The sequence below is a fragment of the Rhodoferax sp. genome (genome assembly GCF_028689295.1).
GTDB lineage: Bacteria > Pseudomonadota > Gammaproteobacteria > Burkholderiales > Burkholderiaceae_C > Rhodoferax.
Genome location: NZ_JAQTWL010000005.1, coordinates 55371 through 167318, shown reverse-complemented (window position 1 = coordinate 167318; position 111948 = coordinate 55371). Strand labels below are relative to the sequence as shown.

Annotated in this window: 111 protein-coding genes and 2 tRNA genes (2 of these 113 running past the window's edge); 49 read left to right on the top strand and 64 right to left on the bottom strand. The window is 60.9% G+C overall.

Features of this window, described 5'->3' with window-relative positions; all coding sequences use genetic code 11:
- A protein-coding gene (locus PHF15_RS06885; protein ID WP_300119960.1) for an FAD-dependent protein crosses the window boundary here: on the top strand, positions 1-801 show its final stretch. 933 nt of this gene lie to the left of the window's left edge; only the last 801 of its 1734 coding nucleotides appear in the window; the start codon falls outside the window, past its left edge; the stop codon is at positions 799-801.
- Here the strand turns inward: PHF15_RS06885 and rhtB are convergent.
- From rhtB to PHF15_RS06865, 4 genes are all read right to left on the bottom strand, one after another.
- Complete coding sequence (rhtB, locus tag PHF15_RS06880; RefSeq protein WP_300119959.1) at positions 785-1414, bottom strand: homoserine/homoserine lactone efflux protein; 630 nt, start codon at positions 1412-1414, stop codon at positions 785-787. The two genes, PHF15_RS06885 and rhtB, sit on opposite strands and share 17 nt — an antisense overlap.
- Positions 1415-1430: 16 nt before the next feature.
- The gene (htpX, locus tag PHF15_RS06875; protein WP_300119958.1) at positions 1431-2306 is read right to left on the bottom strand and encodes a protease HtpX; all 876 of its coding nucleotides are present in this window, start codon (positions 2304-2306) and stop codon (positions 1431-1433) included.
- A gap of 131 nt (positions 2307-2437) precedes the next feature.
- Positions 2438-3574, bottom strand: a complete 1137-nt coding sequence (locus PHF15_RS06870; protein WP_300119957.1) for an aminotransferase class V-fold PLP-dependent enzyme — start codon at positions 3572-3574, stop codon at positions 2438-2440.
- A gap of 183 nt (positions 3575-3757) precedes the next feature.
- A complete protein-coding gene (locus PHF15_RS06865; RefSeq protein ID WP_300119956.1) occupies positions 3758-4678 on the bottom strand; it encodes a LysR family transcriptional regulator in 921 nt (306 codons plus the stop codon).
- 120 nt (positions 4679-4798) lie between these two features.
- Here PHF15_RS06865 and PHF15_RS06860 point away from each other — a divergent pair, with 120 nt between their 5' ends.
- The 4 genes from PHF15_RS06860 (at position 4799) to PHF15_RS06845 (ending at position 10187) form a co-directional block, all read left to right on the top strand.
- A complete protein-coding gene (locus PHF15_RS06860) occupies positions 4799-5833 on the top strand; it encodes a glycosyltransferase family 2 protein (protein ID WP_300119955.1) in 1035 nt (344 codons plus the stop codon).
- A complete protein-coding gene (locus tag PHF15_RS06855) occupies positions 5817-7268 on the top strand; it encodes a glycosyltransferase family 39 protein (protein WP_300119954.1) in 1452 nt (483 codons plus the stop codon). Before PHF15_RS06860 ends, PHF15_RS06855 begins: the two co-directional genes overlap by 17 nt.
- 289 nt (positions 7269-7557) lie before the next feature.
- Positions 7558-8751: an acyl-CoA dehydrogenase gene (locus PHF15_RS06850; RefSeq protein ID WP_300119953.1), complete on the top strand. Its 1194-nt coding sequence runs from the start codon at positions 7558-7560 to the stop codon at positions 8749-8751.
- A 185-nt stretch (positions 8752-8936) separates the two neighbouring features.
- A complete protein-coding gene (locus PHF15_RS06845; protein WP_300119952.1) occupies positions 8937-10187 on the top strand; it encodes a CaiB/BaiF CoA-transferase family protein in 1251 nt (416 codons plus the stop codon).
- On the opposite strand, the gene PHF15_RS06840 is transcribed toward PHF15_RS06845, so the two are convergent.
- Positions 10188-10982 (bottom strand): class III extradiol ring-cleavage dioxygenase, encoded by a 795-nt coding sequence (locus tag PHF15_RS06840; protein ID WP_300119951.1) that lies wholly within the window; start codon positions 10980-10982, stop codon positions 10188-10190.
- 181 nt (positions 10983-11163) lie between these two features.
- Here PHF15_RS06840 and PHF15_RS06835 point away from each other — a divergent pair, with 181 nt between their 5' ends.
- The 3 genes from PHF15_RS06835 to PHF15_RS06825 all read left to right on the top strand — a co-directional run bounded on the left by PHF15_RS06835 (position 11164) and on the right by PHF15_RS06825 (position 12986).
- A complete protein-coding gene (locus PHF15_RS06835; RefSeq protein ID WP_300119950.1) occupies positions 11164-11742 on the top strand; it encodes a cytochrome b in 579 nt (192 codons plus the stop codon).
- A gap of 30 nt (positions 11743-11772) precedes the next feature.
- Entirely contained in the window at positions 11773-12348 is a 576-nt protein-coding gene (locus PHF15_RS06830) for a YceI family protein (protein WP_300119949.1), read from the top strand.
- Positions 12349-12413: 65 nt separating this feature from the next.
- Positions 12414-12986 carry a YceI family protein gene (locus PHF15_RS06825; RefSeq protein ID WP_300119948.1) on the top strand — a complete coding sequence of 191 codons (573 nt, stop codon included), beginning with the start codon at positions 12414-12416 and terminating at the stop codon, positions 12984-12986.
- On the opposite strand, the gene hemG is transcribed toward PHF15_RS06825, so the two are convergent.
- The 3 genes from hemG to PHF15_RS06810 all read right to left on the bottom strand — a co-directional run bounded on the left by hemG (position 12976) and on the right by PHF15_RS06810 (position 15590).
- Entirely contained in the window at positions 12976-13524 is a 549-nt protein-coding gene (gene hemG, locus PHF15_RS06820) for a menaquinone-dependent protoporphyrinogen IX dehydrogenase (RefSeq protein ID WP_300119947.1), read from the bottom strand. The genes PHF15_RS06825 and hemG overlap by 11 nt on opposite strands.
- A 15-nt stretch (positions 13525-13539) precedes the next feature.
- On the bottom strand, positions 13540-14058 hold the full coding sequence (locus PHF15_RS06815; protein WP_300119946.1) for a flavin reductase family protein: 519 nt from the start codon (positions 14056-14058) through the stop codon (positions 13540-13542).
- 197 nt (positions 14059-14255) lie between these two features.
- Positions 14256-15590 carry a chloride channel protein gene (locus tag PHF15_RS06810; protein WP_300119945.1) on the bottom strand — a complete coding sequence of 445 codons (1335 nt, stop codon included), beginning with the start codon at positions 15588-15590 and terminating at the stop codon, positions 14256-14258.
- A gap of 156 nt (positions 15591-15746) precedes the next feature.
- On the opposite strand from PHF15_RS06810, the gene PHF15_RS06805 reads away from it, so the two are divergent.
- Complete coding sequence (locus PHF15_RS06805) at positions 15747-16505, top strand: dihydrodipicolinate reductase C-terminal domain-containing protein (protein ID WP_300119944.1); 759 nt, start codon at positions 15747-15749, stop codon at positions 16503-16505.
- A gap of 68 nt (positions 16506-16573) precedes the next feature.
- Positions 16574-17062, top strand: coding sequence for a MarR family winged helix-turn-helix transcriptional regulator (locus PHF15_RS06800; RefSeq protein ID WP_300119942.1), 489 nt, complete (start codon positions 16574-16576; stop codon positions 17060-17062).
- A gap of 10 nt (positions 17063-17072) precedes the next feature.
- Here the strand turns inward: PHF15_RS06800 and PHF15_RS06795 are convergent, their stop codons facing one another.
- The gene (locus PHF15_RS06795; RefSeq protein WP_300119940.1) at positions 17073-19055 is read right to left on the bottom strand and encodes an ATP-binding cassette domain-containing protein; all 1983 of its coding nucleotides are present in this window, start codon (positions 19053-19055) and stop codon (positions 17073-17075) included.
- Positions 19056-19107: 52 nt separating this feature from the next.
- Complete coding sequence (gene ald / locus PHF15_RS06790) at positions 19108-20223, bottom strand: alanine dehydrogenase (RefSeq protein ID WP_300119939.1); 1116 nt, start codon at positions 20221-20223, stop codon at positions 19108-19110.
- A 63-nt stretch (positions 20224-20286) separates the two neighbouring features.
- Between ald and PHF15_RS06785 the strand changes: the two genes are divergently transcribed.
- The gene (locus PHF15_RS06785; protein WP_366520585.1) at positions 20287-20721 is read left to right on the top strand and encodes a YbaN family protein; all 435 of its coding nucleotides are present in this window, start codon (positions 20287-20289) and stop codon (positions 20719-20721) included.
- 10 nt (positions 20722-20731) lie between these two features.
- On the opposite strand, the gene PHF15_RS06780 is transcribed toward PHF15_RS06785, so the two are convergent.
- Positions 20732-22255 carry a CoA-acylating methylmalonate-semialdehyde dehydrogenase gene (locus PHF15_RS06780; protein WP_300119938.1) on the bottom strand — a complete coding sequence of 508 codons (1524 nt, stop codon included), beginning with the start codon at positions 22253-22255 and terminating at the stop codon, positions 20732-20734.
- A 2-nt stretch (positions 22256-22257) separates the two neighbouring features.
- A complete protein-coding gene (locus PHF15_RS06775; protein WP_300119937.1) occupies positions 22258-23607 on the bottom strand; it encodes an aspartate aminotransferase family protein in 1350 nt (449 codons plus the stop codon).
- Positions 23608-23693: 86 nt separating this feature from the next.
- On the opposite strand from PHF15_RS06775, the gene PHF15_RS06770 reads away from it, so the two are divergent.
- Entirely contained in the window at positions 23694-24632 is a 939-nt protein-coding gene (locus PHF15_RS06770) for a LysR family transcriptional regulator (protein WP_300119936.1), read from the top strand.
- Here PHF15_RS06770 and PHF15_RS06765 read toward each other — a convergent pair.
- Positions 24629-24838 carry a hypothetical protein gene (locus tag PHF15_RS06765; protein ID WP_300119935.1) on the bottom strand — a complete coding sequence of 70 codons (210 nt, stop codon included), beginning with the start codon at positions 24836-24838 and terminating at the stop codon, positions 24629-24631. The two genes, PHF15_RS06770 and PHF15_RS06765, sit on opposite strands and share 4 nt — an antisense overlap.
- Positions 24839-24897: 59 nt before the next feature.
- Here PHF15_RS06765 and PHF15_RS06760 point away from each other — a divergent pair, with 59 nt between their 5' ends.
- Positions 24898-26199 carry an anion transporter gene (locus PHF15_RS06760; RefSeq protein ID WP_300119934.1) on the top strand — a complete coding sequence of 434 codons (1302 nt, stop codon included), beginning with the start codon at positions 24898-24900 and terminating at the stop codon, positions 26197-26199.
- A gap of 7 nt (positions 26200-26206) precedes the next feature.
- On the opposite strand, the gene PHF15_RS06755 is transcribed toward PHF15_RS06760, so the two are convergent.
- The 6 genes from PHF15_RS06755 to PHF15_RS06730 form a co-directional block, all read right to left on the bottom strand.
- Entirely contained in the window at positions 26207-27310 is a 1104-nt protein-coding gene (locus PHF15_RS06755) for an NDP-sugar synthase (RefSeq protein ID WP_300119933.1), read from the bottom strand.
- 25 nt (positions 27311-27335) lie between these two features.
- Positions 27336-27755 carry a universal stress protein gene (locus PHF15_RS06750; protein ID WP_300119932.1) on the bottom strand — a complete coding sequence of 140 codons (420 nt, stop codon included), beginning with the start codon at positions 27753-27755 and terminating at the stop codon, positions 27336-27338.
- A 152-nt stretch (positions 27756-27907) separates the two neighbouring features.
- The gene (locus PHF15_RS06745) at positions 27908-29110 is read right to left on the bottom strand and encodes a threonine ammonia-lyase (protein WP_300119931.1); all 1203 of its coding nucleotides are present in this window, start codon (positions 29108-29110) and stop codon (positions 27908-27910) included.
- A gap of 28 nt (positions 29111-29138) precedes the next feature.
- Complete coding sequence (locus PHF15_RS06740) at positions 29139-30026, bottom strand: DMT family transporter (RefSeq protein ID WP_300119930.1); 888 nt, start codon at positions 30024-30026, stop codon at positions 29139-29141.
- Positions 30023-31066 carry an L-glyceraldehyde 3-phosphate reductase gene (mgrA, locus tag PHF15_RS06735; protein WP_300119929.1) on the bottom strand — a complete coding sequence of 348 codons (1044 nt, stop codon included), beginning with the start codon at positions 31064-31066 and terminating at the stop codon, positions 30023-30025. The genes PHF15_RS06740 and mgrA overlap by 4 nt, the downstream gene beginning before the upstream one ends.
- Positions 31067-31108: 42 nt before the next feature.
- Positions 31109-32707, bottom strand: a complete 1599-nt coding sequence (locus PHF15_RS06730; RefSeq protein WP_300119928.1) for a choline dehydrogenase — start codon at positions 32705-32707, stop codon at positions 31109-31111.
- A 340-nt stretch (positions 32708-33047) separates the two neighbouring features.
- Here PHF15_RS06730 and PHF15_RS06725 point away from each other — a divergent pair, with 340 nt between their 5' ends.
- The 10 genes from PHF15_RS06725 to PHF15_RS06680 all read left to right on the top strand — a co-directional run bounded on the left by PHF15_RS06725 (position 33048) and on the right by PHF15_RS06680 (position 45512).
- Positions 33048-35504, top strand: coding sequence for an ATPase, T2SS/T4P/T4SS family (locus tag PHF15_RS06725; RefSeq protein ID WP_300119927.1), 2457 nt, complete (start codon positions 33048-33050; stop codon positions 35502-35504).
- Positions 35497-36573, top strand: coding sequence for a serine/threonine protein kinase (locus PHF15_RS06720; RefSeq protein WP_300119968.1), 1077 nt, complete (start codon positions 35497-35499; stop codon positions 36571-36573). Before PHF15_RS06725 ends, PHF15_RS06720 begins: the two co-directional genes overlap by 8 nt.
- A gap of 111 nt (positions 36574-36684) precedes the next feature.
- Positions 36685-37374 carry a TetR/AcrR family transcriptional regulator gene (locus tag PHF15_RS06715; protein WP_300119926.1) on the top strand — a complete coding sequence of 230 codons (690 nt, stop codon included), beginning with the start codon at positions 36685-36687 and terminating at the stop codon, positions 37372-37374.
- Between the two features lie 22 nt (positions 37375-37396).
- Entirely contained in the window at positions 37397-39193 is a 1797-nt protein-coding gene (locus tag PHF15_RS06710) for an acyl-CoA dehydrogenase C-terminal domain-containing protein (RefSeq protein ID WP_300119925.1), read from the top strand.
- Positions 39194-39216: 23 nt separating this feature from the next.
- Positions 39217-41616 carry a 3-hydroxyacyl-CoA dehydrogenase/enoyl-CoA hydratase family protein gene (locus PHF15_RS06705; protein ID WP_300119924.1) on the top strand — a complete coding sequence of 800 codons (2400 nt, stop codon included), beginning with the start codon at positions 39217-39219 and terminating at the stop codon, positions 41614-41616.
- Between the two features lie 69 nt (positions 41617-41685).
- Complete coding sequence (locus tag PHF15_RS06700; RefSeq protein ID WP_300119923.1) at positions 41686-42882, top strand: acetyl-CoA C-acyltransferase; 1197 nt, start codon at positions 41686-41688, stop codon at positions 42880-42882.
- A 19-nt stretch (positions 42883-42901) separates the two neighbouring features.
- A complete protein-coding gene (locus tag PHF15_RS06695) occupies positions 42902-43678 on the top strand; it encodes an enoyl-CoA hydratase (RefSeq protein WP_300119921.1) in 777 nt (258 codons plus the stop codon).
- A gap of 75 nt (positions 43679-43753) precedes the next feature.
- Positions 43754-44287 carry a TlpA disulfide reductase family protein gene (locus tag PHF15_RS06690; RefSeq protein ID WP_300119920.1) on the top strand — a complete coding sequence of 178 codons (534 nt, stop codon included), beginning with the start codon at positions 43754-43756 and terminating at the stop codon, positions 44285-44287.
- A 109-nt stretch (positions 44288-44396) separates the two neighbouring features.
- On the top strand, positions 44397-44987 hold the full coding sequence (locus PHF15_RS06685) for a chalcone isomerase family protein (RefSeq protein WP_300119919.1): 591 nt from the start codon (positions 44397-44399) through the stop codon (positions 44985-44987).
- 36 nt (positions 44988-45023) lie between these two features.
- Complete coding sequence (locus PHF15_RS06680; RefSeq protein WP_300119918.1) at positions 45024-45512, top strand: thioesterase family protein; 489 nt, start codon at positions 45024-45026, stop codon at positions 45510-45512.
- A 17-nt stretch (positions 45513-45529) separates the two neighbouring features.
- Here the strand turns inward: PHF15_RS06680 and PHF15_RS06675 are convergent, their stop codons facing one another.
- The gene (locus tag PHF15_RS06675; RefSeq protein WP_300119917.1) at positions 45530-45946 is read right to left on the bottom strand and encodes an acyl-CoA thioesterase; all 417 of its coding nucleotides are present in this window, start codon (positions 45944-45946) and stop codon (positions 45530-45532) included.
- A gap of 92 nt (positions 45947-46038) precedes the next feature.
- On the opposite strand from PHF15_RS06675, the gene PHF15_RS06670 reads away from it, so the two are divergent.
- The 6 genes from PHF15_RS06670 to pyrC all read left to right on the top strand — a co-directional run bounded on the left by PHF15_RS06670 (position 46039) and on the right by pyrC (position 51959).
- Positions 46039-47877, top strand: coding sequence for an ABC transporter ATP-binding protein/permease (locus PHF15_RS06670; protein WP_300119916.1), 1839 nt, complete (start codon positions 46039-46041; stop codon positions 47875-47877).
- Between the two features lie 118 nt (positions 47878-47995).
- Entirely contained in the window at positions 47996-49003 is a 1008-nt protein-coding gene (locus PHF15_RS06665) for an aldo/keto reductase (RefSeq protein ID WP_300119915.1), read from the top strand.
- 9 nt (positions 49004-49012) lie between these two features.
- Positions 49013-49237 carry a hypothetical protein gene (locus PHF15_RS06660; RefSeq protein WP_300119914.1) on the top strand — a complete coding sequence of 75 codons (225 nt, stop codon included), beginning with the start codon at positions 49013-49015 and terminating at the stop codon, positions 49235-49237.
- Between the two features lie 56 nt (positions 49238-49293).
- Positions 49294-49899: a hypothetical protein gene (locus tag PHF15_RS06655; RefSeq protein WP_300119913.1), complete on the top strand. Its 606-nt coding sequence runs from the start codon at positions 49294-49296 to the stop codon at positions 49897-49899.
- A gap of 51 nt (positions 49900-49950) precedes the next feature.
- Positions 49951-50925, top strand: a complete 975-nt coding sequence (locus tag PHF15_RS06650; RefSeq protein WP_300119912.1) for a LysR substrate-binding domain-containing protein — start codon at positions 49951-49953, stop codon at positions 50923-50925.
- Positions 50922-51959, top strand: coding sequence for a dihydroorotase (gene pyrC, locus PHF15_RS06645; RefSeq protein ID WP_300119911.1), 1038 nt, complete (start codon positions 50922-50924; stop codon positions 51957-51959). Before PHF15_RS06650 ends, pyrC begins: the two co-directional genes overlap by 4 nt.
- A gap of 182 nt (positions 51960-52141) precedes the next feature.
- Here the strand turns inward: pyrC and PHF15_RS06640 are convergent, their stop codons facing one another.
- The 11 genes from PHF15_RS06640 to PHF15_RS06590 all read right to left on the bottom strand — a co-directional run bounded on the left by PHF15_RS06640 (position 52142) and on the right by PHF15_RS06590 (position 61546).
- On the bottom strand, positions 52142-53395 hold the full coding sequence (locus tag PHF15_RS06640) for a type II restriction endonuclease (protein ID WP_300119910.1): 1254 nt from the start codon (positions 53393-53395) through the stop codon (positions 52142-52144).
- Positions 53385-53855: a very short patch repair endonuclease gene (locus PHF15_RS06635; RefSeq protein ID WP_300119909.1), complete on the bottom strand. Its 471-nt coding sequence runs from the start codon at positions 53853-53855 to the stop codon at positions 53385-53387. Before PHF15_RS06635 ends, PHF15_RS06640 begins: the two co-directional genes overlap by 11 nt.
- A gap of 60 nt (positions 53856-53915) precedes the next feature.
- Positions 53916-54176: a hypothetical protein gene (locus PHF15_RS06630; RefSeq protein WP_300119908.1), complete on the bottom strand. Its 261-nt coding sequence runs from the start codon at positions 54174-54176 to the stop codon at positions 53916-53918.
- Positions 54177-54194: 18 nt separating this feature from the next.
- On the bottom strand, positions 54195-55442 hold the full coding sequence (gene dcm / locus PHF15_RS06625) for a DNA (cytosine-5-)-methyltransferase (RefSeq protein ID WP_300119967.1): 1248 nt from the start codon (positions 55440-55442) through the stop codon (positions 54195-54197).
- A 454-nt stretch (positions 55443-55896) separates the two neighbouring features.
- Positions 55897-55984: transfer RNA gene (locus tag PHF15_RS06620), tRNA-Ser, on the bottom strand.
- Between the two features lie 26 nt (positions 55985-56010).
- On the bottom strand, positions 56011-57243 hold the full coding sequence (locus tag PHF15_RS06615) for a hypothetical protein (RefSeq protein WP_300119907.1): 1233 nt from the start codon (positions 57241-57243) through the stop codon (positions 56011-56013).
- Between the two features lie 10 nt (positions 57244-57253).
- Positions 57254-57997: a hypothetical protein gene (locus tag PHF15_RS06610; RefSeq protein WP_300119906.1), complete on the bottom strand. Its 744-nt coding sequence runs from the start codon at positions 57995-57997 to the stop codon at positions 57254-57256.
- Positions 57998-58042: 45 nt separating this feature from the next.
- Positions 58043-58609: a hypothetical protein gene (locus PHF15_RS06605; protein ID WP_300119905.1), complete on the bottom strand. Its 567-nt coding sequence runs from the start codon at positions 58607-58609 to the stop codon at positions 58043-58045.
- Between the two features lie 26 nt (positions 58610-58635).
- Positions 58636-58911: a DnaJ domain-containing protein gene (locus PHF15_RS06600; RefSeq protein ID WP_300119904.1), complete on the bottom strand. Its 276-nt coding sequence runs from the start codon at positions 58909-58911 to the stop codon at positions 58636-58638.
- Positions 58912-58934: 23 nt separating this feature from the next.
- Entirely contained in the window at positions 58935-59489 is a 555-nt protein-coding gene (locus tag PHF15_RS06595; protein WP_300119903.1) for an adenine phosphoribosyltransferase, read from the bottom strand.
- A 65-nt stretch (positions 59490-59554) separates the two neighbouring features.
- Complete coding sequence (locus PHF15_RS06590) at positions 59555-61546, bottom strand: cation:proton antiporter (RefSeq protein WP_300119902.1); 1992 nt, start codon at positions 61544-61546, stop codon at positions 59555-59557.
- Between the two features lie 58 nt (positions 61547-61604).
- Here PHF15_RS06590 and PHF15_RS06585 point away from each other — a divergent pair, with 58 nt between their 5' ends.
- The 4 genes from PHF15_RS06585 to PHF15_RS06570 are packed head-to-tail and all read left to right on the top strand — an operon-like array spanning position 61605 to position 64559.
- Positions 61605-62606: a KpsF/GutQ family sugar-phosphate isomerase gene (locus PHF15_RS06585; RefSeq protein ID WP_300119901.1), complete on the top strand. Its 1002-nt coding sequence runs from the start codon at positions 61605-61607 to the stop codon at positions 62604-62606.
- Complete coding sequence (locus tag PHF15_RS06580) at positions 62606-63151, top strand: HAD hydrolase family protein (RefSeq protein ID WP_300119900.1); 546 nt, start codon at positions 62606-62608, stop codon at positions 63149-63151. Before PHF15_RS06585 ends, PHF15_RS06580 begins: the two co-directional genes overlap by 1 nt.
- Positions 63148-63762 (top strand): LPS export ABC transporter periplasmic protein LptC, encoded by a 615-nt coding sequence (lptC, locus tag PHF15_RS06575; protein ID WP_300119899.1) that lies wholly within the window; start codon positions 63148-63150, stop codon positions 63760-63762. The genes PHF15_RS06580 and lptC overlap by 4 nt, the downstream gene beginning before the upstream one ends.
- Before the next feature lie 14 nt (positions 63763-63776).
- Positions 63777-64559 (top strand): SDR family oxidoreductase, encoded by a 783-nt coding sequence (locus tag PHF15_RS06570; protein WP_300119898.1) that lies wholly within the window; start codon positions 63777-63779, stop codon positions 64557-64559.
- A 40-nt stretch (positions 64560-64599) separates the two neighbouring features.
- Here the strand turns inward: PHF15_RS06570 and PHF15_RS06565 are convergent, their stop codons facing one another.
- Entirely contained in the window at positions 64600-65028 is a 429-nt protein-coding gene (locus PHF15_RS06565) for an RNA-binding protein (protein ID WP_300119897.1), read from the bottom strand.
- 312 nt (positions 65029-65340) lie between these two features.
- On the opposite strand from PHF15_RS06565, the gene PHF15_RS06560 reads away from it, so the two are divergent.
- On the top strand, positions 65341-66462 hold the full coding sequence (locus PHF15_RS06560; protein ID WP_300119896.1) for an NADH:flavin oxidoreductase/NADH oxidase: 1122 nt from the start codon (positions 65341-65343) through the stop codon (positions 66460-66462).
- On the opposite strand, the gene PHF15_RS06555 is transcribed toward PHF15_RS06560, so the two are convergent.
- Both PHF15_RS06555 and PHF15_RS06550 read right to left on the bottom strand, forming a co-directional pair.
- A complete protein-coding gene (locus PHF15_RS06555; RefSeq protein ID WP_300119895.1) occupies positions 66459-67148 on the bottom strand; it encodes an ABC-type transport auxiliary lipoprotein family protein in 690 nt (229 codons plus the stop codon). The two genes, PHF15_RS06560 and PHF15_RS06555, sit on opposite strands and share 4 nt — an antisense overlap.
- An 18-nt stretch (positions 67149-67166) precedes the next feature.
- Positions 67167-68123, bottom strand: a complete 957-nt coding sequence (locus PHF15_RS06550; RefSeq protein WP_300119893.1) for an MlaD family protein — start codon at positions 68121-68123, stop codon at positions 67167-67169.
- A gap of 45 nt (positions 68124-68168) precedes the next feature.
- Between PHF15_RS06550 and PHF15_RS06545 the strand changes: the two genes are divergently transcribed.
- A tRNA-Ala gene (locus tag PHF15_RS06545) sits at positions 68169-68244 on the top strand.
- 9 nt (positions 68245-68253) lie between these two features.
- On the opposite strand, the gene argB is transcribed toward PHF15_RS06545, so the two are convergent.
- The 13 genes from argB to PHF15_RS06480 form a co-directional block, all read right to left on the bottom strand.
- Entirely contained in the window at positions 68254-69144 is an 891-nt protein-coding gene (gene argB, locus PHF15_RS06540) for an acetylglutamate kinase (protein ID WP_300119891.1), read from the bottom strand.
- 106 nt (positions 69145-69250) lie between these two features.
- Positions 69251-71113 (bottom strand): nucleoside-diphosphate sugar epimerase/dehydratase, encoded by a 1863-nt coding sequence (locus tag PHF15_RS06535; RefSeq protein WP_300119889.1) that lies wholly within the window; start codon positions 71111-71113, stop codon positions 69251-69253.
- Positions 71114-71175: 62 nt separating this feature from the next.
- Positions 71176-71484, bottom strand: coding sequence for an H-NS histone family protein (locus PHF15_RS06530; RefSeq protein ID WP_300119887.1), 309 nt, complete (start codon positions 71482-71484; stop codon positions 71176-71178).
- A gap of 55 nt (positions 71485-71539) precedes the next feature.
- Positions 71540-72100 (bottom strand): sugar transferase, encoded by a 561-nt coding sequence (locus PHF15_RS06525; protein WP_300119886.1) that lies wholly within the window; start codon positions 72098-72100, stop codon positions 71540-71542.
- Positions 72084-72986 (bottom strand): GDP-mannose 4,6-dehydratase, encoded by a 903-nt coding sequence (locus PHF15_RS06520; RefSeq protein ID WP_366520583.1) that lies wholly within the window; start codon positions 72984-72986, stop codon positions 72084-72086. Before PHF15_RS06520 ends, PHF15_RS06525 begins: the two co-directional genes overlap by 17 nt.
- A gap of 2 nt (positions 72987-72988) precedes the next feature.
- Positions 72989-73924, bottom strand: coding sequence for an SDR family oxidoreductase (locus PHF15_RS06515; protein ID WP_300119885.1), 936 nt, complete (start codon positions 73922-73924; stop codon positions 72989-72991).
- A complete protein-coding gene (locus PHF15_RS06510; protein WP_300119883.1) occupies positions 73921-74700 on the bottom strand; it encodes a glycosyltransferase in 780 nt (259 codons plus the stop codon). The genes PHF15_RS06515 and PHF15_RS06510 overlap by 4 nt, the downstream gene beginning before the upstream one ends.
- The gene (locus PHF15_RS06505) at positions 74688-75500 is read right to left on the bottom strand and encodes a glycosyltransferase family 2 protein (protein ID WP_300119882.1); all 813 of its coding nucleotides are present in this window, start codon (positions 75498-75500) and stop codon (positions 74688-74690) included. The genes PHF15_RS06510 and PHF15_RS06505 overlap by 13 nt, the downstream gene beginning before the upstream one ends.
- Positions 75497-76309, bottom strand: coding sequence for a glycosyltransferase family 2 protein (locus PHF15_RS06500; RefSeq protein WP_300119881.1), 813 nt, complete (start codon positions 76307-76309; stop codon positions 75497-75499). The genes PHF15_RS06505 and PHF15_RS06500 overlap by 4 nt, the downstream gene beginning before the upstream one ends.
- A gap of 11 nt (positions 76310-76320) precedes the next feature.
- Complete coding sequence (locus PHF15_RS06495) at positions 76321-77337, bottom strand: acyltransferase (protein ID WP_300119880.1); 1017 nt, start codon at positions 77335-77337, stop codon at positions 76321-76323.
- Between the two features lie 49 nt (positions 77338-77386).
- On the bottom strand, positions 77387-78043 hold the full coding sequence (locus PHF15_RS06490) for a class I SAM-dependent methyltransferase (RefSeq protein WP_300119879.1): 657 nt from the start codon (positions 78041-78043) through the stop codon (positions 77387-77389).
- A gap of 15 nt (positions 78044-78058) precedes the next feature.
- Positions 78059-79417, bottom strand: a complete 1359-nt coding sequence (locus tag PHF15_RS06485) for an oligosaccharide flippase family protein (RefSeq protein ID WP_300119878.1) — start codon at positions 79415-79417, stop codon at positions 78059-78061.
- 116 nt (positions 79418-79533) lie between these two features.
- The gene (locus PHF15_RS06480; RefSeq protein ID WP_300119877.1) at positions 79534-81531 is read right to left on the bottom strand and encodes an SDR family oxidoreductase; all 1998 of its coding nucleotides are present in this window, start codon (positions 81529-81531) and stop codon (positions 79534-79536) included.
- Between the two features lie 189 nt (positions 81532-81720).
- Here PHF15_RS06480 and PHF15_RS06475 point away from each other — a divergent pair, with 189 nt between their 5' ends.
- From PHF15_RS06475 to PHF15_RS06460, 4 genes are read left to right on the top strand one after another with little or no spacing between them, the layout of a single operon-like run.
- Complete coding sequence (locus PHF15_RS06475) at positions 81721-82320, top strand: phasin family protein (protein ID WP_300119876.1); 600 nt, start codon at positions 81721-81723, stop codon at positions 82318-82320.
- Between the two features lie 32 nt (positions 82321-82352).
- Entirely contained in the window at positions 82353-83606 is a 1254-nt protein-coding gene (locus PHF15_RS06470) for a patatin-like phospholipase family protein (protein ID WP_300119875.1), read from the top strand.
- Positions 83600-84262, top strand: a complete 663-nt coding sequence (locus PHF15_RS06465) for a TetR/AcrR family transcriptional regulator (protein ID WP_300119874.1) — start codon at positions 83600-83602, stop codon at positions 84260-84262. The genes PHF15_RS06470 and PHF15_RS06465 overlap by 7 nt, the downstream gene beginning before the upstream one ends.
- A 29-nt stretch (positions 84263-84291) precedes the next feature.
- On the top strand, positions 84292-85065 hold the full coding sequence (locus tag PHF15_RS06460) for a hypothetical protein (protein ID WP_300119873.1): 774 nt from the start codon (positions 84292-84294) through the stop codon (positions 85063-85065).
- 3 nt (positions 85066-85068) lie between these two features.
- On the opposite strand, the gene PHF15_RS06455 is transcribed toward PHF15_RS06460, so the two are convergent.
- Complete coding sequence (locus PHF15_RS06455; protein WP_300119965.1) at positions 85069-86517, bottom strand: wax ester/triacylglycerol synthase family O-acyltransferase; 1449 nt, start codon at positions 86515-86517, stop codon at positions 85069-85071.
- A gap of 193 nt (positions 86518-86710) precedes the next feature.
- Here PHF15_RS06455 and PHF15_RS06450 point away from each other — a divergent pair, with 193 nt between their 5' ends.
- Complete coding sequence (locus PHF15_RS06450; RefSeq protein ID WP_300119872.1) at positions 86711-86965, top strand: acyl-CoA-binding protein; 255 nt, start codon at positions 86711-86713, stop codon at positions 86963-86965.
- Here the strand turns inward: PHF15_RS06450 and PHF15_RS06445 are convergent, their stop codons facing one another.
- Together PHF15_RS06445 and PHF15_RS06440 are read right to left on the bottom strand one after the other, a co-directional pair.
- Positions 86966-87316 carry a polyhydroxyalkanoic acid system family protein gene (locus PHF15_RS06445; protein WP_300119871.1) on the bottom strand — a complete coding sequence of 117 codons (351 nt, stop codon included), beginning with the start codon at positions 87314-87316 and terminating at the stop codon, positions 86966-86968.
- Between the two features lie 6 nt (positions 87317-87322).
- Positions 87323-88429 carry an aminopeptidase gene (locus PHF15_RS06440; protein WP_300119870.1) on the bottom strand — a complete coding sequence of 369 codons (1107 nt, stop codon included), beginning with the start codon at positions 88427-88429 and terminating at the stop codon, positions 87323-87325.
- Between the two features lie 37 nt (positions 88430-88466).
- On the opposite strand from PHF15_RS06440, the gene PHF15_RS06435 reads away from it, so the two are divergent.
- Positions 88467-88802: a DUF1840 domain-containing protein gene (locus PHF15_RS06435; RefSeq protein WP_300119869.1), complete on the top strand. Its 336-nt coding sequence runs from the start codon at positions 88467-88469 to the stop codon at positions 88800-88802.
- Between the two features lie 11 nt (positions 88803-88813).
- On the opposite strand, the gene PHF15_RS06430 is transcribed toward PHF15_RS06435, so the two are convergent.
- The 7 genes from PHF15_RS06430 to PHF15_RS06400 form a co-directional block, all read right to left on the bottom strand.
- On the bottom strand, positions 88814-90070 hold the full coding sequence (locus tag PHF15_RS06430; RefSeq protein ID WP_300119868.1) for an AMP-binding protein: 1257 nt from the start codon (positions 90068-90070) through the stop codon (positions 88814-88816).
- A 54-nt stretch (positions 90071-90124) separates the two neighbouring features.
- Positions 90125-90937 (bottom strand): ABC transporter ATP-binding protein, encoded by an 813-nt coding sequence (locus tag PHF15_RS06425; protein WP_300119867.1) that lies wholly within the window; start codon positions 90935-90937, stop codon positions 90125-90127.
- 193 nt (positions 90938-91130) lie between these two features.
- Positions 91131-92447, bottom strand: a complete 1317-nt coding sequence (locus tag PHF15_RS06420) for an ABC transporter substrate-binding protein (RefSeq protein ID WP_300119866.1) — start codon at positions 92445-92447, stop codon at positions 91131-91133.
- Positions 92448-92499: 52 nt separating this feature from the next.
- Positions 92500-93576 carry a branched-chain amino acid ABC transporter permease gene (locus PHF15_RS06415; protein ID WP_300119864.1) on the bottom strand — a complete coding sequence of 359 codons (1077 nt, stop codon included), beginning with the start codon at positions 93574-93576 and terminating at the stop codon, positions 92500-92502.
- 123 nt (positions 93577-93699) lie between these two features.
- Positions 93700-94629: a branched-chain amino acid ABC transporter permease gene (locus PHF15_RS06410; protein ID WP_300119863.1), complete on the bottom strand. Its 930-nt coding sequence runs from the start codon at positions 94627-94629 to the stop codon at positions 93700-93702.
- A 4-nt stretch (positions 94630-94633) separates the two neighbouring features.
- Positions 94634-95419 (bottom strand): ABC transporter ATP-binding protein, encoded by a 786-nt coding sequence (locus PHF15_RS06405; protein WP_300119862.1) that lies wholly within the window; start codon positions 95417-95419, stop codon positions 94634-94636.
- A 22-nt stretch (positions 95420-95441) separates the two neighbouring features.
- Positions 95442-97388: an AMP-binding protein gene (locus tag PHF15_RS06400; RefSeq protein WP_300119861.1), complete on the bottom strand. Its 1947-nt coding sequence runs from the start codon at positions 97386-97388 to the stop codon at positions 95442-95444.
- Between the two features lie 189 nt (positions 97389-97577).
- Between PHF15_RS06400 and PHF15_RS06395 the strand changes: the two genes are divergently transcribed.
- The 4 genes from PHF15_RS06395 to htpG all read left to right on the top strand — a co-directional run bounded on the left by PHF15_RS06395 (position 97578) and on the right by htpG (position 102685).
- On the top strand, positions 97578-98285 hold the full coding sequence (locus PHF15_RS06395; RefSeq protein WP_300119860.1) for a Crp/Fnr family transcriptional regulator: 708 nt from the start codon (positions 97578-97580) through the stop codon (positions 98283-98285).
- A gap of 197 nt (positions 98286-98482) precedes the next feature.
- Positions 98483-99352, top strand: a complete 870-nt coding sequence (locus PHF15_RS06390) for a pseudouridine synthase (protein ID WP_300119964.1) — start codon at positions 98483-98485, stop codon at positions 99350-99352.
- Positions 99339-100577 (top strand): alpha/beta hydrolase, encoded by a 1239-nt coding sequence (locus PHF15_RS06385; RefSeq protein WP_300119859.1) that lies wholly within the window; start codon positions 99339-99341, stop codon positions 100575-100577. Before PHF15_RS06390 ends, PHF15_RS06385 begins: the two co-directional genes overlap by 14 nt.
- 119 nt (positions 100578-100696) lie before the next feature.
- Positions 100697-102685: a molecular chaperone HtpG gene (htpG, locus tag PHF15_RS06380; protein ID WP_300119858.1), complete on the top strand. Its 1989-nt coding sequence runs from the start codon at positions 100697-100699 to the stop codon at positions 102683-102685.
- Here htpG and PHF15_RS06375 read toward each other — a convergent pair whose 3' ends face one another.
- Positions 102686-103438 (bottom strand): hypothetical protein, encoded by a 753-nt coding sequence (locus PHF15_RS06375; RefSeq protein ID WP_300119857.1) that lies wholly within the window; start codon positions 103436-103438, stop codon positions 102686-102688.
- A gap of 180 nt (positions 103439-103618) precedes the next feature.
- On the opposite strand from PHF15_RS06375, the gene PHF15_RS06370 reads away from it, so the two are divergent.
- Together PHF15_RS06370 and PHF15_RS06365 are read left to right on the top strand one after the other, a co-directional pair.
- The gene (locus tag PHF15_RS06370; RefSeq protein WP_300119856.1) at positions 103619-104062 is read left to right on the top strand and encodes an FKBP-type peptidyl-prolyl cis-trans isomerase; all 444 of its coding nucleotides are present in this window, start codon (positions 103619-103621) and stop codon (positions 104060-104062) included.
- Positions 104063-104197: 135 nt separating this feature from the next.
- Complete coding sequence (locus PHF15_RS06365; protein ID WP_300119855.1) at positions 104198-104629, top strand: Hsp20/alpha crystallin family protein; 432 nt, start codon at positions 104198-104200, stop codon at positions 104627-104629.
- Between the two features lie 57 nt (positions 104630-104686).
- On the opposite strand, the gene PHF15_RS06360 is transcribed toward PHF15_RS06365, so the two are convergent.
- Positions 104687-105436: a TerC family protein gene (locus tag PHF15_RS06360; protein ID WP_300119854.1), complete on the bottom strand. Its 750-nt coding sequence runs from the start codon at positions 105434-105436 to the stop codon at positions 104687-104689.
- A 103-nt stretch (positions 105437-105539) separates the two neighbouring features.
- Positions 105540-106973, bottom strand: coding sequence for an FAD-linked oxidase C-terminal domain-containing protein (locus tag PHF15_RS06355; RefSeq protein ID WP_300119853.1), 1434 nt, complete (start codon positions 106971-106973; stop codon positions 105540-105542).
- A gap of 92 nt (positions 106974-107065) precedes the next feature.
- Between PHF15_RS06355 and PHF15_RS06350 the strand changes: the two genes are divergently transcribed.
- Entirely contained in the window at positions 107066-107638 is a 573-nt protein-coding gene (locus PHF15_RS06350) for a cob(I)yrinic acid a,c-diamide adenosyltransferase (protein WP_300119851.1), read from the top strand.
- Here the strand turns inward: PHF15_RS06350 and PHF15_RS06345 are convergent.
- Genes PHF15_RS06345 through PHF15_RS06330 form a run of 4 tightly spaced genes read right to left on the bottom strand, consistent with a single transcriptional unit; the run spans position 107635 to position 111538 of the window.
- Entirely contained in the window at positions 107635-108462 is an 828-nt protein-coding gene (locus PHF15_RS06345; protein ID WP_300119850.1) for an ABC transporter permease, read from the bottom strand. The two genes, PHF15_RS06350 and PHF15_RS06345, sit on opposite strands and share 4 nt — an antisense overlap.
- A 4-nt stretch (positions 108463-108466) precedes the next feature.
- A complete protein-coding gene (locus tag PHF15_RS06340; protein ID WP_300119849.1) occupies positions 108467-109276 on the bottom strand; it encodes an ABC transporter ATP-binding protein in 810 nt (269 codons plus the stop codon).
- A 1-nt stretch (position 109277) separates the two neighbouring features.
- A complete protein-coding gene (locus tag PHF15_RS06335; protein ID WP_300119848.1) occupies positions 109278-110303 on the bottom strand; it encodes an ABC transporter substrate-binding protein in 1026 nt (341 codons plus the stop codon).
- Between the two features lie 59 nt (positions 110304-110362).
- The gene (locus tag PHF15_RS06330; protein WP_300119847.1) at positions 110363-111538 is read right to left on the bottom strand and encodes an MFS transporter; all 1176 of its coding nucleotides are present in this window, start codon (positions 111536-111538) and stop codon (positions 110363-110365) included.
- Positions 111539-111691: 153 nt separating this feature from the next.
- Between PHF15_RS06330 and PHF15_RS06325 the strand changes: the two genes are divergently transcribed.
- Positions 111692-111948, top strand: partial view of a peptidase U32 family protein gene (locus tag PHF15_RS06325; RefSeq protein WP_300119846.1) — the 5' end (the start) only. It continues 802 nt past the right edge of the window; 257 of the gene's 1059 nt are visible here — the first part of the coding sequence; the start codon lies at positions 111692-111694; its stop codon lies beyond the right edge, outside the window.

Genomic DNA, 111948 nt, shown 5'->3' with positions numbered 1-111948 from the left:
GCCCGCTGGGGCCGCCACGCCGGCCACCCCAGCCTGGGCGCGGCCGACTACAAGCTGGTGCACCATGCCAGCAACGGCCGCGCGGTCTATAGCTTTTGCATGTGCCCCGGTGGCATGGTGGTGGCGGCCACCAGCGAGCCTGGCCGCGTGGTGACCAACGGCATGAGCCAGTATTCACGCAACGAGCGCAACGCCAATGCGGGCATGGTGGTGGGCATCGAGCCCGCTGACTTTTGCCAGGACCAAGCGGCTTTTGTGCAGGCCTTTGGCGCTTTAGCCGGCCCGCGCTATGCGGAAGAAGCCGAGCGCATCAAAGTTACAAAGCCGGGCGCCACGCACCCGCTGGCGGGCATCAACCTGCAGCGCCAGCTCGAATCCGGCGCTTATGTGCTGGGCGGCGGCAACTACGAGGCACCCGGGCAACTGGTGGGCGACTTCATCGAGGGCAAGGCATCAACCACTCTTGGCTCAGTGCTGCCGTCCTACCAACCGGGCGTGAAACTGGGCGACCTGCACCCCGCCCTGCCGCATTACGCCATTGCCGCGCTGCGCGAGGCGCTGCCCGCCTTTGGCCAGAAGATCAGGGGCTTCGACATGCCGGATGCAGTGCTGACCGGCGTGGAAACCCGCACCTCGTCACCGCTGCGTATGCCGCGCGGCGATGATTTCCAAAGTGTCAATACCCGGGGCTTGTACCCGGCGGGTGAAGGCGCGGGTTATGCGGGCGGGATTTTGTCGGCGGGGGTCGATGGCATCAAGGTGGCCGAGGCGCTGGCGCGCAACGTCAACTCGCGCGCTTGAACAAGGCCAGCAGCGAGCCGGCCAGCACAAACAGGGTGCCAAAAATGCGGTTCATGGCGCGGATGTGCGACGGCTCTTTCAAGGCGCCCAGCACCCGGGAAGCCAGCGCCGTGTAGCCCGCCATGACCACCATATCGGTGAAGGCCAGCGTGGCGCCAATGATGAGGTATTGAGCAAACAGCGGCTGGCTCAGGTTGATGAACTGCGGCACCACCGCCAGCAGGAACACCGTGCCCTTGGGGTTGACGACGTTGATCATCCAGGCCTTGAGGATCAAGGTGCGCCTGCTCACAACCGCGCCCGTGTCCGACAGCGCCACCATGGGCCGTGCCGGGGCGCGCCACTGCGCAATGCCCAGCCACACCAGATAGGCCACGCCCAACCACTTGACCACCGTGAACGCGGTCGCGGAGGTGGAAATCAGCGCTCCCAGGCCGACCCCCACAATCAACAGTTGCGACCAGATGCCCAGCACCAGGCCAAAAACGGTGACGTAGCCATACCTGAAGCCGTGATTCAGGCCAGCGCTCATCGACGCAATCGCGCCCGGTCCGGGCGAAATGCTGATGGCCCAGGAAGCGGCAAAAAAAGTGAGCCAGGTGGCGAGTTCCATTAGCCGAGTTTAGCTTTCAGCCCTGCGCGTTTTGCAGCGCGGCAATGCGGTCTTCGATCGGCGGATGGGTCGAAAACAATTTGCCGATGCCACCGGTAATGCCGAAAGCAGCCACGCTCTTGGGCAGTTCCCCGGGCTGAAAGCCGCCAAGGCGGGCCAGTGCGTTGATCATGGGCTGGCGCCGTCCCATCAATTGGGCGGCACCGGCGTCGGCGCGGAACTCGCGGTGGCGGCTGAACCAGGCCACCACCATGGCAGCGGCAAAACCCAGCACGATGTCAAGCACGATGGTGGTCACCATGTAGCCGATGCCGGGGCCGCTGGAGCGCTCGTTGCCCTTGTTCAAAAAGCTGTCGATGGCATACGCGATAACGCGGCTCAGGAACACCACAAAGGTGTTCATCACGCCCTGAATGAGCGTCATGGTGACCATGTCGCCGTTGGCGACGTGGGCGATCTCGTGGCCGATGACGGCCTCGATTTCTTCATGTTTCATGCCGGCTAGCAAACCGGTGCTGACCGCCACCAGCGCCGAGTTCTTGAAGGCCCCGGTGGCAAAGGCATTGGGCGCGCCCTCAAAAATACCGACCTCGGGCATGCCGATGCCGGCTTTGTCGGCGAGCTTGCGCACGGTCTCGACAATCCAGGCTTCATCAACATTGGCCGGCTGGTTGATGATGCGCACGCCCGCGGTCCACTTGGCCATGGGCTTGCTGATCAGGAGCGAAATGATGGCGCCGCCAAAGCCGATCACCAGCGCAAAACCCAACAGCGCGCCGAGGTCCAGACCACTGGCGGTAAGGTAGCGGTTGACCCCCAGCAAACTTGCCACCGTGCCGAGCACAGCCACCACCAGCACATTGGTCAAAACAAATAAAAAAATGCGTTTCATGATTTCCTTTTCACCGAATCAAACGGAATCCCCGTTCATGGCAGCGAATGGTAGTGGTGAAACCCCGAAATTCAAGGCCGGTTGCGCTTAATTCCCCACGTCAAGTGCCTATTTGACGGCCGCCTTGATCATCAAGCCGTCAAGCCCATGGCGTCCAATGCGCCCGTGAGGTGCGCCACGCTGCGGTCCGCGTTGTGAAGTTTTTCCAGGCCGAACAGTCCGACGCGGAAAGTCGAAAAATCAGCAGGCTCGTCACACTGCAGCGGCACGCCGGCGGCGGTTTGCAGGCCGAGCGCCAGGAATTTTTTGCTGTTCTGGATGTCGGCATCGGTGGTGTAGCTCACCACCACACCGGGGGCCTTGAAACCCTCGGCGGCCACGCTCTTGATGCCGCGGCTCTCAAACAGGGCGCGAACCTTGGCGCCCAGCGCCGCCTGCTCGGCCTTGACCTTCTCAAAACCGTAGGCACGGGTTTCCTCCATGACCTCGCGCAGGCGCATGAGCGCATCGGTCGGCATGGTGGCGTGGTAGGCGTGGCCACCCTTCTCGTAGGCTTCCATGATCTGCAGCCACTTTTTTAAATCGCAGGCAAAGCTGGTGCTGGTGGTGGCGTCGATGGTAGCGCGGGCCCTGCTACTCAACATGACCATGGCGCAGCAGGGCGAGCCGCTCCAGCCTTTTTGTGGCGCGCTCACCAGCACATCGACGCCGGTGGCTTCCATGTTGACCCACATGGCGCCCGAGGCAATGCAGTCGAGCACAAAGAGGCCGCCGACTTCATGCACCGCGTCAGCCACCGTTTTCAGATAGTCGTCGGGCAGGATCATGCCGGCAGCGGTTTCGACGTGCGGGGCAAACACCACATCGGGCTTTTTGGCGCGGATAGTGGCGACCACCTCGTCCACCGGGCAGGGAATCCACGGCGCCTGCTTGTCGTCGCCAACGCGACGCGCCTTGAGCACGGTCGATTCCGAGGGAATACTGCCCATGTCGAAAATCTGCGTCCAGCGGTAGCTGAACCAGCCGTTGCGGATCACCAGGGTTTTTTTGCCGGTGGCAAACTGGCGCGCCACGGCTTCCATGCCAAAGGTGCCGCTGCCCGGCACCAGCACCGCCGATTGAGCGTGATAGACCTCTTTGAGAATGCGCGAGATGTCGGTCATCACGCCCTGAAAGCGCTTGGACATGTGGTTGAGCGCACGGTCGGTATAAACCACCGAAAACTCAAGCAGACCATCAGGGTCGATGTTGGGAAGAAGTCCGGGCATGAAAAGCGCTCCTGTGAGTGTGATTTGAATGGGCCCCAGCTTAGCATGAGCCAGTGAGCTTGAACATCCGAAACAACCCGCTTTTCAGGTCAACGTCTCGCAGCTTGTGAATGAACTTGGTCGTTATCGTCATGTTCCGGGTCGTCTCAAGCCTTGGGATCGCGCGGTCAGCCACGCCAGCAGCTAAATGTCGCTGGTCAAGTCTGCACTTCTCGCGATTTGAACCAGCCAGTCCAGAAAAATTTGCGTGGCCGGCGGGTTGTCGCCGCCGTCAGGGCGCACCAGGTAATAAGCGCGCTGATTCGCCAGGGGGCGGTCGCAGGCCACCACCAGGTCGCCGCGCGCCAGCTCGTCGGCGATCAGCAGGCGTGGCACCAGTGCCAGGCCCAGGCCGTGAACGGCAGCGGCCACCGTCATTGAAAACTGCTCGAAACGTGCGCCAGACAGTGCCTGCGGCACGGCGACACCTTGCGCCTCGAACCACTGCCGCCAGGCGTCGGGGCGGGTGCTTTGCTGCAACAAGGGCAGCGCCGCGATGGCTTCGGGCGACAGGCCGGCCTGCCCTTTAAGCAGGCTGGGATGGCACACCGGCAGCACCACCTCGTCAAGCAATTTCACCGCCCGGGTGCCGGCCCACTGGCTGACCTGCGCGGGCGTGCCGGCAAACAGCGCGCAGTCAAACGGCGTGTCGGCGAACATGAAGGGGCGGGTGCGCGTCTCGATGTGCACGGTGAGATCGGATTGAACTCTTTTCAGCTCAGGCAGCCGCGGAATCAGCCAGCGCGTGGCAAAGGTGGGCACGGCGGCCAGATGCAACACGCTGCCACGCCCCTGCGTGCTCATCACGTCGAGCGTGTCCTGCTCCAGCGCCTGCAGCCGAATGGCCACCTGCGCGGCGTAGTCGCGCCCGCGCTCGGTGAGCGTGACGCCATGGCGGGTGCGCTTGAACAGCGCCACGCCGACAAATTCTTCCAGCGCGGTGAGTTGGCGCGACACCGCGCCTTGCGTGAGCGCCAGTTCTTGCGCCGCGCGCGTGTAGCTCTGGTGGCGGGCCGCAGCCTCGAAGCAGGCCAGGGCTTGAAAGGACGGAATTTTGCGGCGCATGGTGCGGCCATCATAGACACAAACGCCCGCGCGGCGCCCGTCGGGCTGGCCGCGACCTGCAGACGGTAAGATGCAGCCGTTTTGACAGGCAATTTCTCATGTTGACAAAAAGTAACCCTCATGCACGCTGAATCCGAACCCCGGCTTGCCGGGCCCGGGCCTTCGGATACTGTGGTGCTCTCCGTTGTGATCCCGCTCTACAACGAACGCAGCGTGCTGCCCTTGCTGTACGAACGCCTGACCCGTGTGTTGCAACCGCTGGCCATCCGCTATGAACTGGTGCTGGTGGATGACGGCAGCCATGACGACAGCGGCATTTATCTGCTGGAGTTGGCCGCCAGCCACCCCGAGGTCAAGGCCGTTCGTCTGAGCCGCAATTTTGGCAAGGAAGCCGCGCTGACCGCAGGCCTGGATTTGTCGGTGGGCGAGGCGGTGGTGGTGCTCGATGCCGATTTGCAGGATCCGCCCGAGCTCATTGAGCAAATGCTGGCGGCGTTCCATGCCGGCTCCGACATCGTCTGCATGAAGCGGCGCTCGCGCGCGGGCGAGTCCTGGCACAAGCGGCTCAGCGCCCATCTGTTTTACCGCCTGCTCAACATTCTGAGCCACATCGAGATACCCGCCGATACCGGTGACTTCCGCTTGATGAGCCGGCGTGCCGTCGATGCGCTGAAGCAGCTGCCTGAGCGCAATCGCTACATGAAGGGCCTGTTTGCCTGGGTTGGCTACCCCACCCACGTGATCGAATACGACCGCGACGAACGCGCTGCCGGCAACACCAAATGGAATGCTCTGAAACTGTTCGGGCTGGCGTTCGAGGGCATTACCTCGTTTTCGGTGACGCCCTTGCGCTGGGCCACCGTGATGGGGCTGATCGGCGCGCTGGTCGGCCTGTCGTTCGGCTTCTGGATTGTGGTGGATGCCTTGCTGCATGGCAACCCGGTGGGTGGCTACCCGTCGTTGATCGCCGTGATCACCTTTTTGGGTGGCGTGCAATTGCTGTCGATTGGCGTGGTGGGCGAATATGTGGGGAAAACCTATTTCGAGACCAAACAGCGCCCGCTGTACGTGCTGCGCGATGTGGTGCAAAGCCCGCGGGCAGCAGCAGTCCAGCCCACAACAGGTCAGGATACCGCCCATGCGCCTTCGGCTTAGCCCATGGTGGTGGGCTTTGGGCGCGATATTGGGTTTGCGCCTTGCCAGCATGGCATGGATGCCGCTGGCGGGCACATCCGAGCCGCGCTACGCCGAGGTGGCGCGACTGATGGCGCTCAGGGGCGACTGGATCACACCCTGGTTTACCCCTGAGCTCCCTTTTTGGGGCAAACCGCCACTGTCGTTCTGGACCGAGGCGATCGCATTCAAGTTATTGGGTGTCACGGAATTTGCCGCGCGGCTGCCGTCCTGGCTCGCCACGCTGGGCGGCATGGCCTTGCTGTTTGTCTATGCGCGCGCCTATTTCGGCGAGCGCATCGCACGGGGGGCGCTGCTGATTTATGTCAGCTGCGCGCTGGTCTTCATGGCCGCCGGCGCGGTGCTGACCGACCCCTTTCTGGCGCTGGCCACCACCTGGGCCATGGTGGCGCTGGCCATGTCGACCAAAGCGCCCGGCCCCGCCTGGCGCTACGGTTTTTTTGTGGCGTTGGCGCTTGGCCTGCTGGCCAAGGGGCCGCTCATGCTGGTGCTGGTGGCCGGGCCAATGGTGCCACTGGCCATGTTCTACCCCAGCCTGAGGGAGTCGTTCAAACGCCTGCCCTGGGCTTCCGGGCTGGCCCTGATGCTGCTCCTGAGCGTGCCCTGGTACCTGCTGGCCGAGCAAAAAACCCCTGGTTTCCTGAACTACTTTCTGGTGGGCGAGCATTTTTTGCGTTTCATCGATTCCGGCTGGACGGGTGATTTGTATGGCGTGGCGCACAAGCGGATGAAAGGAGCCATCTGGGGCGAGGTGCTGGTGGCGTCTTTTCCCTGGGGGCTGGTGGCGCTGGCCATGCTGCTGAGGCACTTGCTCAACCCGATGCAAAGGGCGGCCCTGTGGCAGACCCGGCACGACCCCGACAAGGCATATTTGCTCGCCTGGGCCTTGTTCACGCCAATATTTTTTACCGTTTCAGGCAACATCCTGTGGACCTACGTGCTGCCCGCGCTGGCAGCCTTCAGCGTCTTGATGGCGCTGGCGCTTGACACGGCTGCATTCACCCGCAAGCCGGGCCAGCGCCTGCGCTTGTCCCTGACCTGGCTGATGCCGCTGCTCGTGACAGGCTACACCGCAGTGGTCACGCTGCAACCTCAACTGCTCAATACCGAGAAGCATCTGGTGGCCTACGCCATGCAGCGCAGGCAAGCCGGCGAACCACTGGTGTATCTGGACCACGTGCCGTTTTCTGCCACGTTTTATTCGCGCGGGCAGGTCGGCGTCGTCACGTTAAAAGACTTGGGCCAGATGAGCGGCCGTACCGCTGGCTTGTATCTGGCGCTGCCGAAAAACAATCTGGGCGAGTTGTCACAAGCCTTGAATCAGCCGCTGGCGCCCCTGTTCGAAAGCTCGGAACATGTGTTGACATTGATCCCGGGTGCGCCATCGGGCAAGTGACCCGCGGCAGGCTGGGATTCCTGCAAAAAGCTCTTGATATACCCCAGGCGCATACCACAACTACTTAATTGCACTACTCCTGTCATTGCGATACGCAAGTGAAGCAATCCACGATTTCCGGACTGCATAGACTGCCGCGCTACGCTCGCAGTGACAAAATCACTTTTGAAGTTCAAAGCATTGATCCTAAAGGTATGAGTATTCCTCAATTCATTGTGATGATTAATCGTTTGTCTGGCGCCCATCCGGACGCTAACATGCGTCATCTGAATACTTAATGGAGAACCTCATGGCCCACGCACGCTTCAATTGGCAAGATCCCTTTTTGCTCGAACAACAACTCACCGACGACGAGCGCGCCATCAAGGAGGCCGCCGCCGCCTACTGCCAGGACAAGCTGCAACCGCGCGTGATCGAGGCCTTTCGCAAGGAGCAAACCGACCCGGCCATCTTCCGCGAGATGGGTGAGCTGGGCCTGCTCGGGCCCACGATTCCCGAGCAGTACGGCGGCCCCGGCCTGAACTACGTGGCCTACGGCCTGATTGCGCGCGAGGTCGAGCGCGTGGACAGCGGCTACCGCTCGATGATGAGTGTGCAAAGCTCGCTGGTGATGGTGCCGATTTTTGAGTTCAGCAATGAAGCGACCAAACAAAAGTACCTGCCCAAATTGGCCACCGGCGAGTGGATCGGCTGCTTCGGCCTGACCGAACCCAACCACGGCAGCGACCCGGCCAGCATGCTGAGTCGCGCGGTGAAGGTACCCGGCGGCTACAAACTGTCAGGCAGCAAGATGTGGATTTCCAACAGCCCGATTGCCGACGTGTTTGTGGTCTGGGCCAAAGAGGTGTCAGAGTCCGGCGCGGTCGGCCCGATCCGCGGCTTTGTGCTCGACAAGGGCGCGGCCGGCTTGAGCGCCCCGGCGATTCACGGCAAGGTGGGTTTGCGCGCCAGCATCACCGGCGAGATCGTGATGGACGGCGTGTTTTGCCCAGAAGAAAACGCCTTCCCCGAGGTGCAGGGCCTCAAGGGCCCGTTTACCTGCCTGAACAGCGCGCGTTACGGCATTGCCTGGGGCGCCCTGGGCGCCGCCGAAGACTGCTGGTTCCGCTCACGCCAGTACGTGATGGACCGCCAGCAATTCGGCCGCCCGCTGGCCGCCAATCAGCTGATACAAAAGAAGCTCGCCGACATGCAAACCGAAATCGCACTCGGCCTGCAAGGTTGCCTGCGCCTGGGCCGCATGAAGGACGAAGGCACGGCGTCGGTGGAGATCACCTCGATCTTGAAGCGCAATTCCTGCGGCAAGGCGCTCGACGTGGCCCGCATGGCGCGCGACATGATGGGCGGCAACGGTATCAGCGACGAGTTTGGCGTGGCACGGCATCTGGTGAACCTTGAAGTGGTCAACACCTACGAAGGCACGCACGACATCCATGCGCTGATTCTGGGCCGCGCGCAGACCGGCATTCAGGCGTTCAATTAATTGGGGTCCAATTAATTGGGGTCAGATTCCAATTAATTTCGATTTTGGGACTATTTGTTGGAAGCACGTTAGTCTGTGGGGCAGTGAGTTGGGTATTGGCGGCTGCCTCAGCCTTAGCTCGCACAGCCAGTCACAAGTTACCAGCACATCAACCGCAACGAATGAACCTTGGCTCAAACACCAAAATGACAGCAAAACCAGCCGCCCTCTCCCATCTCAAAGTCCTCGACCTTTCCCGCGTGCTCGCCGGCCCTTGGTGCACCCAGATGCTGGCTGACCTGGGCGCGGATGTGGTCAAGGTGGAACGCCCTGGCGCAGGAGACGACACGCGCCACTGGGGGCCGCCATTCCTCAAGGATGCGCAAGGCAACGACACAACTGAGGCCACTTATTTCACCGCCTGCAACCGCAACAAGCGCGCCATCACCCTCGACATGGCGCAACCCGAGGGCCAGGCGCTGATCCTCAAGATGGCGGCACAAAGCGACGTGCTGGTGGAGAACTTCAAGGTTGGCGGGCTGAAGCAATACGGGCTCGATTACGAGAGCCTGAAAGCTGTCAACCCGCGGCTGATTTACTGCTCGGTCACCGGTTTTGGTCAGCACGGACCCTACGCCGAGCGCGCCGGCTACGACCTGATGATCCAGGCCATGAGCGGGCTGATGAGCATCACCGGCCACGCGGACGGCGAGCCCGGCGGCGGCCCGATGCGAATGGGGGTGGCGCTGGTCGACGTGCTCACCGGCATCTACGCCTGCAGCGCCATTCTGGCGGCCGTCGAGGTTCGCCACCGCACGGGCGAGGGCCAGCACATCGACATGGCGCTGCTCGACGTGGGCATGGCGGTGTTGGCCAACCAGGCGGCAGGCTTTTTGAACACCGGCCGTGTGCCGCAGCGCCAGGGCAATACCCACCCCAGCCTGGCGCCGTACCAGACCTTTGAAACGCTGGACGGCAGCATGCTGTTGGCGGTCGGCAACGACGGCCAGTTTGCGCGCTTTTGCGATGCCGCCGGCCACCCGGAATGGGCGAAAGATGCGCGTTTTGCCAGCAACACGCTGCGTGTCAAACACCGCGATGTTTTGATTCCGACCCTGCAGGCTGTCACGCGTACGCGAAGCACTGCGCAATGGATTGCGCTGCTCGAAGACAAGGCGGTGCCCTGCGGCCCGATCAACGACATGGGTCAGGCCTTTGCCGACGGCCAGGTGCAGGCGCGCGGTTTAAGGGTGGATCAGGCCGTCACCAGCAGCCAGCCTACAGCCGGCGCGGTGACATCGATCGCCACGGTGGCCAGTCCGCTGCGCCTGATGGCGACGCCGCCAGTGCTGCGTCGTCCGCCACCTGCTTTGGGCGAGCACACCGATGAGGTGCTGGCTGAATTGGGCCTGGATGCCACACAAGTGGCGCGCTTGCGCCAGCGCGGGGTGGTTTGATCAATTCACCCCCCAAACATAGGACTCCATCAACAGCACGCCGTAAGTGATGTCCCCGGCAATCACTTGCGCTGCTTCCCGCTCATGGCTGGCGCCCAGCGCCACCAGCAAGGGCAAAAAGTGCTCTTGCGTGGGGTGGGCGCGTTCGGCATGCGGTGCCAGACGACGGTAGTCCAGCAGCGCATCGGCATCGGCACGGGTCACGGCTTGGCGTATCCAGTGGGCGAATTCGACGGCGTAAGCCACGGCGGATGCAGCGGGTGGCTGAAGATCGTACAGGTTGTGCGTCAAACTGCCTGAGCCGACGATCACCACGCCACGCTCGCGCAGGGGCGCCAAAGCACGGCCGAGCGCCAGCGCCCCGGCGGTGTCCAGACTGTGCGGCAGTGAGACCTGAAAAACAGGAATATCAGCCTTGGGCAGCAAATGCAACAGCGGCACCCAGGCGCCGTGGTCCAAGCCACGCTGCGCCTCTGTAGTGACCGGCCAACCTGACTGCGTCAACAATTGCATCGCCTCCAGGGCCAACTCGGGCTGACCCGGCGCCGGGTACTGCAACTGGTACAGCGCAGCCGGGAAGCCGCCAAAGTCGTGAATGGTCTCAGGCCTGGGTGTGGCCAAGACCTGCAACTCACGGGTTTGCCAGTGTGGCGATACCACCAGCACGGCCTTGATGCCAGTGAGTTGTTCACCCAGGGCATGCAGATTGGCGCCCAGTTGCCCGGGTTCCAGGGCGAACGTGGGTGCGCCATGCGAAATAAAGAATACGGGAGCTGAATGCGGGCTGTGTGTCATGTCGCTGTTCATGTTGATCAAAGCAAAAGTGGCACTCAGTATGCAAGAACACGGATTTTCAACGTTGAAAATATTCGAACTTCAACGTTAATCAGATTGAATCCATTTGGATCAACCGAACTCTAAACTTCTTTCCATCGCATCAGAGCTGAAGCCTGACAAACATCTTCCGGAGAAGTTTTTGAACCCACCCCTGTCTCCTCGATCACCGCAAGCCACACGCTACAGCACGGCAGCCATCGTGTTGCACTGGCTGCTGGCGCTGGTGATCGTGGCCATGTTCGTCGTCGGCGTGTACATGACCGACCTGCCGTTTTCGCCGCAGCGCCTGAAACTCTATAACTGGCACAAATGGGCTGGCGTGACGTTTTTGGCGCTCACTGTGTTGCGCCTGCTGTGGCGCGCCACGCACCGCCCGCCGGCCCTGCCCGCAGCCATTGTGCAAGCCATGCCAAGCTGGCAAAACCGCGCTTACCATGCCACGCATCATCTGATGTACCTGTTGTTTCTTGCCGTGCCGCTGATGGGCTGGGCCTACAGTTCGGCGGCCGGTTTCCCGATCGTCTGGTTCGGACAGATCCCATTGCCAGACTTGCTTCCGCCCGACAAGGAGTTGGCCGAGCTGATCAAGCCGCTGCATAAAGTGCTGGCGCTGGCACTGATGGCGCTGGCTGGACTGCACATCGCCGCCGCACTGAAACACCAATGGGTGGACCGTGACGGACTGCTGTCGCGCATGCTGCCTGGCAGGGTTTGGTAACCCCTATTCACCATTTTTTGGAGTCCCCGGATGAAACCTCTTCATTTTGTCCCTGCATTGCTCGCGGCCGCACTAGCCGCAGTCGCCCTGCCCGCCGTCGGACAGCAGAAGCTTCTGCCCGCCCAGAGCGACATTGCTTTCGAGATCAAACAAATGGGCGTGCCGGTGCTGGGGCACTTCAAAAAATTCGACGCCCAAGTAGACTTTGACGCCGCCAAACTCGCCACCAGCAAGGTAACATTCACCGTGGACATTGGCAGCGCCACGCTGGGCTCGCTCGAGATGGATCACGAGTTGCCCAAGGCCACCTGGTTCAACGCCGCCCAATTCCCGCAGGCCCGCTTCACCTCCTCGGCCTTCAAGGCGCTGGGCGGGGCCAAGTACGAGGTGGCCGGCAAACTCGCCATCAAGGGCCAGACGCGCGATGTGACGGTGCCGCTGGCCATGACACAAAGCGGCGCGGTGACCACGGCCACGGGCATGCTGCCGATCAAACGGCTGGCTTTCAAAATTGGCGACGGCGAATGGACCGACACCTCGATGGTGGCCGATGACGTGCAGGTCAGATTCAAGCTGGCCTTGAGCGGGCTGCCCAAGATGCCCTGATTGAATTTGTTCAAGTTTTTTACTTCTCCCTTCCCCTTCCCTTAACCTTTCCACTGGAGTTTTCCATGCGTTCTAATGTTATTGCTGCGGCTGCCCTGGCCCTGCTCGCGGGCATGTCCCAAGCCCAGGCGGCCAACTACGCCATCGACCCGTCGCACACCTACGTGACCTTCGAGATCGGCCACTTCGGCACCTCGACCAACCGCGGTCGTTTCGACAAAAAAGAAGGCAAGGTGGAATTCGACCGCGCCGCCAAAACCGGCAAGGTCGAGATCGCGATCGACACCGCATCTGTCAACACCGGCTTTTCCAAGTTCAATGAACACCTGCAAAGCGCCGACCTGTTCGACTCGGCCAAGTACCCCAGCGTCACGTTTGTTTCCGACAAATTCAGCTTCAGCAGCGACAAGCTGACCGGCGTGACCGGCAAGTTGACGCTGCTGGGCAAGACCCAGCCGGTCACGCTCAAGGCTGTTAACTTCAATTGTTATGAAAATCCCATGCTCAAACGCGAAGTGTGCGGCGGAGACTTCGAGACCTCCATTGACCGCACCCAGTTCGGCATGAACTACGGCATCGACTGGGGCTTCCCCAAGAACGTGCGCCTGCTGATCCAGGTGGAAGCGGTCAAACAGTAAGCGCGCACACCTCGCGCCCGAAGGATTCCACCTTGTTCCAGTCGGTGAACTCCACCACCGCCTTGGGGTCGGTGGGGCCTTTGGTGATGAGCATGATGAAGCGGATCATCTGGCGATCGATGAAACCATAACGAGGGTAGTCAAGCTTGCCGGCGAACACCGCCGTCAGGGCCGGTTTCCAGGCAACACTTTTCAGGAACTTGCGGCAATAGGGGTTGGTTTCAGGGGTGTTCTTGTCGGGTTTGCGCGCCACAATGTTGACCGAAAAAAAGGCGCTCGGGCGGCTCTCCAGCAGCGCCTGATGCCGGTTGATGAACTCGGCCACCAGCGGCTGGTGGTGGCCGTAGCGGATGCTGGCGCCGACCACGATGCGGTCGAAACTGGCCAGATCGAGCGCATCGGCTTGCGCCAACAGGATTACTGTGACCTGGCTGCCCAACGCTTCCATCACCTGCTGCAGCCGCTGGCAAATGCGAAGCGTGTGGCCATCGGTGGTGGCATAGGTGATCAGGGTGCGTTGAGCAGCGGGAGCGTTCATGAGGAGACCTATCAGTTACAAAGGATGCTCAGTGTAGAACTTGCCGCCGTGGTAGAGCAATGGTGCGACGCCGCTGCGGTGCGCGCAATGTTCCACTTCACCGACAAAAATCACATGGTCGCCCTCTGTGTAGCGGCTGCGGTTAAAACACTCGAAAGTGGCCACGGCACCCGCCAGCAGGGGCGCACCACAGGCGCCATTGACGAAATCGACATCGGCAAAACGGTCCACGCCGCGGCTGGCAAAGCGCTGCGCCAGTGCCTGCTGGTCTGCCGCCAGAATGTTGATGGCGTAGTGCGAGCCCTTGCGAAAGGCCTCCATCGAGGAGGCGGCCTGCGACAGGCTCCACAGCACCAGCGGCGGACTCAGCGACACCGAATTGAACGAGTTGGCGGTCAGGCCAATCAGATGGCCATCACGGGCGCGCGCCGTGACGATCGTGACGCCGGTGGCGAACATGCCCAGGGCGGTGCGAAATTCTGCGCTGGAAAAAACGGGGGGGCGGGCGCTCAGGCGCTGTGCGGTCAAAGACATCCGCTGGAATTTAACCGATATCGCATAAACGCAAACGGCGAGCGGGCAATATCGATCCTATTCGCTTGTGTTTCAGCGCAAGCACAATTCTGATGACGATGGAAAATCTTCATTGCGATTTCATTTGTATAAATAAAATTTATCTTGCCATTTGATCAGAATAGCAAGCGAGTTCGGAGCCCTTCGGGGCTCCTTTTTTATGTTTGCTCGCTATTGGGCAGGCGCTGCAGCTGCAGCTGCGCCAGCGCGCTGTAAAGCGGCACGCACAGCAGGCGCGAAACACCGCTGGCCACCACGGCAGTGGCCATCAGGCTCAGCACCAGTTCATGACCCGCCACCATCTCCATGACGATGATGAACGAGGTTAGCGGCGCCTGCGTGACAGCGGCCAAAAAACCCACCATGCCCAGAGCGATCAGGGTGGGCGCGTTGGCATAGTTCATGAACTGCGCCAGGTCGTTGCCCAAGGCGCCGCCGATGGACAAAGCCGGGGCAAAGATGCCGCCGGGCACACCGGCCCAAGCGGTGATCCAGGTGGCTATGAACTTGAGCAGCACGTAAATTGGCGAGGTGTCGTCGTTGCCTTCGAGCATGGCGCGGCTGTGCGCGTAACCGGTGCCAAAGGTGTCACCGTGGCTGACCAGCCCGATGACGGCAACCGACAAGCCGCAAGCGGCGGCAAAAGCCACGGGGCTGCGCTTGCGCCAGCGGCTGAAACGGTCGCCGGATTCGCCCCGGATCGACACCAGCAGCACCCTCGCAAACAAGCCACCGGCCAAACCGCTGAGCACCGCCACCGCCAGCCCCGGCAGCAGCAGCGCCATGCTCAGGTTTTGCACCTTGATGACACCAAAATAGGTGGCGTTGCCGTAGATCGACACGGCCATCAAACCGCTCAGCACAATGGCCGCGAGCAGCAGACCGCTGGAGCGCTGCTCGGGTTTGCGCGACAACTCTTCAATGGCGAACATGACACCGCCCAGCGGTGTGTTGAAGGCCGCAGCGATTCCGGCGGCGCCGCCGGCCATCATCAGGCCGTGCTCCGACACCTGCGACTTGTCGGGCAACCAGCGCCGCGCATGGTGCATGACACCGGCGGCAATTTGCACCGACGGCCCCTCGCGCCCCAGCGACAGGCCCGCCAGCAGGCCCCAGGTAGCGAGCGCCATCTTGGCCAGAGTGAGTTTGACTGACACAAACAGGCTGCGGTTGGCCGGGGCCACGCTGCCATCGAGCGCGGCCATCACCTGCGGAATGCCAGAGCCAGCGCTGCCCATGGCATAACGACGCATGACCCAGACAATGGCAGCGGTGCACAAGGGCGTCCACAGCAGCGGGCTCCACCAGTAGCTTTGCTGCATCCGCTCAAAGAGGCCAAAAGCCAGTTCGGTCATCCAGGTGAACGCCACCACGGTCAGCCCGGCCAGCGCGGCAAACACCATCACCAGCACGCGCCCGGCCCAAGCCCGCCAGTCCACCGCCTCCTTGTGGATGGAGTGCAGGATTTCGTCGCGATTGACATCAGGATTCATGAACGTCCAGGGGGTCGGGCAGCGGGCCTTGGCAAATGGCTTTTCAACATGGATTGTGTGGGCAAACTACATTGGCACGAATATATTTAAGGATAATGATTGCAACTGGAAAGCTGTGTTGGACAGTCGCCACAGTCAACCCGAAGGAAGTGTTTCATGATCAAAGTCGGTCTGGTAGGTTTCGGCAAAGCCGGGCAAGCGGTGGCGCAGGTGCTACAGGACGACCCGCGCTATAAATTGTGCTGGATTGCGCGCCGCTCTGCTGTCGCCTCGGCAAAACCCGCCCCCGACGCTGGGGTGCCCATGGCGACGCTGGCTTCACCAGACGACTGGGGTCAGTGGCTCGATGCGCACCCGGTCGATTCGCTGGTGGACTTCTCAAGCCCCGAAAGCCTGCATCTCTACGGCGAACAGGTGCGCCGCAGGGGGCTCATGCTGGTCAGCGCCATCTCGGCCTACAGCGACGCCGACCTGGCTTACGCGCATACCCTGGCAAAAGATGCCCGCGTGCTGTGCTCGCCCAACATCACGGTGGGCATCAACTTCTTGATCATGGCGGCGCGGCTGCTGCGCAAGATCGCGCCGTTTGCCGACGTTGAAATTGTCGAGCAGCACTTTCGGGAAAAACCCGAGGTGTCTGGCACGGCGCGCAAGATTGCGCAAAGCATCGACGTCGATGAAGACCGCATCACCTCGCTGCGGCTCGGTGGCATCGTCGGCCACCACGAGGTGATTTTTGGCTTTCCGTACCAGACCGTGCGGCTGATCCACAACTCGATCGAACGCCGCGCCTTCGGCACCGGGGCCGCCTTTGCGCTGGCCGAACTGGCGCAGTGCGAGAACGGTTTTTACACGTTCGACGACCTGATGATGCGCATGGTGCGCAAAGAGTTGCTCAACCGACCCGCCCAATAAAACTTGTCAGGCGTTGGCCGGATTCGGGCCTATGATTCCGGGTTGAAGCTTCAACCAAACGGGTCTTTATGCCGCGCACCAACGCAACCACCAGCCAGCCAACCCAGTCCAGCCGGGTGCTGCGCCGCTTTCGTGTGGTGTTCAACGCCGTGCGCAGCCACTTCAAGCAGGTTGAAAAACAGGTGGGACTGGGCGGAGCGCAGGTCTGGGCCTTGAGCGTGATCCGCGACCAGCCCGGCATCGGCATGGGCCAGTTGGCCAGGAGCATGGACGTGCACCAGTCCACCGCCAGCAACCTGGTGCGCGTATTGCAGCACAAAGACCTGCTTCGCATGGACAAGGACAAAGAGGACAAGCGCCATGTGCATCTGCACGTCACATCACAGGCGATGGATTTGCTGGCCAAGGTGCCAGGGCCTTTCGAAGGGGTATTGCCGGCCGCGCTCGACCAGTTGAACCCGCTTACCCTGCAGCGTCTGGATCAGGATCTGGCCGAACTGATTGCACTGCTGCACGCCGACGAGACCGCCGGACAGCTGCCGCTGGCGCACCTGTAACGCGGCGTTGTCAGGCAGGCGATCCCAGCGTTTCCCAGCGCTCCAGAGCGGCCATCAACGCGTCGTCGATCTGGGCACTACGGGTGGCCAGCTTCAGGGCGCGGGCGTTGTCGATGGCGTACAGGCTGCCATCGGCCAGCAATTCAGCAATTTCCTTTTGCTCGGCTTCCAGCGCCGCAATCAGGTCGGGTAGCGCGTCTAGCTCGCGCTGTTCCTTGAAGCTGAGCTTGCGGGTTTTGGCGGGAGCGGGAGCGGCACTGGCAACGGGCGATAGGGCAGGCGCAACCGGGCTGCTTGATGCCGCAACTTGCGTCTTTGCGACTGACTCGCGTTCGTAGTGAAACGGCTGCGCGCCTTTTTGGCCCTTGCTTTTGGCGATTTCGCTGGCCCGCTGGCTCTGCGTCAGCCAGTCGGTCACGCCGCCCTCGTACTCGCGCCATTTGGCGTCGCCCTCGTAGGCAATGGTGCTGGTGACCACGTTGTCGAGAAAGGTGCGGTCATGGCTGACCAGAAACACCGTGCCGTCAAAGTTTTGCAGCAGTTCTTCTAGCAGTTCCAGCGTGTCGATGTCGAGGTCGTTGGTGGGCTCGTCGAGCACCAGCACGTTGGCGGGGCGGGCGAACAGGCGCGCCAGCAGCAAGCGGTTGCGCTCGCCGCCGCTCAGGGAACGCACCGGTGAGTTGGCCCGTGCCGGCGAGAACAAAAAGTCGCCGAGGTAGCTTTTGACGTGCTGGCGCCGGTTGCCGATCTCGATCCATTCGCTGCCCGGGCTGATGAAGTCTTCCAGCGTGGCGTCGAGGTCGAGCGCGTTGCGCATCTGGTCGAAGTAAGCCACGGTGATATTGGCGCCCTGGCGGACCGTGCCCCAGGCGCTCTCGCCCGGACCCGGCTTGGGCGCGTTGGCGGGTGCCGGATCGGGCTTGAGTTCGCCCAGAATGAGCTTGAGCAGCGTGGTTTTGCCGGCGCCGTTGGGGCCGAGCAGGCCGACCTTGTCGCCGCGCAAAATCACGGTGGAAAAATCATCGACGATCTTGTGCTCGCCGAAACCCTTGCTCACATGCGTGAGTTCGGCCACCAGCTTGCCACTGGCGGCGCCGCTGGCCAGGTCAAGCTTGACGCTGCCCAGCGCCTCGCGCCGTGCCTCGCGCTGGGCCCGCAGCACGGCCAACTGGTTGATGCGCCCCTGCGCCTTGGTGCGCCGCGCTTCCACGCCGCGGCGAATCCACACCTCTTCTGCGGCAAGTAGCTTGTCGGCGCGCGCGTTGATGACGGCCTCCTGCGCCATCTGTTCTTCCTTTTGCTGCAGGTAGGCGGAAAAGTTGCCCGGATAACTCAGCAAACGGCCACGGTCGAGCTCGACGATGCGCGTGGCCACGTTGTCCAGAAACGAGCGGTCGTGGGTCACAGTCACGATGCTGCCCTTGAAGTCAGACAGCAGGCCTTCGAGCCACTCGATGCTGTCGAGGTCCAGGTGGTTGGTAGGCTCGTCGAGCAGCAGCACGTCGGGCGCGGCCACCAGCGCCTGCGCCAGCGCCACACGCTTCTTGTTACCCCCCGACAGCGTGCCGATCCTGACGTCGGACTCCAGGTGCAGCCGGTGCAGGGTCTCGCCCACGCGCTGCTCCCAATTCCAGCCGTCCAGCGACTCGATTCCGCTTTGCATCGCATCCAGGTCGCCGTGGCCTTGCGAATATTCATCGATCAGCGCGATGACCCGGGCCAGGCCGGCGCTGACCGCCTCGAAGACGGTCATGTCAGCATCGAGCTGCGGCTCCTGCGCTACAAAGGCAATGCGGGTGTTGCTTTGCACCTGCAAAGTGCCGTCGTCGGGCTTTTCCAGTCCGGCCAGAATCTTGAGCAGCGACGATTTGCCGGCGCCGTTGCGACCGATCAGGCCGACGCGCTCCTGCGTCTCCAGGGAAAAAGTGGTGTGATCCAGCAGCGGGACGTGTCCGAAAGCCAGTTGTGCGTCGAGGAGTGTGATAAGTGCCATGTGGCGCGCATTATCCCTTGCCCGGTGCGCGCCGCAGGCCCTGGGAGTGGGCTTAGCCCAACAGTGTGTCAGGATGAATATAGGCGTAGCCCAGCGCGAGTGCCACAGCCGCGTAGGTGACTTGGCCCTGGGCCACATTGAGGCCGTTTTTCAGGTGCGGGTCATCCTTGAGCGCCTGCTGCCAGCCCTTGTCGGCCAGCGCCAGCGCATGGCCGATGGTGGCACTGTTGAGCGCAAAGGTGCTGGTGCGCGCCACCGCGCCTGGCATATTGGCCACGCAGTAATGCACCACGCCGTCCACCACAAAGGTGGGCTCGGCGTGGGTGGTGGCGTGCGAGGTCTCGAAGCAGCCGCCCTGGTCGATCGCCACATCCACCACCACCGCACCCGGCTTCATGCGCGAGACCATGCCGCGCGTGACCAGCTTGGGTGCAGCGGCGCCGGGAATCAGCACGCCGCCAATCACCAGATCGGCATCGAGCACCGCTTCTTCGACGCTGTGGGCAGTTGAATAGAGCGTGCTGATGCGGTTGCCAAACACCAGGTCCAGCGCGCGCAGTGGGTCCACGTTTTTGTCGAGCACGGTCACCCTGGCGCCCATGCCCACGGCCATCTGCAGCGCGTTCATGCCGACCACACCGGCGCCCAGAATCACCACATGGGCGGCTGGCACACCGGGCACACCACCGAGCAGCACACCCATGCCGCCCTTGGATTTTTCCAGGTGGGCGGCCCCGGCCTGCACTGCCATGCGCCCCGCCACCTCGCTCATCGGCGCCAGCAGCGGCAGACCGCCACCCGGGCCGGTGATGGTCTCGTAGGCAATACACACCGCGCCCGACTTGACCAGCGTCGCCGTTTGCTCGGGGTCGGGCGCCAGGTGCAGGTAGGTGTACAAAATCTGCCCCGGGCGCAGCATGGCGCACTCATGGGCTTGCGGCTCCTTGACCTTGACGATCATCTCGGCCGCGGCAAAGACCTGCGCCGCATCCTGTGCCAGCGTGGCACCTGCGGCCAGATACTGATCGTCGCTCAAGCCAATGGCAGCACCCGCCCCGGTTTGCACCAGCACCTGGTGGCCATGGTGGGTCAGTTCGCGCACGCTGGCCGGTGTCAGGCCGACGCGAAATTCGTTGTTCTTGATTTCCTTGGGCAGTCCGATCAACATGCGAATCTCCTTGAAATGGAAAATCCAAAGTGTGCGTCAAACCGCCTGACAATGGCGGCCTATTTGTCAATACCGTTTCAAATTTTGCCCTCCACCCTGCCACCTGTTGCGCCACCGCCGCCGTCGCGCCACCGCTGGGTGCGCTGGGTCTGGCTGATTTGCGGCGCGCTGTGCCTGCTCCTGGGTTTCATCGGCATTGCACTGCCGCTGTTGCCCACCACCCCTTTTGTGCTGCTGGCCGCCTATTGCTTTTCGCTGGGCAGTGCGCGCTACGAGCAGTGGCTGCTGGGGCACCCGCGCTTTGGCCCGATGGTGCGGGAATGGCGCAGCCAGCGCGTCGTTCCGCTACGCGCCAAGCAGGTCGCCTGGTTCACCATGACGATCAGTTCCGGCATCGCCTGGTGGTTCATGCCGGCCAGCATCGGCTGGGTTCCCGGCGCCTGCTGCGCGCTGGTGGCGCTCTGGATGTGGCGCCTGCCCACTTCGGACAGGCGCTGATCAAATCCCCCTAGCGGCTGCTCGGGAAACTGAACACCGCGCCTTCACGCACACCGGCACTCGGCCAGCGCTGGGTGATGGTCTTGCGCTTGGTGTAAAAGCGCATGGCATCCGGACCGTAGGCGTGGAGGTCGCCAAACAGGCTGCGCTTCCAGCCGCCAAACGAATGGTAGGCCACCGGCACCGGCAGCGGCACGTTGATGCCGACCATGCCGACCTGGATGTGGTCACTGAAAAAACGCGCGGCTTCGCCGTCGCGGGTAAAGATGCAGGTGCCGTTGCCGTACTCGTGGGCATCGATCATGTCCATCGCCTCCTGCAGGGTCTGGACACGCACCACACCCAGCACCGGGCCAAAGATCTCCTCCTGATAGGTCACCATGCCGGGCTTGACGTTGTCGAACAGGCAGGCGCCCAGAAAGTATCCGCTCTCATGGCCTGGCACACTCACACCGCGGCCATCGACCACCAGCGTGGCGCCCTCTCTCACGCCCTGATCCACATAGCCCCTGACCTTCTCGAAGTGCGCCCTGGTCACCAGCGGGCCCATGTCGCAGGCGGCGTCGGTGCCGGGGCCGACCTTCATCTTGGCGATTTCGACCTTGAGGCCGGCCACCACCGCGTCGGCAGTCGCATCACCCACCGCCACGACCAGCGGAATTGCCATGCAGCGCTCGCCGCAGGAGCCATAGGCTGCGCCCATCAAGGCATTGACGGCGTTCGGGATGTCGGCATCGGGCATGACCACGGCGTGATTCTTGGCGCCTCCGAGCGCCTGCACGCGCTTGCCGTGGGCGCAGCCGGTTGAATAGATGTACTCGGCGATCGGCGTCGAGCCGACGAAGCTGACGGCCTTGACGCGCGGGTCGGTGAGCAAGGTATCGACCGCCTCCTTGTCGCCATGCACCACATTGAGCACACCCGGTGGCAGGCCCGCTTGCAGCGCCAGTTCGGCCACCAGCAGCGTGCTGGACGGGTCGCGTTCGGATGGCTTCAAAATGAAGGTGTTGCCGCAAGCCACCGCCATCGGCCACATCCACAGCGGCACCATCACCGGAAAGTTGAAAGGCGTGATGCCAGCGCACACCCCCAGCGCCTGGAATTCACTCCACGAATCCATGGTGGGGGCGACGTTCTTGCTGTGCTCGCCCTTGAGCAGTTCGGGGGCATAAGAGGCGTATTCGACATTTTCAATGCCGCGCTGCAACTCTCCCAGCGAGTCGCTCAGAACCTTGCCGTGTTCGGCGGTGACCAGCGCGCAGATGGCGTCGGCGTTGTCTTCGAGCAAGACTTTGAGCTTGCTCATGATGCGGGCGCGCTTGAGCGGCGGCGTGTTGCGCCAGGCCGGGTACGCCGCCTGGGCGCTGCCAATGGCCTGTTCCACGGTGAGCTTGTCGGCCAGCGGCACGCGCTTTTCAGCCTGTCCGGTGGCGGGGTTGAAGACATCAGCCTGGCGTGTGCCGCCGGCCACCAGTTGACCGTCGATCAGGTGTTTGATTTGCGGAAGGTCTTGGATTATGGGTAGGTTTTGCATGATCAGGCAGTTTGGTTGATGGTTTCACCCAGGGCATTGACCAGGCTGTCAATCTGCGCGGGCGTGGAGATGAAAGGCGGCGCCAGCTGGATGGTATCGCCACCGTAGCGTACATAAAAGCCCTTGGCCAGCATCGCCTTGGCAATCTCATAGGGGCGTTTGGCGGGCTCGCCGGGCTGCGCCTCGATGGTGAAGCCTGCCGCCAGCCCCAGGTTGCGGATGTCGGCCACGTGCTTGCAGCCCTTGAGCGAGTGCACGGCGTTCTCGAAATGTGGGGCCAGCGCCTTGACACGCTCGATCATGTTCTCGCGCACCAGGATGTCGAGCGTGGCCAGGCCCACCGCGCACGGCACAGGGTGCGCCGAGTAGGTGTAGCCATGGGCAAATTCAAGCAGGTAGTCGGGCCCGCCAGCAGCCATGAAGGTATCGTAGATTTCTTTCTTGGCAATCACCGCACCCAGCGGCTGCGCGCCGTTGGTGATCTGCTTGGCACAGTTCATGATGTCGGGCGTGACGCCAAAGTATTCCGCGCCGGTGTATGTGCCCAGGCGGCCAAAGCCGGTGATGACCTCGTCAAAAATCAGCAGGATGTTGTGCGCGGTGCAGATGTCGCGCAGGCGCTGCAAGTAGCCTTTGGGTGGTACCACAACGCCGGCCGAACCCGACATGGGCTCGACGATGACGGCCGCAATGTTGCTGGCGTCGTGCAGCGCAATCAGCTTGAGCAAGTCGTCGGCCAGCTCGGCGCCGTGTTCGGCGCAGCCGCGAATGAACGAGCCCGCCGGCGGCTGCGTGTGCGGCAGGTGGTCGGCCGCAATGCCCTGGCCAAACACCTTGCGGTTGCCGCCGATGCCGCCCACCGAAATGCCGCCGAAATTGACGCCGTGGTAGCCTTTTTCGCGGCCGATCAGCAGACTTTTGCTGCCCTGGCCCTTGGCGCGCCAGTAAGCCCGCGCCATCTTCAAGGAGGTGTCGGCCGACTCGGATCCCGAGCCGGTAAAAAACACGTAATCGAGCCCGGCGGGGGTGAGTTCCTTGAGCTTGTTGGCCAGCGCAAACGACAGCGGGTGGCCGAACTGGAAAGCGGGCGAGTAGTCGAGCGTGGCGAGCTGATGGCGTGCCGCCTCAACAATCTCGGCGCGGCCGTGGCCCAGGCCGCAAGTCCACAGGCCCGACAGGCCGTCAAAAATGCGGCGGCCGTCGATGTCGGTGTAGTACGCACCCTCGGCGCTGGCCATCATGCGCGGATGCGCCTTGAAGTCGCGGTTGCCGGTGAAGGGCATCCAGTGCGCGTCGAGCCAGGCGGCGTCGGTGCGCGCTCGGGTCAGGGCTTGGGTATCGGGCATGTTCATGGGTTCTCCAAAAGAGCAGATTGGCGATTGTGCGTGACTCTGTTACTCTTATAAATATTTAACTATCACAGCTTGGTTGTAAATCCATGCAAGTAAAAACCCGCGCCGCCCTGGGCCAGCTCAGCGACATGGACATCCGCCTGCTGCGCGTGTTCAAGACCGTGGTGGACTGCGGCGGCATGGCGGCCGCCGAGCTGGAACTCAACATTGGCACCTCCACCGTGAGCCGCCACGTCAAGGATCTGGAAACGCGCCTGGGGCTGACCTTGTGCCGGCGGGGTCGCGCCGGATTTGCCCTGACCCCCGAGGGTGAGCAAATTTATGCCGAGACGCTGCGCCTGTTGGCCGGGGTCGATGACTTTCGCAGCCGCGTCGACGAAATTCACCAGCGCATGGGCGGCGAACTGCACATTGCCGTCTTCGACAAGACTGCCAGCAATCCAGCTGCGCATATCGGGGCTGCCATCAAGCTGTTTGCCGGGCAAGCCCCCGATGTGCGCCTGCACCTGCACGTGGCGCCGCTCAACGCGATTGAGCGCGGTGTGCTCGACGGCCAGTTTCAGGTGGGCATCATTCCCGGCCACCGCAGTTCGGCCGTGCTGACCTATGACGAGCTGTTCACCGAGACCATGTACCTCTACGCCAGTGTCGAGCACCCTTTGTTTGCCGCTACGCCTGCGCTGGAACCGCAGAACTGGGCTGCGCTGCGCGCCTACGCTTTTGCCGGCCTGGGCTACCACTCGCCCAACATGGAACTGACCCAGCAGGTGCAACTGGCGCGCACCGCGACCGGTTATGACCAGGAGTCGATTGCGACGCTGATCCTGTCAGGCTGCTTTTTGGGTTTTTTACCCGACCACTATGCGGAAAGTTTTGTCCATCTGGGCCGGATGCGCGCCGTGCAGCCGCAAACCTTCCATTACCGTTGCAGCTTTTTCAGCATCGTGCGGGCCTCGCCGCAGCCCGCGCGCGTCACGCAGGCGTTTCAGGCCGCGTTGCGCCAGGCGCATCCAGCCGTCGTTTAACGTTTCTTTTTGGCCTGAATCACGGTCCAGGCCAAGCGGGCGGCTGCCACCACATTGACCGCGATGACAGCCATCGCCTGCCAGAACGGCAACTCATAGCCCGAGGCAGCAGAGTAGATCAGCAAAGCGGCCAGTGCCAGGGCGCCGATCAGCATGGCGAGCACGCCACCGTTCAAGGCGCCGCGTTGCAGGTGTTTGGAGATCATGGGGCAAATCTGAAATGGTTAAAGTTGGCGACAATTTTACGGACCATCGAAAACACCTCATGACACCTGAACATGGCCTGATCGACTGGGGCATCGTGGCGATTTTTGTCACCGTCTATGCCGGTATGATTCTGGGCGACTTGCCGCGTCTCAAGCTCGACCGCTCCGGCGTGGCACTGCTGGGCGCGATCAGCGTGATCGGCCTGGGCGCCATGAGCACCGCGCAGGCGGCAAGCGCCGTGGACTTGCCCACCGTGCTGCTGTTGTTTTCGTTCATGGTGGTGTCGGCGCAGATGCGCCTGGGCGGCTTCTACACCGCCGTGACGCGCCAGGTGGCGGCGCTGCCGCTGGGGCGCAACGCCCTGCTCGGTGCCCTCATTTTTGTGGCCGGTGCCTTGTCGGCGGTGTTTTCCAACGACATCATCTGCCTGGCGATGACGCCGGTGGTGGCGCAACTGTGCCGGCAACGGCGCCTGAACCCGGTGCCGTTTTTGCTGGGGCTGGCCTGCGCCGCCAACATCGGCTCGGCGGCCACCCTGATCGGCAACCCGCAAAACATGCTGATCGGCTCGGTGCTGCACCTGCCATTTGACGGCTATGTGCGCCAAGCCCTGCCGCCTGTGGTGTTGAGCCTGGGCGTGCTGTGGGCCTGGCTGGCTTGGGGACCTGGCGCGCGTGCGTCTGCCAACCGCACGCTGCCGAACGAGCCGGATCGTTCGGCAAAAAATGCGGCGGGCGACGTCGTGCCAGTGGAATTGGCCAGCGGATATGGCCCACTGCAAGCCCCGCCATTCGACGCCTGGCAATCCGCCAAGGGGCTGACGGTGGCGACCGCCCTGCTGCTGGTTTTTTTGTTCACCGACTGGCCGCGCGAGGTGGCGGCACTGGTGGGCGCGGCGGTGCTGCTGCTGAGCCGTCGCCTGCACTCGTCCCACGTCATGGGTTTCGTCGACTGGCAATTGCTGGTACTGTTCATGGGTTTGTTCGTGGTGAATCACGCGTTCGAATCCACCGGTTTGGCTGCGCAGGTTGTGGCATGGCTGGCAACACAAGGCGTGCAACTGGCCGACCCCGGCGCCCTGTTCGTTGCCGGAGTCGGCCTGTCCAACCTGGTCTCCAATGTCCCCGCCGTGATGCTTTTGCTGCCGCACCTGAGTGACCAGGACGCCGGCGTGACGCTGGCGCTGGTGAGCACCTTGGCGGGCAATTTGCTGCTGGTGGGCTCGATTGCCAATTTGATCGTGGCGGACCTGGCACAAAAATGCGGGGTGGCGCTGGACTGGCGCATGCATGCCCGCGTGGGTGTGCCGGTGACGTTGTTGACGCTGGGTGTGGTTTGGGCATGGCTGCGCTGGCTTTGATGCCAGCTCAGGCCCGCGCGTCACCCCAGCGCAACTGAGTGGCGTCGTCGTCGTGGTATAGCGTGACACCATGGCGGTCCACACAGTAATCCGGCGACACAATCATTTCGTTGAAGTGCATATCGGCGGCAATTCGGGTGTACTCGAACAAAATGCTGCGCACCACCTTGCAACCGCTGCGCAAGTGGCTGCCGTGGCCAATCCAGGCCGGCCCCACAATCGCCACCCCCGGATCGATGCGGACGCTCGAACCTATATAGACCGGCCCTTCGATGTTGACCTGATGCCATGTGATGGATGTGTTCAGGCCGACCCAGATGCCCGGTTTGATCTCGCGCCCCGGCATGGTCATGTCGGCCACTTCGCCGCGCAGCACCTGTTGCAATACCGACCAATAATCACCGACCCGCCCGATATCGAGCCAGGTGAAAGGACGGTTCTGAACGAAAAATGGCACATCATGCGCCACCATGTCGGGGAATAACTGGGAGCCGATGTCGTAAATGGTGCCCGGCGGGATGAAGTCCAGCACAGCCGGCTCGAAGATATAGATGCCCGTGCTCGCCAACGTTGATTTAGCCTCGGCGGGACTGGGTTTTTCCTGGAAAGACTGAATGCGTCCGTCAGCTGCTGCCACCACGATGCCATAGCTTTGCACATCGGACAAGGGGACGTCCATGGCCACCACGCTGGCCATGGCTTTCTTGGCGTCGTGTTCGGCCAGCGCTGCCGTGATGTCCAGATCGATCAGGGCATCGCCGCACAGCACCAGCGTGGTCTCATCAAAGAAACCGCTGAAATCCTGAATACGCCGCATGCCGCCCGCCGACCCCAAGGGTCGCGGCAAAATTTCGCCCTGATCGCGCACGCCTTCGTAGGCGTAGCCGATCTGCACCCCCCAACGGCGGCCATCACCAAAATACTCTTCAATTTTTTGATGGTGCCAGGCCACGTTGACCATAATCTCGGTGATGCCGTGCCGTGCCAGATGCTCAATCAGGAACTCCATCACCGGCTTGCCCAGAATCGGCACCATGGGTTTGGGAATGTCCCGCGTCAAAGGGCGCACGCGGGTACCTTGCCCGGCGGCCAGAATCATGCCTTTAGCCATTTTGGCCGCCTATCAATTGCAGACTTCAGCGCACGATCAACACGGGCACCTTGCAATTGGCCAGCACCTTGGTGGCCACCGAACCCACCACCAGATTGACCAACGCGCCGTGGCCATGCGAGCCCATCACCACCAAGTCGAATTTGCCATCATCGGCTAGCTTGGCGATCAGTTCGCCAGCGTTTCCGGCTTTCCAGATCGTTTTGGCTTTGACGCCATGGCGCTCCAAAAACTTGCTGACCGGCGCGATCACGCGCTGGCCTTCGTCCTCGTAGTACTTGGCGACCAGTTCCTTACCCAATGCGGAACGCGCCTGCGTGGGCAGCACCAGTTGGGCGGTGAACGCCACGTATTCGTTCTTGGGCGAGAACAATTCATTGGCAGCCAGGTAACCCAGCATTTTCTTGGTGTACGCACTGCCATCGACGGCGAGAAGAATCTTCATGAGGGAACTCCTTAAACGGGACGCCAGTTTACCCAAGCCGCGCCGCGCTGGCTTGTCTCTGGTCAACAAACCGGCATCAAGGCGCAAAGTGAATGCCAAAACCGCGCTGCAAAACGGACATGGAGCACACTGCATGCGCAATGACAACCGGGTCATTGCACCAGTTGCGCCTGCAGTCCGGCCTGTTGCAGCGCGGTCAGCACCTCAGTGATGTGCTGCGGGCTGCGGGTCTGGATCACCAGCTCGATCTCGACGTTTTGCGCCGCCAGGGTGGTGAAGGCGCGCTGGTGGTGCACCTCGTTGATATTGGCCCCGGCGGCGGCCACCGTGGCGGTGATCAGCGCCAGCGTGCCAGGCACGTCGCGCGCACTCACCTTCAGGCGCGCCAGGCGGCCGGCGCGCACCATGCCGCGCTCAATGATGGCCGCCAGCAAGAGCGGGTCGATGTTGCCGCCGCACAGCACCACGCCCACCTTTTTGCCTTTGAAACGCTCGGGGTATTTCAGCATCGCGGCCAGGCCGGCGGCACCGGCGCCCTCGACCAGCGTTTTCTCGACTTCGAGCAGCATCACGATGGCCTGCTCGATGTCGCCTTCATCCACCAGCACAATGTCGTTCACCTTGTCGCGAATGATGGCCTGCGGCAACACGCCGGGCGTGCCCACCGCGATGCCCTCGGCAATGCTGCTGTTGCCCTGCGGCAGGTGGGTGCCCTTGATGGCGTTGTACATGCCCGGGAAACGCGTGGCTTGCACGCCGATGATCTCGATGCCGGGCTTGATCGCCCTGGCCGCCGTCGCCATGCCTGCAATCAGGCCGCCGCCGCCAATTGCCACCACCAGCGTGTCGAGCTCGGGCACGTCTTCGAGCATTTCCAGCGCCACCGTGCCCTGGCCGGCCACGATGTCGGGGTCGTCATAGGGATGAACAAAGATCAGATGTTGCTGCTCGGCTAAGCGCAAGGCATGGGCGCGTGCTTCGTCCAGGGTGTCGCCGTGCAGCACGATGTCGGCGCCAAAGCCGCGCGTGCGCTCGATCTTGACGCCGGGCGTGAAGCGCGGCATGACGATCACCGCCCGGATGCCGAGCCGCTGCGCGTGGTAGGCCACGCCCTGCGCATGATTGCCGGCGCTCATGGCAATGACGCCGCGGGCGCGCTCGTCGGCACTGAGCTGCGACAGCTTGTTGCAGGCCCCGCGCTCCTTGAACGAGGCGGTGAACTGCAGGTTCTCGAACTTGAGAAACACCTGCGCGCCGGTGATGTCCGAGAGCGTGCGCGAGGCCACGCAGGGTGTGCGCAGCAGGTGGCCTAGCAGGCGGCGGGCCGCAGCTTGAATGTGTGAGAGTTCAATCATGGCAGCATTGTGCACGTCTTGCGCCGCCTTATCTCACGCGCGTACCGAGCCAGGCAGCCCCCACAATCAGCACGCCGGCCAGCGCCACTGGCCAGGTCAGAGCGCGATCGCTCACCCACAGCAGCATGGACGTGGACAGCAATGGCGTCAGGTAGCTCAGCAAGCCGATGTGGCGCGCGTCACCGGTCTTGAGCGCCTTGTCCCACAAAAAGAAGGAGCCGCCCAGCGGCCCCAGACCCATCAGGCCGATCAATGCCCAGTCGCGCAGGCTCAGGCTCACAGCAGGCTCCATCAGCGCGTGGCAGAGCAAGGCGAGCAGGCCCGAGATCCAGGCAAAAGTGCCAATGGCGGCGGTGTCGAAATGCGGCACACGGCGCGTCAGCAGCGAGTACGTGGCCCAGATGATGGCCGCGACTGCGGCGGCCAGATAACCCCAAAGTCGATCGTTTTGCAGACCACCTAGCACCTGTCCCCCCGCATCGGCACCGCCATCCACGCTGGCCAGAATCACGATGACGGCACCAGCAAAACCAATCAACCCGGCCAGCACATGTTGCCAGCGCATGGCCAGCCCCGGCAGCAACACCGGCGCCAGCACCACGATCAGCAGCGGCCATAAGTAATTGACCAGATTGGCCTGTACCGGCGGCGCATTTTGCAAGCCGACAAAAAGCAAGAAGTGGTAGCCAAACAGACCATAGACACCCAGCGCCAACGTCGGCCACGGCACCCGCCACGCCGCCAGCCTGAACCCCGACAGCGGCAGGGCAATCAACCCGCCGATCAGCAGCGACAGGCCAGTCAGCAAAAACGGCGGCACATGGTTCAAGGCCACCCCCAGGCTGGCCAGGCTACCCCACATGGCGATCGCGGCCAGCGCCAACAAGTTGGCGCGCGCGTGAAGATCGTGCTTCAAGAGCGCTGGTCAGTAGAGGGTTTTTGCCACAGGTTGATGCCGCCCTCGACCGCGTGCTGGTTAATGGCTTGCAGTTCTTCCGCACTGAAACCCGGTTGACTCAAAGCCCCGGCCAACTCGGTGATTTGTGCAGCCGAGCTGGCGCCAATCAGGGCGCTGGTCACGCGCGCATCGCGCAACACCCAGGCGATGGCCATCTGCGCCAGGCTTTGGCCGCGCGCCTGCGCCATGTCGTTCAGGGCGCGCACATGGCGCAGGTTTTGTTCGTTCAAAAATTCGGGCCTGAAAGAGCCGCCGCCGGGCCGGTTGATGCGCGCGTCGGCCGGGATGCCATTGAGGTATTTGTCGGTCAACAGACCCTGCGCCAGCGCGCTGAAGGCGATGCAACCCATGCCGGTGTCGTCCAGCGCATTGAGCAGGTCTTCTTCGATCCAACGGTTCAACAGGCTGTATGACGGCTGGTGGATGAGTGGGCGCACGCCCATGCTCTTGAGCAGGGCGGCAGCTTCACGCGTTTTGCCGGCCGAATAGCTGCTGATGCCCACATACAAGGCCTTGCCCTGCTGCACCGCGCTGGCCAGCGCGCCCATGGTTTCTTCGAGCGGCGTGTCGGGATCGAAGCGGTGCGAATAAAAAATGTCCACATAGTCCAGCCCCATGCGCTGCAGGCTTTGGTCGAGGCTGGCCAGCACATACTTGCGCGAGCCACCGCCCGAGCCGTAAGGACCGGGCCACATGTCCCAGCCGGCTTTGCTGGAGATGATGAGCTGGTCGCGGTAGGGTTTGAAGTCGCGCCGCAAATGCTCGCCGAAATTGGTCTCGGCGCTGCCGTAGGGCGGGCCGTAGTTGTTGGCCAGGTCAAAGTGGGTGATGCCCGCATCGAACGCGGTGCGCAGCATCTGGCGCTGCGTGGCCAGCGGTGTATCATCGCCAAAGTTGTGCCAAAGCCCGAGCGATAGGGCGGGTAATTTCAGGCCACTGTTGCCGCAAAAGCGGTAGGGCATGGTGTCGTAGCGGGCGGAATTGGCTTGGTAGGTCATGGCAGTGGTGCAGCTTTCAGGGCTGCATGCTAGCACCGGCCCTCAAGCGCGCACGGCGTCCTGCTTGATGAGGTCGGCGGCTTTTTCGGCGATCATGATCACCGGCGCATTAGTGTTGCCGCTCACGATGCCCGGCATGATGGAGGCATCGACCACGCGCAAGCCTTGCAAACCGTGCACGCGCAGTTCGGCATCGACCACATCCACCGGGCCCGGGCCCATGCGGCAGCTGCCCACCGGGTGGTAAATGGTGTCGGCCAGGTTGCGAATGGCCTGCTCGATCTCGGCATCGGTTCGCGCCCGGGCCGTGGCCGCCAGTTCGCGCCCGCCAAATTGCGCCAGCGCCGGCTGGGCCAGAATGCGGCGCACCTGCTTGAAGCCGCGCACCATGCGCGCCATGTCGTCGGGCTCAATCAAGAAGGCCGGGTCCACCAGCGGCAGCGCCAGCGGATCCTTGCTGGCCAGACGCACGCTGCCACGGCTCAACGGGCGAAGCAAACAAACATGACAAGAAAAACCATGACCGAGCGTGGTGGTGCGGCCGTGGTTGATGAGTTTCCCAATCACAAAGTGCAGTTGCAGGTCGGGGGTGGCCTCTGCCGGGTCGCTCTTGACGAAGCCGCCGGCTTCGGCAAAGTTGGTGGTCAGAATGCCGCTTCGCCGCTTGCGCCACTCAAAAATCCCCTTAAGAATGCTGAACGCGGCGCTGGGTGAGACACCAAACAACTCCTTGGCGCGCGGCGCATCCACCACCTGCACGACGTCGATGTGGTCGTGCAAATGCTGGCCCACGCCGGCCAAGTGGTGGATCGGCTCGATCTGCTGCGCCAGCAGGTGCTCGTGCGGGCCAATGCCTGACAGCATCAATATCTGCGGCGACTGGATGGCGCCCGCGCACAGCAGCACCTCGCGGCGGCATTTGAGGCGCCGCGTCTGGCCCTCGTGCACATACTCGACGCCCACGGCACGTTTACCGTCCATCAGGATACGGGTGGTGTGCGCGCCGGTGAACAGGGTCAAGTTGGGCCGCGACAGATTGGGCGTCACGTAGGCTTTGGCAGCGCTGTGGCGTTCGCCGTTTTTGTGCGTCACCTGGTAGCGACCAACGCCCTCCAGAACGGCACCGTTGAAATCGGCAGTGCGTGAATAACCGGCCTGCTCAGCCGCCTGCACAAAGCGTTCACTGAACGGGTTAGGACTGCGCAGGTCCATCACATTGAGCGGTCCGCCGGTGCCATGAAAGTCATCGGCGCCGCGCTCGTTGTGTTCGGCCTTTTTGAAATACGGCAGCACGTCGGCATACGACCAGCCGGGGTTGCCTTGCGCTGCCCAGGCGTCGTAGTCAGCCGGGTGGCCGCGGGTGTAAATCATGGCATTCAGGGAACTGGAACCGCCCAGCACCTTGCCGCGCGGCTGGTAACCGCAGCGGCCGTTCAAGCCGGGTTGCGGCACGGTATTGAGTTCCCAGCCCGACAGGCCGAACTTGGCCATCACCGCCAGGCCCGCCGGACAATGGATCAGTACGCTGCTGTCAACCGGTCCTGCTTCAAGCAAGGCCACCTTGATATCCGGGTCTTCCGAGAGTCGCCCGGCCAACACACAGCCGGCTGAGCCGCCCCCGATGATGAGGTAGTCATACATGAAGTTCTCCAAGTCCTGGCACATTGATAAACGCAAGCCCTGAGCACGTTAGCGCAAAAAAACCGGCATTTTTAGAGCCTGAGACCAAGATTAACCACAAATAATCGTCAGATTTACGGTACAGACTGTATTTAATCAACGAATTCAGGCATGATCACCGGCCCTGATTCAATGATAAAAACTGAGGGAGTTCGATGTTTTTCTTCACGTTATTCAGTCTTCTGGTGCCGAGGTCATGATGCCAAGTGACAATTCCCTGTCCTCTCAAGAAGCTGCAAAATCCTTGGGCCAGGGGCTGATCATGCCGGGACGGGCGAGCCTTGCGAAAGCGCCAGAACTAGTGGATAAGTTCATTTGGCCATCGCCGCCCTATGCGGTTTACAGCGCTGCGCAGCCCTGGAACAAGCCACAGGATTGCGAACTTGAGGGCCTCACGGGCGTGGTAAGGCGTTGCAAGGTGATCGGACTGAACACCGCCAAACACCTCGCCATCATTCAGATCGAGCAAACCCCGACACCGGTTTCGCTGTCGTTTTCACAGTTTCGGCGCTTGAGCCTGAGACAGCAGCTTCACCCTCAGGAGGTGATCACCTCCGATCATTTTTCCGACATTCTGGGCTACCGCGCGACCGCTGAATACCACCTCAAAATGGTCCAGGGGGAAGAGCTTGCCGGCTTGACGATCGGTTATGTCGATACCGACTATGGCGTGTTCCTGTTCCCGCCCATTGGGGAGCAAGGTGCGGTTGAACAGGTATTTATCCCGCGCGAAGCCTATGTGAGTTTCAGTGTGGGCGGCCAAATCGGAAAATTGCTGGTGACCGACAAGGCGGTCACGCAGCAGCAGGTCGATCTGGCAGCCAACGAGCAGCAAAGCATGCGCAACCGTAAGCTGGGAGACTACCTGCTGGACACGGCGGTGGTTTACCCTGAGCAGTTGATGCTGGCACTGGCAGAGCAGTCAAAAATGCCCATGATCCGGGTGGGCGAAGCTTTGACCCGTCTTGGTTACATCAGCGAAGCGCAACTGCAACAAGCCCTTGAAAGGCAAAAAACAGAACGCGCAGTGCCGCTAGGTGAACTTCTCATCCGGATGGGTTTCCTGACCCGGCATGATCTCAACATTGCCTTGGCTCGCAAAATGGGCTATCCGGTGGTAGACGTCAAGCTGTTTCCCATCGAGTCTTCCGCCTTGCTGAAGATTCCGATGATCACGGCCAGGCGTTTGAACGTGATGCCCTTGCTGTCGCGCGACAACCTGACGGTTGTGGCAGCGGTCGACCCGACCCAGCGCAAGATGATCGAGGAACTGGAGTTTCTGGTGCAGGGCAGGGTCATCGCTACCCTGGGAGATGAACAGCAGATAAAGCAGAAGATCCGCGAGACCTACGAGAAATTCGGCATGCACCGCCAGGCCCTGAGTGAAGACTTGCCCGGCTTCGCGGAGCCTGATGAAGAACAAACCAGTTCGAGGGAATTGCTGGAGTCGATGGAGCACAGCGATGCACATGGTGCCGCCACTGAAGAAAGTGAAAAACCCATTGAACAGTCCGACAACACGCTGGTGCGCCTGATCAACACCATGATCAGCGAAGCCCATAACCGCGGGGTGTCGGACATTCATGTGGAGTCGCAACCCCGGCGCGCCAAGGTGCGCATCCGATTTCGCAAAGACGGCCATTTGTCACCCTACCTCGAGTTGCCGCACACCTACCGCGCCGCCCTGGTGGCACGACTCAAGATCATGGCCGACCTAGACATTTCGGAGCGGCGCAAACCGCAAGACGGCAAGATCAACTTCAACAAGTTTTCCAGCAGGCACCGGCTGGAACTGCGCATTGCCACCATCCCCACCGCCAATGGTCTGGAAGACGTGGTGATGCGTTTGCTGACGTCGACCAAGCCGATTGCCATGGACAAACTGGGCCTGACCGAGAGCAACCTCGAGCAACTGCGCGAAGCCGTCGTCCGACCTTACGGCATGGTGTTGTGCGTGGGACCCACGGGTTCCGGCAAAACCACCACCCTGCATTCGATACTTGGTTTTCTCAACACGCCCGAGCGCAAGATATGGACGGCAGAAGACCCGATCGAAATCACCCAGCCCGATTTGCGCCAAGTGCAGATCAACCCCAAAATCGACTGGACCTTTGCCAAGGCGCTGCGCTCCTTCCTGCGCGCGGATCCCGACATCATCATGGTAGGCGAAATCCGTGACGCCGAGACCGCCCTCGTCGCCATCGAGGCCTCGCTCACCGGGCATTTGATGTTGTCCACCCTGCATACGAACAGCGCGGCTGAAACCGTCACCCGGCTGGTTGACATCGGCATGGATCCGTTCAATTTTGCCGATTCCTTGCTGGCAGTGCTGGGGCAACGTCTGGTGCGCAGGTTGTGCTCAACCTGCCGCGTCGTCGGACGCGCCAGTAACGACTATGTCGAGGAACTGCTGAATGACTACCTGGCAGCTTTTCCGGACGACATGCGCCCCAAACCGGAAGACGTGCTGGCGCAATGGCTGCAGGAGCTCGGTCCGCAGGGTTGGCTCAACCACAGCCACTCACCAGGCTGTGCCGAATGTTTGGGTACCGGTCTCTCGGGTCGCATCGGTTTGCATGAATTGATGAGCATGACGCCAGGCATCCGGCGTTTGATTCAAAATGGGACGCGTTCTGAACTGATCCAGATCGAGGCGTTCAAATCCGGCAAATTCCGCACCCTGCGCCAGGACGGCATCGGCAAGGTCCTGGCAGGACTCACCAGCATTGAAGAGGTTCGTGCCAACACCAATGTCTGACGGCGGCAGCACGTCTGCTCACCCCTACCAGTCACTGACCCCGGATGTGGTGATGGATGCGCTGGCCAGCGTGGGGCTGTTTGGCGACGGCCGGCAGATGGCCCTGAGTTCCTACGAAAACCGCGTCTATCAGTTGCACCTGGAAGACGGTGCGGTGGTCGTTGCCAAGTTTTACCGTCCGGGGCGCTGGCGCAACGATCAGATTCTGGAAGAGCACGCGTTCTCGCAGGAACTCATCACCGCTGAAATCCCCGTGGTCGGGCCGCTCGCCCTGAACGGCAGCACACTGAACCATTTCGGCGGCTTTGCCTTCAGCGTGAGCCCATGGCGCGGCGGACGCATGCCGGAGCTTGACGACCCCGAGGTGCTGGAGTGGATCGGCCGCTTTCTGGCGCGCCTCCATGCCGTGGGTGGCGTCAAGCCCTTTGCGCACCGCCCCGCGCTCGACCTGGCCAGCTTCGGTATCGTCTCGCGCGAATGGCTGCTGGCCCACGACCAGGTGCCGCTCGACGTGCAGTCGCGCTGGGCCAAGGCCTCGCAACAAGCGCTTGATCTGATTGCCGCCCAGGCCTGCCTGGTTGGCGTCAACGGCACCAAGAACCCAACACATTCTGCCGCGGACGACGGCGACCCGAACCGCGCTATGCAGCGGATTCGCCTGCACGGCGACTGCCACCCCGGCAACATTTTGTGGACGCCACTGGACGTGCCCGCCAGCGCCCAGCCGGGGCCGCATTTTGTCGATCTGGACGACGCTCGCATGGGGCCGGCGGTACAAGACCTGTGGATGCTGTTGAGCGGCGAGCGTCAGCAGCAAATCCGCCAGCTCGGCTGCCTGATCGATGGCTACGAGCAGTTTCGCCCTTTTGACCGACGCGAACTCGCGCTGATCGAGCCGCTGCGCACCTTGCGCCTGCTGCACTACTGCGCCTGGTTGGCCCGGCGCTGGGACGACCCCACCTTTCCCATCCATTTCCCCTGGTTTGGCACCAGCGACTACTGGCAGGGCCAGTTGCACATGCTGCAAGAGCAGATTGAAGCCATGCAGCAAGACCCGCTCATAGCCTAGGGGTTTACCCGCAAATCCCCTAGATCAAGCACCCTAGAAAAGCGACCGGGGTGGCGCTGGTGTCTTAAATGTTGCAAAATAGAACGACCGTACTATTTATGCACCATCGCCATGCTCACTCCCAACCGCGAACCGAACCTGGATAACCTTGGCAAGCCGTCAAGCGGCGTGCGGGCCCTGCAAAAGGGCCAGCAAACCAAGCAGATCATCATCGACGCGGCCCTGGGCCTCGCTGAGCAAATTGGCTTGGAGGGCTTGAGTATCGGCGCGTTGGCAGAGGTCACGCACATGAGCAAATCCGGTGTGTTTGCTCACTTCGGCTCACGCGAAGAATTGCAGATTTCGGTCATTCGCGAGTACTACCAGCGCTTTTCGAACGAGGTGTTTTTCCTGGCCTTGAACGCGCCACGAGGACTGCCGCGGGTGCGCGCCCTGTTTGCTAACTGGATGAAGCGGGTCGCCATCGAAATTCAGTCGGGCTGCATCTTCATCAGCGGTGCGGTCGAGTTCGATGATCGCCCCGGCCCGGTGCGCGACGCCCTGGCCAGCTCGGTGCAAACCTGGCTGACGGCCTTGCACCGCGCCGTGGTGCAGGCCAAGGAAGAGGAGCATCTGGTGAGCGATGCCGACGAGGCGCAAATGGCGTTCGAAATCCACGGCCTGATTCTGGCGTTGCATTACGAAGCACGCTTCCTGAAAAACCCTGGCGCCCTGGAGCGCGCCAGCACCGGGTTCGAGCACATTGTGCTGCGCTACGGTAAGAACCTGACGTTTACAACGACACGTTCACATTCAACCTAATTCATTTACCAGGAGTAACCCCATGGCCATCTATACCCCCCCGCTGCGCGACATGCAGTTTGTCATGCATGAAGTCCTCAACGTCACCGCTGATCTGCAGGCCATGCCGGTGCATGCCGAGATGGATGCCGACACCATCAATGCGGTGCTCGAAGAAGGTGGAAAATTTGCCAGTGAGGTACTGCTTCCTCTCAATATCAGCGGCGACACCGAGGGCTGCAAGTACGACGCAGAGAGCCATGCGGTCACCACACCGAGCGGTTTCAAGGCGGCCTATGCCCAATACGTCGAGGGCGGCTGGGCCGCGCTGGCGTGCGAGCCGGAGTTTGGCGGCCAAGGCCTGCCATTGATCGTGAACCAGTGTTTTTACGAGATGATGAACTCGGCCAACCAGGCCTGGGCCATGTATCCGGGGCTGACCCACGGCGCCTATGCCGCGCTGGCCACCCACGGCACGGCAGAGCAAAAGGCAACCTACTTGCACAAGATGACCAGCGGCGAGTGGACCGGCACCATGTGCCTGACCGAACCCCATTGCGGCACCGACCTCGGGCTGATGCGCACCAAGGCCGAACCGCAGGGCGACGGCACCTACAAGCTCACCGGCAACAAGATCTTCATCAGCGCCGGTGAACACGATCTGGCCGACAACATCATCCACCTGGTGCTGGCCCGCCTGCCCGATGCGCCACCCGGCATCAAGGGCGTGAGCCTGTTCATCGTGCCCAAATTCATGGTCAATGCCGATGGCTCCGTGGGAGCGCGCAATGGCATTTACTGCGGCGGCCTGGAGCACAAGATGGGCATCAAGTCCAACGCCACCGCGCAGATTGTGCTCGACGGCGCGGTGGGCACGCTGGTGGGCCAGCCCAACAAGGGCATGCAGGGCATGTTTGTCATGATGAACGCGGCGCGTCTGGGAGTGGGCAACCAGTCGCTGGGCCTGACCGAAGTGGCCTATCAGAACGCGCTGGCGTATGCCAAGGACCGCCTCCAGATGCGCTCCCTGACCGGACCCAAGGCCAGGGACAAAGCCGCCGACCCGATCATCGTGCACCCCGATGTGCGCAAGATGTTGCTTACCGCCAAAGCTTATGCCGAAGGCGGTCGCGCTCTGATGTGCTTCAGCTCCATGCTGCTGGAAAAGGAGTACAACCACCCCGATGAGGAGGTGCGCAAGGAGTCGGGCGAATTGCTGGCAATGCTGACGCCCATCGTCAAGGCCTTCATCACCGACAACGGATGGACCGCCACCTCGGGCTGCCTGCAGGTGTTTGGCGGCCATGGCTACATCAAGGAATGGGGCATGGAGCAGTTTGTGCGCGATGCCCGCATCAACATGATTTACGAAGGCACCAACACCATCCAGAGTCTGGACCTGCTGGGACGCAAGATTCTGGCCAACAACGGTGCCACGCTGAAAAAGTTCGGCAAGCTGATCGGCACTCTGGTGGCCGAGGAAGGTGTCAACGAAAAGATGGCCGAATTCATCACGCCGATCGCCATCCTGGGCGATCAAATGACCAAGTTCACCACCGAACTCGGTTTCAAGGGCTTCCAGAATCCTGATGAGGTGGGCGCGGCCGCCGTGGACTACCTTCGCGTCGCCGGTCACATGGTGTTCGGTTACTTCTGGGCGCGCATGGCGCAGGTGGCCTTGCGCCAGATTGCTGCCGGAAGCACGGATCCGTTCTATGTGGCCAAGCTGCAGACCGCCCGCTTTTACTTTGCCAAACTGTTCCCCGAGACAACCACCCTGATGCGCACCGCGCGCACCGGCAGTAAAGCGCTGATGGACACCGACGCCGCGCTGGCATGATCAATCATTCTAGGAAAACAAACATGTCTCGTTTCAATGTCAAAAAAGTCGCCGTGCTCGGCGCCGGTGTGATGGGCGCGCAAATCGCTGCGCACCTGGTCAATTGCAAAGTGCCTGTCATCTTGTTTGATTTGCCCGCCAAGGAAGAGCCGAAAACCGGCATCGTGACCCGTGCCGTGGAGGGACTCAAAAAGCTCAAACCATCACCGCTGGGCGTCACCGAAGATGCCGCGCTGATCCAGCAGGCGAACTACGAAGAGCACATGGAACTTCTCAGGGACTGCGACCTGGTCATCGAGGCGATTGCCGAGCGCATGGACTGGAAACTTGACCTATACAAAAAAATTGCGCCGTTTATCGCGCCGCATGCCATCGTAGCGTCCAACACCTCAGGTCTGTCCATCACCAAATTGAGTGAGGTGCTGCCCGAGGAAATCAAACCGCGCTTTTGCGGTATCCACTTCTTCAACCCGCCGCGCTACATGCTGTTGGTGGAGCTGATCAACACACCCACCACCGAGCCGCACATCCTTGACGACCTGGAAACCTTTGTCACCAGCAGTCTGGGCAAATGCGTGGTGCGCGCCAAGGACACGCCCAACTTCATCGCCAACCGCGTCGGCATTGCCGGTATGCTGGCCACCATCAAAGAGGTGCAAAACTTTGGCCTGAGTTATGACGTGGTTGATGACCTCACCGGCAAGAAACTGGGCCGCGCCAGCTCAGGCACCTTCCGCACCGCCGACGTGGTGGGACTAGACACCATGGCCCATGTCATCAAGACGCTGCAGGACACTCTGAGCCTGGAGGCCGATCCGTTCTACGCCAGTTTTGCCACCCCCGAGGTGCTCAAAACTCTGCTGGAGATGGGCAACTTGGGACAGAAAACGAAGGCGGGGTTTTTCAAGAAGGTCGGCCGCGATATTTTGCGCTTTGACCTGGCTTCAAAGTCCTACGTGACCGGCGGCGAGAAGGCCGATGAGGTCTATACGCGCATGCTGAAAAAACCCGCAGCCGAGCGCCTGCAACTGCTGCGCAATAGCGAGGGCGCACAAGGGCAATTCCTGTGGGCGATTTTGCGCAATGCCTTCCATTACGCCGCTGTGCACCTGGGCACCATCGCCGACAACGCGCGTGATGTGGACTTCTGCATGCGCTGGGGCTTCGGCATGAAACAGGGCCCGTTCGAGCTGTGGCAGGAAGCCGGCTGGCTCAGCGTGGCCAACATGGTCAAGGAAGACATCGACGCCGGCAAGGCGCTGTGCAGCGCACCGCTGCCCGACTGGGTGTTCAAGGGGCCGGTGGCAGATGCCGGTGGCGTGCACACGCCGCAGGGCTCGTGGAACCCTTCAGCAGGCCAGTTTGTGCCGGTGCGCAAGCTGCCGGTGTATGCCCGTCAGCACTTCCCCGAGAGTGTGCTGGGCTCACAGGCGACCTCCGCCGCCAAGGCCGGCACCACCCTGTTCGAGGACGATGCCATCCGCCTGTGGACACTCGATGATGAGGTTGTCATTGCCAGCATCAAGACCAAGATGCACGCGATCGGCCCGGACGTGATCGCCGGGCTGCTGCAAGGCCTGGCGCTGGCAGAAGGCCAATACAAGGGCATGGTGATCTGGTCCAACGACGAGGTGTTCTCGGCCGGCGCCGACCTCCAGGCCATGCTGCCGGCCTTCATGACGGGCGGTGTCAAGGCGATTGCGGCCGCCGAATACGAAATGCAGCAAGCCATGCTGAAACTGCGTTACGCCAACGTGCCGGTGGTCTCTGCCGTACGGGGTCTGGCGCTGGGCGGCGGCTGCGAACTGGCTGCCTACACCGCCCGGCGTGTGGTGGCGATGGAAAGCTACATCGGTCTGGTTGAGGTGGGTGTGGGCCTGGTGCCCGGCGGCGGCGGCCTGGCCTACATCGCCCGTCGCGCGGCCGAAAACGCCGCCAGTTCAACCGGCAAGGACCTGCTGCCCTTCCTGTCTGAGGGCTTCACGGCAGCCGCCATGGCCAAGGTCGGCACCAGTGCCCACGAGTCACGCAAGTTGGGCTACCTGATGGAGGGCGACGTGATCGTGCCGCACAAGGACGAGCTGCTGTTTGTGGCCCTCAACGAGGCAAAAGCCATGTTCGACTCGGGTCACCGCGCGCCGCTCAGGCGTCTGTTCCAAGTGGCGGGTCGCAGCGGCCTGGCCACCATCAAGGGATCGCTGGTCAACATGCGCGACGGCGGCTTCATCAGCGCCTACGACTACTTCATCGGCTGCCAGATTGCCTGGGTGGTGTGCGGTGGTGATGTCGATGCCGGTAGTCTGGTCAACGAGGACTACCTGATGACGCTGGAGCGCAAAGCGTTTGGCACCCTGCTGGGCAACCCCAAAACGCAGGAACGCATCATGGGCATGATGCAAAACGGCAAACCGGTACGCAATTAATAACTTTGCGGGAGAGACCAGGAATTGCGCAGCAATTTTGCTCTGTCCTCAACTGATTGAGATACGAAAATGAAACAACTTCAAGAAGCCTATATCGTCGCTGCCACGCGCAGCCCCATTGGCAAGTCGTCGCGCGGGGTTTTCAAAAACATGCGCCCCGACGACCTGTTGGTCAAGGTGTTGCAATCGGCACTCAAGCAGGTGCCCGGGCTCGACCCCAACGCCATCGAGGACATCGTCTGCGGCTGCGCCATGCCCGAAGGCCAGCAAGGCCTGAACATTGCGCGCACAGCGGCCGTGCTGGCGGGCCTGCCCACTCGCGTGGGCGGCGTCACGATCAACCGTTTTTGCGCCTCGGGCGTGACGGCCATCCAGATGGCAGCCGACCGCATTCGGGTGGGCGAGGCCGATGTCATGATCGCCGCCGGCGTGGAGAGCATGAGCATGGTGCCGATGGGCGGCAACGCGCCATCGTATTCGCCGCTGATGTTCGAGAACGATGAGAACGTGGGCATCGCTTACGGCATGGGCTTGACCGCCGAGAAGGTGGCCACCCAGTGGAAGGTCGGCCGCGAGGCGCAGGACGCGTTTGCGCTGCAATCGCACCAGCGCGCACTGGCCGCCCAGGCTGCCGGCTATTTCACCGCCGAAACCACCCCGATCGAGGTGACCGACCGATCACCCAACCTGGCCAGCGGCGAAGTCATCGAGAAAAAGCGTGTGGTGAGGCTGGACGAAGGTGCGCGCGCCGACACCTCGCTCGAAGGCCTGGCCAAGCTCAAGAATCCGTTTGCCGCGCGCGGCACCGTCACGGCCGGCAACAGTTCACAAACCTCGGACGGTGCCGGTGCGCTGATTCTGGCCAGCGAAAAGGCGGTCAAGCAGTTCGGATTGACGCCGCTGGCACGTTTTGTGAGTTTTGCCGCCAAGGGCGTACCGCCGCAGTACATGGGGATCGGTCCGATCGAGGCCATCCCTGCCGCACTGAAAAACGGTGGTTTGACGCTGGAGCAGATCGACTGGATCGAGCTCAACGAAGCGTTTGCCGCGCAGAGCCTGGCCGTCATCAACACGCTGGGGCTGGACCAGGCCCGGGTCAACCCGATGGGCGGCGCCATTGCGCTGGGCCACCCGCTGGGTGCGACCGGGGCGATTCGCGCCGCCACCGTCATCCACGGGCTGCACCGCACTGGCGGCAAGTACGGCATGGTGACCATGTGCATCGGCATGGGCCAGGGCGCGGCCGGCATCTTCGAGCGCGTTTGAGTCTGATAACCTACGGCCCATGAACAATTCGACAACTGACCTGCTACTCGACACCACCGGTGGCGTCATCACCCTCACGCTGAACCGTGTCGCCCGGAAAAACTCGCTCACCACCGCCATGTATGCGGGCATGGCCGAGGCCGTCGAGCAGGCGCAGGCCGACGCTGCCGTGCGCGTCATGGTGATCCAGGGGCACGAAACCGTGTTCAGCGCCGGCAACGACATTGCCGACTTTCTGCAGGCGCCGCCCACCACGCTCGAGGCGCCGGTGTTTCGCTTCATGCGCGCCATCAGCAGCTTCAGCAAACCCATCGTGGCGGCGGTGTGCGGGCCGGCGGTGGGCATCGGCACCACGATGCTGTTCCATTGCGACCTGGTCTATGCCGGTGACAACGCCGCTTTTTCCATGCCCTTTGTGAACCTGGGCGTGTGTCCAGAAGCAGCCAGCAGCCTGCTGGCGCCGCAGCGCATGGGCTACGGCCGCGCCGCCGAGGCACTGCTGCTGGGCGAACCTTTCCTGGCCGAGGCCGCGCTGGAGATGGGCCTGATCAGCCGCATCGTGCCACCCGCCGAGGTCAACGCGCTGGCCCGGCGCCAGGCTCAAAAGCTGGCCAGCAAGCCCATGGCCTCGTTGCTCGCCACCAAGCGCCTGATGAAACAGGGACAAGCCAACCTGGTGGCCGAGCGCATGGCTGATGAAGGCACGCTGTTTGGCCGCATGCTGGCCGAGCCTGCCGCGCGTGAAGCGTTTTCTGCCTTCATGGAAAAACGCAAACCAGACTTTGTCAAACTTTGACGTAAGTCAAATGCCAGAAGGTGTCAAAATCAATATGCGCACAGCAATTTTTTGACACGAAAAAGGGGAGGTTGAATGCGTTTCATAGACATAAAACTCGGTCTGCTTGCCCTCTGGCTGGCGCTGGGGTTGGTCACCAACACCGCTGCGAAAACTCCCGGCGAGGTGGAAGTGGGCAGCGTGTTGCGCGATGCCACGATGCGCGGGCTGAACGGGCCGGACCAAAAGTTGTCTGCTTTTCGCGGCAAACCGCTCATCATCAACGTCTGGGCCAGCTGGTGCCCGCCCTGCATCCAGGAGATGGGCTCGCTGGAACGTCTGGCCTGGAGCGACCTGGGTCAGCAATTTACCGTGATCGGCATTTCTACCGATGACTATCCCGAATCTGCCAAAGGTTTCCTGCGCAAGAGCCAGGCCACCATGAACCATTACATCGACCGCGAGCTGGAGCTCGAACACATGCTGGGCGCCGAGCACCTGCCGCTGACGGTGCTGGTGGATGCCAAGGGACGGGTGCTCAACAAAATCGTCGGCGCGCGCGAATGGGATAGCCCGCAGGCGCAGCAATTGATCCGCAACACGTTTAAAAGCTCTCTTTTATTCAAGTGAGCCGTTGCGGTCTGTGACCATCAAGCCATGCCCCATATACTCAAAGAAATTAGGGGCACCGGGAATCTCCCGGCAATAAAAGGTGATTTTTAACAAAAGGAGACCGTCAATGCGTCCATTCAACTCTGTAAAACGACCTCTCGCCACCCTGCTGCTGGCGTGCGCTGCCTTGGCTGCCTGGGCGCAGCCACTTGAGGTGGAGGGTGTCAAGCTTGAGGCCACCACCCAGTTGGGTGCTGCCAAGCTGCAACTCAACGGGGCAGGCTTGCGCACCAAGGTGTTCTTCAAGGTCTATGTGGCCGGCTTGTACATGCCCCAAAAAGCCGCCAGTGCTGCCCAACTTCTGGCGCAAACGGGTGCGCGCCGTGTCACCATCACCATGCTACGCAACGTCGATGCCGAGAGCTTTGCCAGTGCCCTGAATGACGGCTTGCGCGACAACCACACCGAGGCCCAGTTTGCCGCAATGAGGCCGCAAATTGACGCGCTCAATGCCAACCTCAAGGCTGTGGGCGAAGCCAAAAAGGGTGATGTGATCCATTTCGAGTATGTGCCAGACGCGGGCACGCAGGTCACGGTCAACGGCAAGGCGCGAGGCAACGTGATTGCGGGCGAAGAATTTTTCACCTCAGTGCTGCGCATCTGGCTGGGTGACAAGCCGGTGGACGGCAATCTCAAGAAAGCGTTGATTGGCAGTTGACCGATACCGTCGGGTTTTGTTGCGACAGGATTCCAGATGACCCCAACCGTTGCTGCGCCCGCCAGGATTGAATTTGAAGCCGAATTCCTGGCGGGTCTGACCAAGGTCTTTGAAGAGCTGATCGTTTTCAACCAGATGTTGGGTCTCAAAATCACGTCGATCAAACCAGACCAGGTGCGTGCGCGCATCAAAATGAAGCACGAGCTGGTCGGCCATTACGCCTACAACCGCATTCACGGCGGCGTCATCAGCGCCAGCCTGGACGCGCTGGGCGGGCTGGCGGTGATGGCGGCCATAGGCGCGCGCCACATGGATGAGTCGCCGACGCAGCGCCTGCAGCGCTTTGCCAAGCTCGGCACCATCGACCTGCGCATCGACTACCTGCGCCCCGGCATTGGCGAGTGGTTCGAGTTGCGCGCCGAGGTGATGCGCCTGGGCTCACGCGTGGCGTCCACCCGCATGGAGTTTTTGGGCGCCGACGGCAAGCTGCTATCCACCGGCTCGGCCGCCTACATCGTGTCCTAGGGCTGGTTACGCTACAGTCAGGCGGCTGGCTTGGGCACTTCGCGTGGCTTGCCCTGGTCGTCGATGGCGACATAGGTGAGCGATGCCTCGGTCACCTTGGTGTATTTGCCCTGGGCGCGAAAGTGTTCGGCATAGACCTCGATCTTGACCGTGATCGAGGTGCGGCCAATGCGCACCAGCTTGCCAAAAAATGACAGGATGTCACCCACCCGCACCGGCTGCTTGAAAATGAACTCGTTCACCGCCACGGTGGCCATGCGGCCTGCGGCATAAGGGGATGCGATCACGGCGCCGGCCAGGTCCACCTGCGCCATCACCCAGCCGCCAAAAATATCGCCGTTGGCATTGACATCGCGCGGCATGGGGATCACCTTGAGCACCAATTTTTCGTCAATGGGCAATTGCACGGCGTTGGAGGCAATGTTTGCAGACATGGGCACAATCCTGGGTTACAAAGTGTTGGGGACAGAGCTGGCTCATTTCGTGTAGCTGAGGCCTGTCCCGCAAATAGTCAGGATTGTCCTCCATGCGCAGCCATTCATCCAGCCGTCACAGCGGCACCACCTCCAGCACGTCATCCGACCCCAAAGCTGCCGCGCTTGCGCGCTCGGACTGGGCCACCTTGCAGCGCTTGTTCCCCTACCTGTGGGAATACAAATGGCGCGTGATCGCGGCGCTGGCCTTCATGGTGGGGGCCAAGCTGGCCAACGTGAGTGTGCCGCTGCTGCTCAAGGAGCTGGTGGACACCATGAACCCCAAGGGGACCATCGGTCCCGAGGCGCTGCTGGTGGTGCCGCTGGGCCTGCTGGTGGCGTACGGCCTGCTGCGCCTGTCCACCACGCTGTTTGCCGAATTACGCGAGCTGATTTTTGCCAAGGCCACCGAGGGCGCCTCGCGCAGCATCTCCGTGCAGGTGTTTCGCCACTTGCACGCCCTGAGCCTGCGCTTTCACCTGGAACGCCAGACCGGCGGCATGACGCGCGACATCGAGCGCGGCACGCGCGCCGTGCACTCGCTCATCAGCTATTCGCTCTACAGCATCTTCCCGACGCTGATCGAGGTGGCGCTGGTGCTGAGCATTCTGGCGGTCAAGTTCGACATGTGGTTTGCCTGGATCACCATCATTGCGCTCATTCTCTACATCGCCTTCACCATTCTGGTGACCGAATGGCGCACCCAGTTCCGCAAGGTCATGAACGAGCTGGATTCGACCGCGCACAGCCGCGCCATCGATTCGCTGCTGAACTACGAGACGGTGAAATATTTCAACAACGAAGAGTTCGAGGCGCGCCGTTACGACGAAAACCTGGAGCGCTACCGCAAGGCGGCGCTCAAGAGCCAGACCACCTTGAGCCTGCTCAACACCGGCCAGCAACTCATCATCGCCGCCGGACTGGTGGCCATGCTGTGGCGCGCCACCCAGGGCGTGGTTGACGGCCGCATGACGCTGGGCGACCTGGTGATGGTCAATGCCTTCATGATCCAGCTCTACATCCCGCTGGGCTTTCTGGGCGTGCTCTACCGCGAGATCAAGCAGGGCCTGACCGACCTGGAAAAAATGTTCACCCTGATGGAGCGCGAACGCGAAATTGCCGATGTGCCGGGCGCGCCCGCCCTGTCGCTGACACCCGAAAGCGCCAGCGTGGCCTTCAGGCACGTGGACTTCGCCTACGACCCGGCGCGTCCGATCCTGCACGACATCAGCTTTGACATCCCGGCTGGCAAAACAGTGGCGGTGGTCGGCCCGTCGGGCTCGGGCAAATCGACGCTGGCGCGGTTGCTGTTTCGCTTCTACGACGTGCAAAGCGGCCAGATCCTGATCGCCGGACAGGACATCAGGCAGGTGACACAGGCCAGCGTGCGCCAGGCCATCGGAATCGTGCCGCAAGACACCGTGCTGTTCAATGACACTGTCGAATACAACATCGCCTACGGCCAGCCCGGCGCCACCCGCGAGCAAGTGATCGAGGCGGCCAAGTCGGCGCACATCCACGACTTCATCGCCGCCACACCCAAAGGCTTTGAGACCATGGTCGGTGAGCGCGGCCTGAAACTGTCGGGCGGCGAAAAGCAGCGCGTGGCGATTGCCCGTACGCTGCTCAAAAATCCGCCTATTTTGATTTTTGACGAAGCCACCAGCGCGTTGGACTCGGCCAATGAACGCGCCATCCAGGCCGAATTGCAGAGCGTGGCGCAGAACAAGACCACGCTGGTGATTGCGCACCGACTCTCCACCGTGGTCGATGCGCAAGAGATCCTGGTGATGGAGGCCGGCCACATCCTGGAGCGCGGAACCCATGCGGCGCTGCTGGCTTCAGGAGGTCGTTACGCGCAGATGTGGGCGCTGCAGCAGAGTTCAGAGTAGCTGCCTTTCGCGCCGTCAATGCGTTCAAAAGCTGCTGGCGCAGTCCTGCTTTTCTGCCAGCATGGACTGCCATCATGACTAAACTGGCAGGCCTTCATTCCCTTGAAAGAGCACCTTCATGCACTACCGCAATCTCGGCAAAAGCAATTTGAAAGTCTCGGCCCTGTGCCTGGGCACCATGATGTTCGGCGACCAGACCGCGCTGGCCGAAGCAGGCGGCATCGTGGCCGATGCCCACGCCCATGGCGTGAACTACATCGACACCGCAGACGTCTACAGCAAAGGGGGCTCGGAAACCATGGTGGGCCAACTGCTCAAGGGCCAGCGCCACGACTGGGTGCTGGCAACCAAACTGGGCAATGCCATGTCCGAGCGAGTCAACGAGGGCCACTATTCGCACAGTTGGATGCTGCGCGAAGTGGCGGCTTCGCTGGCGCGCCTGCAAACGGATTACGTGGATATCTTGTACCTGCACCGCGATTTTGACGGCATGAACCTGGAAGAGCCCTTGCGCGCGCTCGACGCCATGCTGCGCACCGGCCAGATTCGCGCCTGGGGTGTTTCGAACTTTCGGGGTTGGCGCATTGCCGAACTGGTGCGCCTGGCGGCGCAGCTAGGCATGCCGGGCCCGGTGGTGTGCCAGCCCTACTACAACCTGCTCAACCGCATGCCCGAGGTCGAGGTCCTGCCGGCCTGCACGCATTACGGCATTGGCGTGGTGCCCTACAGCCCAGTGGCGCGCGGTGTGCTCACCGGCAAATACCTGCCGGGTCAAGCACCCGCCCCGGACAGCCGCGCCGGCCGCGCCGACCGGCGTTTGGCACAAACCGAGTTTCGCGAAGAATCCCTGCTGATTGCGCAACAGCTCAAGGTTCATGCTGAAAACCGGAGCATCAGCCTGGCGCAGTTCGCTTGCGCCTGGGTTCTGGCCAACCCGGTGGTGAGTTCAGTCATCGCCGGACCGCGCACGCTCCAGCAGTGGCAAGACTACCTGCCCGCGCTCGACTACGTGTTCACTCCCGAGGACGAGGCGTTGGTGGACCGCCTGGTCAAGCCCGGCCATCCCTCCACGCCGGGCTACACCGATCCGGTTTATCCGCCCACCGGCCGGTCGCGCGTTGGCTAAAGCCCCCAGATGTTGAGCAAACTCGTCAAGCTGTTGATCCGGCGCAAAAGACCATTGTCGGCCGCGCAGCAGGCAGCGCAACTGATCGCCGCCATCGACGCGGGCGGCATCCCGCTGAACCCGGCACGCATCAATGACATCGCGCGTCAGCTAGGGCTGGAGGTGTCCAGAAAAGCGCCGCTCGAAGCCACCCTTGCGCGCATCCGGGCGGCGCTGGCTTATCTGGATCAGTAGCCGGATCAGCCCCGCCCACTACACTCAGCCAGCCTTTTCTTTCTTGTGACTCACCCATGGATATTTTTGTTGTCTTCGCCCTGCTGGCCATTGCCGTGCATGTTGTCAAAACGCGCGAGCAAGCGCAGCGCATTGCCTTGCTCGGCGGTTATCTTGGGCAATTCCAGATTGAAAAGTTGATGCAGGATGTGCTGAACGGCTACCAGCGCGCTTTGGGTGAAGCGGACGAGCAACGCCAGGCCCAGGTCTGGCGACACCTGGAGCCGACAGAACAAACGCTGTGCGAGCAGTTCAACCGTTTTGTGCTGGAGTTTGCCAAGGTCTCCGAGCCGCAGGCCCGCTTGAGCCGCCTGCCGCTGGCCCTGCCCTTTGTCGCGCAATATTTCCCCTCCACCGCGCTGGACATGCGCAAATTGCTCAGCGTGCACGCCCGCGGCATCACGCAGGCCTGCCAAAACAGGCTGGCCCAGACGCCCAAGCGCAAGGCCTTCACCCTGTCGGCCGAGTTGATGCTGATGCAGCACAGTTGCCACTGGTTTTGCCGCTCCAAAATGGTCGCCTCGACCCGCTTGCTGGCGCGACACCAGACCGCATATGCCCAGGTGCTGGCCGCCTTGGCGCCGTCCACCCGGCAGGCCTATGGCCAGTTGATCGGAAATTGAGCGGCCGTCCCCCCTCATCAAACAGTCCGGTCTGATAGACAATCTCGTCTCATGGAAACCAAATGGCTTGAAGATTTTGTCAGCTTGGCCGAAACCCGCAGTTTCAGCCGTTCGGCGCAATTGCGCCATGTGACGCAACCTGCGTTTTCGCGCCGCATCCAGTCGCTGGAAACCTGGGCTGGCTCCGACCTTGTGGATCGCAGCAGTTACCCGACGCGCCTGACGCCCGCCGGTGAAACACTGCACGACCAGGCGCTCGAAATCCTGCAGACCCTGCAGACCACGCGCGCCATGCTGCGCGGGCACGCCACGGCGGCGCAGGACGTGATCGAGTTTGCCGTGCCGCACACGCTGGCGTTCACTTTTTTCCCAGCCTGGGTAACAGCCCTGCGCGCCAGCTTTGGCCCCATCAAAAGCCGCCTGATCGCGCTCAACGTGCACGATGCCGTGATGCGCCTGGTGGAAGGCAGTTGCGACCTGCTGATTGCCTACCATCACCCGTCCCAGCCCAACCAGCTCAACGCTGACCGCTACGAAATGGTGAGCTTGGGTGAAGAAGTGGTGGCACCCTACGCCAAGCCCGACGAGCACGGCAAGCCCTTGTTCGAACTGCCAGGCAAGGCGGGCCACCCACTGCCCTACCTCGGCTATGCGCAAGGCGCCTACCTGGGGCAGATGGTGGAGCTGATCCTGAAGCACAGCAGCGCTCCCATCCACTTCGATCGGGTCTATGAGACCGACATGGCCGAGGGACTCAAAGCCATGGCGCTGGAAGGCCACGGCGTGGCATTTTTGCCGATGAGCGCGGTGCGCAAGGACCTGCGCGCGCACAAGCTTGTCAGCGCTGCGCCACCCGAGCTCAAGGACCTCACCATCACCATGGAAGTGCGCGCCTACCGCGAACGCCCCATCCATCGTGAAGCGCTCAAACCCGGCAACCTTGCCGGCAGGCACGCCCACGACACCCCCACGCACAATGCGCAGGCCCTGTGGGACTACCTGCTGTCCCATGGGGATTCCTTATGATCAATACCCTGACCCTGACCCTGACCCGCCCCGACGACTGGCACCTGCATGTGCGCGATGGCGCCGCACTGAGCACGGTGGTACCGCACAGCGCCGCCCAGTTCGGCCGCGCCATTATCATGCCCAATTTGCGTCCGCCTGTGACCACCACCGCCCAGGCGCTGGCCTACAAGGCGCGCATCCTGGCCACAGTGCCGCCGGGCATGGCGTTCGAGCCGCTCATGACGCTGTACCTCACCGACAGGCTGCCCGCCGACGAAATCGCCCGCGCCAAGGGGGTCGGCATCGTCGCCGTCAAGCTCTACCCGGCCGGCGCCACGACCAACAGCGATGCCGGTGTGACCGACCTACACAAAACTTACCCCACGCTCGAAGCCATGCAGCGGGTGGGCATGCCGCTGCTGGTGCACGGCGAAGTGACCGCGCCCGAGATCGACCTGTTCGACCGCGAAGCGGTGTTCATCGACACCCAGCTGATCCCGCTGCGCCGCGATTTCCCCGAGCTCAAGATCGTGTTCGAGCACATCACCACGCGAGAGGCGGCGCAATACGTGGCCGAGGCCGACCGCTTTACCGCGGCCACGCTCACCGCGCACCACCTGCTGTACAACCGCAACGCCATTTTTACCGGTGGCATCCGTCCGCATTACTACTGCCTGCCGGTGCTCAAGCGCGAAAGCCATCGCCAGGCCCTGCTGGTGGCCGCTACCAGCGGCAACCCAAAATTTTTCCTCGGCACCGACAGCGCGCCGCACCCGGTGCACCTCAAGGAGCATGCCAGCGGCTGCGCCGGTTGCTACACCGCCTACACGGCGATGGAACTGTATGCGCAGGCGTTCGACGGGATGGGCGCGCTCGACAAGCTGGAAGGCTTTGCCAGCTTTTTCGGCGCAGATTTTTACGGCCTGCCACGCAATGCCAGCACACTCACATTGAAGCGCGAGGCATGGACCGTGCCGGAGCGTTTCGCCTTTGGCGAAGCCGAGCTCAAGCCGCTGGGGGCGGGCGAGGTGCTGACATGGAAAGTTGTTTGAAGGGACATTGCCCGTAGGCTCGTCGGTGTTGCCGATCTTCATCGGCACTGATTGACTGTTGCGAAACACTGATTTGGCAATTAGTCCATGGGCCAACCCGGACAATTCACACAGAAATACTTTCCGGCGTGTGACCGAAACAACAACCCCAAGTCGCAAGACCTTGCGCGTAAAAGCGGGGGTTATCGCTGTACGGATTTGACCATATCAATGAAGCCGCTGACATCCAGCAACTGGGCCCGCTGACCTTCATTGAATGTTGTGTGCATGGCTGTCGGTATGACAAGCTGCAGCTTGTGGGCAACCATCTCATTGGTCTGGGCCTCACTGATGGCCGCCTCCATCGTAATCAGGTGCTTGGACTCGATTCGGGCGGCTTCACTGAGAACCTGTCGCCATCTGTCTTTGCAGGTTGTCTTTGCACCCAACATAATCAAGCTTTCGGTGGGGAAAGTTTTGTCGTGGTATGCGCTGAACGAGGGAAACAGGAAATCTGGCCGCGCACTGTTTTCAGTCACAAGGGCCTTCGCGCCCTGCTCGAATTTGAGAGCATGTTTCTTGAAAAGATTGCGGATGTGGCCTTCGAAAGCATGGCCGACTCGGGATTTCCGGCGGTTCTGCACGCTCAGCGAATAGCTGATGAAAGTTTCTACCCCATGACTATCGGCAGAGAAACCAACGTCCAAGCGCTTCATCACGAAATGACATTCGTAAATGCGGAACAGCTTTTCCTCATGTTCCATCCACGCCATTAGAGTCTTGTCAGGGAACCGGAGAGGGTCTACCTCGTTCTCCAGCGACTTTCTTGCAAATGTGGAAAAGCGCTCAGTACTCGGAAACTGCTTGTCGCCGAACTCGGCCATTAGCCGATCCAGCCATGTTCCATCGTCAGCCGCAGGCTTGCTCAACTCAAAACCAAGGGTTTCAAGCAGCAACCGCAGTGGTAAAAGGAGCATCGATGACTCTAGATTACCGGCATTAAAGTCCTCATCGATTTCCGACAAGCCGAAAATTACGCGTAGCTGCTTCTCAACAGAGCTTTGCGGCGGAGCCAATACCATCAAGAGCCGACCATCGCGGTGCTTGGCTATCAGCAAAAAATCGCCGGGCTTGAACTGTAGCGTTACCGGCGAATCCTCGTAGTACAGCCGATATTCCGGGCTCCGGGCAGGTTTGTTTCGCCGCGAGTCGTACCAAGAAACGCTGCTCTCGTAGATGAGCGGCTCGTCCAGCTCGTCTGAAATGTAGACCTGCTGAGCCTGATACCTGATTTCCTGCCCCTCACCTTTGCCGGGCGTTCCAAGCCAACTCTTGGCACCTGCCGCAGGAAGCCCTCCTATTTCATGCCCGTTCGAGCGTTCCGGGTCAGCATCGACCACACTCAGGTACTTCGCAGCAACGCCTTCGAAGTAGTCTGTAATTTTGTCAGTGAACATCTTGAACCTGTTGGATGGAAGCCGCCCCGGTTTGAGGGGCTTGATTGTTGGTAATCCAGTCGTGCACTGTTGCAGTCAATTGGTCAAAAGATGTGCGGTCACGAACTGTGCATTCCCAGATTACCATCACTCGCCACCCTTGCTTCTTGAGCAGCATTATCTGGCGCTCATCCCGTAGTCGGTTGGCATTGATTTTTTCAGTCCAGAACTCGGTGCGGGTAGCTGGTATCTTGAAGTAACGACAGTCGTGGCCGTGCCAGAAACAGCCATTTACAAACAGTACGGCTCGGTATCGGGGGAATACCAAGTCCGGCTTGCCCGGAAGCGCCGGGTCATGAAGGCGGTAACGAAGGCCTCTGGCATGAAGGGCTCGACGGATGAGCATTTCAGGTTTGGTGTCCTTGCCCCTGATGGCGGCCATCATCCGGCTGCGGGTGGCCGCATCAACTACGTCTGCCATGTCGGCAGTGCCCGTGACGGACAACCCCAATCCATCCCAGCGTTGACCCGCATAGTCAACTCAAGTGTTTGCCGGTCGCAAGGTGATCTGGCCAGTCTGCAATGTGTAAACCGGCTTGATGGTCAGACTCGAATTGACCGGGCAGATATCGACGCGTCCTTTCTCCTCGTCGGCCATAACCACCCATGTAAATTGGTCATCACCGGCATCCTGAAACGCAGGAAGGATGGAAACGAAGTCCCCCTTTTTGAACAACTTCCCCTTGGCATCGCAAGAACGTGAAGCCGAGGGCATGTCCGAAGTGCGTGAAATGTCATTCATGATCTGAGTCCTTTCCATTCAAGCCGCGCGGCGGATGGGTTCACTGTCATTCTGCACGGCTTCAACAATCAATGGCTGCAGGGCTCGTGCTACTGCTGCCATGACCGGTACAACCACAGAGTTTCCAAATTGCTTGTACGCGCGCGTGTCCGACACCGGAATCTTGAACGAGTCCGGGAAGCCCATCAGCCGGGCGCATTCACGCGGTGTCAGGCGGCGGGGGTTCTTCTTGGCGCCTTGGCTGAACAGGATTTCCGAACCGTCCTTGTAGTAACGTGCCGAAAGCGTTCGCGTCACACCTTCTTTCGTGACCAGACCAAACCCAAAACCATTGCCTGCTGCGGCATGCTTTATTTTGTAGTTTTGCAGGTATTGCCAGAGTTTGTCGGTCAAAGTGTACTTGTCCAGTACCTTGTGTTTAGCATGGTCGTAATAGTTGACGCCATCCGCTTCAAGCGCTGGTTCAGCAGCCTTCTTGTGGATGATTTCACCCAGTGTGCGTGTTCCTTTTGCTGGCAGGTCAACCATGTCCCAATTAAAGACGACCGGGTCACGGAAGCCGACGATGATGATGCGTTCCCGGTGCTGGGGCACGAAGTGAGCCCCGTCGATCACCTTGTGGAAAACCTGATAGCCAAGTTCGTCGCGCAATGTGCGCAGAATCACGGCAAAGGTGCGACCCTTGTCATGGGACTGCAGGTTTTTGACGTTCTCAAGCAAGAATGCCTTGGGTTGTTTGGCTGCAATGATGCGCGCTACGTCAAAAAACAGCGTGCCCTGCGTTTCATCAGCAAAACCATGCGCCCGGCCGAGTGCATTCTTCTTGGACACGCCTGCAATTGAAAACGGCTGACAGGGAAAACCACCCAGAAGAACGTCATGGTCTGGAATGTCGTCCGCAGGTATTTGGGTAATGTCGCCATTGATCGGGTGCTGCCCACCAAAGTTGGCCATGTAGGTGCGCTGCGCGTAGCTGTCCCATTCGCTCGTGAACACGCATTCACCGCCAATGTCCTCAAAGGCCAGCCGGATGCCACCGATACCCGCAAATAAATCAATAAATTTGAAATCTGCATTCGGGTTGGTGACTGGCTGGAACGGCAAAAGCCGTTGCAAAGCCATGCCAACATACTGGGGCGGGCTCGACTCTCTGGCCTCCCAGCGCCTGACCTGCCGCTCACTGACACCAAGATGCTTGGCAATGGCAGCTTGCGAGTGATGCAGGCGTGCCGCTGCAAGGTATTCAAGTGCAGCACTGTCGTTCAGGGTGGTTAAGCGTGTGTCCATGATAGGTGATCATACCGGACAAAATGTCCGGTATGCATCCCCCTGATGAAAAATACAGTATTTTGCATACAGCGTGGGATTGCAGCCAGTGCATCCCCCGTATCCAAGGTGATATGGCTGTCCACTCCTGACAAGGCTGCGCCAATGACGGCAACAAATCAACCTTCAAAATTGGAAGACCACGCCAACCAGCGCCGACCGGGGTATCGGGGCGCAGCCCTGATGACAGCGAAGCGGAAGCGGTATTGAGAGGCTGGCGCCGCGCGGTGCTGTTGGCCGCTGGCTGGTGGTGCTGCACGGCTGCGCCGTCATTTCCTGTCAAACAGGATGTTTGGCTGTTTGTCTGCCCAAATCAACCACATTCTGAATTGGCGGGTTTTATGGGGGGTAGAGCTATTTGAACGCCTTGAAACCCGCATGAAACAAGGCCCTCTGGCGGAAGCGGTGAGATTCGAACTCACGAACCCTTGCGGGTTGCCGGTTTTCAAGACCGGTGCAATCGACCACTCTGCCACGCTTCCAGCGGGCTGAATTCTAACCCGGCAACTCAGGCCACATTGCACTCGCGGCGCAGCAGCGCCAGCGCGTCTTGCAGCTTCCCGTCACGGTCGCTGAGCAGGGTTGCCTGCGACTCATGGACAAAATCCTGCCAGAGACTGATGAAATCATCCAGATGCTGCTCCGGCGCATGCGCCTGCAGATAGTGGGTGGCCAACTCCGGCTGCCAGGCGTGTTTGCGAATTTTGCGCACCAGCGTGGCGGCGGTCTTGTCGGTCAACAGGGTTTTGAGCGCGCTGCCGGTGGCCACGCACAGGCAAAGCGTGAGCACGGTGCCATCATCGCTGTGGCCCTGGGTGAGCTTGTCCCAGGCGGCTGAGCGGCTCCGGTCATGTTGACCGACTTCGCTCAAGGCGTCTTCGAGCCAGAAGTAGCGGCCCATGAAAGCAGGCGTCTGGTCGAACAGCTTGCGCGGCGACAGGCGCCTATCCAGCAAGCGCGGCCAGTCCGCCAGCACCGACTGGCGCACGGTCTCCACCACAGCATGGTAAGCCTCGGGCAGGTTTTTGGGCAGCTCCAACAGCTCAGGCGCCGGCTGCTTTTGGCGCAGCGCCACGATCAGTTTTTCAAAAGCAACCCAATCGGGTAACTCCTTGCGTCGCGCCATGTTGAGCAGCAGTGCGGTGCGGATGACGGCCTCGGCATCGGGCTCGGCGTCTTGCAGGTCGTCGGCCGACAGGCCCAACTGGTCGGCGTACCAGAGCGCAGCCTCGACCACCTGCACGGCGTGCTGGCGCGCCAGAAACTCGGCCTGGTAGTCGCCATAACTGGCCAGCGACCAGCGCGCCAGTTGCGGCAAGTGGCGGTCGCTAAAAGCCCCGCGCTCGTTCATGCCAAAGTGGGTGTTTTGCGGCATCACGATCAGTGCCTTGAGCAGGTCGGAGCCGGCCTTGGAGCGCGACAGCAGGGAGTGGTCGCGCAGAAGTTCGGCGGCCACGCGCAGGTCGCCCTGACTGGCGTCCTGCAGGTGCAGACTGACCAGGTTGACCAGCCGGTCGCGCGCCTTTTCAAGTTCGGGGCGCAAATACTCGCTGCCGAAATAGTGCGCAATCTGCACCATGCCCTTGGCCGCCTCCTCGGCCATGGCAGCCAGTTTGACCGGGTCGAGCAGACCGTGCTGCATGCCGTAGGACACGGCCTTCTCAAAGAAGGGCCGCGCGTCGAACAGCGACACGCCATGGGTGGCTTCAGGCTTGGGCGGCGTCATGGGAATCAGTGGCAAGGCGCAAGGCTCAAATCGCGGATTCTTCGTCGGGGTCGATGGCGGCGGGCGTGGCTTGGCCGCGGTCGGTGGCGCTGGTTTCAAACTTGCCGTCGTCCTCGGCCATGTCCTCTTCATCCAGACCCAGCTCGAAAGCGCGAGCCTTGGCACGCAGCACCAGCAGCATTTCAATGAACAGGTCAGGGTTTTCGTAGCGCAGCAGCCAGGCCAGTTGCATCCAGTCGGAGTCGGCCACTTCATCCTGGTCGAGCCGGGCGCTCGCATAGGCGTTGGCGCGCAAGTCGTCTTCGGACAGGACGGCACCGTCGTCCTCGACCGTGTCGAAGGTGCCGGTGCGGGCAAAGGCCTCGATGCGGCTCCATTTTTCTTCAAAATAGTCGGCCAACGCCTCGGCGCCGCCTTCTAGGTCGCCGATGGCGTTGATGAAGGCCAGCGGGTCGGCGCCGTCGCGGAAAATGATCGAGTTCATCATGCCGCGCAAATGGCTGCGGGTCAGGTCGCGGTACTGTTTTTCAATGACCACGGCGCGGGCGAACTGCTCGGGTGTGAGCATCAGGTTGATGATGGAGGCGCGCGAGCCGTCGTACTCTCGAATCACCGCCAGCACGTCCTTTGGCGGCAACTGTTGCAGCACCTCCATCAGCGCGCCGTCGCCTTCGCGGTCGGCGAGTTCGACCAACGCAGACTCGGCACCGACGATGTCGCCGGCGGCAATCAGGGACCGGGTTTTTTCAATCAAGGCCAAATGCTGCATACGATATTCCCTTGGTTTCAATGTTGTCGTTGTGCTTGACGCACCTTATTCCTTGCGGTCAAAGCCCTGGTCTTCCAGCCACTGGGCGCTGGCTTCGTCATGGTCTTGGTCGTGATGGCGCTCGTCGTCCTTGTCAAAATCATCGCCATGGTCGCGGCGACGGGTAGCGCCGTGTTCACTCTCTGATTCATCGCCATGCGCCGCAGCTTCGAGCTGATGCGGCGAGGGCCGGTGGTACAAATACTCCAGCGCCGACGCGACCACCATGAACCAATCGCCCTGCGGTTCCGGCAACAAGGCATCAGCCAGCTCCTGCGCCCAAGGGGTCAGCTGCACGGCGTCACCCAGGCTGCTCCAGTCGGGAAATTCATCGGACTCCAGCGTCAGCACCTGCTCCATCACCGCCGGCTCTTCAAAGTGGAAGCCGCCATGAAAAATGACGGCGACCATCTCGGGGCTGAGCTCCATCATCTGCTTCAGGAACGTGATCTGCCCGCGCTTTTCCAACAGGCGCTGGCGCAGCACATTGCGACCCTCCGAGTCAAATGAGAGATCGTCGATCTCGGCCTGGTAGGAGGTGCGCAGCGCGCGGAAAAAAGCGGACATGCTCATGGCGTTCTCGGGTGTGGGGTAAGGCATCAAACAATGCGGCTGAAGTAATCTTGCCAAATGACGCGTGCGGTGTCGAGCGGGCTGTCGAGCAGGTTCCGCTGGCGGTTGTCATCATAAGCCTTGCGCTTGTCGGGGTCTGACAGCACCTCGTAGGCCGTCTGTACGAGCCGAAAGCGTGCCGCGGCATCAGCAGCGCTGTTGCGGTCGGGGTGGTGAATGGCAGCCTGCTGTCGAAAGGCTTTTTTGATGTCGGCCAGCGTGGCAGACGGGCGCAGGTCCAGGGCGGCGTAATGGTCTTTCATCTGGCGACGCGCATCAATCGGCCTCAATGGCCAGAAAAATCAACCAGGGTGAACAGCGTCAGACCTGCTGCACGCAGCTTGTCGGAGCCGCCGAGCTCGGGCAAATCGACGATCACGGCGCCCTCGGTCACCTCGGCGCCCAATTTTTCCAGCAGCTTCTTGCCCGCCATCATGGTGCCGCCGGTGGCGATCAGGTCGTCGATCAGCAGCACGCGCTGGCCTGGTTTGACGGCGTCAGTGTGCAGTTCGACGGTGGCGCTGCCATACTCCAGCTCGTAGGTTTCCTCGACAGTGGTAAAGGGCAGCTTGCCTTTTTTGCGGATCGGCACGAAGCCCACACCCAGTTCATAAGCCACTACGGCACCCAGAATGAAACCGCGCGCATCGAGCCCGGCCACCACGTCGGGGCGACGCGCGGGGTCCATGTAGCGGTGCACAAAGGCATCGATTAGCACCCGGAACACCTTGGCGTCCTGCAGCAGCGGCGTGATGTCGCGAAACTGCACGCCTGGCGCGGGCCAGTCGGGCACGGTGCGGATGTGCTCGCGCAGGTAGTGGGGCACACTGACATTCAGCATAAGTTGTCCAGATCAATCAAAAGTCATATTGTGCCCCGCGCCACGAGCGCCACGAGCTCCAGGCGTCAGAAGCCGCTCTTGAGCAGCGCGCGCTCGGCCTGCTCCAGCGCTTCGGCCTTGCCCGAAAGCACCAGCGCATCGCCATCCATCAGCATCAGATCATCCCCCAGGGGCATCGCCTGCCCGTTGGCGCGGCGCAGGCTCACCAACCGAACCTCCAGCACGGGCAAAGCCAGATCGCCCAGAGTACGCCCAACCGCCCTGGCGCTCATCGGCAGGCTGAGCGAACTCAAGCGTTCCTGCTGCAGTTCATCCACGGCGCCATCATCGGCGCCGCGAAAGAAGCCGCGCAGCAGCTTGTATCGGGCATCGCGCTGCTCCTGAACGATGCGGATCACGCGGCGCATCGGCACGCCCACCAGCGCCAGCGCGTGGCTGGCCAGCATCAGCGAGCCTTCAATGGCTTCGGGCACCACCTCGGTGGCGCCCGCCTGCTGCAGCGCCTCCAGGTCGTGGTCGTCCTGGGTGCGCACCACCACTGGCACCTGCGGCGCGTGCTCCTTGATGTGAGCCAGCACCTTCATGGCGCTGGGGGTTTCCAGGTAGGTGACCACCACCGCGCTGGCGCGCGCCAGGCCGGCCGCCATCAGCGCCTGCAGCCGCGCCGCATCGCCGAACACTACCGAGTCGCCGGCTACGGCGGCCTGGCGCACCCGGTCGGGGTCGAGGTCGAGCGCAATGTAGGGAATGGACTCCTTGTCGAGCATGCGCGCCAGATTCTGACCGCAGCGGCCATAGCCGCAAATGATGACGTGCTTGTTGGCCATGATCGACTTGCGCGCAATGCTGGTCATCTGCACCGACTCCATCAGCCACTCGTTGCTGACAAGTTTCATGACAATCTGGTTGCTGCGCATCACAATAAAGGGGGTCGCCAGCATCGACAGCACCATCGCCGCCAGAATCGGATTGAGGAGCTCGGGCGGCACCAGCTTGTTGGCCTGCGCCAGCGTCAGCAGCACAAAACCGAACTCCCCGGCTTGCGCCAGATACAGCCCGGTGCGCAAGGCCACGCCCATGGTCGAGCCCAGGGCGCGCGTCAAAAAAGTCACCACCAGCGCCTTGTACAGCACCGGCACCGTGACCAGCAACAGCACCAGCGGCCAGCGCTCCAGCACAAGTCGCCAGTCCAGCATCATACCGATGCTGATGAAAAACAAGCCCAGCAGCACGTCGTGAAACGGCCGGATGTCGGTTTCCACCTGGTGCTTGAACTGGGTCTCTGAAATCAGCATGCCGGCAATGAACGCGCCCAGCGCCAGGCTCAGCCCCGCCAACTCGGTCAGCCATGCCAGTCCCAGCGTGACCAGCAGCAGGTTGAGCACAAACAGCTCTTCGCTCTTGCGCCGCGCCACCAGTGTGAGCCACCAGCGCATGATGCGCGGGCCACCCACCAGCAGCACGGCGATCAGCGCGCTGGCCTTGAACAACGCCCAGGCCAGCGTTTCCACCATCTGCTCTGGCGAGGCGCTTAGCGCCGGAATCAGCACCAGCAGCGGCACCACAGCCAGATCCTGAAACAGCAGCACGCCCATGACGCGCTTGCCGTGCTCGGTCTCCATCTCCAGCCGCTCGCTCATAAGCTTGACCACAACCGCGGTGCTGCTCATGGCCATGGCGCTGGACAAGGCCAGCGCGGTGCGCCAGTCCATGCCCCAATGGGTCGGCGCCAGCACGGCAAACGCCATGCTGAACGCCGTGGTCACCAGCATGGTCAGCGCCACCTGGAACAGGCCCAGGCCAAACACGTGGTTGCGCATGCTGCGCAGCTTGGGCAGGTTGAACTCCAGCCCAATCACGAACATCAGGAAAACAACGCCAAATTCGCCCAGATGGCGCACGCCATCGGCGTTCTTGGCCAGCGCCAGCGCGTTTGGGCCGATCACCACGCCCACCGTCAGATAGCCCAGCATGGGCGGCAGTTTCAGGTACCGGCAGGCCACCACGCCGAGCACGGCGGCGAGCAAATACAACAGGGTTAAATCAAGTGGGTTCACCCCCTGATACTACCAAGCGCAAGACCTTTTTATGAGACCTGGCCGATAGAATGCTGCCATGACGACTCAACCCACCCCTGCCCCAACATTTGATGCGGCCCGCGCCGTGGCGCTGGCGCATGAAACGATCGACATCGAGGCGGCCGCCCTGCTCGGCCTCAGGCAGCACATCGGTTCCGATTTTGTGAAGGCGGTGCGCTTGATGTTCGCGGTGCAGGGCCGCGTGGTGGTGATGGGCATGGGCAAGAGTGGCCACATTGCCCGCAAGATTGCCGCCACGCTGTCTTCCACCGGCACCCCGGCCATGTTTGTCCATCCCGCGGAGGCCAGCCACGGCGACTTGGGCATGATCAAGGCGGTGGACGTGGTGCTGGCCATTTCCAACAGCGGCGAGTCCGAAGAACTCACCGCCGTGCTGCCCATGATCAAGCGCCTGGGCGCGCCGCTGGTGGCCATGACGGGTCATGTCGGCTCGACCCTGGCGCGCTACGCCGACTGCTTTTTGAACAGCAATGTCGCCAAGGAAGCCTGCCCGCTCAATCTGGCGCCCACCGCCAGCACCACCGCGCAACTGGCGCTGGGAGATGCGCTGGCCGTGGCCCTGCTCGATGCCCGCGGCTTCAAGGCTGAAGACTTTGCCCGCTCGCACCCCGGCGGCGCACTGGGGCGCAAGCTGCTCACGCTGGTGAGCGACGTCATGCGCAGCGGCGACCAAGTGCCCCGCGTTGGCTTGCAGGCAAGCTTCAGCGAACTGATGCGCGAGATGAGCGCCAAAGGCCTGGGCGCCAGCGCCGTGGTGGACGCCGGCGGCCAGGTGCAGGGTATCTTTACCGACGGTGACCTGCGCCGCCTGATTGAAAAAGGCGTTGATTTGCGCAACAGCACCGCGCAGAATGTCATGCACCCGAAGCCCGCCACGATCAGCTGCAATGCGCTGGCGGTGGATGCCGCCGAACTGATGGAGCAGCGCCGCATCACCAGCGTGCTGGTGCTCGATGCCGAGGGCAAATTGTGCGGCGCGCTCAACAGCAACGACCTGATGCGGGCCAAGGTGATCTGATGGCCCCGGCACTCAATTTCCCCCCAGAATTGCTACTCAAGGCGCAGGGCATTCGCGTCGTCTTTTTCGATGTCGATGGCGTGCTGACCGACGGCGGGCTGTATTTTTCCGAACACGGCGAAATGCTCAAGTGCTTCAACACGCTCGACGGCCACGGCCTCAAATTGCTGCAACGCGCCGGCATCACGCCGGTGATGATCACCGGGCGCGACAGCAAGGCGCTGCGCTTGCGGCTATCTGCGCTGGGCATCGAGCACGCCCACTTCGGCACCGAAGACAAGCGCCCCGCCGCCGAGCTCAGCCTCAAGGCGCTGGGCTTGGACTGGCAGCAGGCCGCCGCCATGGGCGACGACTGGCCCGATCTGCCGATACTGACCAGTTCCGCCTTCGCCTGCGCCCCCGCCAACGCCCAGGCCGAGGTGCTGGCCCGCGCCCATTACGTGACCCGACAAACAGGCGGTAAGGGGGCTGTGCGCGAGCTGTGCGACCTGCTTCTGGTCGCCAGCGGCCGATATGCCAACTTACTGCAGGAAGCCTTGCAATGAACAGGTTGCGCAACCTGTTCGATCAACTGACGCTGTATTTGCCGGTGTTGCTGATGGGGCTGCTGGCCATGGCCACCTACTGGCTGGTGCGCAGCACGCCCACCATTGAGCCACCCCACCCGGCGGCGCCGGTACAACATCTGCCCGATTACTTCATGCGCCAGTTTTCTGTCAAAACCTTTGATGCCAGTGGCCAACTCAAAAGTGAAATCACCGGAACCCAAGCGCACCATTACCCGGACACCGACACACTTGAAATTGACCGGGTTCTCATCCGCGCCATCAACGAAGTGGGTGAGCTGACCACGGCGTCGGCGCTGCAGGCCATCAGCAATAGCGATGCATCGGAAGTCCGACTCATCGGGCAGGCGCTGGTGGAGCGCCAGCCCAGCCGCGACACAAGCGGCAGGGACCAGCCGGCCTTAACCTTCAGGGGCGAGTTTTTGCACGCCTTCATGGAAACCGAGCGCGTCATATCGAACAAACCTGTCGAACTCACCCGTGGCCAGGACCGTTTTACGGCCAACAGCATGGACTACGACAACAAGGATCGCGTCATGCTGCTGACCGGGCGCGTGCGGGGTCAGCTGGTCCCCGCCAGGATGCCTTGAACACAGCGCAAGTCATGATGCCATTGGTCCTGATCACCGGCGCTTCCAGTGGTATTGGTCAGGCCATGGCCCTGCACTACGCCCGACTGGGATATCAACTCGCTTTGGTGGCCAGGCGCGGCGATGCGATGCAGGCCTGGCTGAATGAGAACGCCATTAGCCCCGAAACCTATGTCATTTACAGCGCGGATGTCGCCGACGTCGGGCAGATGGCCCACATGGCGCAGATGTGCATGGCGCGGCAGGGGCTGCCCGATGCGGTGATCGCCAACGCGGGCATCAGCATCGGCGTGGATTCGTCGGTGCCCGATGACTTTGCCGTGATGGCACGCATTCTGGCAACCAATGTGATGGGTACAGCAGCCACCTTCGGCCCGTTCATTGCTCCGATGGTGGCGCGCGGCACAGGCACGCTGGTGGGCATTGGCAGCGTGGCTGGCATTCGCGGCTTGCCAGGTCATGGCGGCTACTGCGCCAGCAAGGCCGCAGTAATCAGCTATTGCGAGAGCCTTCGCGGCGAACTGAGCATGAGCGGTGTCAAGGTAGTCACGCTGTGCCCGGGCTACATCGCCACGCCGCTGACGCAAAACAACCAGTACACCATGCCGTTCCTAATGCAGCCTGAAGTTTTTGCCGAGAAAGCGGTTCGTGCCATTGCCGCAGGCTGCAGCTACCGCGTGATCCCGTGGCAAATGGGTGTGGTGGCCAAGTTGATGCGACTTCTGCCCAACGCGGTGTTCGACCGCCTGTTTGCCGGACGTCCGCGCAAACCGCGCGAGACAGACAAACTGCTCTAAACAAAAAGGGCCCCGAAGGACCCTTTTTGTTTGTATCAGCTTAGTAGCTGCTACGGCCACCGCCGTAACCACCGCCGCCGCCACCGGAGCGGCTACCGCCACCGCCAGCACCGCCGCCGTAGCCGCCGCCACCTGAGCGGCCGCCGCCAGCGCCACCACCGTAGCCACCGCCACCGCCGCCACCACCGAAGCCGCCGCCACCCGAACGGGGAGGACGCGGTTCCATGGGACGGGCTTCGTTAACCACGAGACCGCGGCCACCGAATTGTTGGCCATTCATGGCTTCAATAGCGGTTTGTGCTTGCGCATCATCGGCCATTTCAACAAAGCCGAAGCCTTTGGAGCGACCGGTGTCACGTTCCATCATGACTTTGGCGCTGGTGACGGTACCGTGGGCTGCAAAAGCTTGTTGCAGATCATCATCACGGAAAGAATAAGGCAGATTGCCGACGTAAAGTTTGTTGCCCATGTAAGGACTCCTCAAAATAACTCAAAACGCGATGGAGTCCATAACCGCAATCAACAAACCAATAAAGACTTAGCGCAGACGCGAGACTGACATTCACCGCAAACCATGTACTGTTTTAAAAAACAATACGGGCTGCATGATACGTCAAGTTTTCGTTTTTCCATTTATTTTTTTACTAACCCCACAAACAAATGCGAATTGTCATGAATTGTGCCGAGGAATGGGCTTCTTGCCGGCAATTTCCAATTCACAGCCAGCCAGTCAATGGCGTAAAGTCAAAGCTCATGATCTGATTTTTTTGGAGGATTGTTCATGAGCCTGCTGTTTTCACCCCTGACCCTGCCCTCGCCGCGTGGCGACCTGACATTACCCAACCGCCTGGTGGTGGCGCCCATGTGCCAGTACTCGGCGCACAATGGTTGCGCCACCGACTGGCACCTGATGCACTGGGGCAACCTGCTCAACAGCGGCGCCGCGCTGTTCACCATCGAGGCCACCGCCGTGCTGCCCGAAGGCCGCATCACTCCCAACTGCCTGGGGCTATGGAACGATCGCACCGAAGCGGCTTTGGTTGGCCGCCTGAAGCGCGCCCGCGCCCTGGCGCCGGGCACGGCGGTGTGCATCCAGCTGTCACATGCCGGACGCAAGGCGTCCAGCGCCGTGCCATGGCAAGGTGGCCAGCTGCTGGCACCGGCACAGGGCGGCTGGGAAACCTTTGGCCCTTCCGCCCTGCCGCATTTGCCGACCGAGGTGGCGCCCACGGCCCTTTCTGCCGCAGAACTGATCAGGATTCGTGACGCTTTTGTGGCCGCCGCAAAGCGCGCCGCGCGCCTGGGCATTGAGGCCGTGGAACTACACTGCGCCCACGGCTATTTGCTGCACCAGTTCTTGTCGCCACTGGCCAACCAGCGCGGCGATGCCTATGGCGGCAGCCTGGAAAACCGCATGCGCTTTCCGCTGGAAGTCTTTGCCGCCGTGCGCAAGGCTTTTGACGGCGTGCTTGGCATGCGCCTGTCAGCCACCGATTGGGTTGATGGCGGCTGGGATTTACCACAAAGCTTTGAATTTTCGCAACGCCTGAAGGCCGCCGGATGCAACTTTGTCCACGTCTCTTCCGGTGGTGTTTCGCCGATGCAGCACATTCCACTGGGTGCCGGTTACCAAGTGCCTTTTGCCAGCGCCATCCGCGCCGCCACCTGCATGGTCACCACCTCGGTCGGCCTGATCACGCAAGCGCAGCAAGCCGAGGCGATTTTGCAGGCGGGCGACGCCGACCTGATTGCGCTCGCGCGAGCTTTTTTGTACCAGCCGCGCTGGGGTTGGCAGGCGGCAGCCGCGCTGGGTGGCGCGGTGCAGGCCAGCCCGCAGTACTGGCGCTGCCTGCCGCGCGAGGCGCAGGCAGCCTTTGGCAAGGTGACGGTCGCGCAGCGTTAAAGTGACGCCAGCCAAGCCGTCATCTGCACGGCCAACTGGTCGCTCGCTGCCGTCAGGGCGCGCACGGCGCCCACCGCATCAGGTGACGGCGCCGGCTGCTGCAGGACAAAACTACGCTGCGCCAGCAGGATTTCGCTGCCGGAGGCGCGCTGCGTCAGCGTGGCGCGAACGCGCAGCAAACCGCGGCTGTCAGCGGGCGAGTCAAAGACTTGGCTGAATTCTTCCAGCACCAGACGCAGGTTCAGCAGCGGCGCAGCCAGGCTTGGCGAGGGCGCTGATACTGGCACGGCGGCAGACGATGCAAAGCGCGGCGCACTGGCTGGCAGCAATTCGCCCGGCGCCACTACAGCGCGCTGAAGCCCGAGGTGTTGGCGCAGGCGCTGGCTGATCAATTGCGCCGGCGGCATACTCCAGCGCGCAAGGGCATAAGGCATGAGTTGCTGCGCGTCGGCATAGGCCAGGCGGTACAGCACGGCATTGCCCGCCAGTGACGACGAGGCTTGAGCGTCAAACAGCACCAGCGGGGCCATGCGGGCAGGCGATGCAGCCGCCGGGACTTGCAACTGTGTGGGGCCAAAGTCGTACACCTTGTGCGTTTCTGCCGGCCGCTGCGAGGCACAGCCCGCCAGTAACAGCGTCAACACAAACAGCAGACTTTGGGTCGTGTGCACAGCAGTATTTTTCATGACGTTCCAATCCAGGTATCAGGGAGCAGAAAATCCTGACTCGCCCGGGCCGGGTGCTGGCGCCGGCGCTCCCAGCAGCATGGCTTGCGGGGTGTCGCGAAGGGTTTGTGCCAGTTCACCGATCTGGCGTGTGCTGCGCGCCAGATCCTGCGCGGCACTGTTCAAGTGCGGTAGGGTGACGCCTTGCAGGGTTTGATTGGTGACCACCCATACCTCGGTGGCCTGCCCCAGTTGATCCAGCGTGCCGCCCGGTGCAAACATCCGCTCGGTCACCCGTTGAAATGCTTGCGCCGACGTGCGTGCCGCGTCCGCGCTTTCGCCGACCCGCAACGACGTCGCCTTCAGAGTCGCCAGACTGTCGCGCGCGCCACTGGCCATTTCTGGCAGCAAAGTGCGGGCTTGTGCGCTCAGCTGTTCAATTTCCTGGGCAGCTTTACCCAGATGGCCCACGGTGCTCATCAGGGTTTGCTGGTTTTGGCTTGACAGCAATTCGTCGAGGCGCTGGCTAGCCTGATCGAGTTGCCCCAAAATGCGCTCGCCCCGGTCGGTCAGCCTGCTCATCAGCCCCGGTTTGAGCGGAATGCGGCTGTTGTCGCTCAGGCGCCCCTGGGGAGCCCCTGCACCTTGGATCGATTCGTCGTCAAGTTGGATAAAGGCCAACCCGGTGACCCCCTGGTAACCAAGCGTGGCGTAGGTGCTGGCGCTGATCGGTGCCAGGTCATCCACCGCAATGCGTACCAGCACCTTTCCGCGGGTCTGCGGGTCCAGGCTGATCGCGGTCACCTTGCCCACAGGCACGCCCTGATAACGCACACTGGCCTGAGGCTGCAAGCCGCTCAGATTGACCTCCCCGGAAAGCTCATAACTGCGCAATTGCCGCGTGTCACGCGTCAGCCAAACCGCCAAAGTGACCAGCAGTGCGGCGACAAACAAGACAAACAGGCCGGCGGCCAGCGCATGTGATTTGTTTTCCATAAACTGGATTAAACCCCAGAATTCTTTTTAAAATGCGGTAACTTGGGGGGCATAGCTCAGTTGGGAGAGCGATTGGTTCGCAATCAATAGGTCGGCGGTTCGATCCCGCCTGTCTCCACCAGTCAAGCCGTCAATGCGAGCGGATCATGGTGCCAAACGCCTGATCGGTCAAAATTTCCAGCAGCAGCACATGCGGCACCCGGCCGTCGATGATGTGCACTGCATTGACCCCGCTTTTGGCCGCATCGAGCGCCCCGGCAATCTTGGGCAGCATGCCACCGCTCAGGGTGCCATCGGCAAAGAGCTCGTCGATCTGGTGCGCAGTCAGGTCGGTCAGCAGCTCACCCGCCTTGTTAAGCACGCCGCTGATGTTGGTCAGCATCATCAGTTTTTCGGCCTTGAGCACGGTGGCCAGCTTGGCTGCCACCACGTCGGCGTTGATGTTGTAACTCTCGTTGTTTTCACCAAAGCCGATCGGGCTGATGACCGGGATGAAGGCGTCGTCCTGCAGCGCCTTGACCACGCTGGGGTCGATGCCGACGATGTCGCCCACCTGGCCCACGTCGTGCTCTTTGGTGGCATCGACGGCATCGACCATCTTGAGCTTTTGGGCCCGGATCAGGCCGCCGTCGCGCCCGGTCAGGCCCACCGCCTTGCCACCGGCGTGGTTGATCAGCCCCACGATGTCCTGTTGCACTTCGCCGGCCAGCACCCACTCGACAATTTCCATGGTTTCTGCGTCGGTGACGCGCATGCCCTGGATGAATTCGCCCTTTTTGCCCAGACGCTTCAGGGCAGCCTCGATCTGCGGGCCGCCGCCATGCACCACCACGGGGTTGATGCCCACCAGCTTGAGCAGCACCACGTCTTCGGCAAAGTCTGCCTGCAGGGCGGGGTCGGTCATGGCGTTGCCACCGTATTTGATGACGATGGTCTTGCCGTGGAACTTGCGGATGTAGGGCAGCGCCTGCGCCAGGATTTCGGCTTTGTCGCGCGGGGGAATGTGTGAAACGTCGGTCATGGTGGGCTCGGTGTTCAATGGGGAAGACAGTGAAATACTGACAAATTGTGCAGCAGGTTGCGGATGCGGCATTGCAAAGAGCTCAGCGACGTGGCAATCCAGGACTTTAGTGCGGGGCTTCCCCATACCCGTGCACGCAGGTTTGCAGCACCGACTTGATGGCAACAATGTCTGCCTTCTCAGCACCCAAACGCAAAGCCTGCAGATGCGGCTGCAGCGCATCCCAGCTTAAACTGGCCTCATGCGCTCTCATGATACGGGCATGCGCGGTGGGCTCGGGGTTGTCGCCAATCAGCAGTTCTTCGTACAGCTTTTCGCCCGGGCGCAGGCCGGTGATGGCAATCTCGATGTCACCGTCTGGATGAGCGGCGTCGCGCACTTGTCGGCCACTGAGCTGCACCATGCGCTGCGCCAGGTCCATGATTTTGACGGGCTGACCCATGTCGAGCACGAACACGTCGCCACCGCCCGCCATGGCGCCAGCCTGCAGCACCAGTTGCGCGGCTTCGGGAATGGTCATGAAATAGCGGGTGACCTCGGCGTGCGTCACGGTCAGCGGGCCGCCCTCGCTCAGCTGGCGGCGAAACAGCGGCACCACGCTGCCGCTGGAATCGAGCACATTGCCAAAGCGCACCATGGTAAAACAGGTGGCACAGCCAGGAGCCAATGCCTGTAACACCAGCTCTGACATACGCTTGCTGGCCCCCATCACGTTGGTGGGGCGGACCGCTTTGTCAGTGGAAATGAGCACAAACCGTCTGGCGCCACTGGCCATGGCCGCGCGCGCCATGTTGAGCGTACCGAACACGTTGTTCAAAATGCCTTCGCCGGGGTTGCACTCGACCATGGGCACATGCTTATAGGCCGCAGCGTGATAGACGGTGACCGGGCGATAGGCCCCGCAAATATCGGCCAGACGGTCCGGGTTGGTCACGCTGCCCAGCAGCGGAACCAGTTCAACGTCCAACTTTTGCATGGCGCAAATGCCCTGCAGTTCCTGGTGAATGCTGTACAGGCCAAATTCATTGTGATCCAGCAACAGCAGCTGGCGCGGCCGCTGCAGCACAATCTGGCGCGTCAGCTCGCCGCCAATGCTGCCACCGGCCCCCGTCACCAGCACCACCTGGGCCGCCAAGTCGCGCGCCAGCAGGGAGGCATCGGGCGACACCGGGGCGCGACCCAGCAGGTCTTCCACGTCAAGCTCATGAAAATCCTGCACCGTGACCCGGCCGCTGGCCAGGTCGGCCAAACCCGGCAAGGTACGGATATGAACGGGCAAGGGCCGCAGGCTTTCCAGAATGGCATTGCGCCGCTCACGCGTGGCACTGGGCATGGCCAGCAAGATGTCGGTGATGCCCTGGCGCTCGACCACCTGCGGTACCTCGTTGGGCGCAAAGACAGGCACGCCGTTGACACTGCGCCCCACCTTGGATACATCGTCATCAACAAAGCCGAGCAATGCATACTGCTGCGACAGGCGCAGCGCAGCCGCGGTTTGTACACCAGCGGTACCTGCACCATAAATGAGCAATCGGCTTGCAATCTTGACCCGGGAATGGCTCAAGTCAGCCAGCCAGAATCTCGCAACAGCACGGCTGGCCCCCACCAAAAACAAGAAAATGAGTGGCTGCAACACCCCAAGACTGCGCGGCACCATAGGCCATTGCATCCACAGCAGAATCACCGTCAGGACGCAGCCATACAAAAAAACCGCGATGCCAGTGGCCTGCAGTGCAGCCTGGCCGGTATAGCGAAATATGGCCCGATACAGGCCAAAACGGATGAAGATGGGAATCGAGATGACTGGCGCCAGCACATACGCCCACCATTGCGCATCGCTTGGCCAATGGGGTGTATCAAGTCGCAAAGTGAACGCCAACCAAGTGGCAAGCAAGGCCAAAACAATATCAAGTGACAGCACCACCAATTGCTTGACAGTGCGCGGCCAATACAAAACCCGACTTTGCAAAATAACTCCCTTAAACGTCAAAGCGCCTTTGACGGCGCTTTGACGATTTATTATCTGATAACTTAAACGGCAAACGATTCCTTGCTTTGCCCCTGCGTCACCAAGGCCGCCAGCCAGCGCGGCATCAAACCCCGGCCGCTCCAGGTTTCTCCATTGGGGCCACGGTATTTGACCGGTGCCGTGCCACCGGACTTTCCAGCCGCCTTGCGCGGGCGGGCTTTGCCACCGTCGAGGTCTGCCACTGTGATCCCAAAGGCCGCCATCTTGGCCTTGATTTCCTGTACGGTCTTGTTGAACTCTTGCGCCTTGATTTCTTCGGCCTGTTTTTGCAGGATGGCAATCTGGTTTTGAATATCGATCAAGTTGGTCATGGTATTAAATAAATATAAGGGTTTAAACACCTGTCGGCACGTTGTCGTGACTCTTTTAATGGGTCACATTATCCCTTCTTATTACCTTCAGTGCAGTGAACAGAATAATTTTTATATCCAACCAAAAGGTTTTCCTGTGCAGATACTCTACATCAAAAGCCACTTTTTGAGGTATTGGTAGCTCATCACGGCCATTAATTTGCGCCCAACCCGTCAAACCCGGCAGCAACTTGTGAACACCGGCCCTGGTACGCAATTCAATCAGATCGTGTTGGTTAAACAAGGCAGGGCGCGGCCCGACAAAACTCATGTCGCCCTTCAAAATGCTCCACAACTGCGGCAATTCGTCGAGGCTTGATTTACGCAAGAAACTGCCGATGGGCGTCAGGTAGGTATCCGGGTTCCTCAGCAAATGCGTCGCCATCGCAGGGGTGCCAATTTGCATGCTGCGGAACTTGGGCATTTTGAAAATGGTGTTGTTGCGCCCTACCCGCTCAGACCAATACAGCGCTGGCCCTCTGGATGTCAAGCGCACCAACGCCGCAAGCACCAACACCGGCACCAGCAAAAAACAGCCAGCCAAGGCTGCCAGCATCAAATCAAAAAGTCTTTTCATATTTCCTGCGCATACCCATTCGGGTTGCTGTTTTGCCAGCACCAGGCATCGGGGCACATGTTTGCCAGGTCGCGCCCGGCGCGCCGGACCAGCAATGCCGGGGCAGGTCGTCGTGGCGCCTCCTGGTAAGGAATCTGTTTTTCGCTGGCCTGCTCAAAAGCCAGAACCATGTCGAGCAAGCCATGGCCCACCCCTGTCCCCAGACTGATCGCACGGCACTCGGCGTGGCATGCCGGGCGCTGGAGCGCCTTGAGGAGCTCCAGCGCCAGGTCAGCCACATGAATGTGTCGCGCACGCCAGTATCGTCAGGGATGGCGTAGTCATTGCCCCACACATCCAGAAACTCGCGCCTCCCCACCGCCACCGGCCCCACAAACGGCAACAGGTTGTTGGGTGTGCCCAGCGGGTCTTCACCGATCCGGCCGCCGGCATGCGCCCCCACCAGGTTGAAGTAGCGCAGGATGCTGATGCACCAGGCTGGGTCGCTGTGGTACAGGTCGCGCAACACGTCTTCAATGCGCAGCTTGGTCTGGCCGTGCGGGTTGTTCGCCGAGAGCGGATAGTCTTCGATCAGTGGCGGGCGCTGCGGCTCGCCATAAACCGCCGCAGCAGAACCAAACACCTTGGTTTTGATACCGCAGTCGTTCATGGCCTGCAGCAGCCGCACCGTGCCAACGACATTGCTGTCGTAATTGGTCAGCGGGTTTTGAACCGACTCGCCCTGCACCGCAGTTGCTCGTCTGCACGCGATGTTCGCCACCCGTCTGAGGACCTCGGGCTGGCTATTGCAAAAGTTGTCGAACACGGTAACCTCATACCCTGCGCTGAGGAGTTCGACCACCGTGTGGGAATCAATATGGCCGACAACGCCTAAAACAAAAATCATGCTTATCCCCTCATCGCTCTTGTCAAACCCTCTTCCACCGACACCGGAGGCACCCAGCCCAACAATTCCCGCGCTTTCGAAATATTCACCTGCAAATTACCACACAGCCGTTGCATCGCATCGCCCTTGCCCAGCAGAGCTCCCGCCGCCTGCAAAGCCCACATCGGCACTGGCAGCAAGCGCTCAGGCACACCGGTCGCCCTTGCCATGCCGCGCACCAGTGCAGTTGTTGAAAGGTCTTGCCCATCGCTCACCAAAAAAATCTGGTTGGCCGCTTGCGGGTGGGTGATGCAGGTGACGATGAAATCGACCAGATTGTCCAGCGCCACCAGACTGCGCTGGTTGTGCACCGCGCCCAATGGCAAAGGCCAGCCTTTCTTCACCGCGCGCATCAAAGTCGCAAAGTTGGCCTTGACACCGGGGCCATAGACCAGCGGCGGGCGGATGATCACTACGTCCATACCCGTATCAGACGCAATCTGGCGCAAACCCTGCTCAGCCTCGTACTTGCTTAATGCATAGGCGTCTTGCGGATTGGGTGCATCGGTTTCGCTGAACACTTGCCCGGCCTGCGTGCCTTCACCGTTGACCTTCACCGAACTGATGAACACGAACCGCTCGACCCCTGCAACTGAGGCCTGACGCGCCAGATTCAGCGTGCCGTCAACATTGACGGCGCGAAAAGCAGCCAGTGGATCAGACGCCGTGTCATGCATGACGTGTACGCGGGCGGCCAAGTGAACTACAACGCGGGCCCCGTGCAGGGCATGATGCCAATCGGTGGTAGCGTCAATCTGTTCAACGGCGACCGACTGGGGCAAACCGGGCGTTGAATCGGCCGTTCGCGCCGACGCGCGAACCTTTGCCCCATCGCGCATCAGGCGTTGGCAAAGGCGCGAACCCACCCAACCGCTGGCACCGGTGACCAATATCGTCATGGCCGTCGCCGCTGATTGAGTTGCCGGTACACAGGTGACAAGAAGAAACGCAACATGCTGGCAATATGCCAGCGCAAAAACTTCAAACTCCGGTGGCTGCTGCGCTGGGCGTGGTGAATCACCCGCGTTTGCGGACACACCACCACCCGGTAACCTTCCAGGCGCAATCTGGCACACAAATCCACATCTTCGTAATACAGGAAATAGCGTTCATCGAAACCGTGCAACCGCTCAAAGACCTGACTTGAAAACAGCATGAACATTCCCCCCACCCAGTCTGGCTCAGCATTCTGTGTGGTCAATGAATCAACTGCCTTTTCTTGATGTCCAAATACTTTGGCAAGAATAATCCGCGGCGTGGGAAAGCACCGCACACTGTCTTCAAGCTCACCGGAAGTCCCCACGACCAGCGGCGCCACAACACCGACAGCCGGGTCTCTCAAACGGGACACAAGCATCGGAAAAGGATCTGAGTCAAAACGAATGTCAGGATTGATGACACAAAAAAACTGGCCTGAAGCCTGTTTGAAAGCCTGATTGTGGTTGGCTCCGAAGCCTCTTGGCGTCAAATTTCTGATGACTTTGACTGGATAAGAGTAATCTGCGTCGAAGAAGGTAAGCGCCTCATCCAGATTAAGTGTCAGGATCAGTTCAAGGTTCAAGTTTGCACAATTTTCCTGGATATCTTGCATTAATCCGCAAATCAAAGCCATTTGTCGGTGACTAACGACAGAGATCGACACAAGCGCCTGCGGTGGACGGTCTATTTTTTCCATCGCAAGTAGCCTGCGTAGATCACCAAACGGCGTAGGTACTTCAACAACGAGTACGCCACCAGTACACCCAACTGCGGCGCATTGACATGACCAGCCCGATACAAACGACGATAGTTACCCAAATCGCTGCGCTCCATCAGCCACACGCGGGAACTTAAACCAGTCACGCCAAACGGGTCTTTGTAAATCGCGGCCAAAGCCACCGGTAGTTTGACGACACGATCACCTGCACAGACCACGCGCAACCAAAGCATGTGGTCTTCCATATAGCGTTGCCGCTCGATAAAACGGTGGTGGACCTCACGTTTGATCATCACTGATGGCGTTACAAACTGATTGGACACCAGCATGGCCCACTTGCTGACCTCTCGTGCATGACCCAGGCCAACGCTCCAGTAGGGCAGCACACCCTGCTTGAGCAAGCGGAAACCATGTCCGCACAAGACCACATCCGGCAAGGCACGCATATAACCATACTGGATCTCAATTTTGCGAAAATGCCAGGCGTCATCGGCGTCTAAAAAGGCCACGTACGGCTGACTGGCTATCGACCATCCCGCATTGCGGGCACTGCCGGCGCCCACGTTTTCATCCAAAAAAACCAGCTTGATCCAACCTGATTCAAATTGTCGGCTGAGCTTCTTCATGATTTCACGGGTTTCATCACCGCTGGCATCGTCAACCAGGATCACCTCTTCAGGACGCTGTGTTTGAGCGGCAACCGAGGCAATGGCACGCTCAAGAGTACGGGCGCACCGATAGCAGGGAACCACAACGGAGACTGCTGCCATATCGTTCATGCGCTGAAATACCCACTGAGAACCGACCTGGCACGACCGAATTCAGCCATCAACACACGTTTGAGAACCATGCGCCCAACCATCATGAGCACGGACAGCAAAGGCGCGGGCGAATAACGTCGTAAAAACCGAACGCCCGACCGTGTGAAATAGACGTCCAATTGACGGCTTCCCTTGCCCAGACTGCCTGAGAGTTTGTGCCAGACACGAGATTTTTCTGCAACCGCCAGTTGCCAGCCGGCCTGCCGCAACCTGAATCCCAAATCTGAATCTTCCCAATACATGAAATAAGTTTGATCATCAAACAAACCCGACTGCAACAACGCTTCCCGTCGAAGCAGAAGGGAGGCGCCGGATACAAAATCGAGCTGAGCAGGCGACACCTGATGGCGCGAGAGCCCAGCCCAAAGATTCACTTTGCCGCCGCCCCACATTTGAACCTGCGCTGGCCTGTCTGCCTCATACAACACCGACCCCACCGCACCCGCCGACGGCTGCGAATCTGCCAGGCGTACCAGTTCAGTGAGCGCACTCTGATCCACTGTTGCATCGTTGTTGATCAGCCAAACGTAATCGGCACCCTGTTCAAGCGCGTATCGGATGCCCGCGTTACAACCTCCGCCGAAGCCCAGGTTGGCGCCCGTTTGAATGACTTTGATGTTCTGGAAAGCAGTCTCGATATTAGCTTGCGAGTCGTCCGTGGAACCGTTGTCCACCACGATCAAGTCAAAATCCGGATAGTTCAGTTTTTGCAGGGACGCAATACACGCCAGCGTGTCGCGCCAGCCGTTCCAGTTCAACACCACCACTGCAACCTGCTTCATGCCAAGGACCTGCTTTTTGGTTTGAAACGCAGGGCGCGTTTTTCAAGCGCATGCCACGACACATAGGCAAGCACGCTCGTGATCAAAAGCGACAGGGTCACGTGCGTCAAGAAAGTCCAACCGCGGCTGCGCCCCAATGCCACCACCGTCTGCTGAACAGGAAAAGCAAAAATATACATGCCGTAAGACAAGTCACCCAGGCGATCGGTCAACCTGGCACCCCAGGGCGCATGCTGTGCAGCCATGACCAACGCTGCAACCAAAACCAAAATGCCGGTGCGCTCGACACCGCGCGTGCCAAGCAAAAGAAAGGCCAGCAATGCGACAACAATCGCAACGGCCCAACGATTGGATTGCGCTGCTGGTTGCGCCCGAACATAGCCATACATCACCCCCCACCAAAACAGCGACACCATCTCCAGATGCGGAATGAAACGGACGCCAACCAGCAGCGATCCGTACGCGGCAGCCAGCACAGCCAAGCCGAGGCTCAGTGCCATCAAGCCATTTTTCGACACCAGTCCAATGCTGCCCAGCAAGGCAACGGAGACATAGCAGAGGCATTCAACCCGTAACGTCCACAAAGATCCATTGACTACGGATGGCAAGGGATTCTGGACAAAAACACCAGGCAATTCATTTGGTGTGCCAAAAACACCTGCAAAAAGGTAACGCCAGGTAGTCGCTGATTCAAAATAGTCAACCACCGAAAGACTCGACTGAAACAACCCCAGGATCAAAAGACAGAGCAGCACGGCAACCCACAATGCAGGAAAAATCCGCAATGAGCGCCGAATAAAGAACCGCTTCAGGTCTGGGTCCTGCGCCCAGCTAGTCCACACCAAAAAGCCGCTCAAAAAGAAAAAAATTGAAACACCGAACCCGCCCAACGTCGTCCAAGCGAATACTTCTGGCTGGCCCGTCCCAAGAATCGCAAATTCATGGCTGAACAACACAAAGGTAGCAGCAATCAGCCGCAACAAATCAAAAGAATTTTTTTGTGGCTCAGCCATGAACACAATGAAACTGGCGCGCGTCAAGCATCAAGCGGTGGAGACTCATTTACCGCACTTTGCACGTTGACAAAAAATACTGGTAAGAGACCAGTTCCTGAAAAAGTCCCAGTGTCATCAAGTTCAGCGCACCCTTTGCAGACCAACCGTCAAACCCGGTCGCTGTGCAGGTCACAGAGCCGAGCAGCGGATGTGACAAAAGCGCCCTGGCTGACGTCTTGGTAAAAAAACGCAAATGCGTTCGATCCAGCAAGCCGGCATCTTCATAATCCCATCGTCCGCCAAAGAGCAAGGGCAGCACCACACTGTAGTGCCGCACATTGGGCAAGCTGACGATCAAGGTCCCTCCGGTTTCCAGATAGTGCGTTGCCAGGCGATCGACAACCCGCCACGGGTCGACCATGTGTTCCAGCACATCCAGACACAAAATGAGGTCGAACTTTTGCGCAACACCTGGTAAATCATGCCGTTCAAAATCGAGGCAAAACACTTCGTCTGCAAGAAGGCGTGCCTGGCCCGCAGCTGCATCGGCGATTTCAATGCCCATGGTATGTAGCGCCTGATGGTCCCGCCGCAACCACCCCAGCGTGGCCCCGGAGCCGCAGCCGATCTCAAGCACACGTCCACAATTCTTGGGTAGCAAGGGCGTTATCTCTTTGCGCGCATGCGCAAAGTAGTCGCCTGATTTATCGGAGTAAGTTTGCATGTCCCAAGGTCAATTTCAAAATTTAATGCCCATCGATGGGCTTAGGGTTTGCTTGTGCCACATCCAGCCCAAAACCCCGTAGTCTATGATGCTTCTCAACAGCCAAGCCCACGCCGCACCGACCAACCCCAGCCAGGAAATCGCAAAAAACACCAGCACGGCATAGGGAACCAGCTCAGCCGAATGCAAGAGGGCAACAGCCCGCACCTTGCCAACCGCCTGCAAAGCGGTAAATGGAATCTGCGCCACGGCATTGACGCCAAAAGCCACCAGCAATACCTGCGTAAGTGTGCCACTTTGCTGGGCGAAGTCCTCCCCGAGCCACAGCGCCAACGCCCAAGGCGCTGCCAAGGCCCCCACCACAACCAGGACGGCGACGACCAGAGCACTGAAAATGCTTGACCGTCGAACCAATTGATGGGATCGACGCAAGGCACTCGGGTCTGTCGCCGATGCCAGGCTGGACAAACGCGCCAACTCGGGCAGCAGCACACTGCACAGCGCAGCAACCAGCACAGGCAAGCGCGACACCATGTCAAATGGCACGGCATAGACCGCCACGGAGCTCGCCGCGAGTGTCGCGCCAATCACAAACCGGTCCACATAAACAATCACCGGCCCCACCACATTGCTCACTGTGACCCAGCCACCAAAGGACAACAGGCGACGTAACCAGGGCCATGTGCTGTGCCGTAGCAAAACTGCGGGCATAGCGGCCATGGCGTGACCTATTTCATGCGCTGTCAATGCCGACAAAACGAGCAGGTGCAGCAAGCGCACCAAAAAAATTCCGAGACAGGCCCATACCAGACTGGGGGAAAAGTACGCAGTCAGGCAGGGGATCGCTACCAGCAAGATACCGGTGGGAATGCGCAGCTGGTTCAGTGCCCTGAAAGCCCCCACACCCTCCAGATGACCCCTGAACGCCGAGGACAAAAGCAGCAAAGGCAGACTTGGCAATGTCCATAAAAGAGCCAAGCGCACCTCATTGATCAGTTCTGCGGAGCTCAGCTTGAAGGGAGCACCCCATATCGCAATACAACTGCCCAACACTGCGGTCATCGCCAAGCCGACCGCCAGAAGCAGCACCAACGCAGACCCCACCACATGAATTTCATCGGCCAAAGCGCGTGGCCTCCCTGACCGGTCTGCGGCCACCGCCACGGTCACCGCCCGACCCAAGCCCATGTCGAGAAAGCTGAAATACCCCACCACGACCCAGACCAGAGACAACACACCCAGCCGCTCTTGGCCCATGTAGTGCATCAGCCAAGGTACTGCGGCCAATGCAGCAAGCATTGGCACCACAGTGCCCATGAGCGACCAAACAGCGGAATTGACAAATTGACGGGATGAGGGAGCAGTCTTGGCCATTGGGATCCATTTCGTCCGGCCGCCGGTCACACAAACAGACATCAGACAACGCGAAATCAGCGCAACAAGGCGCCAACAAGCGCCTCATTGCGAATTATCGCTGCGGCGGGATTTGATCAAAAATGGATTCCCCGCATCATTTGCTGCAGCGCCACCGCTTCGGCTGACAACTGCTGTTTGACCGGTTTGTCGCCCGGCTTTGCGCCCTTGGCTGCGGTCGAGTCGGGGAACATCCTGAAGCTGGTGTTCATGGCGATTTGCGCCACGCGCGGCAAGGCGGCATGCAAGATCTGGCCGGTAATACCCAGGCGGGTGGCGATGCGCACCGGTTTGAAGATGCAGGCTTGGGCGACCATGTCGGCGGCCTCTTCTGGCGTCAGCGTGGGCACGTTGTTGTACAGGTTGGTGGGCGCGATCATGGGCGTGCGCACCAGCGGCATGTTGATGGTGGTGAAAGTGACGCCCTGGTCGGCAAACTCGCTTGAGGCGCAGCGCGTCCAGGCGTCCAGCGCCGCCTTGCTGGCCACATAGGCGCTGAAGCGCGGCGCGTTGGTCAGCACGCCAATACTGCTGATATTGACCACATGGCCTTTTTGCCTGGCCACCATGCCGGGCAAGAAACCGGTGGTCACGCGCAGACTGCCAAAGTAGTTGAGCTGCATGGTGCGCTCGTAGTCGTGAAAACGGTCGTAGCTCGACTCGATGGCGCGGCGAATGGAGCGGCCCGCGTTGTTGACCAGAAAATCAACGCCACCGTGTTCGGCCGTCACTTTCTGCACAAAGGCCTCACAACCAGCGGCCTCGGAAATGTCCACCGCATAAGCGATGAACTGGTAGCCGCGCGCCCGTGCTCCGGCACAGGCCTCATCGAGCTTGTGCTGGTCGCGCCCGCAAATCAGCGTGATGGCGCCGGCCTCGGCAAACTTGTGCGCAGCGGCCAGGCCGATGCCGGACGAGCCGCCTGTGATCAGCACCACCTTGCCCCCGACGGTGCCGCGCAGGCTGCGGTCGATGTGCAGGTCGGGGTCGAGGTGGCGCTCCCAGTAGTCCCACAGGCGCCAGGCGTAATCGTGCAGATTGGGGCATTCGACACCGGTGCCCTTGAGCGCGACCAGCGTGTCGCGGCAATCAAAGCGCGTGGGGTAGTTGACAAAGGTCAGCATGTCTTCAGGCAGCCCGAGGTCTTTCATGATGGCCGCGCGCACGCGGCGCACCGGGGCCAGCGCCATGAGGGCCTTGGTGACGTTGCGCGGCACAAAGCCAAACAGCGCCGCGTTGATGAACAGGTTCATTTTTGGGGCGTGCGCCGCCTTGCTGAAAATGTCGAGCACATCACCGACGCGGTAGCCCACCGGGTCCACCAGGTGGTAGCACTTTTGGTCGATGCTTTTCTGGTGGCTGATGGTGGCCAGCGCCGCCACCACAAAGTCCACCGGCACGATGTTGATGCGCCCACCCTCCAAGCCGATCGACGGCAGCCACGGCGGCAGCAGCTGGCGCATACGCTGGATCAGCTTGAAGAAGTAGTACGGGCCGTCGATCTTGTCCATCTCACCCGTGCGGCTGTCGCCCACCACCATGGCAGGACGATAGACCGACCAGGGCAGCTGGCACTCGGTACGGACAATTTTTTCGCTTTCGTGCTTGGTCATGAAATACGGGTGCTCGTAGTTCTCGGCCTCGTTGAACATGTCTTCGCGGAACACGCCTTCATACAGGCCGGCAGCGGCGATCGAGCTCACATGGTGGAAGTGCCCGACGTCGATGGCGCGGGCCAGTTCGATGGTGTTGCGGGTACCGTCGATGTTGACCTTGATCTGGCTGACCTCGTCGGCGCCCAGATCGTAAATGGCCGCCAGATGGTAGAAATGGTCGATCTGCCCCTTGAGCATTTTGACGTCTGCTGCAGCAAGACCCAGCTTTTTGCTGGTCAGGTCGCCAAAAACGGGAACAAGGCGCGCGGCGCTGGTTGCGCAGAACTCACGTAGCGCCTTGACTTTGCCCTCGCTGTCCTTGCGGATCAGGAAATACACCACCGCGCCTTTGCGCTCCAGCAGTTTCCTGACCAGCCGTTTGCCGATGAATCCGGTTGCCCCCGTGACGAAATAACGCATTGGTGTCTCCAAAAGAATGGTGCCATTTTTGCCTGAATCGGGCTTGTCGCACTTTATCGTAAACCCGGCCCTGTGCGCCCGTTTTAGGAAGCTGCCCCTACACATTGGCGCTCATCCTCTTTAAAGTCGCCGGCATGCACCGATGATCCTGGTGCACCTATTTTTTCCTTAACCCAGCAGGAGTTCATCATGGTTACCAAGCTCAAAAAAGCCAGCCCGGCAGCAAAATCGCCAGTCAAATCCAGCGCCAAATCTTCCGGCAAAAAGTCCGCCAAGTCATTGGCCGCCAAGTCGTCCATTTTGTCGGGTTCGGTCAAGGACTCGGCCCAGCAGATCTGGCAGGCCGGCCTGGGCGCATTCACCAAGGCGCAGGTGGAAGGCACCAAGGCATTTGAAGCACTGGTCAAGGAAGGCGTGAGCTTTCAGCGCAAAACCCAGTCGGCTGCCGAAGAAAAAATCAACGTGGCCACTCACAAGATGACCACCATGGCCACCGACATCACGAGCAAGGCCTCGGGTCAGTGGGACAAGCTGGAAAACATTTTTGAAGACCGCGTGGCCAAGGCGCTCAACAAGCTCGGCGTGCCGTCGTCCAAAGACATCGACGCCCTGATTGCCCGCATCAACGCGCTCAACACCAGCGTGCAAAAGCTCACCCCGGCCAAAACGGCAGCCCGAGCCAAGCCAGCAGCCAAAGTGTCAGCCAAGCCGATTGCAAAAAAAACGGCTCCGCGCAAGGTGCCAGCAGCCAAAAAAGCAGCCCCGGCTGCTCAGGTAAACCCTGAATAAACAGGGGCTTGAAGCGCCCTACACTGCACAGTATGACGCGACAAAAACCCAACGCACCCAGGATCGCCTTGGCCATGGCCGGCGGCGGTCCGCTCGGTGCCATTTTTGAGATCGGCGCTCTGTGCGCACTGCAGGAGTCGCTCGAGGGCATCGATTTCAACCGGCTGCAGCATTACGTGGGCGTATCGGCCGGCAGTTTTATTGCAGCGGGGCTTGCCAACGGCATCACGCCGCACCAGTTGTTCTCGCTGTTCATCGAAGACCGCAAACGTCAGGCAGAGGCCTTCGACCCGGCTTGGTTGCTGCGTCCCGCTTTTACGGAATTTTTCTCGCGCAGCATGCTGCTGCCGGGTTTGTTGATGGCAGGCACCTGGAAAGGCACGCTGGGGCGCAAGTCCTTGATGCGCACGCTGGAATACCTGGGACCGAGTCTGCCCACCGGGGTGTTCTCCAATGCCCAGATCCATGTGGAACTGGCGAAGCTCTTTGCAAAACCTGGTCGCAGCAACGATTTCCGCCATCTCGAAAGCCGCCTGACGCTGGTGGCCACACATCTGGACAGCAGCCAGGCCGTCTCTTTCGGCCGCCCGGGCTGGGACCACGTGCCCATCTCCAAGGCCGTTCAGGCCAGTGCCGCCCTGCCCGGGTTGTTTCCTCCGGTCGAGATCGACGGCCAGCATTTTGTCGATGGTGCCCTGATCAAAACCATGCACGCCTCGATTGCACTGGACGAAGGCGTGGACCTGATGCTGTGCATCAACCCGCTGGTGCCATTCGACGCCTCGGCGCGGCAGAGCGTCACCGATGCCGCCACCCCCTGGGCCGCACCCGAGCCGATTCCGCGCATTGCCGACGGCGGCCTGCCCGCCGTGTTGAGCCAGACCTTCCGCTCGCTTATCCACTCGCGACTCGTGCTGGGGCTCAAAAGTTACGAGCAAGCCTACCCCCATACCGACATCGTATTGTTCGAACCCGACCACCGCGACCCCGAACTATATTTGGCCAACACCTTCAGCTACAGCCAGCGCCGCCATCTGGCCGAGCATGCCTACCAGCAAACGCGCCAGTTGCTGCGCTCGCGCCAGACCGGCTTGAGCACCAAACTGGGCTACCACGGTATCAAACTCAACCACGCTGTGCTTGACGACACCAGCCGCCACCTGTGCCGGCCCCAGCGCGAGCCCACGCGGATCAGCCACGCCCTGACCAGGCTGCACAACATCATGAACAACCTGAACCAGGTGGTGCAAGCCGCCGAGCCCGCGCAAGGCCGGTCGGCATGGTAAAAAAAGCCCCCCGACGCACCGCCGAGCGCATTCTGGAAGTCACACTGGCACTGTTCAATCGCTTTGGCGAGCCCAATGTGTCCACCACACTGATCTCGGCCGAGCTCAACATCAGCCCCGGCAACCTGTACTACCACTACCCCGCCAAAGACGAGCTCATCAACGCGCTGTTTGATCGTTTTGAGCGCCCCTTGAACGAGTTGCTGGGAGCGGGCGACGATGTGCGCAATGTCGAGGATGCCTGGTTTTTCATGCACACACTGTTCGAGCTGATCTGGAAATACCGCTTTTTGTACCGCGATCTGAACGATCTGCTGAGCAAGAACCGGCGCCTGGAAATGCACTTCCAGTCGATCCTGAAAAACAAGACCCGCTCCATCAAGGCCCTGCTCGACGGCATGCGCCGCGGCGGCGCGCTGCAAATCGACTCGCGCGAGATCGATGCCACCGCCACCAGCATGGTCGTGGTGCTGACCTACTGGCTCAGTTTTGAATACGTGCGCGACCCGCGCAACGCACTGGAAGAACAAAACGCACAGACCGCGCTGCTGCGTGGCGCCCAGCATGTGCTCAACCTGCTGGCGCCCTATCTGGAGCCAGGCCAGCGCAGCCACTTGCTGAAACTGGCCGATGCCTACAATAAGGAGGTCAAGTAGCACGACAGGGAATGGCAAAGGAGACAAAAATGACGAAATGGACAAAATTCCCGTTTGCGGGAGACTACAACTTCGATGCCGAAAGCGTCAAGAAGAAATGGACCCGGTTGCACGCCGGTGATCTGGAGCCCCTGCCCAAAGACCCCCAGTTGCTGCAGGCCTGGGCACATTTCCACAATGGCGAGTTTTACAAATCCATGTCGCTGGGGCTGGACATGGGGCTGGCCGGCCTGAACGTGGCCAACAAGGCTGTCTGCATTTACGCCACCTACCTTGAGAAGCAGGAAGCGACACGGCAGTCCCTTTTTTCCGAAGTGGCCGAGCGCGCCGAGACCCAGATCATCGAACAACCCGACAACATCAACGCCTATTACCTGCGCGCCTATGCGCTGGGGCGCTACAGCCAGGGAATCAGCGTGGCCAAGGCGCTGGCGCAAGGCCTGGGCACCAAGGTCAAGAACGACCTTGAGCACGTGATCCGCGAGAAACCGACGCACCCCGACGCCCATATTGCGCTGGGCAGCTTTCACGCCGAAGTGATCGACAAGGTGGGCGAACTCATTGGCGCCATGGCCTACGGCGCCCACAAAAACACCGGGCTGACGCTGTTTCAGCAGGCGCTCAAGTTCAACATGGAGTCCGCCTTTGGCATGGTCGAATACGCTCACGCCATGCTGATGCTCGAAGGCGATGCCGTGGTCAGCGAGGCAACTCGCTTGTACCAATTGGCCGCCCGCGCGAACCCCATCGACGCCATGGAACGACTGGACGTCGAGCTGGCCAAGGCCGAGCTGGAAGACTGACGCCTATTCCCCCCAGGGCAACATCAGTGTCAGCAGGGTCAGTTTGGCGAACTCGGGCTCGAACTGGTCGATGATGGCCTGCGGGTCGGGGCAAAGCGTGGTGTCGCTGATGAGGCCAAACTGCACGCCGCCGCCATAGCTCAAAATTGATACACCCAAGCCAACGGTGCCCGACTGCGGCACCCAGAACAGCGCTTGCTCCAGAGTGGAGCCGCAAAACTTGAGCTTTTCACGCGGCCCCGGCACATTGGTCATGACCGCCGTGGTCTTTCTGGAAAACAGATTGAGCATGGCGTCCTGCGCCGGTTTGACCACCATGCCCGCCACCGCCAGCAGGGCAAAACTCAGCAGCGGCTGCAGGCTGCCCTTGAGCGCGCTCATGCGCCGGCGCACCTCGAACACCCGCTCGATCGGGTTGTCCAGGCCAATCGGCAGCACCACCGGTGCCAGACCGAACTTATTGCCCAACTCATAGCTTGGCGCCATGGGCCGCAAATTGACCGGCACCATGGCGCGAATTTCCTTGCCCGCCACCGAGTCGCCGTGCGCCTTGAGGTAGGCGCCCATGGCGCCGGCCACGCTAGCCAGCAGCACGTCGTTGATCGAACAATGCAGCGCTTTGCTGACCGCGCGCACTTCATCGAGTGGAATCGGCTGGCACCAGGCCACCCGTTTGGCGTGCCCCGGCGTGCCTTTGAGCCGCGTGTAAGAGTCGTCTGCCATCAGCGCCAACGCGGCACCGTCACGCAGCATCTGGTAAGCCAGTTTGGCCATGTCGGCAGAACCTGTCATGCCCTTGGTGAGTCCTTTTTCAACCAGCTTGTCGAGCAGGGTTTTGGGATCCCCTATGGCGCCAAAAGCCTGCGCGGCACCCTCACCCGCAGCCTCCAGCGCCCGCACCGTGGCGCCCGTCAGCGGTTCGATCAGCGTGTGCGCCATCCAGTCTTCAGCCGATTCCCAGGCCGAATCCTGCGCCGGTTTGGGCTTGCGCTGCGGCGGCTCGGTGCCGCCATCGACCAGCGACTGGATCACGGCGATCAACGCCAGTCCGTCGGCAATGCAGTGGTGAATGCGCACCAGCAGCGCCGAGCCGCCCTGGTAATGCTCGACCAGTCGGAAGTCCCACAACGGGTAGCGCGGGTCCAGCGGTTTGAGCGCGAGTTCGGCCAGGCGGGCTTGCAGCGCCTGTTGCGGATGGGACCTGACCGAGGGCGATAGTTTTTCGCGCAGCACGTGGCGCTTGATGTCGAAGTGGCTGTCGGTGACCCAACTGGCACCAGTGGCATCTTGCACCACCTTTTGGCCAAAGCGCGGGTACTTCAGCAGGCGCTCTTCGATGCGCTGGCAAGCGTCGTCGTAGCGCACGGCCGGCCTGAGAATCCACACTCCCAGGATCATCATCAAATTGCTGGGGCTGTCCATGCGCAACCAGGCCGTATCCACCTTGCTCATGCGCTCATGCACCGGGCCGGCCGGCGGACTGACTGGCGGGTTGCTCGGGGCGTGCCGGGAACTGGGGCGATGCAGACGTGTGACCATGGCAATGCTTTCGGGAAGGTTCTCTATTTTGCGAGCAAAACGGCCATTAAGATGTCTCCTGTTTGGCTTTTTCACCATTCCTTTTTCAACTCACCGGGATCCACTCATGTCCGACCTGCAAAGCAAATTCGAAGCCGCCGTGGCCAACTCCAAAAACCTGAGCGAGCGCCCCGACAACATGACCCTGCTCAAGCTCTATGCGCTGTACAAGCAGGCCAGCGCAGGCGACAACACCGAGAAAAAACCGGGTTTTACCGACATGGTGGGCCGCGCCAAGTGGGATGCCTGGAACGCCATCAAGGGCACCGCCAGTACGGAGGCCATGCAGCAATACATCGACCTGATCGAGTCGTTGAGCTGATCAAGCCCTGGGCGCATGCCTCTTTTTAGCGGCAGGTGCGCTGTCTTTTTTGGACGTCGCAGGCACCGCCAGCAAGGCGTCGAGGTTTTTCACAATCTCGGCCTCAATCGTGCCCTTGAAAGTGCCCAGCAAAAAACCCAGTTGGGCGCGCAGCTCAAAGTGCGTCTTGGTCACCGTCAGGCAACCCTTGACGCCCGAGCGCACGAAATCTACTTCGTCGGTGTGCTTGCCCTGGGCGTAATTGCACTGCATGGCAAATTCCTGCTCGGCCTGCTCGGCCCATTGAAAGGCGATCTTGCGTGCCTTGGCCAATCCCAGCGCGTGTTCGCGAACGATGTTCAATTCAGCCATGTTGCCTCAGTGTGAAAGGGTAGTGTCATTGCAAGCAAAGCGTGGCAGTCCATGCTGTTCTTCTGCCAATTGTTTCAAGTATCGTGCCCGCTCTTCTTTTGAGAGCTTGGCCAGCCGCCTGACCGCATCATAAAACGCCGGCCAGTGGCGACCTTCCCGCTCGAACAGCGCCTCGAAGCCCGGCACCAACGCATCGTAAGCCGCCTGCGCGCCAAATGCGGCGTTGTTGGCTTGCGCGACCCAGGCGTCATAGCCGCTGTAGCCGCCCCAATTCGCCTTGAGTTCGGCGTAGGCTGCCCTGAAATCCTGCATGGCCTTTGATTTCATGGCGTTTTTCGCCGACGGATCGGGTGCCATCGGGTTGTCTTCCCGATAAATCTCCGCAAGCCAGTCGCGCGTGTTGCGGGCAAGCGCCCTGAACTGCTGGCGGCGCGCGTCAAAGTCGGCATAGGCCTGGCGTGCCTCAGGGCTGGCTTGTTGCGCCAGCCAGAGGGCGCCGCCCAGGCGCTCCACTGCGGTGGCAAAGGATTCGTTGAACACCGTGTCGCCGGGCACGTAAAGCACTTGGTGCGAGAGTTCATGAAACAGCAGCCGCGCCACCTCGCCTTCAGGGTAGAAGATGAAGGTATTGAGCAGCGGGTCGCCGCCGAGCCAGTTCATCCAGCCCAGCGTGGAGTAGGCGGGTACGCCATAGACGCTGACGTCGAGCCCCTGCGCGCGCAAGTCCTGCGCCTGGGCTTGCGCGTCGGCCTCGGCAAAGTAGCCCCGGTAGCCAACGCAGCCCGCCACCGGGAAACACCAGGTCTTCAGGGTCAGCGACAACTCGGGCGCAGCCACCACGTTCCACACCGCATGGCGGCGCTGCAGGTCGGCATAGCGGTGGTAACTGGCGTTGTCGGGAAGGTGCAACTCGGTGACGGCAAAGCGGCGCATGGACCGGACCCGTTTCAGGCGCTGTTGCAAGGCGGCCAGGTCGGCGGGGTCGGCCAGCCAATTTTCCACCGGCCGGGTGGCCAGCATCAGTTGCACATGGCCAGCGACTGACTGCCAGTAATAACGCGTGTCGGCGCAGCCGGTGAGCGACAAGACCAGCATCAGGCATGGGACTAACATGAGACCCTTCAGACAACTCGACACAGCAAGGAAACGCATGCTCTACAAATTCAAATCCAAAGTCACCGGGGACGTGATTATGTTGCAAACGAACGGCCAGCGCGTGCTGGAGATCATCGGCAAGCACAGCGCCGCAGAGCCGAGCAACAAGGGCATTTTGCTGCCCGAGCAAATGCCACAAGCGATGGCTGCGCTCAAGCAAGCGGTGGCGCTTGAAGAGACACAACAAAACGAGGCCATCGCCCAAGCCCTGGCCGAAAACCTGCCGCCGCCCCGCTTCGAGGCCATCAGCCTTCGCCAGCGCACGCTGCCCTTCATCGACATGATTGCCCAGTGCATCAAGGCCAAAGAGGCCATCACCTGGGGGGTTTGACCGGTAGGAGACTACTGGTAGCTGCGCGCGTCCTCGATCACCTTGCCGTCATTGGGCAGGCTGCCGGGTAAAACCACTTCGACCTGGCCACGCAGCTTGGTCACGTCGCGAATGGCTTCAGCCACCTTTTGCATCAGGCTGTCAGGCCCACTGCACGCGCTTTCCACCTTGAGCGTCATCTGGTCATTGGCCATTGCTCCGCTTACCACCAGCCGGGCCCTGGTGATCTCGGGAAAGCGCTTGGCGATGGCGTCAACCTGGCCAGGGTGCACAAACATGCCGCGGATCTTGGTGGTCTGGTCGGCCCGGCCCATCCAGCCCTTGATGCGAACATTGGTGCGTCCGGTCGGGCATTGACCCGGTAGCACTGCCGACAGGTCGCCAGTGCCAAAACGGATCAGCGGATAAGTGGGGTTGAGCGTGGTCACCACCACCTCGCCCACTTCGCCCGGCGCCACCGGGTCGCCGGTGCCGGGGCGAACAATTTCCAGCAGCACGCCTTCGTCGATCACCAGGCCTTCGCGCGCAGAGGTCTCGTAAGCAATCGAACCCAAATCTGCCGTGGCGTAGCACTGATAACCGGCAATGCCATGTGCGGCAAACCAGTCGCGCAAGCTCGGGGGAAAGGCTTCACCACCGAACATGGCCTTGGTCAGGCTAGGCAGCGCCACGCCCATCTCGACCGCTTTTTCGACGATGATTTTCAGGAAACTGGGAGTGCCGATGTAGCCGGCGGGTTGCAGTTCGGCCATAGCCTGCACCTGCTGCTCGGTCTGCCCGGTGCCGCCCGGAAACACGGTGCAGCCGAGCGCGTGGGCGCCGGTTTCCATCATCGAGCCGGCGGGCACAAAGTGGTAGCTGAAGCTGTTGTGAATCAGGTCGCCCCGGCGAAAGCCGGCTGCAAAGATGGCGCGCGCCATGCGCCAGTAGTCCCTGGCCGTGCCTTCGGGCTCATAAATGGGGCCCGGGCTGGCAAACACGCGGGGCAAATCGGGACCAAAACCGCTGGCACCAAAGCCGCCAAACACGCTACCACCCCGGCTACGACTGCGCAGTTGCAACTCCAGCAATTCATGCTTGCGAGTGACCGGCAACCTGGCCAGGGTCGCCCGGCTGGTGACCTCGGCCGGGTTGACGTCTTTGAGAATCTCGGCGAAGGCCGGCGTGGCAAGTTTGGCGTGCGCCACTTGCAGCGGCAGAGCCGATAACAGCCCAGCCTCGCGCACCGCGGGTTCGCGCGTTTCCAACGCATCAAAATAATCGCTCATGTTTGTATTCCTGAAAAACCAGTAGTCAACTCGTCAGGCGTTCGACGCCAGGCTCTAAGCCAGCCAGCGTTTGCGGCGTTTGTAGCTCTTGACATCCTTGAAACTCTTGCGCTCGCTGCCACCCATACCGAGGTAAAACTCTTTCACGTCTTCGTTGTTGGCCAGGTCGCTGGCAATGCCATCCATCACGACACGGCCCGACTCCATGATGTAGCCGTAGTCGGCGTATTTGAGGGCCATGTTGGTGTTTTGCTCGGCCAGCAAAAAGGTGACTTTTTCGCGCACGTTGAGGTCTTTCACGATCTCGAACACCTCTTGCACAATCTGCGGCGCCAGCCCCATGGACGGCTCATCGAGCAGCACCATGCTGGGGTTGGTCATGAGGGCGCGACCAATCGCGCACATCTGCTGCTCGCCACCCGAGGTGTAGGCGGCCTGGCTGGTGCGACGCGTCTTCAAACGCGGGAAATAGGTATAGACCTTGTCCAGATTGGCAGCAATCTCGCCCTTGTCCTTGCGGGTGTAGCTGCCGGCGAGCAGGTTTTCTTCAATAGTCAGGTGGGCAAAGCAATGCCGGCCTTCCATCACCTGCACCACGCCACGGTTCACCAGGTCGGCGGGAGACAAGTTCTCGATACGCTCACCACGCAGCTCGATCGAGCCCTTGGTGACCTCACCGCGCTCACCGCGCAGCAGGTTGGAGATGGCGCGCAAGGTGGTGGTTTTGCCGGCGCCGTTGCCACCCAAAATAGCCACGATCTTGCCCTCTGGCACATTCAGGGACACACCCTTGAGCACCAGAATGACGTGGTTGTAGATGACCTCGATGCCATTGACGTTGAGAACGATGTTTTTTGATTCACTCATAGTGATATTTCCACGTAACTTGATTTGTCCCGGTGAGCCGGGAGCTAAGCCAACTGAAAAAGCAGCAAAGCCACTTTTTCAGTTGGCGACTCGGGTGAGTCGCCAACACCATGTACCAGCATTCAGCGCTGAAATGCGGTGGGGTGGACCTCAGTCCACCAAGATCGACACAAGTCGACCCCACACCAACTCATCAGGATTGGCAATCTGCCGGCGTGCGAGGCGCCAGCTTTTTGTCAGCCGCGTATTTGGCAGCGGTCGACTTCACCAGAGGTTTCAGGACCTGCTCGTCGGCCTGCAGCCAGTCAGAACTGAAACTCCATTTTTTGCCATCCCAAGTGTGGATGCGAGCCCAATTGGCGCCCATGTGGTCGGCACAGGTGGTCTGCACCGGGCGCATGACGCCGGCAAAACCCAGGGCGTCGAGTTTTTTCTGGTCGAGTGCCAGGTTTTCGTAACCCCAACGCGCCTGTTCGCCCGTGACCCACTTGCCTTTGCCAAAGCGCTCCTGTGCGCGGCGTACACCTTCCACCGCGAACATGGCACTGATGGCACCGCGCATGTAAAGCACCGAACCCACTTCTTCCTTGGGGCCAGTGCCCTGGCCTTTGTCGTGCACTTTGGCCAGGATTTCCTTGACCACGGCAGAGTTCGGCTCGGCACCGTGCTGCATGGCGACTGCGTTGTAGCCCTTGGCGCCTTCGCCGACGTCTTTCACGTCAGGTTCGGCTCCGGACCACCAGACGCCGTACATTTTTTCGCGCGGGTAGCCGGTGGCCTGCGCTTCCTTGAGCGAGGTGGAGTTCATCACGCCCCAGCCCCACAGAAACACGTAGTCTGGCTTGGCCTGGCGCACTTGCAGCCAGGTGGCTTTTTGTTCTACGCCGGGGTGTGCCACGGGCAGCAACTGCAGGCTGAAACCGTGCATGGCGGCGCGTTCCTGCAGCAGGGCGATGGGCTCTTTGCCATAGGGTGAGTCGTGATAAACCAGCGCGATTTTCTTGCCCTTGAGCTTGTCAAAACCACCTTCTTTTTTGGCAATCGTCTGCACCAGCACGTCAGCCGCCAGCCAATAGGTGCCGGCAATCGGGAAGTTCCACTTGAAGACCAGACCGTCCTGGCTTTCGCTACGGCCGTAACCGGCCGTGATCAACGGGATTTTGTCCAGCGGGGCTTTTTCGGTCAGGGCAAAGGTGATGCCGGTGGACAGGGGCTGGAACACCGTGGCGCCGCCATGTTTGCCTTTCAGGCGCTCGTAGCACTCCACGCCGCGGTCGGTGGCGTAGCCGGTTTCGCACTCTTCATAAATGATCTTGACGCCGTTGATGCCGCCGCGGGCGTTCACCAGCTTGAGGTAGTCAGAGTAGCCGTTGGCCCATGGCACGCCGTTGGGCGCGTAGGCACCGGTGCGGTATGGCAAGCCGGGAAAAAACTGTTCCTTGGCTTGGGCAAACGCCGTGGCGCCCACCGAGGCCATGAGAGCCGCTAACGCAATGTGTTTAATTTTCATGCAAGTCTCCTAGATGTAATGCACCGCAGTGCTTTGGTTGACGAAAAACGGATCAGTGAGGGAATGGCCACAGGCGCAGCTTCTGCTTGCCAATCGACCACAGTTTGGCGAGCCCGTGCGGCTCCACGATGAGGAACCAAACAATCAGCGCGCCAAATATGATCAATTCGGTGTGTGAAATGCCTGAGGTCGAAATCTCGACGCCCACCAGGCCGCCCACAAACGGCAGAAACTGGTTCAGGAAAATCGGCAGCACCACAATGAAGCCGGCGCCGAAAAAGCTGCCCATGATGGAGCCCATGCCACCAATGATCACCATGAACAACAGCTTGAACGACAGATCCACGGAGAATGCGGCAGGCTCCCAGGCGCTCAAGTAAACAAAGCCCCACAAGGCACCGGCCACGCCGATGATGAACGAGCTGACCGCGAACGCGCTGAGCTTGGCATACATCGGCCGGATGCCGATCACAGCAGCCGCCACGTCCATGTCACGAATGGCCATCCATTCCCGGCCAATGGCACTGCGCACCAGGTTTTTGGCCAACAACGCCATCACCACCAGGATGGACAGACAAAACAGGTACTTGGAGATCGGGCTCTCTATCGAAAAACCGAACACTTGCAGGTTGGACACCTGCACCGAACCCGAAGGCGCGTCGTTGGTAAACCACTTGATGCGCAAAAACATCCAGTCGCTGAAGAACTGCGCCGCCAGCGTGGCCACTGCCAGATACAGCCCCTTGACGCGCAAACTGGGCAGACCGAACAAAATACCGAACGCCGAAGCGCAGATGCCGCCCAAAAGCAGCGCCACCAGCACCGGCATGCCCTCCACGCGCACAAAAAAGTTGAATGCGGCATAAGCGCCCACCGCCATGAAGGCGCCCGAGCCGAGCGAAATCTGACCACAGTAGCCCACCAGAATGTTCACCCCCAGCGCGGCCAGCGACATGATGACGAACGGGATCAAAATAGCCCGAAACATGTACTCGCTGGTGACCATGGGCACCACCAAAAACGCGGCAGCGATCAACAACAGCACCGCCACCCGGTCTTGCGTGATGGCAAAAATCTGCTGATCTGCCCGATAGGTAGTTTTGAACTGGCCGTTTTCTCTGTAAAACATATGCTTTTCTATTCATCAGTTGGGGACAGAGCTAAAGATCTGTCCCGCAAGGTTTCTCAATCAGTTGAGGACAGAGCAAATTTGCGGTGCAAATCCTGGACTGTCCTGCGAGGTATCAGGTTGTCAGACTCGATCAATGATCTTCTCGCCGAATAGGCCTTGCGGGCGCACCAGCAAGAACATCAGCGCCAGCACGTAGGCAAACCAGATCTCGATACCGCCGCCCACATACGGTCCCAAAAACACTTCGGACAACTTCTCGCCGACGCCGATGATCAGGCCGCCCACAATAGCGCCCGGCACCGAGGTGAGGCCACCCAGAATCACCACCGGCAAAGCGCGCAAAGCCACGGTGGTGAGTGAAAATTGCACGCCCAGCTTGCTGCCCCAGATCATGCCGGCCACCAGTGCCACCACACCCGCCACACACCACACGATGAACCAGATGCGGTTCAGCGGAATGCCAATGCTTTGCGCCGCCTGATGATCATCAGCCACCGCGCGCAGGGCCCGGCCAGTCACGGTTTTCTGGAAAAAAAGCGTCAGCAGCGCGACCAGCACGGCGGCAATCAGCGCCGCATAGAGGTCTTCCTTGTTGATCAGGATGCCGCCTTCGAAGAGGCTTTCGAAGGCCAGGATCGGATCCTTGGGCATGCCGATGTCGATCTTGTAAATGTCACTGCCAAAAAGCGTCTGTCCGATGCCGTCCAGAAAGTAGCTGATGCCCAGGGTGGCCATCAACAGCGTCGTGGCCTCCTGATTGACCAGATGGCGCAGCGCCAAACGCTCGATCAGCCAGGCCACCACAAACATCACGGCGCCGGCACCAATAAACGCCAGCAGATTGGCCAGATAGAGGTTGTCGATGCCGGCATAGAGGGGCAGCCATTCGGAAAACCGCGCCATCGCCAGCGCGGCAAACAGCACCATGGCACCCTGGGCAAAGTTGAACACGCCCGATGCCTTGTAGATCAGCACGAAGCCCAGGGCCACCAGCGAATACAGCATGCCGGCCATCAGGCCGCCGAGTAATGTTTCCAGAAAAAATGCCATGGTGTTAGTGTCCTGTTCCAAGGTAAGCGCTGATCACTTCTTCGTTGTTGCGAACTTCTTCGGGCGTGCCGTCGCCAATCTTCTTGCCGTAGTCCAGCACGACGACACGGTCAGAGATGTCCATCACCACGCCCATGTCGTGCTCGATCAGCACGATGGTGGTGCCGAATTCCTCGTTCACGTCGAGCACGAAGCGGCTCATGTCCTGCTTTTCTTCGACGTTCATGCCGGCCATGGGTTCGTCGAGCAACAGCAGTTGCGGCTCCATGGCAAGGGCGCGGCCCAGATCAACGCGTTTTTGCAGTCCGTAGGGCAACTGGCCCACCGGCGTTTTGCGATGCGCCTGAATTTCCAGAAAATCGATGATGTGCTCGACAAACTCACGGTGCCGCTCTTCCTCGCGCTGCGCCGGGCCGATGCGCAGCGCCTGCAAGAACAGGTTGCTCTTGATGCGCAGGTTGCGCCCGGTCATGATGTTGTCGATCACGCTCATGCCCTTGAACAGCGCCAGGCTTTGAAAGGTGCGGCCAATGCCCATGGTGGCCACTTGGTGGCTGTCCATGTGGCTGAAGGTCTGGCCCTTGAACGTAATGGCGCCCTCTTGCGGCCGGTACACGCCGTTGACGCAGTTGAGCATCGAGCTCTTGCCCGCGCCGTTGGGGCCGATGATGGCGCGCACCTCGTGCTCGCGCACATCGAACGAAATGTCAGTCAGCGCCTTGACACCGCCGAAACTTAAAGAGATATTTTTGACGTCGAGAATGACATCGCCGATTTGTTTTGTCGCCATGGTGTTGCTTCGATTTCTGGATTCAGGCCGCCGCCTTGACGGGAATAAAGGTCTTGGCATCGTCAATCGCCAAGGTGGCGCTGACGCTGCCGGTGCGGCCGTCCTCGAACTTGACCTGGGTTTCGATGTACTGGCTGGTCTTGCCGCCATACAGGGCATCGATCAGCACGTCGTATTTCTCGGCAATGAAACCGCGGCGCACCTTGTTGGTGCGGGTCAGTTCGCCGTCATCGGCATCGAGTTCCTTGTGCAGCACCAGGAAACGGCTCACCTGGCTGCCCGCCAGCAGGGTGTCCACGCTCAGGTCCGCATTCACCTTTTCGACGCACTCCTTGATGAGCTGATAGACCTCGGGTTTTTGCGCCAGGTCGGTGTAGCCGGCATAGGGCAGGTTGCGCCGCTCGGCCCAGTTGCCCACCGCGTCGAAGTCGATGTTGATCATCACGCAGACCTGATCGCGACCGTCGCCATAAGCCACCACCTCCTTGATGTGCGGGAAGAACTTGAGCTTGTTCTCGACGTACTTGGGCGCAAACATGGCGCCGTCATTGGCGCCGCCCTTGATGCGGCCCACATCCTTGACGCGGTCGATGATCTTGAGATGGCCGTGCGCGTCCAGGAAACCGGCATCGCTGGTGTGGTACCAGCCGTCCGGCGTGAGCACTTCGGCGGTGGCCTCGGGGTTTTTGAAATAGCCCTTGAGCAGGCCCGGCGACTTGACCAGAATCTCGCCGTTGTCGGCGACCCTGATTTCCACGCCCTTGCAGGGCACACCCACGGTGTCGGCGCGGGCCTCGTGATCGGGCTGCAGGCAGACGAACACGGCGGTTTCGGTGGAACCATAGAGCTGTTTCAGATTGACCCCGATCGAGCGGTAAAAACTGAACAGGTCCGGACCGATGGCTTCGCCGGCGGTGTAGGCCACGCGCACCCGGCTGAAACCCAGGTTGTTGCGCAGCGGGCCATAGACCATGAAGTTGCCCAGCGCGTACAGCACGCGGTCGGTAAGCGACACACTCTTGCCGTCCATCAGCGTCGGGCCGACGCGCTTGGCCACACTCATGAAGTAGTGGAACATCTTGCGCTTGATGATGCCCGCGTCTTCCATGCGGATCATCACGCTGGTGAGCAGGCCCTCGAACACACGCGGCGGCGCAAAGTAATAGGTGGGGCCGACTTCTTTCAGGTCGATACTGACGGTGGAGGCATCCTCGGGGCAGTTCACCACGTAGCCGCAACTCAGCCACTGGGCATAGGAAAAGATGTTTTGCCCGATCCAGGCCGGCGGCAGGTAGGCCAGCACGTCTTCTTTGTTGGTCAGCTTGTCGAACTCAGCACCGGCTCTAGCCCGGTTGAGCAGCGTGTCATGCGTATGCACCACGCCCTTGGGATTGCCGGTGGTGCCGGAAGTAAAAAACAGCGAGGCCACATCGTCGGGCTTGACGCTGTCCACCGCGGCCTTGAAGAAGTCCGGGTTTTGCTGGGCAAAGTTTTTTCCTGCAGCAATCAGGTCGTCGAGGGACTGCAAACCCGGCTCGTCGTAATTGCGCAGACCGCGCGGGTCATCGAAGTAGAGATTGGCAAGCTGCGGGCACTGGTCACGAACTTCGAGCAGCTTGTCCACCTGCTCCTGGTCTTCGGCAAAGGCAAAGGCAACTTCGGCGTTGTTGATCGGGAACACGCACTCGGGCGCGGCGGCATCCTGGTAGAGCGCAATCGGCACGGCACCCAGCGCCTGCACCGCCAGCATGGTGGCGTACAGCCGGGGCCGGTTGGCGCCGATCACCACCATGTGATTGTGCTGGCGCAAACCTGCCTGGTGCAAACCACAGGCCAGATGCTCCACCATCACAGCCAAGTCGGCCCAAGTGATGGCTTGCCAGATGCCGTACTCTTTTTCACGCATGGCCGCGTCCCCGGGGCGCTGGGCGGCATGGTCTAGCAGTAATCGGGGAAACGTCGTTTGCATTACTTCACCTTGTCTCTGAATCATCGCCGCCTGGGTCCAATGCCCATGCTGCTGGAGTGGGCGAATGATAAAACCCGATTTGACGTTATGTTGTCATTTGGACGACAATTCAGACATTTCCAGATAGGTGTTTTCCCTGCACCCTTGCCCATCACTTCACCCGCGAAGTCCGTCAAACCCGCCACCACCATGAAAACTGAAGTCACTCTGTTTCAGCGTCGCCGCCCCCTGACAGAAGCTGAGCTTGACGTAATTCCGTGGCTTAAATTGCTCTCTGCATCAGAGCGAGAGCGCGCGGTGGAAGACCTCAAGATCACTGATGCCGGCGCGGGCGATTTTGTCTGTCGCACCGGCCGCCCCGTGACCTACTGGTTTGGCGTGGTCGATGGCTTGCTGAAAATGAGCACCGACAACATCGACGGCCAGACCATGACCTTCACCGGCGTCCCGCCCGGCGGCTGGTTTGGCGAAGGCACGGCCCTGAAACGCGAGAGCTACCGCTACAACATCCAGGCGCTGCGCAAAAGCCTTGTGGCCGGCTTGCATGTTGACACCTTTCACTGGCTGCTGGACCATTCGATTGGATTCAACCGCTTCGTCATGAACCAGCTCAACGAGCGCCTGGGACAGTTCATCGCCGCGCGCGAGATCGACCGCATGACCAATCCAAACATCCGTGTGGCGCGCAGCCTGGCCGCCCTGTTCAACCCGGTGCTTTACCCCGGCCTGGGCGCCGTGCTGCGCATCACCCAGCAGGAGCTGGCCTACCTGGTGGGCCTGTCGCGCCAGCGCGTCAATGAGGCGCTGAACACGCTGGCGGCACAAGAGGCGATCCGGGTCGAATACGGTGGCCTGCGCGTGACCGATCTACAGGCTTTGCGCTGCCATATCTTTTGATTTTCATATGCATGCCATTGAGCGTGCCCAACTAAAATCAGCGCAATCAGCTACAAAATAAATAGCATATGCCCAATACCCCCAAAGCCCCCGTTTTCCGCCGCGCCACGCCACCCGCGCCCAAGGCGCCCATTCCCCTCGGGCAGGCCAACACCGCCGCCTATGGCGCGGGCGGCACGTTGCGGCTGAACAAGCGCATGGCCGAGCTTGGCCTGGCCTCGCGCCGCGAGGCCGATGAATGGATTGGCAAGGGCTGGGTCAAGGTCAACGGGCGGGTGGCCGAAATGGGCATGCAGGTGACCCCTGATGTGCGCATCGAAATCGACAAACAGGCGCAAGGCCAGCAGGCGAAGCAGGTCACGGTGCTGATCAACAAACCGCTCGGTCTGGTCAGCGGCCAGGCCGAAGACGGCCATGAGCCCGCCATCACGCTGGTGCAGCCGCAAAACCGCTGGGCCGAGGATAATGCGCGCTTTTTCTTTCACCCCAGCCAGCTCAAAAGCCTGGTGCCTGCCGGGCGGCTTGACATTGATTCGACCGGCCTGCTGGTGCTCACGCAAGACGGCCGGGTGGCGCGCCAGTTGATTGGCGAAGATGCCGTGATGGAAAAAGAGTACCTGGTGCGCGTGATGTACACCGGCGTGCTCAATGCGGCGGCGGCCAACTCGGCTGCGGCCACCTATGCTGCTGCACCGGGCGCGTCAGCGCGCATGGCGCAAGCGGCACAGCAGCCGCGCCCGGGCCAGGTGACCCAGCTCAGCCGCATTGACGATGACGACCCGGTGAGCCAGGACGTGCAATCGGTGTTCCCGGCCGACAAACTGGGGCTGCTGCGCCACGGCCTCAAGCTTGACGGCCAGGCGCTGCAACCGGCCAAAGTTGAATGGCAAAACCCCGAGCAACTGCGCTTTGTCCTGCTGGAGGGCAAAAAGCGCCAGATTCGCCGCATGTGCGAGCAGGTGGGGCTGAAAGTGGTGGGCCTCAAACGCGTTCGCATTGGCAAGGTGATGCTGGGCAATTTGCCAGTAGGGCAGTGGCGTTATTTGGCTCCGCATGAGCGCTTCTGACATGCCCTGCCAGCATTGGCGCGCCTACGACCTGCGCGCCATGACGCTGCTGGCCACCGATGCCACTGCGGCAGTAACCCGCATGGCCGAAGGTGTACACCAGTCGGTCTGGCGCACTTTGGGTGCCCCCAGTGGTGCCACCCCAGACCAGACACGCGGCCTGACCGGACTAATTTATAAAAGCATCAACGGTGTGACTGAGCGGGTGGGCCGAGGTGTGGCCGCAGCCTTGACCCGGCTGGAGCCACTATTGCAGCGCCTTGAAGCTCAGGGCGATGAATCGGTGGAACGCGCTGCCATGCTGGCTGTCCTCAACGGCGTCATGGGCGACCGTCTGCAGTCCAGTGGCAATCCGCTGGCCACGCCGATGACGCTGCGTTTCCAAAAACAAGTGTTGGACTGGGCTGTGCCGCCCGCTGCGCCGCACGTGGGCGGCAAAGTGCTGGTCGTCATCCACGGCCTGTGCATGAACGAGCTGCAATGGCACAGCAAACATGCGGGCGCGCCGGTCAACCTCGCGGAGAGCCTGTGCGCTGAACGGGGATACACCCCGGTCTATGTGCGCTACAACTCCGGGCTGCATGTGTCTGAAAACGGCCACCTGCTGGCCCGGCAGCTGCAATTGCTGGTTCAGCACTGGCCGGTTCCCGTGACCGAGCTAAGCGTGCTGGCGCACAGCATGGGTGGACTGGTCACGCGCAGCGCGCTGTTTGCCGCCAGCCAGCAAACCATGAACTGGCCTGGCGTTCTCAAAAATATCGTTTTCCTGGGCACCCCGCACAACGGCTCGCCGCTGGAGCGTGCCGGCAACTGGATTGATGTGATCCTGGGCAGCACCCCCTACAGCCGCCCGTTTGCCAAGCTCGGCCAGTTGCGCAGCGCGGGCATCACCGACCTGCGTTATGGCCATGTGCTTGACGCTGACTGGCAGGGCCATGACCGCTTCCGGCGCAAGCCCGACAGCCGTGTCCACCTGCCGCTGCCGGCGGGCGTGGCCTGTTTTGCTGTGGCGGCGACCACCGCCGCCAAACGCAGCCCGTTGGCGGACCGGCTGGTAGGCGACGGTCTGGTGCCGCTGCACAGCGCGCTGGGCCAGCACGACGAGCCGCAACGCTGCCTTAACTTTGCCCCCGATCACCAATGGATTGCCTACCGCACCAGCCACCTGGCCCTGCTCAGCAGCCCGGCGGTGGCGCAACAATTGATGACTTGGCTAAAAAGCTGATTTACCGACCATTCGGCAGCCCCCTTGAAACCGATGCCATCGCCCTTATCTGTCTGTTTCTCTTGATGCCTGATCTCCTCAGGCAGTGAGTTTTATTTTTTTAAGACCAAGCACCTCACATGACCAAACAAACCCTTTCCTTCCAGGCCGAAGTTGCGCAACTGCTGCACCTCGTGACCCACTCGCTTTACTCCAACAAGGAAATTTTCCTGCGCGAGCTGATTTCCAACGCCTCAGACGCCTGCGACAAGCTGCGCTTTGAAGCCATCAACGACGGCGGCCTGTACGAGAACGACAGCGAGCTGAAAGTCAAGGTCACATTCGACAAAGACGCCAAGACGCTCACCATCACTGACAACGGCATCGGCATGAGCACGCAGGAAGCCATTGACCACCTCGGTACCATTGCCAAGAGCGGCACCAAGGACTTTGTGAGCAAGCTCAGTGGCGACCAAAAGGCCGACTCGCAGCTCATCGGCCAGTTCGGCGTGGGCTTTTATTCGGGCTTCATCGTGGCCGACAAGATCTCGGTGGAATCGCGCCGCGCCGGCATGAAAGCCGAAGAAGGTGTGCGCTGGATCAGCGGTGGTGCCGGCGACTTCGAGGTGGAAAACATCACCCGCACCGAGCGCGGCACCAGCGTGATTCTGCACCTGCGGGACGACGCCATGGACTATGCCAGCGCATGGAAAGTCAAGGGCATCATCAACAAGTATTCCGACCACATCAGCCTGCCCATTTTGATGGAAAAGGAAGAGTGGAAAGACGGCGAGCTGATCAACCCCGGCGACGAGCAAGGCGGCCGGCAGCCGGGTGGCATGGTCAAGACCGGTGAATGGGAAACCGTCAACAAGGCCAACGCCATCTGGGCGCGCGCCAAAAAAGACATCACGGATGACGAGTACACCGAGTTCTACAAGCAGATCAGCCACGACTTCGAGGCACCGCTGGCCTACACCCACAACCGCGTCGAAGGCAGCACCGAGTACACCCAACTGCTTTACATCCCCGGCAAAGCGCCTTATGACCTGTACAACCGCGAAAAATCGGCTGGCGTCAAGCTCTATGTAAAACGCGTGTTCATCATGGACGATGCCGAGGCGTTGCTGCCCACTTACCTGCGTTTTGTCAAGGGCGTAGTCGATTCATCCGACCTGCCGCTCAACGTGAGCCGAGAACTGCTACAGGAAAGCCGCGACGTGAAAGCCATCCGCGAAGGCTGCACCAAACGCGTGCTCGGCATGCTCGAAGACCTGGCCAAAAATGACAAGTTGCCCGAGGCAACCACATCTGCGGAGGGTGTCACCGATGTGGTGACCGAGGAAGAAAAAACCGAGGCTGCCGCCAACGCGGGCAAGTTCACCAAGTTCTACAACGAATTTGGCGCCGTGCTCAAGGAAGGCCTGGGCGAAGACTATGCCAACAAAGATCGCCTTGCCAAGCTGCTGCGCTTTGCCACATCGACCACGGATGTCGTGAGCGTCAGCTTTGCCGACTACAAGGCGCGCATGAAAGAAGGCCAGGAAGCCATCTACTACATCACCGCAGACAACGCGGCTGCCGCCAAAAACAGCCCGCAACTGGAAGTGTTCAAGAAAAAGGGCATCGAAGTGCTGCTGATGACCGACCGTGTCGATGAGTGGGCGCTGAACTACCTGCAGGACTTCGACGGCACACCGCTGCAAAGCGTAGCCAAGGGTGCGGTCGATCTGGGCAAGCTGCAGGACGAGACCGAGAAAAAAGCCGCCGAAGAAGCCGCCGAAGCCTTCAAGCCGCTGCTGGCCAAGTTGAAAGAAGCGCTCAAGGACAAGGCCGAAGACGTGCGTGTGACCACGCGCCTGGTGGACTCGCCCGCCTGCCTGGTGGTGCAGGACCACGGCATGAGCACGCAGCTGGCGCGCATGCTCAAGCAGGCCGGCCAGGCCGCACCGGAAGTGAAACCGGTGCTGGAAGTCAATTTTGAGCACCCGCTGGTGAAAAAGCTCGACGGCTCGGTGCACTTCAACGACCTGGCCCACATCCTGTTCGACCAGGCCCTGCTGGCAGAAGGCGGCCTGCCGGCCGACCCGGCGGCTTATGTGAAGCGGGTGAACGCGCTGCTGGTTTGATCAGGTCGAACTTCGTGCCCGATTGCACTGCAAAAGGGCATCCTCGGTTCGCTTGAAGATGAAAAACATCACCAGGTAGAGCAGCGCCAGGGGGCCGATGACGACGAGGAAGAGAAACCATTCCCGCTTGTCGATTTCGGTCAGCACCCCGGTGGCATCGCCATAGATTTCAAAGACGCCGGTGACCTTGCCGGTGGTTCTGGAATAGTGCGGCACATAGCTCTCGACCAGATCGCGCGTATGCACCTCGCATTCCAGGTAACTGATCTGGTCACGATGTATGAGGTTGGCGCTGCTGAAGCCGAGCAAACCCGCCTTGACACCGGGGCTGCTCCTTTTGTCCTCGCCGATCTGCTTGGGGTCGGTGGAATAGATCGTCACCCCCTTCAAGTCGTAGGCTTTGATCTTGCAGACATGCGTGCCTTTGAGCAGGAAGTTTATTTTTCGTTCTATGGCGGGAAGTTCCGGTGCGGCTCTGATCTCCTCAATCGATTTGCCCTGCGTCGCCTGAATCCAGGGACCGAAAATGTCATCCCAGGTCTCGTTGCCAATGAGTTGGGCCAGCTTGACGTGTTCGACTTCGGCGACTTTGATCAGGCCGTCAATAGCCAATGTGCGGAACAAATAGACCATCAGGAATGCGACCGCCACAAAGGCGATCAAGCTGGTGATGGCAACAAGATGCAGCGCGCCAAAACTCCTGCGCATCGCACCCCCTGAGTTTTCACCCCCCTGTGGCACCATACTTTTCACTGCGAATCCCCCCCTTAACATTGATACAACGACGAAACATCAGATATAAATCGCAAGCCCTGCCATTTTGACATTGGCAATTGACACCAGAACACGTCATTTGTCAACAAAACCCTTTGTCATAATGATCGCCCAGGTCTTGTCACCTTTCCTTGATTTACTTTACTTATCCCTGAATCCATGAAAAAAATGCATTTGAACTTCCTGCTGGCCGCTGCCCTGTCGGGTGCCACCGCCTCTCATGCGGCAGATGCCGCCCTGGAGGCTGCTGCCAAAGAGTCCGGTGCCGTGGTCACCGCCAGCGGACTGGTGTACCTGTCCATGAAAGCCGGCACGGGCGACAGCCCCAAGGCCAGCGACACGGTCAAGGTCAACTACCGTGGCACCTTCCCCGATGGCCGTGAGTTTGACAGCTCGTATAAACGCAACCAGGCCATCGAGTTCCCGCTGCGCAATGTCATCCCCTGCTGGACCGAAGGCGTGCAGCTTATGAAAGTCGGCGGCAAGGCCAAGCTGACGTGCCCCTCTGCCATCGCCTATGGCTCGCGCGGCGCAGGCAGTGCCATTCCACCCAACGCCACGCTGCTGTTCGAAGTCGAGTTGCTGGGCATCAACGGCAAATAAGTCCAACGGTATTGACAGAGTGCCTAGGCAACCCTTGAAAAAGGGCCATGCCAGCCCCATTTTCAACGGTGAAGGTTCGCAGTCATGGGGACTGCGGGCCGCTCACCCGACTCACTGTTGAAATAGGAGGATCTCATGAATGCACTGATGACGCGCGGTGGTCTGTTTGACGAATTTTTCCGCGATGTGGCCCCCGGCTTTTACATCAAACCCCTGCACGGCGACAGCTTGCCGAACCCGTCGCAAATCAAGGTGGACGTGAAGGAAAACGGCGATGCCTACACCGTGCAGGCTGAAATTCCGGGCGTACCCAAGGAAGATATCCAGGTGGCGGTGGATGGCAATGTGGTGACCTTGCGCGCCGAGATCAAGCAGCAGGACAGCACCAACGCCGACGAAAAAGTATTGCGCAGCGAGCGCTATTACGGTGCCGTGTCGCGCAGCTTCCAGTTGGCCTCGGACATCGACCAGGCCCAAGCCAAGGCCAAGTACGACAACGGTGTGCTGACCCTCACGTTGCCCAAGAAGCAGGCCATGAGCGGGGCGCAACGCCTCACCATCGACTAGCCCCGAGCCAACCTTGCACAGAAGGCCAGCGACCCAACTGGGTGCTGGCCCACTTTTTCAAGCGCCCGTATTTCGAGCGGCCAGTCGCTTGGTGCGCGCCCGGATGTTGAGGGACTCAACCCCGAGTGAAAACAGCATCGCCGTGTACACATAGGCTTTTGGCACATGCACGTCGAACGCCTCGGCCACCAAAAGGGTGCCCACCATGGTCAGAAAAGCCAGCGCCAACACCTTGATGGACGGGTGCTGGTCAACAAACTCGCCAATCGGTTTGGCGGCAAACATCATGACGCCGACCGACGCCACCACGGCCGCCACCATCACGCCAATCTGGTCCACCATGCCCACGGCCGTGATCACCGAGTCCAGCGAAAAAACGATATCGACAATGCCGATTTGCACAATCGTCCCCCAAAACAGGTTGGCGCCGGTCTCAACGTTCTCAACCCCGGCACTGACCTCCTTGGGCTGGTGCGCTTCGACTTCCAGAAAAATCTCGTGACTGGCCTTGTAGAGCAAAAACAGGCCGCCACCGAGCAAGATCAGGTCACGCCCGCTGATCTCCTGCCCCAGCACCGTCAACAGCGGACTGGTCAGCGTCATCACCCAGGCCAGGCTGAACAGTAGCGCGATGCGCGAAAGCATGGCGAAGCCCAAACCCAGGCGACGCGCCAGATCCCGCTTGTCAGCCGGCAAACGCCCCACCAGGATGCTGATGAAAATGATGTTGTCGATGCCCAGCACGATTTCCAGCGCGGCAAGCATGAAGAAGGCGATCCAGATGTTCGGGTCGGTCAAAAATTCCATGGTCGGCTCACAAGATGTAAAGCAGCACAGTTTAATGACCCGAGCGTGGCCCACGGCCGCTGTAGCCGACGAAGCCACAGACGCATCAAGGCCACTATCGGGATCAGGAAGAACTGGCCTGCCTGGCAAAAATCTTGCCCGGATTCATCAGGTTGTCGGGGTCCAGCGCCTGCTTGATGGCACGCATCATGGCGATGGCACCGCTTCCGGCCTCTTGCACCAGAAATTCCATCTTGTGCAGGCCCACGCCGTGCTCACCCGTGCAGGTGCCGCCCAGTTTGAGCGCGCGCTGCACTAGTTGACTGTTGAGCTGCTCGGCGGTGGCGCGCTCAGACGCAGAATCCGGGTCGATCAAATAGCCCATGTGAAAGTTGCCGTCACCGACGTGGCCCACCAGAAAATACGTCAAACCGCTGGCCTGCGCCTCGGTCACCGAGTCCAGCAGCGCGTCGGCCAGCCGCGAGATCGGCACACAGGTGTCGGTGGTGATGGCCTTGCAGCCCGGGCGTGACTGGATGCCGGCAAAGTAGGCGTTGTGACGCGCCGTCCAGAGCTTGGTGCGCGCCTCGGGCGTGCTGGCCCACTCAAAGGTCTGGCCGCCAATATCGCTGGCAATGGCCTGCACGGTGTCCACCTGTTCCTGCACACTGGCGGGCGAGCCGTGGAACTCCATCAGCAGCATGGCGCCTTCGCGAAGGCTCAAATTCGAGTGCTTGTTGACCATGCGGATGGTGTTGGCGTCGAGCAGCTCACAGCGCGCAATCGGCACGCCCATCTGGATCACCTGGATGGTGGTGTTGACGGCGGCTGCCAGGCTATTGAACGAGCAAGTCGCCGCCATCACCGCCTCGGGCAATGGGTAAAGCTTTACGGTGACTTCGGTGATGATGCCCAGCGTGCCCTCACTGCCCACCATCAGCCGGGTCAGGTCGTAGCCGGCGCTGGACTTTTTGGCGCGGGTCCCGGTGCGGATCACCTCGCCCTGCGCCGTGACCACTTCCAGCGCCAGCACGTTTTCGCGCATGGTGCCGTAGCGCACGGCGTTGGTGCCGCTGGCGCGCGTCGCCGCCATGCCGCCCAAGGTGGCATCAGCACCCGGATCCACCGGGAAAAACAGGCCGGTGGACTTGGCCGCTTCATTGAGCTGCTTGCGTGTCACCCCGGCCTGCGCCGTCACCGTGAGGTCTTCGGCGTTGATGGCCAGCACAGCGTTCATGCGGCTCACGTCGATGCTGATGCCGCCCTGCACTGCCAGCAAATGGCCTTCGAGCGACGAACCGACACCAAAGGGAATGACCGGCACCTTGTACTGCGCGGCCAGTTTGACAGCATCACTCACATCCTGCGTGGTTTCGGCAAACACCACAGCCGCGGGGGGTGGCACGCTGAAGGCTGATTCGTCCCGGCCGTGCTGCTCGCGCACCACGAGGGCGGCAGAATATTGGGCGCCAAAACGCTCGGACAAGGCTTGCAACAAGGCGGCGGGCGCTGGGCGGCTGTCAATTTCCAGGTTCAAGAAAGGGGCTGGTGCGTTCACAATGGGTCTCCGTCATAATCGTTCATTATGCTCAATTGCGCTATCACCAGCGCGCAAAATGAAGCGCATTTCCATTTTTCAAGAGTTCATCCATGGGCAATCGACTGACACAAATCGCCACTCGCACCGGCGACAACGGCACCACCGGGTTGGGTGACAACACCCGCGTCTCCAAAAACAGCTTGCGAGTGCACGCCATGGGCGACGTCGATGAGCTCAACTCCAACATCGGCGTGCTGCTGTGCGAAGCCATGCCCGACGATGTGCGCAGCCTGCTGGTCGAAATCCAGCACCAGTTGTTCAACCTGGGCGGCGAGCTGTCGATTCCGGGCTTCGAGTTGCTCAAGGCCGAGGCGGTGCTGGTACTCGACAACGGGCTGGCGCAATACAACGAAGCGCTGCCACGCCTGCAGGAATTCATCCTGCCGGCTGGCACCCGCGCCGCGGCGCTGGCCCATGTGTGCCGCACCGTGGCACGGCGGGCGGAGCGCGCTGTGGTGGCACTGGAGGGCCAGGAGGCGTTGAAGGACACGCCGCGGCATTACCTCAACCGCCTGTCTGATTTGATGTTCGTGCTGGCCCGCGTGCTCAACCGCTACCGCACCGACGGCAGCGTGGGTGACGACGTGTACTGGAGGAGCGAGCGGATTTTGCAGGGGGGTTAAAGTTTCTCGGTCTCGCCCGATTTGGGTTGCCACTTCATCAGGTGTTTTTCGGCATTGCCAACCACGCTGTCGATCACCAGCGCAAAGGCGGTCAGCACCACGATGCCGGCCATCACGGTGTTGATGTCAAAGCTACCCTCAGCCTGCAAAATCAAATAACCCACTCCCTGGCTGGAGCCCAGGTATTCGCCCACCACGGCACCCACAAACGCCAGGCCGACACTGGTGTGCAAGGAGCTGAAGACCCAGCTGGTGGCGCTTGGCAGGTAAACGTGGCGCAGCAATTGGCGCCGGTCGGCACCCAACATGCGGGCGTTGGCCAGCACCACCGGGCTCACTTCTTTAACGCCCTGGTAAACGTTGAAAAACACGATAAAAAACACCAGCGTCACACCTAGTGCCACCTTGGAGCCCATGCCCAGCCCAAACCAGACCGAGAAAATGGGTGCCAGAATAATGCGCGGCATGGCATTCATGGCCTTGATGTAGGGATCCAGAATGGCTGAAGCCATGGGTGCCAGCGCCAGCCACAGGCCGCCGCCCAGACCCAGGCCGGCACCCACGGCAAAGGCCATCAGGGTCTCGGCCAGCGTCACGCCCAGGTGTTGGTAGATGTCGGCATCACCCACAAACCAGGCCCAGATGCGCTGCGCCACCTTGAGCGGTTCACCAAAGAAAAAAGCCGCCTGGCTGTCGTTGTCGAACATCATCGGCGGGATCAGTCCCGGTGACGTCATCACATGCCAGAAGGCAAACAGCGCCATTAGCAGACCGACTTGCCAAAGCCACAAATTACCACCACGCGGTTTGATGAATTTCCACATGGCTTCAGGCCGCTTTCAACTGTTGTTGGTAACCCTTGAGCACTTCTTCGCGCAGCACTTCCCAAATGGCCTGGTGCAGCTGCAAAAAGCGCGGCGTGGTCTTGATCTCGGCCACATCACGCGGGCGCTCGATGTCGATCGGAAAGTCCCCAATCGGGCGGCTGCCGGGCCCGGCGCTCATCACCACCACGCGGTCGCTCATGGCAATCGCCTCGTCAAGGTCGTGGGTGATGAACAGCACCGCCTTTTTCCTGGCCTGCCAGATGTCGAGCAACTCGTTTTCCATGAGTTGGCGGGTCTGGATGTCGAGCGCCGAGAACGGCTCATCCATCAAAATAATGTCGGGGTCGAGCACAAGGGTTTGCGCCAGGCTGACGCGTTTGCGCATGCCGCCGCTCATCTGGTGCGGGTAGCGGTCGCCAAAACCACCCAGGCCCACGCGGCGCAGCCAGTCATTAGCCTGACTGGCCCCCTCGCGCTCAGGCACGCCATGAAACTGCAGGCCGGCCGACACATTGGCCAGCGCGGTGCGCCAGGGCATCAGACTGTCGGCCTGGAACATGTAACCGGCGCGCTTGTTTGTGCCCGACAGCAGCTGGCCAAACACCGTCACCGAACCGGTGCTGGGCAAGAGCAGGCCAGCGCCCACGTTGAGCAGCGTGCTTTTGCCGCAGCCGGTTGGCCCGACCACACTGACAAACTCGCCTGCGGCCACCGTCAGGTTCACGTCCTGCACGGCGGTGTAGCGCTGGCCGGGCTGGTCCTTGTTGACAAAGGTGCAGGCCACGTCCTTCAGCATCAATGCCGCGCTCATGTCAGCCCTTGGGGTACTTGGCGTTGGCCTTCTTGACAAAGTCGTTGGTATAGACCGCCTTCAGGTCGAGCTTGGCGGCGGCCAATTTGGCGTCCACACTGGCGAGGGCATTGAACGCCGTTTGCGCGCCTTTGTCCGGAATCATGCCATTGGGCGACAGCGCACCCTTGGCTGCCAGAAAGGCGTCGATATAGACCGCACGGTCGCCTAGCAGGTAACCCTCGGGCACGGTCTTGATGATGTCGGCCGCACCCGCATTCTGAATCCACTTGAGCGCGCGCACCATGGCATTGGTCAGCGCTTGCGTGGTGGCCGGGTTTTTGTCGATGAAAGCTTGCGGTGCGTACAGGCAACCGGCGGGCATGGGGCCGCCAAACACTTTCTCAGACTCAGCCACATTACGGGTGTCCGAGACAATTTTGAGGTCGCCCGAGCGCTGCAGCAAGGTGATGACGGGGTCGAGATTGCTCATGGCATCGATCTGGCCCGAACGCATGGCGGCCACCGCACCGCTACCGGTGCCCACCCCGATGATGCTGACATCATTGGGCTTCAGGCCCACCTTGGCCAGCGCAAAATTGACCATCACGTTGGTCGAGCTGCCAGGTGCCGAAACGCCCACCTTTTTGCCCTTGAGGTCGGCCACCGTTTTGAAGTTGGGCATCGTCTTGGGGTTGACACCCAGCACAATTTGCGGTGCCGCCCCCTGTAGCACAAAGGCGCGCATGGGCTGACCCTTGAACTGCATATTGATGGTGTGCTCAAACGCACCCGACACCACGTCAGCACTGCCACCCACCACCGCTTGCAGTGCTTTGGAGCCACCGGCAAAGTCAACAATGGTCACGTCCAGCCCTTCGGCCTTGAAGTAGCCCCTCTGCTCGGCAATGGTCAGCGGCAGGTAATACAACAGGTTTTTGCCGCCCACGGCCAAGGTGACCTTGGTTTTTTCCAGCGCTTGCGCCAGCGCCCATTGGGGCAAGGTGGCGGCAACCAGGCCGCCCGCAATCAGGTGTCTTCTTTGCATGAGATGTGTCTCCAGTTGAATAAAAGCAGGGCCTCTGAATGAGCCCTGTCAGGGTCAAATCATAGCGCGTGGAGCTGCGCGGCGTGTGGCCGCGTTCTCAGCCAGACAATGGCCGCGCCCGTCAAGGCCACCGGAATCAGCGAGCCCGCGTTGAGCAGTTGCCAGCCCTGGGTGGTGACCAGCACGCCCGAGGCAAAAGAGCTCAGTGCCGTGACGGCAAAAACAAAGAAGTTGAGCGCGCCCTGCGCCCGGTCCTTTTCTGCCGGCGTGTAGGTTTGCAGCGACAGGGTGGTGCTGCCGGTGAACAAAAAGTTCCAGCCCACGCCAAGCAAAAACAATGCAATCAAAAACTGGTGCAGATCGACGCCCGACAGCGCAATGACGATGCACAGCGCATTGAGCAGCACGCCCACCCCCATGATCGGCAGCACGCCAAAGCGCTTGATCAGGTGGCCGGTAAAAAAACCCGGCGCAAACATGCCGATCACATGCCATTCCAGCACCAGTGCCACATCGGAAAACGGCAGGCTGCACTGCTGCATGGCCAGCGGCGTGGCCGCCATCAGCAGGTTCATCACACCAAAGCCCAGGGCGCCGCAAGCGGCGGCCACCATAAAAACAGGCTGGCGCATGATTTCGCTCAGCGGGCGACCCTCATGATGCGCTGTCTTGGCCGGAGCCGGCGGGAAGGTAATAAAGGCCAGCACCGCCATCGACAGCAGCGCAACGCCGACCAGCGCCAGGTAGGCGCCCATGAAAGGCACATCGGTCAGGGTGCGCGTTTGCGCTGCCAGATTGGGCCCGGCCACGGCGCCAATCAGGCCGCCGGCCATCACCATCGACACCGCTTTTTCTTTGTAGCCCGCACTGGCCAGTTCGGCGGCGGCAAACCGGTACAGGTTGGCATTGGCGTTGTAGTACCCGGCGATCACCGTGGCCGCGCACAGCAGCCAGAAGTTTTGGCTCCAGGCAGCATAGGCGCACAACAGCGCGCTCAAGGCCGCCACCACCAGCCCCATCTGAAACGCCGCTTTGCGGCCAAAGCGGTGCTGGCTTTTGGCCACCAGCCCGGTCGAAAACGCGCCGCCCACCACGTAGCCCATCACCGGCAGCGTGGCCATCCAGCCCAACGGCGCCAGGCTGAAACCGACCAGGCCATTGATGGCGATAAACGTGACGTTATTGGTCAGGAAAAGACCCTGGCAGACGGCCAGTAGCCAGAGGTGTCGGTTCATGGGATGTTCGGGAAAATATAAGCAGTGTGCGATTGTCGCCATTTTTGACTTTATGCAAATTGGTTGACCTACATCATTTCCCCGATGGATTGGCGTGGTTACCCTCTCCGGCTTGACTTTGACAGCGCCATGCCCGGCGCGTTTTCAAAACTTATGAATTCAGTGACTGATTCCACGCTTCAAAAGCCAGCTGGTACGCCGGTGGCTGCCCCCATGGAACTGGTGTGCCCCGCCGGCAGCCTGCCTGCGCTCAAGGCCGCGGTCGACAACGGTGCCGATTGCGTCTACCTGGGTTTTCGCGACGCCACCAACGCGCGCAACTTTGCCGGTCTGAACTTTGACGAGGCCGCCATCGAGGCCGGCATTCGCTACGCCCATGACCGCGGCCGCAAGGTGTTTGTGGCGCTCAA

What these genes read in the sequence shown, in the direction of transcription:
- PHF15_RS06850 (WP_300119953.1), top strand. Translation starts at nt 7,558, where the DNA reads ATGGCCCACGCACGCTTCAATTGGCAAGATCCCTTTTTGCTCGAACAA.
- PHF15_RS06805 (WP_300119944.1), top strand. Translation starts at nt 15,747, where the DNA reads ATGATCAAAGTCGGTCTGGTAGGTTTCGGCAAAGCCGGGCAAGCGGTG.
- PHF15_RS06795 (WP_300119940.1), bottom strand. Translation starts at nt 19,055, where the DNA reads ATGGCACTTATCACACTCCTCGACGCACAACTGGCTTTCGGACACGTC.
- PHF15_RS06665 (WP_300119915.1), top strand. Translation starts at nt 47,996, where the DNA reads ATGCACTACCGCAATCTCGGCAAAAGCAATTTGAAAGTCTCGGCCCTG.
- hemG (WP_300119947.1), bottom strand. Translation starts at nt 13,524, where the DNA reads ATGAACGCTCCCGCTGCTCAACGCACCCTGATCACCTATGCCACCACC.
- PHF15_RS06810 (WP_300119945.1), bottom strand. Translation starts at nt 15,590, where the DNA reads ATGAATCCTGATGTCAATCGCGACGAAATCCTGCACTCCATCCACAAG.
- PHF15_RS06710 (WP_300119925.1), top strand. Translation starts at nt 37,397, where the DNA reads ATGGCCATCTATACCCCCCCGCTGCGCGACATGCAGTTTGTCATGCAT.
- PHF15_RS06720 (WP_300119968.1), top strand. Translation starts at nt 35,497, where the DNA reads ATGTCTGACGGCGGCAGCACGTCTGCTCACCCCTACCAGTCACTGACC.
- PHF15_RS06490 (WP_300119879.1), bottom strand. Translation starts at nt 78,043, where the DNA reads ATGCAAACTTACTCCGATAAATCAGGCGACTACTTTGCGCATGCGCGC.
- PHF15_RS06660 (WP_300119914.1), top strand. Translation starts at nt 49,013, where the DNA reads ATGTTGAGCAAACTCGTCAAGCTGTTGATCCGGCGCAAAAGACCATTG.
- PHF15_RS06755 (WP_300119933.1), bottom strand. Translation starts at nt 27,310, where the DNA reads ATGGCTAAAGGCATGATTCTGGCCGCCGGGCAAGGTACCCGCGTGCGC.
- PHF15_RS06565 (WP_300119897.1), bottom strand. Translation starts at nt 65,028, where the DNA reads ATGGGCAACAAACTTTACGTCGGCAATCTGCCTTATTCTTTCCGTGAT.
- PHF15_RS06655 (WP_300119913.1), top strand. Translation starts at nt 49,294, where the DNA reads ATGGATATTTTTGTTGTCTTCGCCCTGCTGGCCATTGCCGTGCATGTT.
- rhtB (WP_300119959.1), bottom strand. Translation starts at nt 1,414, where the DNA reads ATGGAACTCGCCACCTGGCTCACTTTTTTTGCCGCTTCCTGGGCCATC.
- PHF15_RS06860 (WP_300119955.1), top strand. Translation starts at nt 4,799, where the DNA reads ATGCACGCTGAATCCGAACCCCGGCTTGCCGGGCCCGGGCCTTCGGAT.
- PHF15_RS06370 (WP_300119856.1), top strand. Translation starts at nt 103,619, where the DNA reads ATGAAAAAAATGCATTTGAACTTCCTGCTGGCCGCTGCCCTGTCGGGT.
- PHF15_RS06435 (WP_300119869.1), top strand. Translation starts at nt 88,467, where the DNA reads ATGCTCTACAAATTCAAATCCAAAGTCACCGGGGACGTGATTATGTTG.
- PHF15_RS06760 (WP_300119934.1), top strand. Translation starts at nt 24,898, where the DNA reads ATGACACCTGAACATGGCCTGATCGACTGGGGCATCGTGGCGATTTTT.
- PHF15_RS06775 (WP_300119937.1), bottom strand. Translation starts at nt 23,607, where the DNA reads ATGAACATGCCCGATACCCAAGCCCTGACCCGAGCGCGCACCGACGCC.
- mgrA (WP_300119929.1), bottom strand. Translation starts at nt 31,066, where the DNA reads ATGACCTACCAAGCCAATTCCGCCCGCTACGACACCATGCCCTACCGC.
- PHF15_RS06560 (WP_300119896.1), top strand. Translation starts at nt 65,341, where the DNA reads ATGAGCCTGCTGTTTTCACCCCTGACCCTGCCCTCGCCGCGTGGCGAC.
- PHF15_RS06770 (WP_300119936.1), top strand. Translation starts at nt 23,694, where the DNA reads ATGCAAGTAAAAACCCGCGCCGCCCTGGGCCAGCTCAGCGACATGGAC.
- PHF15_RS06595 (WP_300119903.1), bottom strand. Translation starts at nt 59,489, where the DNA reads ATGCTGAATGTCAGTGTGCCCCACTACCTGCGCGAGCACATCCGCACC.
- PHF15_RS06395 (WP_300119860.1), top strand. Translation starts at nt 97,578, where the DNA reads ATGAAAACTGAAGTCACTCTGTTTCAGCGTCGCCGCCCCCTGACAGAA.
- argB (WP_300119891.1), bottom strand. Translation starts at nt 69,144, where the DNA reads ATGACCGACGTTTCACACATTCCCCCGCGCGACAAAGCCGAAATCCTG.
- PHF15_RS06635 (WP_300119909.1), bottom strand. Translation starts at nt 53,855, where the DNA reads ATGGCAGACGTAGTTGATGCGGCCACCCGCAGCCGGATGATGGCCGCC.
- PHF15_RS06640 (WP_300119910.1), bottom strand. Translation starts at nt 53,395, where the DNA reads ATGTTCACTGACAAAATTACAGACTACTTCGAAGGCGTTGCTGCGAAG.
- PHF15_RS06445 (WP_300119871.1), bottom strand. Translation starts at nt 87,316, where the DNA reads ATGGCTGAATTGAACATCGTTCGCGAACACGCGCTGGGATTGGCCAAG.
- PHF15_RS06815 (WP_300119946.1), bottom strand. Translation starts at nt 14,058, where the DNA reads ATGTCTTTGACCGCACAGCGCCTGAGCGCCCGCCCCCCCGTTTTTTCC.
- PHF15_RS06420 (WP_300119866.1), bottom strand. Translation starts at nt 92,447, where the DNA reads ATGAAAATTAAACACATTGCGTTAGCGGCTCTCATGGCCTCGGTGGGC.
- PHF15_RS06525 (WP_300119886.1), bottom strand. Translation starts at nt 72,100, where the DNA reads ATGAAAAGACTTTTTGATTTGATGCTGGCAGCCTTGGCTGGCTGTTTT.
- PHF15_RS06345 (WP_300119850.1), bottom strand. Translation starts at nt 108,462, where the DNA reads ATGTGGAAATTCATCAAACCGCGTGGTGGTAATTTGTGGCTTTGGCAA.
- PHF15_RS06485 (WP_300119878.1), bottom strand. Translation starts at nt 79,417, where the DNA reads ATGGCCAAGACTGCTCCCTCATCCCGTCAATTTGTCAATTCCGCTGTT.
- PHF15_RS06530 (WP_300119887.1), bottom strand. Translation starts at nt 71,484, where the DNA reads ATGACCAACTTGATCGATATTCAAAACCAGATTGCCATCCTGCAAAAA.
- PHF15_RS06670 (WP_300119916.1), top strand. Translation starts at nt 46,039, where the DNA reads ATGCGCAGCCATTCATCCAGCCGTCACAGCGGCACCACCTCCAGCACG.
- PHF15_RS06650 (WP_300119912.1), top strand. Translation starts at nt 49,951, where the DNA reads ATGGAAACCAAATGGCTTGAAGATTTTGTCAGCTTGGCCGAAACCCGC.
- PHF15_RS06460 (WP_300119873.1), top strand. Translation starts at nt 84,292, where the DNA reads ATGACGAAATGGACAAAATTCCCGTTTGCGGGAGACTACAACTTCGAT.
- PHF15_RS06840 (WP_300119951.1), bottom strand. Translation starts at nt 10,982, where the DNA reads ATGACACACAGCCCGCATTCAGCTCCCGTATTCTTTATTTCGCATGGC.
- PHF15_RS06475 (WP_300119876.1), top strand. Translation starts at nt 81,721, where the DNA reads ATGGTTACCAAGCTCAAAAAAGCCAGCCCGGCAGCAAAATCGCCAGTC.
- PHF15_RS06750 (WP_300119932.1), bottom strand. Translation starts at nt 27,755, where the DNA reads ATGAAGATTCTTCTCGCCGTCGATGGCAGTGCGTACACCAAGAAAATG.
- PHF15_RS06520 (WP_366520583.1), bottom strand. Translation starts at nt 72,986, where the DNA reads ATGATTTTTGTTTTAGGCGTTGTCGGCCATATTGATTCCCACACGGTG.
- PHF15_RS06695 (WP_300119921.1), top strand. Translation starts at nt 42,902, where the DNA reads ATGAACAATTCGACAACTGACCTGCTACTCGACACCACCGGTGGCGTC.
- PHF15_RS06555 (WP_300119895.1), bottom strand. Translation starts at nt 67,148, where the DNA reads ATGAAAAATACTGCTGTGCACACGACCCAAAGTCTGCTGTTTGTGTTG.
- PHF15_RS06705 (WP_300119924.1), top strand. Translation starts at nt 39,217, where the DNA reads ATGTCTCGTTTCAATGTCAAAAAAGTCGCCGTGCTCGGCGCCGGTGTG.
- PHF15_RS06385 (WP_300119859.1), top strand. Translation starts at nt 99,339, where the DNA reads ATGAGCGCTTCTGACATGCCCTGCCAGCATTGGCGCGCCTACGACCTG.
- PHF15_RS06675 (WP_300119917.1), bottom strand. Translation starts at nt 45,946, where the DNA reads ATGTCTGCAAACATTGCCTCCAACGCCGTGCAATTGCCCATTGACGAA.
- PHF15_RS06405 (WP_300119862.1), bottom strand. Translation starts at nt 95,419, where the DNA reads ATGGCGACAAAACAAATCGGCGATGTCATTCTCGACGTCAAAAATATC.
- PHF15_RS06330 (WP_300119847.1), bottom strand. Translation starts at nt 111,538, where the DNA reads ATGAACCGACACCTCTGGCTACTGGCCGTCTGCCAGGGTCTTTTCCTG.
- ald (WP_300119939.1), bottom strand. Translation starts at nt 20,223, where the DNA reads ATGTTGATCGGACTGCCCAAGGAAATCAAGAACAACGAATTTCGCGTC.
- PHF15_RS06700 (WP_300119923.1), top strand. Translation starts at nt 41,686, where the DNA reads ATGAAACAACTTCAAGAAGCCTATATCGTCGCTGCCACGCGCAGCCCC.
- PHF15_RS06510 (WP_300119883.1), bottom strand. Translation starts at nt 74,700, where the DNA reads ATGGAAAAAATAGACCGTCCACCGCAGGCGCTTGTGTCGATCTCTGTC.
- htpG (WP_300119858.1), top strand. Translation starts at nt 100,697, where the DNA reads ATGACCAAACAAACCCTTTCCTTCCAGGCCGAAGTTGCGCAACTGCTG.
- PHF15_RS06515 (WP_300119885.1), bottom strand. Translation starts at nt 73,924, where the DNA reads ATGACGATATTGGTCACCGGTGCCAGCGGTTGGGTGGGTTCGCGCCTT.
- PHF15_RS06610 (WP_300119906.1), bottom strand. Translation starts at nt 57,997, where the DNA reads ATGCAGCATTTGGCCTTGATTGAAAAAACCCGGTCCCTGATTGCCGCC.
- PHF15_RS06780 (WP_300119938.1), bottom strand. Translation starts at nt 22,255, where the DNA reads ATGCAAAACCTACCCATAATCCAAGACCTTCCGCAAATCAAACACCTG.
- PHF15_RS06340 (WP_300119849.1), bottom strand. Translation starts at nt 109,276, where the DNA reads ATGAGCGCGGCATTGATGCTGAAGGACGTGGCCTGCACCTTTGTCAAC.
- PHF15_RS06685 (WP_300119919.1), top strand. Translation starts at nt 44,397, where the DNA reads ATGCGTCCATTCAACTCTGTAAAACGACCTCTCGCCACCCTGCTGCTG.
- PHF15_RS06715 (WP_300119926.1), top strand. Translation starts at nt 36,685, where the DNA reads ATGCTCACTCCCAACCGCGAACCGAACCTGGATAACCTTGGCAAGCCG.
- PHF15_RS06410 (WP_300119863.1), bottom strand. Translation starts at nt 94,629, where the DNA reads ATGGCATTTTTTCTGGAAACATTACTCGGCGGCCTGATGGCCGGCATG.
- PHF15_RS06825 (WP_300119948.1), top strand. Translation starts at nt 12,414, where the DNA reads ATGCGTTCTAATGTTATTGCTGCGGCTGCCCTGGCCCTGCTCGCGGGC.
- PHF15_RS06845 (WP_300119952.1), top strand. Translation starts at nt 8,937, where the DNA reads ATGACAGCAAAACCAGCCGCCCTCTCCCATCTCAAAGTCCTCGACCTT.
- PHF15_RS06630 (WP_300119908.1), bottom strand. Translation starts at nt 54,176, where the DNA reads ATGAATGACATTTCACGCACTTCGGACATGCCCTCGGCTTCACGTTCT.
- PHF15_RS06585 (WP_300119901.1), top strand. Translation starts at nt 61,605, where the DNA reads ATGACGACTCAACCCACCCCTGCCCCAACATTTGATGCGGCCCGCGCC.
- PHF15_RS06865 (WP_300119956.1), bottom strand. Translation starts at nt 4,678, where the DNA reads ATGCGCCGCAAAATTCCGTCCTTTCAAGCCCTGGCCTGCTTCGAGGCT.
- PHF15_RS06605 (WP_300119905.1), bottom strand. Translation starts at nt 58,609, where the DNA reads ATGAGCATGTCCGCTTTTTTCCGCGCGCTGCGCACCTCCTACCAGGCC.
- PHF15_RS06600 (WP_300119904.1), bottom strand. Translation starts at nt 58,911, where the DNA reads ATGAAAGACCATTACGCCGCCCTGGACCTGCGCCCGTCTGCCACGCTG.
- PHF15_RS06495 (WP_300119880.1), bottom strand. Translation starts at nt 77,337, where the DNA reads ATGGCTGAGCCACAAAAAAATTCTTTTGATTTGTTGCGGCTGATTGCT.
- PHF15_RS06450 (WP_300119872.1), top strand. Translation starts at nt 86,711, where the DNA reads ATGTCCGACCTGCAAAGCAAATTCGAAGCCGCCGTGGCCAACTCCAAA.
- PHF15_RS06365 (WP_300119855.1), top strand. Translation starts at nt 104,198, where the DNA reads ATGAATGCACTGATGACGCGCGGTGGTCTGTTTGACGAATTTTTCCGC.
- PHF15_RS06505 (WP_300119882.1), bottom strand. Translation starts at nt 75,500, where the DNA reads ATGAACGATATGGCAGCAGTCTCCGTTGTGGTTCCCTGCTATCGGTGC.
- PHF15_RS06550 (WP_300119893.1), bottom strand. Translation starts at nt 68,123, where the DNA reads ATGGAAAACAAATCACATGCGCTGGCCGCCGGCCTGTTTGTCTTGTTT.
- PHF15_RS06765 (WP_300119935.1), bottom strand. Translation starts at nt 24,838, where the DNA reads ATGATCTCCAAACACCTGCAACGCGGCGCCTTGAACGGTGGCGTGCTC.
- PHF15_RS06830 (WP_300119949.1), top strand. Translation starts at nt 11,773, where the DNA reads ATGAAACCTCTTCATTTTGTCCCTGCATTGCTCGCGGCCGCACTAGCC.
- PHF15_RS06690 (WP_300119920.1), top strand. Translation starts at nt 43,754, where the DNA reads ATGCGTTTCATAGACATAAAACTCGGTCTGCTTGCCCTCTGGCTGGCG.
- PHF15_RS06455 (WP_300119965.1), bottom strand. Translation starts at nt 86,517, where the DNA reads ATGAGCAAGGTGGATACGGCCTGGTTGCGCATGGACAGCCCCAGCAAT.
- PHF15_RS06680 (WP_300119918.1), top strand. Translation starts at nt 45,024, where the DNA reads ATGACCCCAACCGTTGCTGCGCCCGCCAGGATTGAATTTGAAGCCGAA.
- PHF15_RS06430 (WP_300119868.1), bottom strand. Translation starts at nt 90,070, where the DNA reads ATGAGCGATTATTTTGATGCGTTGGAAACGCGCGAACCCGCGGTGCGC.
- PHF15_RS06400 (WP_300119861.1), bottom strand. Translation starts at nt 97,388, where the DNA reads ATGCAAACGACGTTTCCCCGATTACTGCTAGACCATGCCGCCCAGCGC.
- PHF15_RS06425 (WP_300119867.1), bottom strand. Translation starts at nt 90,937, where the DNA reads ATGAGTGAATCAAAAAACATCGTTCTCAACGTCAATGGCATCGAGGTC.
- PHF15_RS06855 (WP_300119954.1), top strand. Translation starts at nt 5,817, where the DNA reads ATGCGCCTTCGGCTTAGCCCATGGTGGTGGGCTTTGGGCGCGATATTG.
- PHF15_RS06470 (WP_300119875.1), top strand. Translation starts at nt 82,353, where the DNA reads ATGACGCGACAAAAACCCAACGCACCCAGGATCGCCTTGGCCATGGCC.
- PHF15_RS06745 (WP_300119931.1), bottom strand. Translation starts at nt 29,110, where the DNA reads ATGATTGAACTCTCACACATTCAAGCTGCGGCCCGCCGCCTGCTAGGC.
- PHF15_RS06730 (WP_300119928.1), bottom strand. Translation starts at nt 32,707, where the DNA reads ATGTATGACTACCTCATCATCGGGGGCGGCTCAGCCGGCTGTGTGTTG.
- PHF15_RS06360 (WP_300119854.1), bottom strand. Translation starts at nt 105,436, where the DNA reads ATGGAATTTTTGACCGACCCGAACATCTGGATCGCCTTCTTCATGCTT.
- PHF15_RS06570 (WP_300119898.1), top strand. Translation starts at nt 63,777, where the DNA reads ATGATGCCATTGGTCCTGATCACCGGCGCTTCCAGTGGTATTGGTCAG.
- lptC (WP_300119899.1), top strand. Translation starts at nt 63,148, where the DNA reads ATGAACAGGTTGCGCAACCTGTTCGATCAACTGACGCTGTATTTGCCG.
- PHF15_RS06440 (WP_300119870.1), bottom strand. Translation starts at nt 88,429, where the DNA reads ATGTTAGTCCCATGCCTGATGCTGGTCTTGTCGCTCACCGGCTGCGCC.
- PHF15_RS06415 (WP_300119864.1), bottom strand. Translation starts at nt 93,576, where the DNA reads ATGTTTTACAGAGAAAACGGCCAGTTCAAAACTACCTATCGGGCAGAT.
- PHF15_RS06580 (WP_300119900.1), top strand. Translation starts at nt 62,606, where the DNA reads ATGGCCCCGGCACTCAATTTCCCCCCAGAATTGCTACTCAAGGCGCAG.
- PHF15_RS06480 (WP_300119877.1), bottom strand. Translation starts at nt 81,531, where the DNA reads ATGCGTTATTTCGTCACGGGGGCAACCGGATTCATCGGCAAACGGCTG.
- htpX (WP_300119958.1), bottom strand. Translation starts at nt 2,306, where the DNA reads ATGAAACGCATTTTTTTATTTGTTTTGACCAATGTGCTGGTGGTGGCT.
- PHF15_RS06390 (WP_300119964.1), top strand. Translation starts at nt 98,483, where the DNA reads ATGGCCGAGCTTGGCCTGGCCTCGCGCCGCGAGGCCGATGAATGGATT.
- PHF15_RS06335 (WP_300119848.1), bottom strand. Translation starts at nt 110,303, where the DNA reads ATGCAAAGAAGACACCTGATTGCGGGCGGCCTGGTTGCCGCCACCTTG.
- PHF15_RS06350 (WP_300119851.1), top strand. Translation starts at nt 107,066, where the DNA reads ATGGGCAATCGACTGACACAAATCGCCACTCGCACCGGCGACAACGGC.
- pyrC (WP_300119911.1), top strand. Translation starts at nt 50,922, where the DNA reads ATGATCAATACCCTGACCCTGACCCTGACCCGCCCCGACGACTGGCAC.
- PHF15_RS06870 (WP_300119957.1), bottom strand. Translation starts at nt 3,574, where the DNA reads ATGCCCGGACTTCTTCCCAACATCGACCCTGATGGTCTGCTTGAGTTT.
- PHF15_RS06800 (WP_300119942.1), top strand. Translation starts at nt 16,574, where the DNA reads ATGCCGCGCACCAACGCAACCACCAGCCAGCCAACCCAGTCCAGCCGG.
- PHF15_RS06465 (WP_300119874.1), top strand. Translation starts at nt 83,600, where the DNA reads ATGGTAAAAAAAGCCCCCCGACGCACCGCCGAGCGCATTCTGGAAGTC.